General features: G+C 55.9%; 112 protein-coding genes and 1 tRNA gene (1 of these 113 cut by a window edge). 50 read left to right on the top strand and 63 right to left on the bottom strand.

The features are described 5' to 3' along the window. The 7 genes in view from KGA69_RS01380 to nqrM are tightly spaced (at most 12 nt apart) and all read left to right on the top strand, a layout consistent with a single transcriptional unit that may run on beyond the window. Positions 1-584, top strand: the final stretch of a protein-coding gene (locus tag KGA69_RS01380; protein WP_015704470.1) for a Na(+)-translocating NADH-quinone reductase subunit A. It extends 763 nt beyond the left edge of the window; only the last 584 of its 1,347 coding nucleotides appear in the window; its start codon lies off the left edge, out of view; the stop codon is at positions 582-584. Between the two features lie 3 nt (positions 585-587). After that, positions 588-1,826 (top strand): NADH:ubiquinone reductase (Na(+)-transporting) subunit B, encoded by a 1,239-nt coding sequence (locus KGA69_RS01375; protein ID WP_015704471.1) that lies wholly within the window; start codon positions 588-590, stop codon positions 1,824-1,826. After that, a complete protein-coding gene (locus tag KGA69_RS01370) occupies positions 1,819-2,613 on the top strand; it encodes a Na(+)-translocating NADH-quinone reductase subunit C (RefSeq protein ID WP_015704472.1) in 795 nt (264 codons plus the stop codon). Before KGA69_RS01375 ends, KGA69_RS01370 begins: the two co-directional genes overlap by 8 nt. After that, positions 2,606-3,244 (top strand): NADH:ubiquinone reductase (Na(+)-transporting) subunit D, encoded by a 639-nt coding sequence (locus KGA69_RS01365; protein ID WP_002889716.1) that lies wholly within the window; start codon positions 2,606-2,608, stop codon positions 3,242-3,244. The genes KGA69_RS01370 and KGA69_RS01365 overlap by 8 nt, the downstream gene beginning before the upstream one ends. A gap of 6 nt (positions 3,245-3,250) precedes the next feature. Further along, entirely contained in the window at positions 3,251-3,847 is a 597-nt protein-coding gene (gene nqrE / locus KGA69_RS01360) for an NADH:ubiquinone reductase (Na(+)-transporting) subunit E (protein ID WP_015368115.1), read from the top strand. A 12-nt stretch (positions 3,848-3,859) separates the two neighbouring features. Continuing rightward, positions 3,860-5,083, top strand: a complete 1,224-nt coding sequence (gene nqrF, locus KGA69_RS01355) for an NADH:ubiquinone reductase (Na(+)-transporting) subunit F (protein ID WP_015368114.1) — start codon at positions 3,860-3,862, stop codon at positions 5,081-5,083. A 2-nt stretch (positions 5,084-5,085) separates the two neighbouring features. Next, on the top strand, positions 5,086-5,301 hold the full coding sequence (nqrM, locus tag KGA69_RS01350; RefSeq protein ID WP_213293126.1) for a (Na+)-NQR maturation NqrM: 216 nt from the start codon (positions 5,086-5,088) through the stop codon (positions 5,299-5,301). Positions 5,302-5,356: 55 nt separating this feature from the next. Here nqrM and KGA69_RS01345 read toward each other — a convergent pair whose 3' ends face one another. Further along, complete coding sequence (locus tag KGA69_RS01345; RefSeq protein WP_063414188.1) at positions 5,357-6,217, bottom strand: glycerophosphodiester phosphodiesterase family protein; 861 nt, start codon at positions 6,215-6,217, stop codon at positions 5,357-5,359. Between the two features lie 158 nt (positions 6,218-6,375). On the opposite strand from KGA69_RS01345, the gene dinB reads away from it, so the two are divergent. Together dinB and KGA69_RS01335 are read left to right on the top strand one after the other, a co-directional pair. Then, positions 6,376-7,431, top strand: coding sequence for a DNA polymerase IV (dinB, locus tag KGA69_RS01340; RefSeq protein WP_015704475.1), 1,056 nt, complete (start codon positions 6,376-6,378; stop codon positions 7,429-7,431). A 2-nt stretch (positions 7,432-7,433) separates the two neighbouring features. Further along, positions 7,434-7,895 (top strand): GNAT family N-acetyltransferase, encoded by a 462-nt coding sequence (locus tag KGA69_RS01335; RefSeq protein WP_045391137.1) that lies wholly within the window; start codon positions 7,434-7,436, stop codon positions 7,893-7,895. 303 nt (positions 7,896-8,198) lie between these two features. Here KGA69_RS01335 and pepD read toward each other — a convergent pair whose 3' ends face one another. Beyond that, positions 8,199-9,656 (bottom strand): cytosol nonspecific dipeptidase, encoded by a 1,458-nt coding sequence (pepD, locus tag KGA69_RS01330; protein ID WP_015368040.1) that lies wholly within the window; start codon positions 9,654-9,656, stop codon positions 8,199-8,201. Between the two features lie 257 nt (positions 9,657-9,913). On the opposite strand from pepD, the gene gpt reads away from it, so the two are divergent. From gpt to crl, 3 genes are all read left to right on the top strand, one after another. Next, positions 9,914-10,372 (top strand): xanthine phosphoribosyltransferase, encoded by a 459-nt coding sequence (gpt, locus tag KGA69_RS01325; RefSeq protein ID WP_002889733.1) that lies wholly within the window; start codon positions 9,914-9,916, stop codon positions 10,370-10,372. A 107-nt stretch (positions 10,373-10,479) separates the two neighbouring features. Then, positions 10,480-11,724 (top strand): esterase FrsA, encoded by a 1,245-nt coding sequence (gene frsA / locus KGA69_RS01320; RefSeq protein ID WP_047067962.1) that lies wholly within the window; start codon positions 10,480-10,482, stop codon positions 11,722-11,724. A gap of 57 nt (positions 11,725-11,781) precedes the next feature. Beyond that, positions 11,782-12,180 (top strand): sigma factor-binding protein Crl, encoded by a 399-nt coding sequence (crl, locus tag KGA69_RS01315; RefSeq protein ID WP_045380819.1) that lies wholly within the window; start codon positions 11,782-11,784, stop codon positions 12,178-12,180. Positions 12,181-12,267: 87 nt separating this feature from the next. On the opposite strand, the gene KGA69_RS01310 is transcribed toward crl, so the two are convergent. The 16 genes from KGA69_RS01310 to KGA69_RS01235 form a co-directional block, all read right to left on the bottom strand. Beyond that, the gene (locus KGA69_RS01310) at positions 12,268-12,789 is read right to left on the bottom strand and encodes a serine acetyltransferase (RefSeq protein ID WP_045391132.1); all 522 of its coding nucleotides are present in this window, start codon (positions 12,787-12,789) and stop codon (positions 12,268-12,270) included. An 11-nt stretch (positions 12,790-12,800) separates the two neighbouring features. Next, positions 12,801-14,216 (bottom strand): DUF4832 domain-containing protein, encoded by a 1,416-nt coding sequence (locus tag KGA69_RS01305; protein ID WP_213292753.1) that lies wholly within the window; start codon positions 14,214-14,216, stop codon positions 12,801-12,803. A gap of 7 nt (positions 14,217-14,223) precedes the next feature. Further along, on the bottom strand, positions 14,224-14,637 hold the full coding sequence (locus KGA69_RS01300; protein ID WP_015704480.1) for a hypothetical protein: 414 nt from the start codon (positions 14,635-14,637) through the stop codon (positions 14,224-14,226). An 11-nt stretch (positions 14,638-14,648) separates the two neighbouring features. Further along, positions 14,649-15,749 carry a glycosyltransferase family 4 protein gene (locus KGA69_RS01295; RefSeq protein WP_049059533.1) on the bottom strand — a complete coding sequence of 367 codons (1,101 nt, stop codon included), beginning with the start codon at positions 15,747-15,749 and terminating at the stop codon, positions 14,649-14,651. Beyond that, entirely contained in the window at positions 15,746-16,960 is a 1,215-nt protein-coding gene (locus KGA69_RS01290) for a glycosyltransferase family 4 protein (RefSeq protein ID WP_045391124.1), read from the bottom strand. The genes KGA69_RS01295 and KGA69_RS01290 overlap by 4 nt, the downstream gene beginning before the upstream one ends. After that, entirely contained in the window at positions 16,941-17,966 is a 1,026-nt protein-coding gene (locus tag KGA69_RS01285) for a glycosyltransferase family 2 protein (protein ID WP_045391122.1), read from the bottom strand. Before KGA69_RS01285 ends, KGA69_RS01290 begins: the two co-directional genes overlap by 20 nt. Then, complete coding sequence (locus KGA69_RS01280; RefSeq protein ID WP_213292752.1) at positions 17,959-19,341, bottom strand: capsular biosynthesis protein; 1,383 nt, start codon at positions 19,339-19,341, stop codon at positions 17,959-17,961. Before KGA69_RS01280 ends, KGA69_RS01285 begins: the two co-directional genes overlap by 8 nt. Further along, positions 19,332-20,549, bottom strand: coding sequence for a lipopolysaccharide biosynthesis protein (locus tag KGA69_RS01275; RefSeq protein WP_213292751.1), 1,218 nt, complete (start codon positions 20,547-20,549; stop codon positions 19,332-19,334). Before KGA69_RS01275 ends, KGA69_RS01280 begins: the two co-directional genes overlap by 10 nt. A gap of 5 nt (positions 20,550-20,554) precedes the next feature. After that, entirely contained in the window at positions 20,555-22,642 is a 2,088-nt protein-coding gene (locus tag KGA69_RS01270; RefSeq protein ID WP_213292750.1) for a GumC family protein, read from the bottom strand. A gap of 1 nt (position 22,643) precedes the next feature. Next, complete coding sequence (locus KGA69_RS01265) at positions 22,644-23,198, bottom strand: polysaccharide biosynthesis/export family protein (RefSeq protein ID WP_213292749.1); 555 nt, start codon at positions 23,196-23,198, stop codon at positions 22,644-22,646. Then, the gene (locus tag KGA69_RS01260) at positions 23,195-24,481 is read right to left on the bottom strand and encodes an outer membrane beta-barrel protein (RefSeq protein WP_045391110.1); all 1,287 of its coding nucleotides are present in this window, start codon (positions 24,479-24,481) and stop codon (positions 23,195-23,197) included. The genes KGA69_RS01265 and KGA69_RS01260 overlap by 4 nt, the downstream gene beginning before the upstream one ends. Beyond that, positions 24,471-25,874, bottom strand: coding sequence for an undecaprenyl-phosphate glucose phosphotransferase (locus KGA69_RS01255; RefSeq protein WP_047046076.1), 1,404 nt, complete (start codon positions 25,872-25,874; stop codon positions 24,471-24,473). Before KGA69_RS01255 ends, KGA69_RS01260 begins: the two co-directional genes overlap by 11 nt. Before the next feature lie 371 nt (positions 25,875-26,245). Continuing rightward, positions 26,246-26,458, bottom strand: coding sequence for a YdgH/BhsA/McbA family protein (locus KGA69_RS01250; protein ID WP_045391105.1), 213 nt, complete (start codon positions 26,456-26,458; stop codon positions 26,246-26,248). 157 nt (positions 26,459-26,615) lie between these two features. Next, positions 26,616-27,032 (bottom strand): SRPBCC family protein, encoded by a 417-nt coding sequence (locus KGA69_RS01245; protein WP_213292748.1) that lies wholly within the window; start codon positions 27,030-27,032, stop codon positions 26,616-26,618. A 32-nt stretch (positions 27,033-27,064) separates the two neighbouring features. After that, a complete protein-coding gene (locus KGA69_RS01240) occupies positions 27,065-27,862 on the bottom strand; it encodes an SDR family NAD(P)-dependent oxidoreductase (RefSeq protein ID WP_045391099.1) in 798 nt (265 codons plus the stop codon). A 44-nt stretch (positions 27,863-27,906) separates the two neighbouring features. After that, positions 27,907-28,917, bottom strand: a complete 1,011-nt coding sequence (locus KGA69_RS01235) for an aldo/keto reductase (RefSeq protein ID WP_213292747.1) — start codon at positions 28,915-28,917, stop codon at positions 27,907-27,909. Between the two features lie 150 nt (positions 28,918-29,067). Between KGA69_RS01235 and KGA69_RS01230 the strand changes: the two genes are divergently transcribed. Both KGA69_RS01230 and KGA69_RS24075 read left to right on the top strand, forming a co-directional pair. Beyond that, a complete protein-coding gene (locus KGA69_RS01230; protein WP_047046068.1) occupies positions 29,068-29,961 on the top strand; it encodes a LysR substrate-binding domain-containing protein in 894 nt (297 codons plus the stop codon). 109 nt (positions 29,962-30,070) lie between these two features. Continuing rightward, positions 30,071-30,439 carry a hypothetical protein gene (locus tag KGA69_RS24075; protein ID WP_063447301.1) on the top strand — a complete coding sequence of 123 codons (369 nt, stop codon included), beginning with the start codon at positions 30,071-30,073 and terminating at the stop codon, positions 30,437-30,439. Position 30,440: 1 nt separating this feature from the next. Here KGA69_RS24075 and csiR read toward each other — a convergent pair whose 3' ends face one another. The 12 genes from csiR to ampR form a co-directional block, all read right to left on the bottom strand. Continuing rightward, positions 30,441-31,133 (bottom strand): DNA-binding transcriptional regulator CsiR, encoded by a 693-nt coding sequence (gene csiR, locus KGA69_RS01220; protein WP_213292746.1) that lies wholly within the window; start codon positions 31,131-31,133, stop codon positions 30,441-30,443. 45 nt (positions 31,134-31,178) lie between these two features. Next, positions 31,179-32,579, bottom strand: a complete 1,401-nt coding sequence (gabP, locus tag KGA69_RS01215) for a GABA permease (RefSeq protein WP_045391085.1) — start codon at positions 32,577-32,579, stop codon at positions 31,179-31,181. 113 nt (positions 32,580-32,692) lie between these two features. Beyond that, positions 32,693-33,976 (bottom strand): 4-aminobutyrate--2-oxoglutarate transaminase, encoded by a 1,284-nt coding sequence (gabT, locus tag KGA69_RS01210; protein WP_045391082.1) that lies wholly within the window; start codon positions 33,974-33,976, stop codon positions 32,693-32,695. Between the two features lie 14 nt (positions 33,977-33,990). After that, on the bottom strand, positions 33,991-35,439 hold the full coding sequence (gene gabD, locus KGA69_RS01205) for an NADP-dependent succinate-semialdehyde dehydrogenase (protein ID WP_015368063.1): 1,449 nt from the start codon (positions 35,437-35,439) through the stop codon (positions 33,991-33,993). 22 nt (positions 35,440-35,461) lie between these two features. After that, entirely contained in the window at positions 35,462-36,730 is a 1,269-nt protein-coding gene (gene lhgO / locus KGA69_RS01200) for an L-2-hydroxyglutarate oxidase (protein WP_213292745.1), read from the bottom strand. A 27-nt stretch (positions 36,731-36,757) separates the two neighbouring features. After that, the gene (gene glaH / locus KGA69_RS01195) at positions 36,758-37,735 is read right to left on the bottom strand and encodes a glutarate dioxygenase GlaH (protein ID WP_063447299.1); all 978 of its coding nucleotides are present in this window, start codon (positions 37,733-37,735) and stop codon (positions 36,758-36,760) included. A 261-nt stretch (positions 37,736-37,996) separates the two neighbouring features. Then, positions 37,997-38,701, bottom strand: a complete 705-nt coding sequence (locus tag KGA69_RS01190) for an EAL domain-containing protein (RefSeq protein WP_045391073.1) — start codon at positions 38,699-38,701, stop codon at positions 37,997-37,999. Positions 38,702-38,710: 9 nt separating this feature from the next. After that, positions 38,711-39,751 carry a fimbrial protein gene (locus KGA69_RS01185; RefSeq protein WP_015368067.1) on the bottom strand — a complete coding sequence of 347 codons (1,041 nt, stop codon included), beginning with the start codon at positions 39,749-39,751 and terminating at the stop codon, positions 38,711-38,713. Between the two features lie 19 nt (positions 39,752-39,770). After that, positions 39,771-42,296, bottom strand: a complete 2,526-nt coding sequence (locus KGA69_RS01180) for a fimbria/pilus outer membrane usher protein (protein WP_045391070.1) — start codon at positions 42,294-42,296, stop codon at positions 39,771-39,773. Between the two features lie 90 nt (positions 42,297-42,386). Continuing rightward, positions 42,387-43,070, bottom strand: coding sequence for a fimbrial biogenesis chaperone (locus tag KGA69_RS01175; protein ID WP_045391067.1), 684 nt, complete (start codon positions 43,068-43,070; stop codon positions 42,387-42,389). 69 nt (positions 43,071-43,139) lie between these two features. Next, the gene (locus KGA69_RS01170) at positions 43,140-43,667 is read right to left on the bottom strand and encodes a fimbrial protein (RefSeq protein ID WP_045391064.1); all 528 of its coding nucleotides are present in this window, start codon (positions 43,665-43,667) and stop codon (positions 43,140-43,142) included. 446 nt (positions 43,668-44,113) lie between these two features. Next, positions 44,114-45,004, bottom strand: a complete 891-nt coding sequence (gene ampR, locus KGA69_RS01165; RefSeq protein ID WP_045391061.1) for a LysR family transcriptional regulator AmpR — start codon at positions 45,002-45,004, stop codon at positions 44,114-44,116. A gap of 142 nt (positions 45,005-45,146) precedes the next feature. On the opposite strand from ampR, the gene ampC reads away from it, so the two are divergent. Then, positions 45,147-46,292, top strand: a complete 1,146-nt coding sequence (gene ampC, locus KGA69_RS01160) for an AmpC-Kaer family extended-spectrum class C beta-lactamase (protein ID WP_213292744.1) — start codon at positions 45,147-45,149, stop codon at positions 46,290-46,292. 160 nt (positions 46,293-46,452) lie between these two features. Here ampC and KGA69_RS01155 read toward each other — a convergent pair whose 3' ends face one another. After that, complete coding sequence (locus KGA69_RS01155) at positions 46,453-46,803, bottom strand: DUF1493 family protein (protein WP_045391055.1); 351 nt, start codon at positions 46,801-46,803, stop codon at positions 46,453-46,455. Continuing rightward, positions 46,797-47,243, bottom strand: coding sequence for an STM2901 family protein (locus tag KGA69_RS01150; protein WP_045391052.1), 447 nt, complete (start codon positions 47,241-47,243; stop codon positions 46,797-46,799). Before KGA69_RS01150 ends, KGA69_RS01155 begins: the two co-directional genes overlap by 7 nt. Positions 47,244-47,523: 280 nt before the next feature. On the opposite strand from KGA69_RS01150, the gene KGA69_RS01145 reads away from it, so the two are divergent. Next, positions 47,524-48,162, top strand: a complete 639-nt coding sequence (locus KGA69_RS01145; protein ID WP_047046043.1) for an ECs1377 family protein — start codon at positions 47,524-47,526, stop codon at positions 48,160-48,162. Between the two features lie 108 nt (positions 48,163-48,270). Here the strand turns inward: KGA69_RS01145 and KGA69_RS01140 are convergent, their stop codons facing one another. The 8 genes from KGA69_RS01140 to proB all read right to left on the bottom strand — a co-directional run bounded on the left by KGA69_RS01140 (position 48,271) and on the right by proB (position 54,739). Next, the gene (locus KGA69_RS01140) at positions 48,271-48,585 is read right to left on the bottom strand and encodes a DUF1493 family protein (protein WP_032712691.1); all 315 of its coding nucleotides are present in this window, start codon (positions 48,583-48,585) and stop codon (positions 48,271-48,273) included. 2 nt (positions 48,586-48,587) lie between these two features. Then, on the bottom strand, positions 48,588-49,025 hold the full coding sequence (locus tag KGA69_RS01135) for an STM2901 family protein (RefSeq protein ID WP_032712692.1): 438 nt from the start codon (positions 49,023-49,025) through the stop codon (positions 48,588-48,590). 283 nt (positions 49,026-49,308) lie between these two features. Then, a protein-coding gene (locus KGA69_RS01130) for an IS3 family transposase (protein ID WP_213292743.1) occupies positions 49,309-50,408 on the bottom strand; the annotation gives its coding sequence in 2 pieces (ribosomal slippage) (positions 49,309-50,153 and positions 50,153-50,408; 1,101 coding nt in all). A 238-nt stretch (positions 50,409-50,646) separates the two neighbouring features. Continuing rightward, entirely contained in the window at positions 50,647-50,973 is a 327-nt protein-coding gene (locus KGA69_RS01125) for a DUF1493 family protein (RefSeq protein ID WP_032712695.1), read from the bottom strand. Further along, positions 50,967-51,431, bottom strand: coding sequence for an STM2901 family protein (locus KGA69_RS01120; protein WP_015704509.1), 465 nt, complete (start codon positions 51,429-51,431; stop codon positions 50,967-50,969). The genes KGA69_RS01125 and KGA69_RS01120 overlap by 7 nt, the downstream gene beginning before the upstream one ends. Positions 51,432-52,181: 750 nt before the next feature. Further along, positions 52,182-52,257 (bottom strand) — tRNA-Thr (locus KGA69_RS01115). 114 nt (positions 52,258-52,371) lie between these two features. Beyond that, a complete protein-coding gene (gene proA, locus KGA69_RS01110) occupies positions 52,372-53,625 on the bottom strand; it encodes a glutamate-5-semialdehyde dehydrogenase (RefSeq protein ID WP_032712700.1) in 1,254 nt (417 codons plus the stop codon). A gap of 10 nt (positions 53,626-53,635) precedes the next feature. Then, complete coding sequence (gene proB / locus KGA69_RS01105; protein WP_015368077.1) at positions 53,636-54,739, bottom strand: glutamate 5-kinase; 1,104 nt, start codon at positions 54,737-54,739, stop codon at positions 53,636-53,638. 289 nt (positions 54,740-55,028) lie between these two features. Between proB and phoE the strand changes: the two genes are divergently transcribed. Further along, positions 55,029-56,081, top strand: a complete 1,053-nt coding sequence (phoE, locus tag KGA69_RS01100; RefSeq protein ID WP_015368078.1) for a phosphoporin PhoE — start codon at positions 55,029-55,031, stop codon at positions 56,079-56,081. A gap of 64 nt (positions 56,082-56,145) precedes the next feature. Here the strand turns inward: phoE and KGA69_RS01095 are convergent, their stop codons facing one another. Together KGA69_RS01095 and KGA69_RS01090 are read right to left on the bottom strand one after the other, a co-directional pair. Then, on the bottom strand, positions 56,146-56,712 hold the full coding sequence (locus KGA69_RS01095; protein WP_032707509.1) for a C40 family peptidase: 567 nt from the start codon (positions 56,710-56,712) through the stop codon (positions 56,146-56,148). A 226-nt stretch (positions 56,713-56,938) separates the two neighbouring features. After that, positions 56,939-57,736: an AraC family transcriptional regulator gene (locus KGA69_RS01090; protein WP_045391044.1), complete on the bottom strand. Its 798-nt coding sequence runs from the start codon at positions 57,734-57,736 to the stop codon at positions 56,939-56,941. A 101-nt stretch (positions 57,737-57,837) separates the two neighbouring features. Between KGA69_RS01090 and KGA69_RS01085 the strand changes: the two genes are divergently transcribed. Next, positions 57,838-58,635, top strand: a complete 798-nt coding sequence (locus tag KGA69_RS01085; protein WP_049061919.1) for a sulfite exporter TauE/SafE family protein — start codon at positions 57,838-57,840, stop codon at positions 58,633-58,635. 80 nt (positions 58,636-58,715) lie between these two features. Continuing rightward, positions 58,716-59,381, top strand: a complete 666-nt coding sequence (locus KGA69_RS01080) for an HAD family hydrolase (RefSeq protein WP_045391038.1) — start codon at positions 58,716-58,718, stop codon at positions 59,379-59,381. 58 nt (positions 59,382-59,439) lie between these two features. On the opposite strand, the gene phnE (KGA69_RS01075) is transcribed toward KGA69_RS01080, so the two are convergent. From phnE (KGA69_RS01075) to phnC, 4 genes are all read right to left on the bottom strand, one after another. Continuing rightward, positions 59,440-60,324 (bottom strand): phosphonate ABC transporter, permease protein PhnE, encoded by an 885-nt coding sequence (gene phnE, locus KGA69_RS01075; protein WP_045391036.1) that lies wholly within the window; start codon positions 60,322-60,324, stop codon positions 59,440-59,442. Continuing rightward, positions 60,321-61,193 carry a phosphonate ABC transporter, permease protein PhnE gene (phnE, locus tag KGA69_RS01070; RefSeq protein ID WP_045391034.1) on the bottom strand — a complete coding sequence of 291 codons (873 nt, stop codon included), beginning with the start codon at positions 61,191-61,193 and terminating at the stop codon, positions 60,321-60,323. The genes phnE (KGA69_RS01075) and phnE (KGA69_RS01070) overlap by 4 nt, the downstream gene beginning before the upstream one ends. Positions 61,194-61,262: 69 nt before the next feature. Continuing rightward, on the bottom strand, positions 61,263-62,204 hold the full coding sequence (gene phnD / locus KGA69_RS01065; protein ID WP_015368085.1) for a phosphonate ABC transporter substrate-binding protein: 942 nt from the start codon (positions 62,202-62,204) through the stop codon (positions 61,263-61,265). 32 nt (positions 62,205-62,236) lie between these two features. Continuing rightward, positions 62,237-63,079 carry a phosphonate ABC transporter ATP-binding protein gene (phnC, locus tag KGA69_RS01060; RefSeq protein WP_045391032.1) on the bottom strand — a complete coding sequence of 281 codons (843 nt, stop codon included), beginning with the start codon at positions 63,077-63,079 and terminating at the stop codon, positions 62,237-62,239. Between the two features lie 804 nt (positions 63,080-63,883). Here phnC and ecpR point away from each other — a divergent pair. Genes ecpR through KGA69_RS01030 form a run of 6 tightly spaced genes read left to right on the top strand, consistent with a single transcriptional unit; the run spans position 63,884 to position 70,651 of the window. After that, positions 63,884-64,426, top strand: a complete 543-nt coding sequence (ecpR, locus tag KGA69_RS01055) for an ECP biosynthesis operon DNA-binding transcriptional regulator EcpR (protein WP_045380896.1) — start codon at positions 63,884-63,886, stop codon at positions 64,424-64,426. Positions 64,427-64,486: 60 nt separating this feature from the next. Further along, complete coding sequence (gene ecpA / locus KGA69_RS01050) at positions 64,487-65,074, top strand: common pilus major fimbrillin subunit EcpA (protein WP_047046013.1); 588 nt, start codon at positions 64,487-64,489, stop codon at positions 65,072-65,074. 57 nt (positions 65,075-65,131) lie between these two features. Continuing rightward, a complete protein-coding gene (locus KGA69_RS01045) occupies positions 65,132-65,800 on the top strand; it encodes an EcpB family pilus assembly chaperone (RefSeq protein ID WP_045391028.1) in 669 nt (222 codons plus the stop codon). 25 nt (positions 65,801-65,825) lie between these two features. After that, a complete protein-coding gene (locus KGA69_RS01040; protein WP_213292742.1) occupies positions 65,826-68,351 on the top strand; it encodes a fimbrial biogenesis outer membrane usher protein in 2,526 nt (841 codons plus the stop codon). Between the two features lie 43 nt (positions 68,352-68,394). After that, positions 68,395-69,987 carry a fimbrial adhesin EcpD gene (gene ecpD / locus KGA69_RS01035; protein WP_223683745.1) on the top strand — a complete coding sequence of 531 codons (1,593 nt, stop codon included), beginning with the start codon at positions 68,395-68,397 and terminating at the stop codon, positions 69,985-69,987. Continuing rightward, positions 69,956-70,651 (top strand): fimbrial biogenesis chaperone, encoded by a 696-nt coding sequence (locus KGA69_RS01030; protein ID WP_015704522.1) that lies wholly within the window; start codon positions 69,956-69,958, stop codon positions 70,649-70,651. The genes ecpD and KGA69_RS01030 overlap by 32 nt, the downstream gene beginning before the upstream one ends. Before the next feature lie 17 nt (positions 70,652-70,668). On the opposite strand, the gene KGA69_RS01025 is transcribed toward KGA69_RS01030, so the two are convergent. Both KGA69_RS01025 and KGA69_RS01020 read right to left on the bottom strand, forming a co-directional pair. Continuing rightward, the gene (locus tag KGA69_RS01025) at positions 70,669-71,850 is read right to left on the bottom strand and encodes an amidohydrolase (RefSeq protein WP_045391021.1); all 1,182 of its coding nucleotides are present in this window, start codon (positions 71,848-71,850) and stop codon (positions 70,669-70,671) included. An 11-nt stretch (positions 71,851-71,861) separates the two neighbouring features. Next, a complete protein-coding gene (locus KGA69_RS01020) occupies positions 71,862-73,055 on the bottom strand; it encodes an MFS transporter (RefSeq protein ID WP_045391018.1) in 1,194 nt (397 codons plus the stop codon). 134 nt (positions 73,056-73,189) lie between these two features. On the opposite strand from KGA69_RS01020, the gene KGA69_RS01015 reads away from it, so the two are divergent. Then, positions 73,190-74,098, top strand: coding sequence for a LysR substrate-binding domain-containing protein (locus tag KGA69_RS01015; protein WP_045391015.1), 909 nt, complete (start codon positions 73,190-73,192; stop codon positions 74,096-74,098). On the opposite strand, the gene KGA69_RS01010 is transcribed toward KGA69_RS01015, so the two are convergent. The 4 genes from KGA69_RS01010 to KGA69_RS00995 are packed head-to-tail and all read right to left on the bottom strand — an operon-like array spanning position 74,058 to position 77,134. Continuing rightward, positions 74,058-74,762 (bottom strand): amino acid ABC transporter permease, encoded by a 705-nt coding sequence (locus tag KGA69_RS01010; RefSeq protein ID WP_045391012.1) that lies wholly within the window; start codon positions 74,760-74,762, stop codon positions 74,058-74,060. The two genes, KGA69_RS01015 and KGA69_RS01010, sit on opposite strands and share 41 nt — an antisense overlap. Then, positions 74,752-75,504 (bottom strand): amino acid ABC transporter permease, encoded by a 753-nt coding sequence (locus tag KGA69_RS01005; RefSeq protein ID WP_161801947.1) that lies wholly within the window; start codon positions 75,502-75,504, stop codon positions 74,752-74,754. Before KGA69_RS01005 ends, KGA69_RS01010 begins: the two co-directional genes overlap by 11 nt. Beyond that, positions 75,501-76,319, bottom strand: a complete 819-nt coding sequence (locus KGA69_RS01000) for an amino acid ABC transporter ATP-binding protein (RefSeq protein ID WP_045391007.1) — start codon at positions 76,317-76,319, stop codon at positions 75,501-75,503. The genes KGA69_RS01005 and KGA69_RS01000 overlap by 4 nt, the downstream gene beginning before the upstream one ends. Before the next feature lie 5 nt (positions 76,320-76,324). After that, complete coding sequence (locus KGA69_RS00995) at positions 76,325-77,134, bottom strand: ABC transporter substrate-binding protein (protein ID WP_370429554.1); 810 nt, start codon at positions 77,132-77,134, stop codon at positions 76,325-76,327. Between the two features lie 280 nt (positions 77,135-77,414). Between KGA69_RS00995 and KGA69_RS00990 the strand changes: the two genes are divergently transcribed. From KGA69_RS00990 to tauD, 7 genes are all read left to right on the top strand, one after another. Beyond that, on the top strand, positions 77,415-77,591 hold the full coding sequence (locus KGA69_RS00990; protein WP_015368101.1) for a hypothetical protein: 177 nt from the start codon (positions 77,415-77,417) through the stop codon (positions 77,589-77,591). Between the two features lie 230 nt (positions 77,592-77,821). After that, on the top strand, positions 77,822-79,231 hold the full coding sequence (gene mmuP, locus KGA69_RS00985) for an S-methylmethionine permease (protein WP_045391004.1): 1,410 nt from the start codon (positions 77,822-77,824) through the stop codon (positions 79,229-79,231). Next, a complete protein-coding gene (gene mmuM, locus KGA69_RS00980; protein ID WP_213292741.1) occupies positions 79,218-80,150 on the top strand; it encodes a homocysteine S-methyltransferase in 933 nt (310 codons plus the stop codon). The genes mmuP and mmuM overlap by 14 nt, the downstream gene beginning before the upstream one ends. 256 nt (positions 80,151-80,406) lie before the next feature. Next, a complete protein-coding gene (gene tauA, locus KGA69_RS00975) occupies positions 80,407-81,369 on the top strand; it encodes a taurine ABC transporter substrate-binding protein (RefSeq protein WP_015368105.1) in 963 nt (320 codons plus the stop codon). 12 nt (positions 81,370-81,381) lie between these two features. Further along, positions 81,382-82,149 carry a taurine ABC transporter ATP-binding subunit gene (tauB, locus tag KGA69_RS00970; RefSeq protein ID WP_045380937.1) on the top strand — a complete coding sequence of 256 codons (768 nt, stop codon included), beginning with the start codon at positions 81,382-81,384 and terminating at the stop codon, positions 82,147-82,149. Next, the gene (gene tauC / locus KGA69_RS00965) at positions 82,146-82,973 is read left to right on the top strand and encodes a taurine ABC transporter permease TauC (RefSeq protein ID WP_045390998.1); all 828 of its coding nucleotides are present in this window, start codon (positions 82,146-82,148) and stop codon (positions 82,971-82,973) included. Before tauB ends, tauC begins: the two co-directional genes overlap by 4 nt. Then, positions 82,970-83,821: a taurine dioxygenase gene (gene tauD, locus KGA69_RS00960; protein ID WP_047078672.1), complete on the top strand. Its 852-nt coding sequence runs from the start codon at positions 82,970-82,972 to the stop codon at positions 83,819-83,821. The genes tauC and tauD overlap by 4 nt, the downstream gene beginning before the upstream one ends. Positions 83,822-83,825: 4 nt before the next feature. On the opposite strand, the gene KGA69_RS00955 is transcribed toward tauD, so the two are convergent. The 4 genes from KGA69_RS00955 to ampH form a co-directional block, all read right to left on the bottom strand. Continuing rightward, positions 83,826-85,526, bottom strand: coding sequence for a bifunctional ornithine lipid synthase OlsF (locus tag KGA69_RS00955; protein WP_163310959.1), 1,701 nt, complete (start codon positions 85,524-85,526; stop codon positions 83,826-83,828). A 210-nt stretch (positions 85,527-85,736) separates the two neighbouring features. After that, complete coding sequence (locus KGA69_RS00950) at positions 85,737-86,228, bottom strand: REP-associated tyrosine transposase (protein WP_074165841.1); 492 nt, start codon at positions 86,226-86,228, stop codon at positions 85,737-85,739. Between the two features lie 189 nt (positions 86,229-86,417). Continuing rightward, positions 86,418-87,392 carry a porphobilinogen synthase gene (gene hemB / locus KGA69_RS00945; RefSeq protein WP_015368036.1) on the bottom strand — a complete coding sequence of 325 codons (975 nt, stop codon included), beginning with the start codon at positions 87,390-87,392 and terminating at the stop codon, positions 86,418-86,420. Positions 87,393-87,499: 107 nt separating this feature from the next. Continuing rightward, positions 87,500-88,660 carry a D-alanyl-D-alanine-carboxypeptidase/endopeptidase AmpH gene (gene ampH, locus KGA69_RS00940; RefSeq protein WP_020079517.1) on the bottom strand — a complete coding sequence of 387 codons (1,161 nt, stop codon included), beginning with the start codon at positions 88,658-88,660 and terminating at the stop codon, positions 87,500-87,502. A 221-nt stretch (positions 88,661-88,881) separates the two neighbouring features. Here ampH and KGA69_RS00935 point away from each other — a divergent pair, with 221 nt between their 5' ends. From KGA69_RS00935 to KGA69_RS00925, 3 genes are all read left to right on the top strand, one after another. Further along, positions 88,882-89,394, top strand: a complete 513-nt coding sequence (locus tag KGA69_RS00935) for an isochorismatase family protein (RefSeq protein ID WP_161801920.1) — start codon at positions 88,882-88,884, stop codon at positions 89,392-89,394. 116 nt (positions 89,395-89,510) lie between these two features. Continuing rightward, the gene (sbmA, locus tag KGA69_RS00930; RefSeq protein WP_045390986.1) at positions 89,511-90,731 is read left to right on the top strand and encodes a peptide antibiotic transporter SbmA; all 1,221 of its coding nucleotides are present in this window, start codon (positions 89,511-89,513) and stop codon (positions 90,729-90,731) included. Between the two features lie 22 nt (positions 90,732-90,753). Next, positions 90,754-91,857: a DUF1615 domain-containing protein gene (locus tag KGA69_RS00925; RefSeq protein WP_045390983.1), complete on the top strand. Its 1,104-nt coding sequence runs from the start codon at positions 90,754-90,756 to the stop codon at positions 91,855-91,857. Here KGA69_RS00925 and KGA69_RS00920 read toward each other — a convergent pair. Continuing rightward, complete coding sequence (locus KGA69_RS00920) at positions 91,854-92,159, bottom strand: DUF2755 family protein (protein ID WP_015704540.1); 306 nt, start codon at positions 92,157-92,159, stop codon at positions 91,854-91,856. The genes KGA69_RS00925 and KGA69_RS00920 overlap by 4 nt on opposite strands. A gap of 243 nt (positions 92,160-92,402) precedes the next feature. Here KGA69_RS00920 and KGA69_RS00915 point away from each other — a divergent pair, with 243 nt between their 5' ends. Further along, complete coding sequence (locus KGA69_RS00915; protein ID WP_045390980.1) at positions 92,403-92,606, top strand: DUF2754 family protein; 204 nt, start codon at positions 92,403-92,405, stop codon at positions 92,604-92,606. 513 nt (positions 92,607-93,119) lie between these two features. Here the strand turns inward: KGA69_RS00915 and ddlA are convergent. Next, positions 93,120-94,217 (bottom strand): D-alanine--D-alanine ligase, encoded by a 1,098-nt coding sequence (ddlA, locus tag KGA69_RS00910; RefSeq protein ID WP_045390977.1) that lies wholly within the window; start codon positions 94,215-94,217, stop codon positions 93,120-93,122. 302 nt (positions 94,218-94,519) lie between these two features. Here ddlA and KGA69_RS00905 point away from each other — a divergent pair, with 302 nt between their 5' ends. The 4 genes from KGA69_RS00905 (at position 94,520) to KGA69_RS00890 (ending at position 98,209) form a co-directional block, all read left to right on the top strand. After that, positions 94,520-95,719, top strand: a complete 1,200-nt coding sequence (locus tag KGA69_RS00905; protein WP_045390975.1) for a multidrug efflux MFS transporter — start codon at positions 94,520-94,522, stop codon at positions 95,717-95,719. Between the two features lie 310 nt (positions 95,720-96,029). Then, complete coding sequence (gene iraP / locus KGA69_RS00900) at positions 96,030-96,290, top strand: anti-adapter protein IraP (protein ID WP_045390972.1); 261 nt, start codon at positions 96,030-96,032, stop codon at positions 96,288-96,290. A gap of 100 nt (positions 96,291-96,390) precedes the next feature. After that, positions 96,391-97,806: an alkaline phosphatase gene (gene phoA, locus KGA69_RS00895; protein WP_015368025.1), complete on the top strand. Its 1,416-nt coding sequence runs from the start codon at positions 96,391-96,393 to the stop codon at positions 97,804-97,806. 91 nt (positions 97,807-97,897) lie between these two features. Continuing rightward, entirely contained in the window at positions 97,898-98,209 is a 312-nt protein-coding gene (locus KGA69_RS00890; RefSeq protein WP_047078668.1) for a PsiF family protein, read from the top strand. 49 nt (positions 98,210-98,258) lie between these two features. On the opposite strand, the gene proC is transcribed toward KGA69_RS00890, so the two are convergent. Then, a complete protein-coding gene (gene proC / locus KGA69_RS00885) occupies positions 98,259-99,068 on the bottom strand; it encodes a pyrroline-5-carboxylate reductase (protein ID WP_015368023.1) in 810 nt (269 codons plus the stop codon). A 115-nt stretch (positions 99,069-99,183) separates the two neighbouring features. On the opposite strand from proC, the gene KGA69_RS00880 reads away from it, so the two are divergent. Further along, positions 99,184-99,642: a YaiI/YqxD family protein gene (locus tag KGA69_RS00880; protein WP_213292740.1), complete on the top strand. Its 459-nt coding sequence runs from the start codon at positions 99,184-99,186 to the stop codon at positions 99,640-99,642. Here KGA69_RS00880 and KGA69_RS00875 read toward each other — a convergent pair. Then, entirely contained in the window at positions 99,639-100,346 is a 708-nt protein-coding gene (locus tag KGA69_RS00875; protein ID WP_063447732.1) for a DUF2076 domain-containing protein, read from the bottom strand. The two genes, KGA69_RS00880 and KGA69_RS00875, sit on opposite strands and share 4 nt — an antisense overlap. 334 nt (positions 100,347-100,680) lie before the next feature. On the opposite strand from KGA69_RS00875, the gene aroL reads away from it, so the two are divergent. The 4 genes from aroL to ppnP all read left to right on the top strand — a co-directional run bounded on the left by aroL (position 100,681) and on the right by ppnP (position 102,769). After that, a complete protein-coding gene (gene aroL / locus KGA69_RS00870; protein ID WP_032707531.1) occupies positions 100,681-101,205 on the top strand; it encodes a shikimate kinase AroL in 525 nt (174 codons plus the stop codon). A 71-nt stretch (positions 101,206-101,276) separates the two neighbouring features. Then, positions 101,277-101,468: a YaiA family protein gene (locus KGA69_RS00865; RefSeq protein WP_015368019.1), complete on the top strand. Its 192-nt coding sequence runs from the start codon at positions 101,277-101,279 to the stop codon at positions 101,466-101,468. Positions 101,469-101,719: 251 nt separating this feature from the next. Continuing rightward, the gene (locus KGA69_RS00860; RefSeq protein ID WP_015704547.1) at positions 101,720-102,397 is read left to right on the top strand and encodes an AroM family protein; all 678 of its coding nucleotides are present in this window, start codon (positions 101,720-101,722) and stop codon (positions 102,395-102,397) included. Positions 102,398-102,484: 87 nt separating this feature from the next. Continuing rightward, entirely contained in the window at positions 102,485-102,769 is a 285-nt protein-coding gene (gene ppnP, locus KGA69_RS00855) for a pyrimidine/purine nucleoside phosphorylase (protein WP_015368017.1), read from the top strand. A 54-nt stretch (positions 102,770-102,823) separates the two neighbouring features. Here ppnP and rdgC read toward each other — a convergent pair whose 3' ends face one another. Next, on the bottom strand, positions 102,824-103,735 hold the full coding sequence (gene rdgC, locus KGA69_RS00850; protein WP_015368016.1) for a recombination-associated protein RdgC: 912 nt from the start codon (positions 103,733-103,735) through the stop codon (positions 102,824-102,826). Between the two features lie 91 nt (positions 103,736-103,826). Between rdgC and mak the strand changes: the two genes are divergently transcribed. Then, complete coding sequence (gene mak, locus KGA69_RS00845) at positions 103,827-104,732, top strand: fructokinase (protein WP_213292739.1); 906 nt, start codon at positions 103,827-103,829, stop codon at positions 104,730-104,732. A gap of 51 nt (positions 104,733-104,783) precedes the next feature. Here the strand turns inward: mak and sbcC are convergent, their stop codons facing one another. Together sbcC and sbcD are read right to left on the bottom strand one after the other, a co-directional pair. Next, positions 104,784-107,918 carry an exonuclease subunit SbcC gene (gene sbcC / locus KGA69_RS00840; RefSeq protein ID WP_213292738.1) on the bottom strand — a complete coding sequence of 1,045 codons (3,135 nt, stop codon included), beginning with the start codon at positions 107,916-107,918 and terminating at the stop codon, positions 104,784-104,786. Beyond that, positions 107,915-109,117: an exonuclease subunit SbcD gene (gene sbcD, locus KGA69_RS00835; RefSeq protein ID WP_063447734.1), complete on the bottom strand. Its 1,203-nt coding sequence runs from the start codon at positions 109,115-109,117 to the stop codon at positions 107,915-107,917. The genes sbcC and sbcD overlap by 4 nt, the downstream gene beginning before the upstream one ends. Before the next feature lie 219 nt (positions 109,118-109,336). On the opposite strand from sbcD, the gene phoB reads away from it, so the two are divergent. The 3 genes from phoB to brnQ all read left to right on the top strand — a co-directional run bounded on the left by phoB (position 109,337) and on the right by brnQ (position 113,075). Beyond that, positions 109,337-110,026 carry a phosphate response regulator transcription factor PhoB gene (phoB, locus tag KGA69_RS00830; RefSeq protein WP_004099401.1) on the top strand — a complete coding sequence of 230 codons (690 nt, stop codon included), beginning with the start codon at positions 109,337-109,339 and terminating at the stop codon, positions 110,024-110,026. A gap of 21 nt (positions 110,027-110,047) precedes the next feature. After that, positions 110,048-111,343 carry a phosphate regulon sensor histidine kinase PhoR gene (gene phoR, locus KGA69_RS00825; protein WP_045390952.1) on the top strand — a complete coding sequence of 432 codons (1,296 nt, stop codon included), beginning with the start codon at positions 110,048-110,050 and terminating at the stop codon, positions 111,341-111,343. Positions 111,344-111,755: 412 nt separating this feature from the next. Then, positions 111,756-113,075, top strand: coding sequence for a branched-chain amino acid transporter carrier protein BrnQ (brnQ, locus tag KGA69_RS00820; protein WP_015368011.1), 1,320 nt, complete (start codon positions 111,756-111,758; stop codon positions 113,073-113,075). The last annotated feature ends 87 nt before the right edge of the window (positions 113,076-113,162 follow it).

The following is a 113,162-nucleotide window of genomic DNA, read 5'->3' as shown; positions in this document are numbered from 1 at the left end:
ACGGCGAGCTGTACAGCGAACGCGTCATTGCCCTTGGCGGCCCGCAGGTAAAACAGCCGCGGCTGCTGCAAACCTGTCTCGGCGCCAGCCTCGATGAACTGCTGGCGGGCGAGCTGGTGGATGATGAAAACCGGGTAATTTCCGGTTCAGTCTTGAGCGGCACCCATGCCTGCGGCCCTCACGCTTTCCTCGGGCGCTACCATTTGCAGGTCAGCGTGGTACGAGAAGGCCGTGAAAAAGAGCTGTTTGGCTGGGTGATGCCGGGCAAAGAGAAGTTCTCGATTACCCGCACCACCCTTGGTCATTTCTTTAAGCGCAAGCGCTTTAATTTTTCCACTGATACTAACGGCGGCGAGCGGGCGATGGTGCCGATCGGCAACTATGAGCGGGTAATGCCGCTGGATATTCTGCCCACCATATTGCTGCGCGATCTGCTTGCCGGCGATAGCGATAGCGCCCAGGCGCTGGGCTGTCTGGAGCTGGATGAAGAAGATCTGGCGCTCTGCACCTACGTTTGTCCGGGCAAATATGAATACGGCCCGGCGCTGCGCAGCGTGTTAACCCAGATTGAGCAGGAAGGATAAGAGATGGGCTTAAAGCACCTGATTGAGAAACTTGAGCCGCATTTCACGCACGGCGGCAAGTTAGCAAAATATTACCCGCTGTATGAAGCGGCGGCGACGATCTTCTACACCCCGGGTTTAGTCACCCGCGGCGCCGCGCACGTACGTGACGCCATTGACCTCAAGCGGATGATGATCCTCGTCTGGTTTGCGGTGTTCCCGGCGATGTTCTGGGGCATGTACAACGTCGGCTTGCAGACAATTCCGGCGCTGCACAAGCTATACGGCGCCGAACAGCTGCAGCAGGTCATTGCCAACAACTGGCACTATAGCGTTGCCCAGTGGTTAGGGGTGAGCTTCAGCGCCGATGCCGGGTGGCTTAGCATGATGACGCTGGGGGCGGTGTTTTTCCTGCCTATCTACCTCACCGTATTCATCGTCGGCGGTTTTTGGGAAGTACTGTTCGCGATTGTGCGCAAACATGAGATCAACGAAGGCTTTTTCGTTACCTCGATTCTCTTCGCGCTGATTGTGCCGCCAACGATGCCGCTATGGCAGGCGGCGCTGGGGATCTCCTTTGGCGTGGTGATTGCCAAAGAGATTTTCGGCGGCACCGGGCGCAATTTCCTCAACCCGGCGCTGGCGGGGCGCGCGTTCCTGTTCTTCGCCTACCCGGCGCAGATTTCCGGCGACCTGGTATGGACGGCGGCGGACGGTTTCTCCGGCGCGACGCCGCTCTCCCAGTGGGCCAGCGGCGGCGGTGAAGCGCTGGTTAACGTCGCCACCGGCATCCCGGTGAGCTGGATGGACGCCTTCCTCGGCAACATTCCTGGCTCGATTGGCGAAGTGTCGACGCTGATGATCCTCATCGGCGGCGCGTTCATTATCTTTGCCCGTATCGCTTCCTGGCGCATCGTCGCCGGGGTGATGGTCGGTATGATCGCCACCGCCACGCTGTTTAATTTCATCGGTTCCGATACCAACCCAATGTTCTCGATGCCGTGGTACTGGCATCTGGTGCTCGGCGGTTTCGCCTTCGGCATGATGTTTATGGCGACTGACCCGGTCTCGGCTTCCTTTACCGATAAAGGTAAATGGAGCTACGGCCTGCTGATTGGCGTGATGTGCGTGCTGATTCGCGTCGTCAACCCGGCCTATCCGGAAGGGATGATGCTGGCGATTCTGTTCGCCAACCTGTTTGCGCCGCTGTTCGATTACCTGGTGGTGCAGGCCAATATCAAGCGGAGGAAGTCGCGTGGCTGAGAAGAAAAGTAACGATAGCATCGGCAAAACGCTGCTGGTGGTGCTGGTGCTTTGTCTGGTGTGCTCCATTGTGGTCGCCGGTTCCGCCGTGGGCCTCAAGTCGCGTCAGCAGGAACAACGCGCGCTGGATAAACAGCGCAATATCCTGGCGGTCGCCGGCCTGATGCAGCAGGGGATGGATGCTGACGCGGTGGCGGAAACCTTCGCCGCGCGCATTACCCCTCGGCTGGTCAATCTGGCGACCGGCGAACTGCTGGATAAAGACCCGGGTAAATTTAATCAGGCCCAGGCGCTGAAAGATCCGCAGCAGAGCATCGCGCTCGACGCCAGCCAGGATCCGGCCGGGATTAAACGCCGCAGCAACCTGGCGGAGATTTACCTGGTGCGCGACGCGCAGCAGCAGATTCAGGAAGTTGTGCTGCCTATCTATGGCAACGGTCTGTGGTCCATGATGTACGCCTTCGTGGCGCTGGACGTTGATGGGCGTACGGTGAAAGGCATTACTTACTACGACCAGGGCGAAACGCCGGGGCTGGGCGGTGAGGTGGAAAATCCGAACTGGCGTCAGCAGTTTGTCGGTAAACAGGTGCTGGATGACAACGGTATGCCGTCGCTGAAGGTGGTAAAAGGCGGCGCGCGCGCAGGCGATCTCCACGCGGTAGACGGTTTATCCGGCGCCACGCTGACGTCAAACGGCGTGCAGCATAGCTTTGATTTCTGGATGGGCGAACTGGGCTTTGGTCCGTTCCTGAAAAAGGTTCGTGAGGGAGAGCTGAATAATGGCTGAACAGAGCGATATGAAAGAGGTGAAGCGCGTGCTGGTGGGGCCGCTTATCGCCAATAACCCCATCGCCCTGCAGGTGCTCGGCGTCTGCTCCGCGCTGGCGGTGACTACCAAACTGGAAACCGCCTTCGTGATGACCATTGCGGTGACGCTGGTGACGGCGTTTTCCAGCATGTTTATCTCTATGATTCGCCACCATATTCCCAATAGCGTACGTATCATCGTGCAGATGGCGATCATCGCCTCGTTGGTAATCGTGGTGGATCAGCTGCTGCGGGCTTTCGCCTATGAGACCTCTAAGCAGCTGTCGGTGTTCGTCGGGCTTATTATCACGAACTGTATCGTGATGGGGCGTGCCGAAGCTTATGCCATGAAATCGCCGCCGCTGGCCAGCTTTATGGATGGTATCGGTAACGGTCTCGGTTACGGCGCGATCCTGATTATCGTCGGCTTCCTGCGCGAGCTTATCGGCAGCGGCAAGCTGTTCGGTATCACCGTACTGGAAACGGTGCAGAACGGCGGCTGGTATCAGCCGAACGGCCTGTTCCTGCTGGCGCCGAGCGCGTTCTTCATTATCGGTTTGCTGATTTGGGCCCTGCGTAGCTGGAAGCCTGAACAGCAGGAAAAGGAGTAACCGATTATGGCTCATTACATTAGCCTGTTTGTCCGCGCGGTGTTCGTTGAGAACATGGCGCTGGCCTTCTTCCTCGGGATGTGTACCTTCCTCGCGGTGTCGAAAAAGGTCTCCACCGCGTTTGGCCTCGGCGTTGCGGTCACGGTGGTGCTGGGTCTTGCTGTACCGATCAACAACCTGGTCTATAACCTGGTGCTGCGCGACGGCGCATTGATGGAAGGCGTAGACCTCAGCTTCCTTAACTTCATCACCTTTATCGGGGTAATTGCGGCGCTGGTGCAAATACTTGAGATGATCCTCGATAAGTACTTCCCGGCACTCTATAACGCGTTAGGGATCTTCCTGCCGCTTATCGCCGTTAACTGCGCCATTTTCGGCGGCGTGTCGTTTATGGTGCAGCGCGATTACAACTTCCCGGAATCGATTGTTTACGGCTTTGGTTCCGGCATCGGCTGGATGCTGGCGATTGTCGCGATGGCGGGGATCCGCGAAAAAATGAAGTACGCCAACGTGCCCGCCGGTCTGCGCGGGTTAGGGATCACCTTTATCACCACCGGACTGATGGCGCTCGGCTTTATGTCATTCTCCGGTGTGCAGCTATAAGGGCGGAAAAGTATGGAAATTATTCTTGGCGTGGTGATGTTCACGCTGATCGTGCTGGTCCTGTCGGGGCTCATCCTGGTGGCGCGCTCGAAGCTGGTGAACGCGGGCGACGTGGTTATTGAAATCAATAACGAAGCGGATAAACAGATCCGCACGCCGGCGGGTGACAAACTGCTGAACACGCTCTCCAGCAACGGTATCTTCGTCTCTTCCGCCTGCGGCGGCGGCGGCTCCTGCGGCCAGTGCCGGGTGACCATCAAAGAAGGCGGCGGCGATATTCTGCCGACCGAGCTTTCGCATATCACCAAACGCGAAGCCAAAGAAGGGTGCCGCCTGGCCTGCCAGGTGGCGGTGAAGCAGAATATGAAAATTGAGCTGCCGGAAGAGATTTTCGGCGTGAAAAAATGGGAGTGCGAGGTTATCTCTAATGATAACAAAGCGACCTTCATTAAAGAGCTCAAATTACGGGTGCCGGATGGTGAAGCGGTGCCGTTCCGCGCCGGCGGCTATATTCAGATCGAATGCCCGTCGCATAAAGTGGCCTATGCCGACTTTGATATTCCCGATGAATATCGCTCAGACTGGGACAAGTTCAACCTGTTCCGCTATGTCTCTGAGGTGAAAGAGCCGACCCTGCGCGCCTACTCGATGGCTAACTATCCGGAAGAGGAGGGCATCATTATGCTCAACGTGCGTATCGCCACGCCGCCGCCGAAGGTTCCGGATGCGCCGCCGGGGATAATGTCGTCCTATATCTGGTCGCTGAAGCCTGGCGATAAGGTGACGATTTCCGGGCCGTTTGGTGAGTTCTTTGCCAAAGAGACCGACGCCGAGATGGTGTTTATCGGCGGCGGCGCGGGCATGGCGCCGATGCGTTCGCACATCTTTGACCAGCTTAAGCGCCTGCACAGCACGCGTAAAATCAGCTTCTGGTACGGCGCGCGTTCGCTGCGTGAAATGTTCTATGACGATGAGTTTGAACAGCTGGCGCGTGAAAACCCCAATTTTACCTTCCACGTCGCGCTCTCCGATCCGCTGCCGGAAGATAACTGGACCGGGCATACGGGCTTTATCCATAATGTTCTGTATGAAAACTATCTGCGCGACCATCCGGCGCCGGAAGATTGCGAGTTCTATATGTGCGGGCCGCCGGTGATGAACGCCGCGGTGATTAAAATGCTCAAAGACCTGGGCGTCGAAGATGAGAACATCATGCTCGACGACTTTGGAGGCTGATGATGTGGACGGTATTTGTCGCGACCTTTGTGATTTTTGCGCTGGTGATCCTCGGCATGTCCCTGGGCTACCTGGTGAAGCATAAGAGTATTCAAGGCAGCTGCGGCGGGATCTCCTCGCTGGGGCTGGAGAAAGTCTGCGACTGTCCGGAACCGTGCGACGCGCGTAAGAAACGTCTCGCCCGCGAGGCGCAGCGCCAGCAGCAGCGCATTCTCTAATGCGCCGACGGCGCTACGCTTGCGTTTTCAGGCCGCTTTCGCGGCCTTTTTTATCTTACTGCCAGTTTTTCGCCTGCGCCGGAGAGTCCACCATCACGCCGTCGGCGCCCAGTTCTTTCGCCGTACGATAATCTTCCGCGCTATTGATACCGAAGAAAATGATGTGGGCCTGGCCCTGCGAGCGGAAGCAATCCATCGCCTCTTTATCCCAGGTGAGCGTCGCCGGAGAAACGCCTTCACCAAGGGTAAACTTCTCGACTACCTCCACCTTGCGCTTCAGTTCCAGCCCGTACCACTTATCGCCATCGCGCTGGCTGTCTTTCTGACACTGGTGGCTGAGCGAAACGTTTGCAAGCCTGGTTCGGGTTTCGCTGCGGCTAACAAAGCGTGGGATTGGTTGCGGCAGAGCGGCGATATAGCGGTCTTCGGTGGAATAAACGCGCACCCGCTCGAGGCTATGGGTGTTTTTTAACACCTCCAGCAGGCGTTCGCCCATCACCGTTGGATCGGCATCCGGTGATTTTATATCGATGTAGAAGAAGGTCTGCGGCCACTGCTGCAGCACGCTTTGTAAGGTCGGGATCGTGGCCTGCTTGCCGCGCCACGGATGGCTGTCATCGCCCCATTTCCAGCCAGCATCGACTTTCGCCAGCTCGGCGGCGGTTAAGCTTGAGACCTTGCCCTCGGCGTTGGTCAGGGCGGAGAGATCGCTTGAGCGATAGAGCACCGGTACGCCGTCGCGGCTTAGCTGTACCGTGACCCAGATGGCCTGCGCGTGGTTTTCCAGCGCCAGTTTGATGGCCGGTAGGGTATTTTCCGGCGCATCGCCGGTACCGCCGCGGTGGGCAATCAACTGCGGGTTGGCAAAAGCGCTGCCGGTCGCCAGCAGGCAGAGTACCGTGAGTATTTTCTTCATGATTGTATCTTCCTGATTCATTATTTAAATGTATGAAAATAAACGTGATTTGTTTCACTTTTATGTTGTAACAGCTTTTTTGGCGGTTGAATTAAAAAAAGATAAAATTTGCGCGTAGTTTTGCTATGCTGTATGGGTATACAGTGTTGGGCAAGGCGATGCGTAAAATTATCCATGTCGATATGGACTGCTTCTTCGCAGCGGTGGAAATGCGTGACAACCCGGCGTTGCGCGATATCCCCATTGCCATTGGCGGCAGTCGGGTACAGCGTGGCGTGATTAGTACCGCGAACTATCCTGCGCGTAAGTTTGGCGTGCGCAGCGCGATGCCGACGGCGACGGCGCTTAAACTGTGTCCGCACCTCACGCTGCTGCCGGGGCGCTTTGATGCCTACAAAGAAGCCTCGAACCACATCCGCGAAATTTTCTCCCGCTATACCTCGTTAATCGAGCCGCTGTCGCTGGATGAAGCCTACCTTGACGTGAGCGACAGCGTACACTGCCACGGCTCTGCCACGCTGATGGCCCAGGAGATCCGCCAGACCATCGAGCGTGAACTGAATCTCACCGCTTCGGCGGGCGTGGCGCCGGTAAAATTCCTCGCGAAAATTGCCTCAGATATGAACAAGCCGAATGGCCAGTTCGTCATTGCCCCGCACCAGGTGGCGGAATTTGTGCGGTCTCTGCCGCTGGCGAAAATCCCCGGCGTCGGGAAGGTGTCGGCGGCGAAGCTGGAAAATATGGGGCTGCGTACCTGTGGCGACGTGCAGAACAGCGATCTGGCGATGCTGCTTAAACGCTTTGGTAAGTTTGGCCGTATCCTGTGGGAGCGCAGCCACGGCATTGACGAGCGCGAAATCCATAACGATCGTCAGCGCAAATCGGTCGGCGTCGAGCGCACTCTGGCGGAAGATATTCACGAGTGGTCAGACTGCGAAGCGATTATCGAAAATCTCTATCCCGAGCTGGAACGTCGTCTGGCGAAGGTAAAACCGGATCTGCTGATCGCGCGTCAGGGCATTAAACTGAAGTTTAACGATTTTCAGCTCACTACTCAGGAGCACGTCTGGCCGCGGTTAAACAAAGAGGATTTAATCGCGACCGCGCGCAACGCCTGGCTCGAACGTCGGGGCAGCCGCGGCGTGCGGCTAGTGGGGTTACACGTGACGCTGCTCGACCCACAGCTCGAACGACAACTGGTGCTTGGACTATAACGATGTTAACGATCAGGGCGTATTCAGAAGATGATTTTCCGGCGCTGTGCGCCATTTTTTTACGCGCGGTGAGAGAGACCGCCAGCCGGGATTATTCTCCCGCGCAAATTGCCGCCTGGGCGCAGGTTGATGAATCCCGCTGGCGGCAGAAACTTGCCGATTCGCAAGTGCTGGTGGCGGTTATTGATAATCAGCCGGTTGGATTTATCACCGCCGTTAATGATTATATCGACCTTTTATTCGTCTCGCCGGATTATGCCCGTCGTGGAATCGGTCATGCGCTCATCGGCGCGGTCTGCGCCAGCCATCCGGGAAAGGTACTGTCGGTCGATGCGAGCATAACGGCACGATCCAGTTTTCTTCGTCAGGGATTTCGTGTCGTCGCTGAGCAGCGAGTAGAATCGCGTGGAGAGTGGTTCACCAACTATCGAATGGAAAAACGCGGTTCGGGGAAGGCTGAATAGATACTGTTATCGGTTTGCGGCTGTTTTAGCTTGAGAAAAGCTTTCATCTCATAACGCTGAGAGTCTGTTGTGGTCCAGTCGCTGGCAGGGATTTTCCCGGAGGCGGCGCATTGCGCCTTGTCCGGGCTACCAAACTGCACATTACTGTAGCCCCGGTAAGCGGTAGCCCCACCGGGGATTTTGAGGCTGCGTGGTGAACAAATTAACGGTAGGCCGGATAAGGCGTTAGCCACCACCAGACAATACAGGTCATAACCGGGGCCCGGAGGAACAACCGGCGGCATCACGCCGCCGGTGCATGGCTTACTTCGCCGGAATCGCTTTCAGCAGTTCGGTCAGCAGCGTCCAGTACTGGCCGACGCTCTCGATATGAACCTGCTCATCCGGGGAGTGCGGGCCGGTAATGGTTGGGCCGATGGAGACCATGTCCATGTCCGGATACGGTTTTTTGAACAGACCGCATTCCAGACCAGCGTGGATAATCTGGATGTTCGGCGTCTTGTTGAACAGACGCTGATAGGTCTCGCGCACCAGGTGCATAACCGGAGAGTTGGCATCCGGCTGCCAGCCTGGGTAAGCGCCTTTGGCTTCGGTTTTCGCCCCGGCCAGTTTGCCCAGTGAATCCAGCATGCTGACGACATAGTCTTTACCGCTGTCGATCAGCGAGCGAATCAGGCAGTGGATCTGTACGTTGTCGTCGGTCATGGTGACGACGCCGACGTTCAGCGAGGTTTCAACCACGCCTTTGGCGACGTCGGAGTTGCGGATCACGCCGTTCGGCGTCGCGTTCAGCAGGCGCACGAAACCGTCGCGGGAAGCCTGAGTCAGCGCCGCTTTATCGTTCGCGACCGCTTCCAGCAGGACGACCAGATTCTTCTCTTTGGCCGCCAGTTCGTTTTTCAGGATATCCTGGTAAGTATTCACCAGCGCTTTCAGCGCATCCGCTTTGTCCGCGGCGACGGCGACGGTCGCGAAGGCTTCACGCGGGATAGCGTTACGCAGCGTACCGCCGTTGAAATCGACCAGACGCAGATCCAGTTCATCGGCATGGCCCGCCAGGAAGCGCGCCAGCAGCTTGTTAGCGTTGCCCAGGCCGACGTGGATTTCACCGCCGGAGTGGCCGCCTTTTAAGCCTTTCAGGGTCAGTTTAAAGCTCTGGAAACCGGCAGGAATCGCTTCGCGAGTCAGCGCCAGGTTAGAGGTGAAATCGATACCGCCGGCGCAACCCATGTAGATTTCGCCTTCTTCTTCCGAATCGGTATTGATCAGGATATCCGCCTGCAGCCAGTTGGCCTGCAGACCGAACGCGCCATCCATGCCGGCTTCTTCGGTCATGGTCAGCAGCACTTCCAGCGGGCCGTGGGCAACGCTATCGTCGGCCAGCACCGCCAGCGCGGAGGCCATACCGATGCCGTTATCCGCGCCCAGGGTGGTGCCGCGCGCTTTGACCCACTCGCCGTCGATGTACGGCTGGATCGGGTCTTTGGTGAAATCGTGGACGGTATCGTTATTTTTCTGCGGCACCATATCGAGGTGCGCCTGCAGAACCACCGGCTTGCGGTTTTCCATACCGGCGGTCGCGCCTTTACGAATCAGAATGTTGCCAACCTGGTCGCGTTCCGCGTGTAAGCCTTTTTCTTTTGCCCAACCCATGATGTGCTCGGCGAGCTGTTCTTCGTGATAGGACGGGTGCGGGATGGAGCAAATTTTGGCAAAAATATCCCAAAGCGGTTGCGGGGATAATTGAGACAATTCAGACACGATGAGTCTCCTTACAGTCACCTGCAAAAGTCGTTTACAGGTCGAGGGTTAGCAATAAGATTCACTACAAGCTCGGGCTTGCGCGATGTGGTTGAGAATACCACTTTCCGCGCGCTCTGCTAGTGTAAAGCACGCAAAAAGCGTTGCCGGAGGCGCTTAATACTGGTTTTTAGCGCGTCAGGTCTCTATAATCTCGCGCAACCATTTTCCCCCTCGAACAATATTTAAGCCGTTATACACAGGCTGGGACAATTCACATGAGCGAAAAATACGTCGTCACCTGGGACATGTTGCAGATTCACGCCCGCAAACTGGCAAGCCGTCTGCTGCCGGTTGAACAATGGAAAGGCATCATTGCCGTTAGCCGTGGCGGTCTGGTACCGGGAGCTTTACTGGCGCGTGAACTGGGTATTCGTCATGTTGATACCGTATGTATCTCTAGCTACGATCACGACAACCAGCGCGAGCTGAAAGTACTGAAGCGCGCTGAAGGCGATGGCGAAGGTTTCATCGTTATTGATGACCTGGTCGATACCGGCGGCACCGCCGTCGCTATTCGCGAAATGTATCCTAAAGCGCACTTTGTCACCATTTTCGCCAAGCCGGCTGGCCGTCCGCTGGTTGATGATTATGTGGTTGATATCCCGCAGGATACCTGGATTGAACAGCCGTGGGATATGGGCGTCGTCTTCGTCCCGCCAATCGCTGGCCGTTAATTCCCGCCAATAGTGAATAATTACCACGCCCGGTTATGCCGGGCGTGGTTTTTTTTACCCTGACGCAGGTTACAATAGCGAAAGCAGCAACATGATGGAGGCGGCACATGTCACAGGCTAACCTTAGCGAAACGTTGTTTAAACCCCGATTCAAATACCCGGAAACCTCAACGCTGGTCCGTCGGTTTTCCTCCGGCCAGCATCAGGGCATGCAGACCGCTCTGAGCGGTAATCACGTCGATCACTGGTATCGCTTAATCAATCGCCTGATGTGGATCTGGCGCGGCGTTTCGCCGCAGGAGATATGGGATGTCCAGGCGCGCATCGTGATGAGCGATGCCGAGCGCTCCGACCCGGAGCTCTACGATACGGTGATCGGCTATCGCGGCGGCAACTGGGTGTATGAGTGGACTAAACAAGCGATGATGTGGCAGCAAAAAGCGACTCAGGAAGCCGATCCTCTGCAGAGCGGCCGCCACTGGCTGCACGCCTCCAACCTCTATAGCATCGCCGCCTACCCGCATATCAAGGGCGATGGATTAGCCGATCAGGCGCAGACGCTGGCCAATCGCGCCTATGAAGAGGCGGCGCAACGCCTGCCGGGCGAGCTGCGTGAACTGGAGTTCGCTATCCCCGGCGGCGCCCCGGTGACGGGCTTCCTGCATATGCCGAAAGGCGAAGGCCCGTTCCCGACGGTGCTGATGTGCGGCGGTCTGGATTCGCTGCAAACCGATTATTACAGCCTGTATGAGAAGTATTTTGCCCCGCTGGGTATCGCCATGCTGACGCTGGACATGCCGTCCATCGGTTTCTCAACCAAGTGGACGCTGAGCCAGGACACCAGCATGCTGCATCAGTACGTGCTGCAGCATCTGCAGAATGTCCCCTGGGTTGACCATACCCGGGTGGCGGCATTTGGTTTCCGCTTCGGCGCCAATATTGCGGTTCGTCTGGGGTATCTGGAATCGCAGAGACTGAAGGCGGTGGCCTGTCTGGGGCCGGTGGTGCATAACCTGCTGGTGGATCCGCAGCTGATGGCGCGGGTGCCGGAGATGTTCCTCGATGTGCTGGCATCGCGTCTTGGTATGCACGATGCTTCCGACGAAGCGCTGCGTGTCGAACTTAACCGTTATTCATTAAAAACTCAGGGCTTGCTGGGCCGCCGTTGCCCTACGCCGATGCTCTCCGGCTACTGGAAAGACGATCCCTTTAGCCCCGAAGAGGAGTCGCGGTTAATCACCTCGTCTTCGTCGGACGGGAAGCTGCTTGAGGTACCGTTTAAGCCGGTTTACCGTAATTTCGATCACGCATTGCGTCAGATTGCCCGCTGGATCAATCATAGATTTGGTTAATATATTGCTAAATTTTATTGGTTTGGTAAAACAGTTGCATCACTAAAGGAGATCGCAATGACGTTACCGAGTGGACACCTGAAAAGTAAGCTGATTAAAAAATTCACGGCGCTAGGCCCCTATATCCGTGAAGGGCAGTGTGAAGAGAACCGCTTTTTTTTCGACTGCCTGGCAGTTTGCGTCAACGTTAAACCAGCGCCGGAGAAGCGGGAATTCTGGGGCTGGTGGATGGAAATGGAAGCACAGGAATCTCGTTTCACTTATAGCTACCAGTTCGGCCTGTTTGATAAAGAGGGCAACTGGCAAGCGGTCGCCATCGACGATCCTGAGGTTCGCGAAAGACTCGAAAAAACGCTGCGTGAGTTCCACGAGCGCGCCGCGGCGCTGCTGACGACATTCAATCTAAAACTCGAACCGGCTGACGATTTCAGCGAACCGGTTCGCCTGCGCGCGTAAGCTCTGCTTTTGGCATCCGCTTCCTGCTGTGGGAAGCGGATGACCGCCAACGATCATTCTGGTCATCAGGTCACGGCGCTTCAGCCGTTATTCCTGCGCTTCGCGATGAGTTGACAACACCCGGAACGGCTGGCCGACCACTACCTGACCGGCGGCCAGATCTTTCGTCACCACGGTCCCCGCGCCAATTTTAACATTATCACCCAACGTCACCGGGCCGATGACCACCACGTGGGCGCCGAACTCGACGTTATTGCCAATTACCGGGCTTGCCCCTTCGCGGCCTTCGCTATCCGTCAGGCTGCCGATGGTGGCCCCCTGACGCAGGATACAGTTTTCACCGATGACGGTGCCGCGGTTGAGAACAATGCAGTGCGGATGATATAGCTTCAGCCCGTAGCCGATCCGCGTCTGCCAGGGGAGTTCGACGCAAAACAGACACTCGTTAATCAGTTTATTGAGAATAACGAATGGAATGCCGAGCAGCTTGTAAAACGGGTTGCGGCTGCGATACAGCGTCGCGAGGCGATAGAGCAGAATCGCGATTTTCGCCTTCATACTGCCGGTATGTTTGATCTCGCGGCGGACCTGACTGATGGCATTAGGCATGAATTCTCCGTTTACTTAAGGGAAAAGGTGGTCAGTTGATACCAGCCGTCGGCGGTTTTGCCTTGGTTGGCCAGCAGCAGCCGCGGCTTGCCCTGGGCATCGGTGATGGCGGTCTGCAACGCGTAATCGCCGGCGGGCAGCGCGGCGGGTAGCGTCAGAGTGACAGTGCTTTGCATTTCCCCCGGCAGCCAGCGGCGCACGTCATCCTGGGTTTTTACCTGGGTAACCGTGGCGCCGGCGGCGTTGACCACCCGCCATTGTACCGGGTAGAACAGGTAGGCCGGGGCGACGCCATCATTACGCCAGGTAACACTGACCGCTAACGGCTTACCAGCCTTAACCGGCGTTTCGAAGGCGAGTTTGTTGACCCGGAAACGGTAGCCGATTCGCAGTAAGGCTTTATCGACAATATCGCGGTATTCCGTCGGAATCGGTCGCGATTTCAGATTCAGGCTGCTGGCGTGTTGCTGCAGCGCCCAGTCGAAGGTGGCCTGCACCTCTTCACGCGTGTAGTGCTGTACGCTCTGCCATTCGCTCATATAGCCGCAGATCTCAAGGCTGACGGGCGCCCGTTTCCAGCTATCGACAAACCCCGGCGCCGCGGCCTGAGCGGCGGCCAGACGCTGCGGATAATCATCGCGCATATGGCTCCACTCGCTGGAGAAGTTATGCCAGTCGCCCCAGCAGTCCGCCCGCCAGCCCGCGCCGCGGCGGCTGGCCCAGGCCAGCGAATCGCCGCCGCTAATCAGCATGACTTTCGGCGTTTTCGGGAAGCTATCGAAATGCATATCAACATAGCGATTGAGCTGCTCCGGCGTGTACTTCTCCATTAACGGTGGAATCTCGCTAAAGTTGGAGTTGTGCCATTCGCCCCAGGAGCCGACCATGCCGATATCGATAAAGGCCAGTTCCGGATTGCCGTCATAGCGCTGACCGAGGGCATTCAGCAGTTTCTGCGCATAGGCGATAAAAGTTGGATCGCTGAGATCCGGCACGAAGGTTTTGCCGTCGGCGACCCACTGTCCTTTGATCCCTTTGGCGATCAGCCAGTCGGGAATTTTCGATCCCGTTTGCGGATCGTCAAGCGCCATCACCCTCAGGCCGACGTTCATGGCTGGCTGATGGTTGGCGGCGACGCTAAAGGCGTTATCGATCGGGGCGAAATTGTAGACCCCTTCCTGTGGTTCCAGCTCGCTCCAGTAGAAGCGGTCGTACTCAAAACCAGTATCGGGATACTCGGCGCGGGTTGGTTTTTCACCATAGCCATCATGAAAGCTGGCGACGCCGATGCCCGGATTGGTGAGCAGGCCGTCGAAAGGAGGCGGGGTGATGACCGTGGTTTGCGCGCCAACGGACGCTGACGCCAGCGTGCAGGCCAGCAGCAGGGCGCGAAACAGAGGAGCTCTACGCAAAGATGATATCGCCATACTCAATTCACTTTGTCATGTGGTCATGAAGATTAACAAACCACGTCCAGATACCGACGTGGAAATTTTTAAATACATCAATGCCTAATGCTGATTTCAGCATATAGAGCGCCAGCAGGATCGACAGCAGGGCGAATACCACGCCAAGCGTAATCAGCAGAGTCGCGAAGATGCGTCCGAATAGGGTGCTTTCACGCGAAACTTTGCGTAGATCGCGACCAAAAAGAAACACCACAAAATAGCGGCGATGCAGGAACGGAAAGCTGTGGCGAAAATCGATGCGATGGCGTGACGCCAGGTTGGCGCGCACCAGCGCCTGCTCGATTCCCCGTTTCTGCTCCGCGGTTAATGAGGTTTCCACCTCCTGGTCAAGCGCGGCATAAAAGCGCTCGACCACCAGTTCAGCTGTAGATTTCGGCACGAGTAACCTGCTTACGTTAAGCGCTGATAGACTTGCGCAGTTTGCGCGGCAATTTCCGGCCAGCGGTACTTCGGCATAAACTCACCGTAATCCGCTTTTTCTCCTGCGACCCACTGCTGCAGTTTCTGCGTCAGGGCCGGAACGTTGCCGACGGGAAAGTAGTCCGCTGGCGGCAGACCAATTTCAAGGTTGGCCGGAATGTCGCTGACCACCACCGGCAGCGACCACGACATGGCTTCCAGCAGCGCGATTGGTAATCCTTCATGATAAGAGGGCAGCACGAATAGCCCGGCCTGCGAGAACAGCGTATGCAGCGGCGCGCCGCTGATAAAGCCGGTGAGGATGACGTTTGGCGTGGCGGCCGCCTGTTGCTTCAGGCGCTCGCTATATTCATCGGCGTGGTCGGCATCGCCAATGAGCACCAGCGGTACCGAACACCCGGCGGCGGCATAGGCGGCAACGAGATCGTGCAGTCCTTTCTCTTCGACAAAACGGGCCACGGCAACGATATACTGGCCCGGTTTTAAAGCGTATTTATCGAGGATCGCCGCCTGCCGATCCGCGGGCGGCAGTTCGACCTGGCGTACGCCGTTGTAGATAACGTGGGCGTTATATCGTCCATGCTTGTGCTTAATCAGATTATTGATGACCTCGGAAATGACGATCACTTCATTGGCGTATTTCACCGCCCATTTTTCGCCAAGGCGCAGCATCTCTTTGGCCATCCGGCCCCATTTCTGCCGATCGTAATCCGGGCCATGATGGGTAAAGACGACGCGTTTTCCCAGCAGACGCAGCAACGGCACCACCAGGCCGGGGCCAACGGCGTGAACGTGAACCACGTTGGAGCCGTCGAATAAGGTACTGAACGCCGCCAGCGTCGAGTGAATAATAGCCTCGAATTTACGGCTTTTCGGCGCCCACAGGCTCTTGAGTTTAACGCCCTGATATTCGCTGCGGCGGTAGTTCACATACGGCGAGCGGGCGATCACGCAGACTTCCGCACTGCCCTGGCGATAGATTTCCGGGTATAAATTCTGGCAGTGCGTTTCGACGCCGCCCTGCACATCGGGGATCCCGCGAGTGCCTAGAACCGTGACGTTGATGGTCATTTTTTCTCCCCGACAAGTTGCTGATAAAGCGCCTGCAGCACCTGCATGTGGCGGGCGAGATCGTATTTTTCTTCCAGCCGCCGGCGGGCGTTAATTCCCATATTGCGGGCCAGCTCAGGGTCTGCAGCCAGTTTGTCCATCAGTTGCGCCAGCGCGTCGCTATTGCCGGGTTCAACCAGATAGCCGTCGACGCCGTCACGGATCTGTTCCGGGATACCGCCAATATTGCCGCCGATCACCGGGCGGCCAAAAGCCATGGCTTCGAGCACCGACATGGAGCAGTTTTCATAATATTCAGAGGGGACGACTACCGCGCGGGCCCCGCGAATAAGGTTATTCAGCTCCTCGCCGTGTTTCATATAGCCAAGGAACTGCGGGCCGCTGAAACGCGCGCGCAGGTCTGCGCCCAATGGGCCGTCGCCGACAATCTTAAGCGGCATCGCCTCCCGCATTTTTTGCTGCGCCTGCGCCAGCGTCGGTACGCCTTTTTCCCGGCTCAGGCGGCCTATATAGAGAAAATAGTCGCCTGCGGTGTCGCCGGGCACGGTGCTGTCGGCATCGATACCGTTAACGATCACTTCAATGCGGGCGTCGGGCAGCTTACGCAGCAGGGTCTGGCGCATAAACTCGCTCGGGGCGATGATACAGTCGAGCATGGCGTAATTCCTGGCGAACTTCTGCCAGTAGGCTTCCAGCGATAGCAGCAGGCTTTTAAAAGTATCGCCCTGCTGGCAGCGGTGACGAAAGGCGTTGATCACCGACCCGGTGAGACACTCTTCGCAGACATGACCATCTCGCAGCATGGTGTACGAAGGACAGACGATTTTGTAATCGTGGGCGGTGAGCACCGTTTTGCAGCCAAAGCGTTTCGCCACGCCGATAACGGCAGGCGTAAGCTGATGATAGATATTATGAAAATGAACAATATCCGGCCGCTCGCGCAACAAAAGCGTGTTGAGCTTCGCGCAGGCCTCGGCATTATAAATAAAGTCCACCCCGGCTTTGATTTTGCTCATCAGGCCGTGACTGTCGTGATAATCGACGTTATGGACGAAAAATTCCTCCCACGGCGACGGTTTATTTTCCGCGTGCTGCATGCTGAAGTCGACCACCTGGTAGCCGGCTTGCAGCATCGCGTCGCGCTCCTGAAAATAAACGGTTTCCGCGCCGCCTTTGATAAAGAAGAATTTGTTAACGAAGAGAATTTTCATTTTCAGTATCAATATGCTGTGGATTCGAGACGGTCACCGCCGGGCGTTTCATCGGATCGCGCACGGAATTAATCACCCCGCGCAGCAGCCCCGCTGAAAATAGCGATAAGTTAATGGCGCTCTGCACGCCATCGCGCAGCGATTTATTTTTGATGGCCTTCAGAGCGATAAACGCCAGCAGCGGCAGCAGGGCAATGGCGATAACCTTGCCATTGAAGGTCAGCAGGCAGATCAGTAAGACCAGAAGATAGAGGGTGAAGATCAGCTCATTACGTACAATCCGCAGCGCCGCCGGGAAATGGGCTTTACCCCAGCAGTTTCGGAGCAACTCGCCCGGCGCCCACAGGAAACCGTTTTTCCAACGGTAGGCCAGCATTTTAAAGGTCGGCATGGTGTAAGAGGCGTGGCTAAAGTAGGGCGCCGCCAGGCGATGCAGCTTGTAACCTGCGGCCTGTAAACGAATGCCCAGCTCCGCTTCTTCGTAGCCGTGCAGGTTGAGGTTGGTCAAATAGCCGATTTTCTCGATCGCTTCACGACGATACAGGCCGCCGCCGCCCAGATGATCGGTGTCGCCCTGCGGATAGATCAGATGCAGGCGCTGCTTGCGCGATTTGAACTCGTAGTTCGAGGCATCATCCATCTCGACGCTGCCGGCGACTCCGGCGTACTCCGGATGCGTCTCCAGGAATTCGACCGCGGTATCGAGAAAACCCGGCTCCAGCTCCATATCGCCATCCAGCAGCAGCAGATAATCGCCTTCGCTATAGAGCCAGCCCAGCTGGTGGCCGATACCGCAGCAGCGGTCGGCGGCGTTATCCAGGCACACCACCATCGCGCCTTTCGCGATAGCCAGTTCGCGGGTGTTATCCGTTGATAAGCTGTCGGCGACGATGATTTGATGCGGGTACGGTTGCAGCTGTTTGCGCACGCTATCGATGGTTTTTTCGATGCCCTGCGCTTCATTCAGAGTCTTGATGCTGACGGTAATTGATGGCGTTTTATTCATAGTGGGTACCGGAGTTAAGACGGACAGCGCGGTGGATGACAATCAGCGCCCCGAGGGCTAACCATAATAAAAACTGTAGCATGGGAATGATCATCAGGATCTGGCTGTACGGCAGGCTGAGCAGACAGCCGATGACAAAAACGTAGAACGCCGGCGCCGAGCTAAGGAGTTGCAGATCCTCAAGCTTGAGATCGTGGCGCGAAAAGGTCTCTTTCGGCCGCATGGCGACCAGGATGGAGGCGATGGTGCCAATGAACAGAATGATGCCGATAATCCCCACTTCCCACAGCAGCATGCTTAAAGCGGTGGAGTCGAGGATCAGGTGATACCAGGCGCCGATATAGCCCGGCGAGACGGTACTGCCGCTGTTGGTGGCGTTAAGGCCGTAACCAAACAGCATGCCGCCCGGGCCGAACAGTTCGTTATGCTGCAGCCAGAAGAAGAGGGTGGTAAAACGCCCCAGTTCGCCGCTTGGCATAATGTAGTTAGTATCAAAAATATAGCCCAGCGAATCGATAAATACCGATAGCGCGCTTTTGGTCGGGTCGCCGCCGAAGGCTGAGGAATAGTTAGAAGCCAACACGGTAATGGCGACAAAAATTAATAGCGCCATGCCGGCAGCGATGATCAACAGCGATCGCAGGCTAACTTTACTCACGCCACTCACGTAGCCGGGCAGGATCCACAGGAGGGCCAGCAGGAACGGCGACAGCAGAATGACGAATTTTACTTCCCCCACCACGCAGAGGAAGAAACCCAGCGCGATGTGGATCACCAGCGATTTAAATGAGCAGATGCCGTGCTTAAACTCTGACACTTTCATAAGCATGATCAGCAGACAGAACATCCCCATCGCCGCGGTGTTGCCGCCGCCCATCGGGTCGCCGCCGAAAGTGCCGACCACCGAGTCCCATTTCTCATCTTCGCCGCGAAATGCCACCCGTTTAGGCACCACGAAAATCACCTGATAGATAGCGACCGGGATCTGCACATAGTAGATCCAGTAGAAAAGCCGCGTCAGACGGTACAGCTGTGATTCACTAAACATGCCCAACAGCATGCAGAACATCAGTAGCGACAGCGCCAGCTCGTTTTTAAAGCCGACGATGGCGGTGACGACCCCTGACTGTAGTACCGTTGAGACCAGCCCGAGTACGATAAAGGTCAGATACAGCGCCAGTATTAGCTTTTCCCGCCCGGTGAGCGCCAGCGGCTGCGGGTGGCTCTGCATCAGGAGCAGCACCGCCATCACCAGCACCAGAAAAAATGGCAGCCACAGCACGGCCGCGATACCGGTGAAATACTGGACCGTACCGCAGAACACCAGCGTCATCAGGGCATAGGCTTCGAGATAGCGGCCGGTGTTTAGCTGCATATTTTCTGCTCCTGCAGCGAAAGCGTTTTCGCCCGCTGATTCATTTTGAGCAAAATGAATAAGTAACGCGCGAAGGTCAGGAACGAGAAGGCCAGCAGGGCGATTTCATAACTGACGCCAAAGTACGGTAAGGCGATGAAGGCGATGACGATAATCAGCAACTGCTCAATCTGAATACGCAAAAAGTAGCGCCGGGAGCCGAAGATCAGTTCGATCACCGTCAGCGGGCTGACCGCCAGCGCGGCGAACAGATAAGGCAGCATGTAGCGCGAGGTGGGGATCGAATTCAGCCACTCCTCGCTAAAGCCCAGGCGCATCACCAGCGGATAGAAAATCCAGATACCAAGGATGCACACCGCGGCGGCGCCTAGCAGCAGCAGGCGAACTTTTTTATATTCCGGATAGTTAAAGGTGCGGTTACGAAAATCCATCGACCATTTAGAAAAGATGGAGTTGCGCACGGCGTTACCGATAATCATCACCGGCGACAGGCAGAAACGGCTGACCACCGAAAAGTAGCCGGCGACCAGCGGCGAGAACCAGATGTTAATCAGCATCGTCGGCAGGTTATTACTGGCCATCGCCAGCACCTCGGCGCTGCCGACGCGGCTAATATGCTGCCAGTGCTCGCGTAAAAAACGCAGATTCGTGGCAATCGAAAAGTGGCGCAGCGTTAAGCTTTTGAAGTTAAACAGGCGAATCAGGCAGGCGATCAATAGCAGCAGGATCCCGACCATCCACGCCAGATAAAACAGCGTTGGGTTGGGCATTACCAGCAGCGCAATGGCCACTACCAGCGACACCGCAATGCGCTGGAAAGTCAGGAAAGGATAGTTGCCGCCGCGCAGGGAAAGGTTTTCCGCCACCAGCACCAGCGCATAGCCAAAAGTCAGCAAATAGAGAAACGCAATGTTAAGTTCGAAGATAAGCCCGGTAATGACCGCCCAGGGGAGGGCCATCACCAGGCTCTGCAGCAGGCAGAACACCACGTTTTGCCCAAGCTCGTGATCCTCCTGACGGGGGATTAGCAACTGCGAGGCAAAGGTACAAACCTGCGCGCCGATCAGCACATTGCTGTAGATCATCGCGTAATGGCCGACCTCGGCCATACCGTAGCGATGAGAGATAAGCCAGACCGAAAAGGCGCCGATCAGCTGCGAAAGCACCGATGAACTGGCGATGGATGAAATACTCTTAATCAGATTCATAGGCGCTATTTCGGAGCAATGAGTTCGCGCATCTGGCGCTCAAGCAGGCGTTTACCTTCCTGCGTTTCCAGATGTTCTTCGCGCACCTGGTTGAGCACGTTTGCCACCCGGCTATTGCCCGCGCTCTGCAGACGTTGTTCCGCTTTACGGATCCGCGGAGCCAGCTCGCCGGCCTTCACCACCAGCAGAGTCATATCGCTTTGTGCCGCCAGCAGCAAACTATCCTGCGCCTGATTGAGCGCCGGAGCGTCAATGATTAGCGTATCGTAAGTCTGATGCAACGTTGCCAGCAGCGCCGGCAGGCGTTCAGAGGTGAGTAACAGCAGCGAAGAGTCGCTGAGTTTGCCGCGAGGCATAAAGTCCAGCCGATCATCCAGTTTGACGACGGACTGCTCCGGCATGCACTCGCCGTTCAGCAATTGGCTGAAGCCCTGTTTATGTTGCGGAAACTTCGCCGATAATCCCTGAGTGGCCAGGTAGTCGAGGTCAATCAGCAGCGTTTTACGCGATTTGCTGGCTGAGCAGGCCAGCAGTTCGGCAATAAACGAACTGCCGGAACGGGATTGCACCGAAGTCACCAGGATGGTGGCGGGTTTATCGCGCTGATTGAGCAACGCCAGCCGTAGGCTGTGGATCATATCGGCGTAGAGCACGTTATGGAAAATCTGCTGCGCGTTTTCCGGATGCGCCAGGAGCGGAAATTCGCCACTGGCATCGAGGGCGGTTTTCGCTTTGAGCTCGCTGAGGCTATTCACCGTTTTATCCAGCGCGGTACTGACGATCAGGTACATGATATACAGCGCCAGCGCCATCAGGGTAATCATCACGATCAACAGGCCGCGCTGGGGTTTAGACGGGCGGTCCGGCGGCACGGCGGCGTCGTAAATGACTTCATCCGCTACCGAGAAGGTCTCCGATAATTTCTGCTCGTTAGCGCGCTGGTACAGCGACTTATAAAGCTCTTCGGTTTTATTCAGCGCGGTGGTCATGGTGTTGTACTGGTCGCGCTTGGCGCCGAGCGCCTGGAAATCAGCCTTCTGATCGTTGAGCATTTTTTGGTAGTGCTGCTCATCGTCGAGGGCAATTTGATACTGCTGGCGCAGGCCGTTAAACAGCTCGCCCAGCACCTGGCCAAGCTGGGCATTGACCGCCTGCAGCTGCGCCTGAGCCTGCAGATATTTCGGATGCTGCGGGCCGTAGTGTTTGGCCGCTTCGGAAAGATTGCGCCGCGTCTGGATGAGCGCAATGCGTAAATCCTGCACCTGCGGATGGCCAGAGATTTCCGGCAGCGAGATAATCTGTTCTACCGGTTTACCCTGCTGACGACGGACCTTGTCCCATACCGTCTGCGCTTTCAGACGACGCTGGGTGGCGTCGGCCAGATGGTTAATCACAATCCCCAGCCGCTCGGTCTCATAACCATCCATGCTGCGGAAGGTTAGTAATCCGTTCTGCTTGAGGAAGTTATCGATGTCCGCCTTCTGCTGATCCATTTTGGTTTTCAGGTCGTCCATCATTTTTTCGTTCCAGCCCTGCGCCTGAAGCAAGGTATTTTGCTTCTGCTGCAGGCTGTAATCGATGAAGGCCTGGGCGACGCCGTTGGCGATATCGGCGGCTTTCTGCGGTGATTTCGCTTCCATCGATACGGCAACCAGCTGGGTGGTGCGCACGCCGGAAATGGTCAGGTTTTTTTGCAGCGCCTGAATGGCATTATTGATGCGCGCGGCTTCATCAAGATTATCGCCGCCGTTAAATTCGCTATCTTGCTCCAGCTTTAATTTACGCACCGCGGCATCGAGCACTACTCGTGACCCCATTAACGCATACTTGGTCTCGTAGTAATCGCTGCGCGTGGAATCGTAGTTTTCCAGCCGCGGCAGAGGAGAGACGTCCTGCGACTGCGCTTTGAACAGCACGGTAGCGGTCGCCGTGTAGCTGGAAGACATAAAGCGCGTCAGAATAAATGACGCCACGGCGGCGACAATCACCACCGCCAGGCACCAGATAAGCTTGTGCTTAATTTTGTTGAAATAAGGCGTGAAGTCGATAAAGCCTTCTTTCTTTTTCGCGTTTTCGACCAGTGAAATTGCCATATCAGAAGAAACTCATGCCAATAATGATGGTATCTCCTGCCTGCACGGAGGAGTCGGCGGCGACATTTTCCAGCAGCCTTCCGCCGCGGGCCTGTCGAATTTGAATATCATGACGGTCGGCACGGTCGGTAAAACCGCCGGCCAGGGCGATGGCTTTTTCCGCCGTTAAACCCGGCTCCCAGGCATATCCATCCGGTTTTTTCACTTCACCGAGCAGATAAACTTTGCGGTATTCGGCGATGCTCACCGTGACCATCGGCGCCTGTAGGTAGTTACCGCGCAGTTTATCGGCGATTTCATTACTCACCTGTTCTGGCGTTTTGCCTTTTAACAGCAGCGATCCGATATAGGGGTAATCAATGCTGCCGCTATTATCGATTTTTATCCGCATCGTCAGATCCTGCTCCCCGGAGACCGCAATATTCACTTCATCGCCCTGGTCCAAAAGGTAGACGGCGTCCGGCGGAGTTTTAATGGTCTGCGGCGGCGTCGAACAGCCTGCCAGCAGTAGCGCCAGCAGCGGAAGCATCGCCAGGGTCCTGTTTAAAAAGGTCATAGTTGTACCTGCGTCATAAAAATAATGGCCGAATCGTCGTAGCCCAGGGTGCGGTCAACCGCATGCGAGTAGTCCGGGCCAATATAAAAAGTGTCCGTATCTTTATTTGAGTGCATGGTGTTCCATTGCAGCTTCAGCTTAAAGTTAACCGATGGTCGGAAATCATAGTTAAAGGTCAGCGACAGCAGATTGGACTTATCTTTGCGCTTATTACTCTGATGCTTATAGTCTTCGGTAATATATGAATAATCGACCAGAGTTGAGAAACGATCCACCAGCCAGTGATGCTCATAGCCGACGCCGAAATTCGACACCAGGATATAGCCGCCGGAGTCGGTGGGGTCTTTGATGCGCTGGGAGCTGTGTAGATTAACTTTCATTTGCTCCAGCGGTTTCCAGTCGGCGTTGATATCCCAGTTCAGGCCGTTAAAACCCTGCGAGTCCGGGTTATGGATAAAGTCTTTGTAGAGCCAGGCGACGTTACCGTTAATCTCCGTTTTACCCGACAGGCGATTCTTCATGCCGACTAGCAGATAATACTCATTGCTGTCTTTTAACGGGTTCAGCTCGTAGCGGCGCTGGTTGGTGATAAAGCTATAGCGATAGCGCAGCGTTTTGGCTTTCTGGTCGAACAGTTCGGCTACCAGGCTGTTTTCATGCCACTCCTGATCGTGCATGTAATAGTTAAAGTCATCGCTGGCGTCTTTGATGCTGTCGAGGTTGCGAAAGCGCAATTGTTTATGCAGTAGCGCGACTTCAACTTTACCGCGGCCTTCCGGCGCGCCGTAGCTGTAACGCAGCTCGCTGTTAAAGAAGCGGGTGCCGATCGGCTTGTTGATGCCAAACTCTTTAAACTGCTCGGGCAAAAAGCCTTCGGTGGTGTCGCGGCCGCGCTCTTCATGACCCAGCGTCTCATCGAGATCCAGCGACAGCCCGTGCATGCTGCCAAATCGCCATTTGCCGTTAAACATAAAAAAATGGTTGTTGCGATTATCCGCGCTATCGTTGCCATAGTTGCGGTAATCGCCGGAATACATCAACAGGTAGCGGTCTTCATAACGTTCGCCGATGGCTTTGACGATAGGTTTAATATTCTGGTAGCTGGAACCGATTTTATTTTGGTCGTAGCGCTGCCAGGTCACGTTGTCATCGTAACCGATGTCATAACCCAACTGGCTCTCGAAATCGATGCCGGCAACCCCGGTATGCGGTTTTGCCTGCAGGTCGGCGTGTGCGTAAGGCACAGACAGCAAACCGGCCAGAACGGCGAACCTAGAACGCATTTTTGCCAACAAAGCCCCGGAAGAAAGTCAAAAAGACGATTTTGAGATCGAGGAACAGCGACCACGACTGGATGTAGGCCAGATCGTACTGAATTCGCTTCTCCATCTTGTCCAGCGTGTCGGTCTCGCCGCGGAAGCCGTTAATCTGCGCAAGCCCCGTGATCCCTGGTTTAACCTTATGGCGAATCATGTAGTTCTCCACCAGCACGCGATACTGCTCGTTATGCGCCACCGCGTGCGGGCGCGGGCCGACGATCGACATCCGCCCCTGAAGCACGTTGAAAAACTGCGGCAGTTCATCCAGTGAGGTTTTACGCAAAAAAGCGCCGAATTTGGTGATGCGCGGATCGTTGCGGGTCGCCTGAGTGACCACGGCGCTATTTTCCATGACCCGCATGGTCCTGAATTTCCACACTTCTATTTGCTTGCCGTTGAGGCCATAACGATTCTGTTTAAATAAAATTGGCCCCGGCGAGGTGAGCTTGATACCAATCGCCACGAACAGCATCGCCGGCAGGCTAATTAAGGTAAAGAAAGAGCCGAGAATGATATCTTCGATACGCTTGATGATCGCCCCTTCGCCATCAAAAGGCGAAGTGAAGATACTGATAGTCTGCAGATTGCCGAACATGCGCAGCTGGGAAATATGCGAGCTGTAAGAGAATAGATCCGGTACCAGGAATACATCGACTGTCGTATCAGAGAATTCATTTAGAAACTGCTTAATACGCTGCTGTGCAACCATGGGGAGCGCGATATAAATTTCATCAACGCCGCCTGTCTTCGCCAGGGCCAGCAGATCGCGCGAGTTACCTTTTCTTTCAATACTCATCAACCGGCTATCGCGATGGTTGTTGCGGTCTTCAAAATAGCTGATGATGATACCGCGCTGTGAGTACTCTTTTTGTAAAGCCTGCTCGATGGCCAGGCCCGCGGGCGTAATACCAAGAATCGCCACCCGTAACACCGAGTTAAACAGATAATGGGCAGTGATTGCCCGCACCACGAAGACAATCAGAAATATAAATATTGAGCATTTCGCCAGACTGACGGCCAGCGGGATAAAATTAACCACTGGTTGCGTGTTAATTAACCACTCGGCAACGACGAAAAATAAAAATGAAACAATACTGCTTAGGCATACGCTTAATATGAGCGCGGCTGATTTTGCGAAATAGTGGCCTTTAAATTGCCCGGAGTACAATTGAAAATACTCATTAATTCTTATGAATACTAATGAATAGATAATTCCAACGAGCGCGGAAGCGGTAGAGGGTTCGGTGTAAAAATACTTTAAATAGATGAAAATCAAAATGTTGACGGTAAGGAAGTCCAGTAGTTTTATCAACTTGCTATAACGGGAGTGATAAATTTTTATATTGTTATCTGCCATTTTTTGCTCGTTTAAAATGAGTTATTTAAACATCGTTATGCTATTGTTTTTAACTAACTGGAAAGCCTGATAATCATTCACATTTGCAATAAATGGTTATCAATCATCATTGTAGACTATGAGTTGAGTAGTGTCGACAAATCTCAGTTTAAAAATAAAACTGCTTTTTAATGTTCTTTATGAGACTTATTTAAGTGGCAGAGAAAAGTATTACTACCGAAGTATTATGTGTTGTTGAGCGTAAAAGCAGAGAGAAATGCAGGGTGTAGGGTTAATTGCAGGTGAAACAATCGAAAGTGGGAGAGTGAGAATTCTTAGCCCCCGGCCAACTCAAAATGCTGAGTCGCCGGGGCTCTGAAGGGGACCCGACTTTACTTGTACAGTTCCGCGCTCATCGTCACCTTATTCCCCATATGGGCACTGGTGATTTTATAATCAGTCGCATTTAGCTCTTTCGCTTTTTTGGCAATCACCGCTTCAGCGGAGTCAAGCGTATTACCGGTCGCAGTGACGCTATGTGCGGAAGCAGTAAAGGCAAAAAGTGAAAGTGCGGCTGCGGAAAAAAGAGTCGATACGGTTTTCATGTTCATAATCCTGGTAAGTTGTTTCGTTAACGTTGCCCGTTGCAACGTGATGGCGTAAAGGATAGGCCCCGCCCGTTGTCTGAAAAAGACGGCAACGGGCAATAGACTTTTCTTCTTTTGTTCATAAAAGGAATGGCCTGGCCATTCCTGGCAACAATCAGGCGCTAAAGTTATTTTTCAACGCCTGCAGGCCGTCGCGATAAATACCGCTGAACAGCGCTTCGGCATCCGCGTCGCTGGCGTTAACCGGCGTGAAGCTGCCGGACCACTCAACGCGGGTGATATTGCTATCGGCAGTTGCCACTACCGCGATCGTGGAGAGGTAATCCACTACCGGGAACGGCGCCTGGATTATCGAGTAGCTATAGCTGCGCTGGCGGTTATCAAACGCCTCCAGACGCTCAATGACCGTGCCGCCATCGGAAGTGGTCAGCGTACGCACGCGTCCTCCTTCGCTCACTACGCTTTTCGGGATGAACGGCAGCCAGTCGGGCAGCGAGTCAAAGCCGCCCATCAGTTGCCAGACCTGGTCGACAGAAGCCGGGATTTCGATAGATACAGTGGTATTAGCCATTTTATTTCTCTCTTTATTGCAGATGATTAGAATTACATTGCCAGGGTGTCGACGACGCCGCCATCGACGCGCAGCGCAGCGCCGGTAGTGGCCGACGAGAGCGGCGAGGCGAGATACACCGCCAGGTTCGCCACTTCGTCGACGTCCGCCGCCCGCTGGATAATCGAGCTTGGGCGCGCGGTCTTCACAAATTCATCAGCCTGTTCACGCGGGCTGCGGCCAGACTGCGCGGCGGCCTCCGCCAGCATCTCCTGCAAACCTTCGGTGAAGGTGGGGCCGGGCAGAATGGCGTTAACGGTGACGCCGGTACCGGCCAGACGTTTCGCCAGACCGTGGGAGACCGCGAGATTGGCGCTTTTGGTCACGCCGTAGTTGATCATGTCGGCAGGAATCGCGACGCCGGATTCCGAGGAGACGAAAATAATGCGTCCCCAGCCGTTGTCGATCATCCCCCGGGCGTAGTGGCGCGACAGCCGCACGCCGGAAAGCACGTTGACGTTATAAAAGTGCATCCACTCGCTATCCGGTACGCTAAAGAAATCTTTATCGTTAAAGATGCCGAGGTTGTTAACCACCACATCAGCATGCGGCTCGGCGGCGAGCAGCGCGCTGACGCCCTCCTCGGTGCTGAGGTCGGCGACCACCCCGCGCAGCTGCGCATCCGGGAGTTCGGCATTAATCGCCGCCATGGCGGTATCAACACCGCGCCGTTGACGGCCGACGATGACCACGGTCGCGCCCGCCTGAGCAAGGCCTTTAGCGATGCCAAGCCCGATGCCGGAAGTGGAGCCGCTCACCACGGCGACTTTATGAGTTAGATCCAGTTTCATGGTGTCTCTCTTGTTTTAAGAGGGGCCCTGTGGCCCCGCTAAAATTAACGAATCGGTAGCGGCGCGTTATCCGCCACCAGATTCTGGCTGCGCATCTCTTCCCAGAAAGGGGCTGGGATGGTTGCTTTCAGCGCGGCCAGATCTTCCGCCATACGGCCCGGACGGCTGGAGCCTGGGATCACGGCGGCCACCGCCGGGTGAGCCAGGGCAAACTGCAGCGCCGCGGCTTTCACATCCACCTGATGACGAGCGGCAACGGCCTTGATCTGCGCCACCTGCTGGTGGATCGCCGCAGAGGCTTTCTGGTATTCGAAGTGTTCACCGCCGGCGAGAACGCCCGAGCTGTAAGGGCCGCCGACAACGATATCGACATTCTGTTCCAGCGCTTCCGGCATCAGGCGCTGCAGGGCGCGTTTGTGGTCCAGCAGCGAGTAGCGGCCAGCCAGCAGGAACGCATCCGGCTTCGGCTCGTCGAGCGCTAAGGTCAGTTCGCAAGGTTCGACGCGGTTCACGCCCAGCCCCCATGCCTTAATTACCCCTTCTTCACGCAGGCGGGTCAGCGCGCGGAAGGCGCCGGTACGGGCGATGTTGAACTGCTCCAGCCAGCTGTCGCCGTAGAAATCCTGCGCTGGATCGTGGATCCATACGATGTCGAGATGGTCGGTTTTCAGCCGTTTTAAACTGTCTTCAATAGAACGCAGGGTGGCGTCTGCCGAGTAATCGTTGAGGATTTTGTTTTTCAGGCCGTATTCGAAAAGACCGCCTTTCTCACCGAAATCACGCGCGGCCGGGTCTTCCATTTCATCAAGCATGATGCGGCCGACTTTGCTGCTCAGAACGAACTGATCGCGAGGGTACTGTGAGAGCGCTTCGCCCATCCGGATTTCAGAAAGACCGGACCCGTACAGCGGCGCGGTATCGAAGTAACGAACGCCCAGATCCCAGGCGGCGGCGACGGTGGCGTGCGCCTCGTCTTCCGGGATGTTACGGAACATGTTGCCCAGCGGCGCGCCGCCTAAACCGATGTTGCCTGGCAGAATATGTTTGATGCTCATCTAAGATGTCCTCGATATAGGGTTCCCGTTTTGGGAAGGGTTCTTTGCGAGCGACTTGTGCTGTCGCCCTGTGACGGAGATCACAATACCTTGCGGTGTTATGACTTGATAGGACATAATTCGTCTGACTTAAGTCCTTTGAGGTCTCATATGATTGATTTACGCCAGTTGAAATACTTTGTGGTGGTGGCGGAAGAGGAGCACGTTGGCCGTGCCGCCGAACGCTTACATATTTCGCAGTCGCCGCTCAGCCGCCAGATAGCCCAGCTGGAGGAGCGCCTTGGGCTGATGTTGTTTGAACGTAACCAGCAGCGTATTCGCCTGACGGCGGACGGGCAGACGTTTCTGGCCGAAACGCGCTCGTTGCTGACCCACGCCAACCGTCTCGAATCGTTAGGTAAACGACTGGGGCGCGGCGAAGATGGCGGGTTGTGTATCGGTTATATCGAAAACGCCATGCACTCCGGCGTGCTTTCTACCGCGCTGCGCACCCTGCGAACGTCGCGCCCGGACGTGCATATCGCGCTGTATAGCCAGCCGCCCGCTACGCAGATTGAGGGCCTGCGCCAGCGCAGCCTGGACTTCTCGCTGGTGGACATGCCGCCTTCGGCGGGCGAACAGGATCTGGAGTATACCCAGGTGCTTGATGACCGGATGCTGCTGGCTTTGCCGCAGAATCATCCGCTGGCCGCGGCGGAAAACTTGCAGCCGGCGCAGCTGGCCGATCAGCAGTGGATCGCGGTTATCCATAACGACGATGCCCATTCACGCGATGAGTTCGTCGCCGCCTGCGTACGTGCGGGCTTTAATCCGGATATTCGTCTGGAAGCCGGAGAGCCATTAACGGCTCTGGGGCTGGTGGCGGCGGGGCTGGGCGTGGCGCTGATCCAGCACAGCCTGCGGCATAACGCCCCTGAAGGGGTCGTGCTGCGGGAAATTCCGTGGATGAGCTATTCGACCCAGCTGTGGGCGGTATGGCACAAAGCTAACCAGCGCCCGCTGGTGATGCACTTTCGCGAGGTGTTACGCGGCGAGAATAATTAGGAATATTCCTGGAGTCGGGCGCGGTGGGAAGAAAATCCGCCGCGATCCCTGTTTGAACGGCCAATTCATGTTACCGTTAAATAATTGACCCTAAAATTATAAGACCTTCATGAAATTTGTATTATCTATCAGTTTATTAAGCTTCTTCCTTTCTCCGGCTTTCGCCGGCACAGCGGTAAAATTGTCCTGCTCTTTACGTAAAAACGTGACTATCTCACGTTTCCATTACCAGCTATCAACCATGAAGTGGGACGACCATTTCCAGGTGGCTTCCGGCATGCGTCAGGCGCACACTAAAAATAATATTCCCTATCGGGTGACCAGCTTTCGTAACGGCGACGATCTGGTCTTTTTCCCGGACAGTCAGGAGTACTTTTTCTTCTATTCGGGAATGGCGACGCCGGACCGCTGCGTGGTGGAGGAGCATTATGAGTATCCGGTCAGGCAGCTGCCGTATTATAAAAAGCCCGCCGCCTGAATCAGGATTGCTGCGCCTGCAGTTTGCCGGCCATCGCCTGCTGGATAATCGGGATGGGAGTCAATAAGTGCTCGCGCATGAGCGCGCTGGCTTGCTCGGCGTCGCGCGCCAGAATGGCTTCCAGCAGCGTCTGGTGCTGGACATGTTTATCTTCCAGCATTTCTACCGACAGCACGGTGGTGCGCAGCCAGATGAAGCGGTAGCGCGCCGCCAGATCGAACAGCCGTTCGCGCATCTGCAGTAAATACTGCGAACCACAGCCAGCGACGATGGCGGTATGAAACGCCTGATGGCGCTGATCCCATTCATCGAGTAAGCGCTCACTTGCTTCGCTGGATTCCAGCTTATTAAGCAGATGGGCGCGAGCCAGCAGTTCGGCTTCCCACTCATCGCCGCCGCGCTCAAGGGCGAGGCGCACCAGCATGGCTTCCATGTTGGCGCGGGCATCGAAGATATCGAGGAGTTCCGCCTCGGACATCGAGGCGACGCGATAGCCTTTTTGGTTGACCACCGTCACCAGCCGCTCGGCCACCAGCTGCGAGAGCGCTTCCCGCAGCGGGCCGACGCCAAGCTCATAGCGCGACGTCAGCAGGCTCATACGCAGTTTTTCATCAGGCTGATAAACGCCGCGGATGATGTCGTTTTTCAACCAGCGGTATCCATCAATGGCCGTCGCTTGGGGAATGGCGGTCATAGTCATGCTCCTGAATACATTTCCCGGCTTGCGCCGGGAACAGGGTTAACGCGTATTTTGTAGCGGCAGTTTTTGCCACAATAGCAGCTTTTTCCAGCGTGACATAATCGGCACCGTGCAGATGATAGCGATCGCCAGCACGCCGGTGGAAATCACCTCCAGCTGCTGCGCCGGGCGGAACAGCATCACCACCAGTACGAAGGTGATAAAGGCGATAACCAGCCAGGTGAGCCACGGATAGAGCCACATCTTAAGGCGAATTTCTCCGCCTTTCGCCAGCAGGATTTTGCGCATCCGCAACTGAGATACGGCGATAACCAGATAGACCAGCAGGGCGATGGCGCCGGAGCTATCGATGAGGAATTTAAAGACCTTCGCCGGGGCATAGTAGTTCACCACCACGGTTAAGAAGGCCGCGCCGGTGGAGAGCAGCACCGCCACATACGGCGTTTTACTGCGGTTGGTTTTGCCCATTATGGCTGGCGCATCGCCGCGGCGGCTCAGGGAATAGAGCATTCGCGAAGCGGTATACAGCGCCGAGTTCAGGCAACTGGTCACCGACAGCAGGATCACCCCGTCCATAATCAGCTTGGCGTAGGGGATATGCAGTAACTCCAGTACCGAACGGTATGAACCGACGTTCTTCAGCCCCGGCATGTTCCACGGGATCAGCGAGACGACCACGAAAATGGAGCACAGGTAGAAGATAGAGATGCGCCAGATTACGGAATTCGTGGCGCGAACGATGTGCTTATCCGGGGTATCCGATTCGGCGGCGGCAATGGTGACGATCTCGGCGCCCATAAATGAGAACATGGTAATGAGCATTGCGCTGAGCACCGCGCCGAAGCCGTTAGGCATAAAGCCGCCGTGATCCCACAGGCGCGAAATCCCGCTCACTTCGGCATACGGATAGAAGCCGGTGATGGCCACCGCGCCCAGTACGATAAAGGCCAGAATGGCGATAACTTTACAGATAGCCAGCCAGAACTCGAATTCACCGTAGTTCTTGACGCTCAGCAGATTACTGCCGGTGAGGGCGAGGGTGATGACCAGCGAGAATAGCCATACCGGTACGCCGGGGATCCATGAGTTGAGAATAATGGCCGCGATATTGGCTTCCAGGGGGATAACCAGTACCCAGAACCACCAGTACAGCCAGCCGATGGTATAACCCGCCCAGCGGCCGATCGCTTTGTCGGCGTAGGTCGAAAAGGAGCCCGTATCCGGGGTGGCGACGGCCATTTCGGCCAGCATACGCATAATCATCACCACCAATAACCCGGCGAACAGGTAGGAGAGCAGCACCGCCGGGCCCGCTTCGGCAATGGCGACGCTGGAACCGACAAACAAACTTGCGCCGATCACGCCGGCAATAGATAACATGGTGACGTGGCGTGATTTCAGCCCGCCCCCTAAATCATGTGATTGCGACAGTTGCCCCATCATTAACCCCTTTTATTGTTTTTTGGCGCCGTTTGCCGGATGGCGGTTGCGCCCCATCCGGCCGACAGGCAACCGGACGGGACGCGCGAGCGTCGCCATCCGGTGCAGGAGTGTTAGCGTTGTTTAGCTTCGTTAAAACAATCGGCGATAATCTGCAGCCCCTGCGCGATCTGCGCATCTTCGATAGTCAGCGGCACCAGAATACGCAGCACGTTGTAGTACGGCCCGCAGGAGAGCAGGATCAGGCCTTTATCCCGCGCGCGGGCGACGATATCCGCCGTTAGTTTGGCGTTGGGTTTGCGGTGATCGCCCTCTTCAAAGAGTTCAATGGCGATCATCGCTCCCAGGCCGCGGACGTCGCCGATTTCAGGATGCGTTTCGGCGATATTGAGCAGTCCCTTACGCAGCTTGTCGCCGAGCTGGTTGGCTTTTTCCAACAGGTTTTCCTGTTCGAAAACCTTGAGTACCGCCAGCGCGGCGGCGCAGGCAATCGGGTTGCCGGCATAGGTGCCGCCCAATCCGCCCGGCGCAATGGCGTCCATGACTTCCGCCCGTCCGGTGACGCCCGCCAGCGGGAAGCCGCCGGCGATGGATTTGGCAAAGGTGGTGATATCCGGCGCCACGCCCATCTGCTCCATCGCGAACAGCGTGCCGGTACGGCCCGCGCCGCTCTGGACTTCATCGGCGATCAGCATGATGCCGTGCTCGTCGCACAGCGCGCGCAGGCGCTGCATAAAGGCCGGGGAGGCGGCGTAGAATCCGCCTTCGCCCTGGACGGGTTCGATGACGATAGCGGCGATATCTTCCGGCGCGGCGTCATTTTTGAAGATGCGATGGATGCTGGCGATCGCGTCATCATCGCTGATGCCGTGCAGCGCGCACGGGTAGAGCGCGCGATAGACATGGCCCGGCATTAATCCCATGCCCGCGGAGTAAGGGTTCACTTTACCGGTTAACGACAGAGTGTAATGGGTACGGCCATGATAGGCGCCGGTAAAGGCGATGGTGCCGCTACGCCCGGTCGCCGCGCGGGCGATTTTGACCGCGTTTTCCACCGCTTCCGAACCGGTGGTCACCAGCAGGGTTTTCTTGGCGAAATCGCCGGGCACTTTCTGGTTCATCATTTCGCACAGCTGCAGGTAGGGCTCGTAGGCCAGCACCTGGAAGCAGGTATGCGTCAGCTTCTTCAGCTGGCCTTCCACCGCGGCGATCACCTCAGGATGCAGGTGGCCGGTGTTCAGCACCGCGATACCGCCGGCGAAATCAAGATATTCACGGCCTTCAACGTCCCATACCCGGCAGTTCTCCGCACGGTCGGCAAAGATAGGGTGAATTTGTCCGACGCCGCGCGGCACCGCGTCGCTACGGCGCTGCATTAACGCTTTATTGCTGGTCATGTCCTGCTCTCCTGTTAAAGGCCGATACACATATATTTGATTTCTAAATAATCTTCGATGCCGTACTTCGAACCTTCGCGGCCCAGGCCGGAGGCTTTAATACCGCCGAACGGCGCGACTTCGTTGGAGATAATGCCGGTATTGATGCCAACGATGCCGTACTCCAGCGCTTCGCCAACGCGGAAGACGCGGCTCAGGTCGCGGGCGTAGAAATAGGCGGCGAGGCCGAATTCGGTATCGTTGGCCTGGGCAATCACATCGGCTTCATCTTTAAAGCGGAACAGCGGCGCCAGCGGGCCGAAGGTCTCTTCTTTCGCCACTTTGGCGCTGCTCGGGACGTTGACCAGGATGGTGGGCTGGAAGAAGTTGCCGCCCAGCGCGTGCGGTTTACCGCCGGTGACGATGCGCGCGCCTTTCGCAAGGGCGTCGGCAATATGTTCTTCGACTTTAGCTACCGCTTTATCATCGATCAGCGGGCCGGTGGTGACCCCGTCCTGCAGGCCGTCGCCGATGCGCAGCTTTTCCACCGCCTGCTGCAGTTTCTCGGCGAAACGGTCATAGACGCCGTCCTGTACATACAGACGGTTGGCGCAGACGCAGGTCTGCCCGGCGTTGCGGAACTTCGACGCCAGCGCCCCTTCGACGGCTTTATCGAGGTCGGCATCGTCAAAGACGATAAACGGCGCGTTGCCGCCGAGTTCTAACGACACTTTTTTGATGTCTTTCGCACACTGTTCCATCAGCTGGCGGCCAATTTCGGTCGAGCCGGTGAAGGAGAGCTTGCGTACCAGCGGGTTGCTGGTCAGTTCGTTGCCGACGGCCCCGGCGGAACCGGTGACCACGTTAAATACCCCGGCGGGAATACCGGCGCGATTCGCCAGTTCGGCCAGCGCCAGCGCGGAAAACGGCGTCTGGCTCGCCGGTTTCAGGACCATAGTGCAGCCGGCGGCCAGCGCCGGGCCCGCTTTACGGGTGATCATCGCCGCCGGGAAGTTCCACGGGGTGATGGCGGCGGTAACGCCGATGGGCTGCTTAATGACGATCAGGCGCTTGTCGGCCTGATGACCGGGAATGGTATCGCCGTAAATACGCTTACCTTCTTCGGCAAACCATTCGATAAAGGAGGCGGCGTAGCTGATTTCGCCTTTGGCTTCCGCCAGCGGTTTCCCCTGTTCGAGGGTCATCAGGCGGGCAAGATCGTCCTGGTTCTCCATCATGAGATCGAACCAGCGGCGCAGAAGGGTGGCGCGCTCTTTGGCGGTCAGGGCACGCCAGGCTGGCAGGGCGCGGTTGGCGGCTTCAATAGCTTCGCGGGTTTCGTCGGCGCCCATTTTCGGCACGCTACCCAGTTGCTGGCCGTTGGCGGGGTTGGTCACCGCAATCACGTCGCCGTTTTGCGCATCGCGCCACTGGCCATCAATTAGCGCCTGCTGGCGAAACAGAGTTGCATCTTTAAGTTGCATAATCGCTTCCTGTCTAAAGGGGTTAACGAGTAAAAGCGGCGTGTAGTGTCTCCACGCTACGTGCCGCACGCAGCGTGCGTCCGGGATTGCTCTGGCTTGCCAGCAGGGTTTGCACCTTGCTGACGATGTGCGCGCCGATCGGGATAGCCGACGTGGCCGCCGGCGACGGCGCGTTACAGGTGTGGATGGAACGCGCGGTAGTAACAAAAAGGAAATCGTCGATCAGCTTGCCCTGCGGCGATACCGCCTGTGCCCGCACGCCGGCAGGCCACGGGCGTAAATCGCTCAATGTCAGGCTGGGGCAGTATTTCTGCACCAGCCGCAGATAGCCGCTTCTGCACAACGAATTCTTCATTTCGCCAAGCCCGGAGCGCAGGTTGTTTTGTAATACCCGGCGAATGCCGGGCGAGGTCAGGATCTCGAGGGTATCGGTCAGCGAGATATCGCGCTTACGATAGCCTTCGCGCTTCAGCGCCAGCACCGCGTTAGGGCCGACGGTGACGCTACCGTCGATCATGCGGGTCAGATGGACGCCGAGGAACGGCATCGCCGGATCGGGGATCGGATAGATCAGATGATTAACGATCTGGTTGTGCTGCGGCGCCAGTTGGAAATATTCGCCGCGGAACGGGCAGATGATAAAGCCGGGATCGACGCCGATCATTTTCACCAGCCGATCGGCCATCAGTCCGGAGCAGGTAATCAGCGTCGATGCCTCATATTCGCCGCCCTGACGGGTGTGGACGACCACACCGCTGGCGTGTTCTTTCAGGGCGCTGACTTCGGCGTCGTAGACGATCGTTCCGCCTTTAGATTCGAAGATCTTCGCCATTGCCGCCGCCACGTCGCGATAGCTGACAATGCCGCTCGAAGGAACGAAGATCCCGCCCAGTCCGCTGATGTTCGGCTCGCGTTCGCGCAGCTCGCCGGCGCTAAGCCACTCGCGCTGCAGGCCGTTAGCGGCGGTGCGATCCCACAGCGCGCGCATCCGCTCCATTTCCAGCGGCGAGGTGGCAACCAGCATCTTGCCGCAGACGTCGTAGCGAATCGCATTCTGCTCGCAAAAGGCTTTGGTGGCGCGGTTGCCGGCGAGGCAAAACTGCGCCTTGAGGCTGCCGGGAGTATAGTAAACGCCGGCGTGGATCACCCCGCTGTTGTGGCCAGTTTGATGGCAGGCCGGACCGGACTCTTTTTCCAACAGGACAATGCGGGCGTCCGGGTAAATCTCAATTAACTGCATGGCAGTCGACATGCCGATAATGCCGCCGCCGATAATCACGAAATCATACATCCGCTCAATTCCTTCGCCTGAGAACCCTTATTGATGAGTCTGGTAATGATTCGTGGAATACGCAAAGTAGCCGCGCTGGCGCATCAGTTCGCGACGCAGATCGGGGTGCGGCGTAAAGCGATCGCGACCGTGCAGCCAGAAAAGATTGTTTATCAACAGGAATTTCCCCACCGGCACCGGCACGGAAAGAATGTTTTTACTGGTTTCCAGCGCGTCGGAAAGGCGGCTCAGCCAGGTGCCTTCTTCGAAATCTTTCGGCTGCACAAACTGGTCGATATAGCGCATTACCGGGCGGCCCTGCTGGTCGACGTCGAAAACCGGATGATAGACATCTTTGCTGACGTTTTTGCTCGGCGGCGCGGCCCAGCGCATCGGACGGCGGGCGAGCGGGTCGCGGAAGAATTCGTCGAGATGTTCCCAGTCATCCAGATGCAACAGCAGTGAATTGCCGCCCTGCATATTTTGCTCATCGATCTTCATCATCAGCACGTAGTCGGTAATTTCTTCGACATAGGTACCGTCATTGTGCAGCTCCATCACGCGGTGCGGCTGGCGCAGGTAGCTATCTGAGTTATCGACGTTTTTCACTACGAAGCGGGCGTAATACTGGCCGCTCATGGCATCAAAGTTGGAACGTCCGATCAAATGCGCCACGGCGGTAGCCAGCTTGACCATCTCATCGGCCTGGGCGACGTTGTCAATGCCGATACCGTTGATCAGCAGCGCGCCCTCCGCGCGATTGAGCAGCGTGTTGATCAGCAGCGGCTGCAGCTGGTTGCCGCACAGATCGTCGAGGATCTTGCCGACCTGAAAGCGCAAGAAGGATTTATATTCCAGCGCCTGTACCGGCCACTGCGCGACCTGTTGAAGAAATTGCGCGGTCGTTTCGGCGGTGAACGTTAGCTCCAGCAGACGCGGCGATTGCGCGGACGGAGCGAAGGAAAAACCGGTGTAGCTGTGGGCCATATCATCAGCATGGGGTTTTACGGCGGTCAGTGCATTCATCAGAATCATTCCTCGGGTAGAGTCAGAGAGTCGGGGTGATGCTCATTTCGTAGCCATAAATTAAAAATATCTACATTTTTGAAAAATGCGTATGAAATAACCATATTGTTTAATTTTTGTGATCGCTAGCAACAATAAGTTAACAATATGAAAGGCGAGGACAGGCGAGGTGGAAAAAGAAAAACGTCAGAAAATGAATAAGTTGAAGAGAGGACGGACAGCCCGGATAGCGGGGGAGTGGATATCCGGGGAAAAGAGGGGTTATTTTTCGACGCTGGCCACTAAGGCTTCAATGGTTTGTTCCCGCCAGAGGAGCCCCTGCAGGGCAAACCACGGCATGTTTTCCAGCCACTGAAGATGGGCTTCGGTTTCAATACCTTCGACGATCACCTGATACTGGTTCGCCTGAAAATAGTGCAGCAGCGAGTCCATCAACTGCTGGCCGTTTTTCTTTTCCAGCAGGCTCCATAACAGGTTCTTGTCGGTCTTGATAAAACGAAAGGGTTGCGCCGTCAGGGCGGCGAACCCGGCGTAACCGGCGCCAAAATCATCCAGCCAGAAGGAGTATTTGTCCGTCAGGGCGTCGATGGTCGGGGTGCGTTTCACCAGCGTGTTGGAAAATTCATTAACCTCAAAATGCAGGCAGCCGATGGTTTTCACACACTCGGCGATAAAATCATCATGCAGCATATGCAGCGTCGACTCGTCGACGTTGAGGGTAACCATGACTTCGTTGTGGCGGAACCACTGCTGATGCTGCCTGACCAGCTCAATCTGTTCGAGCAGGATGCGGGCGCGCAGTGATTCCGATGCCTCACTGAAAAACCGTTCTATTTCTTGCGGACTAGCAGGCTCGTGATGAGCAAACCGGGTCAAACATTCTACCGCGATCATTTTGCCTTCGCGGTTGAACATCGGCTGAAATACATAGCGTAACCCGGTCGGTTCGGTGTTGGTCAGCGGCATTTTGCTTCACTATTTAAAGGTAACGTCGATATTGGCCGTCGCATTAAAGGTGCCGATTTTTGGCTTAACGCTTAGCCATTTCAGGCTGGCCAGGAAGTTGCTTTCTACCACGCTGCCGTTAATCATGCCCAACTGCGTCGGGGTATTCATGGAAAGCCAGGTCGTCGGCGCATCGGCGCGCGAGAGCAGGATGCCAAAACCGCTATCGTTGGATGGCAGAATGGTATTGGTGTCCTGGGTCGGCTGCTGGGTGCTGAAGCTGGCCATTAAGGTCTGCCCCTGGCAATCCTGGCCGGCGCCGGTCAGGTCGGCGCGGACGCTGAACGGAACCTGTTTCTCAATGGCGCCGACGACCGCGTTGCGCGCCGGGATGCTGCCGAAGTTTACCGTTGAACCATTGTTCGCCGAGACGGTGATTTTCGGGTTGCAGGCGATAAAGCGGATGTTGCCAAGCCCGGTGACCCACGCGCGGAAGTTACTATTCGGGCGGCTGTTGAGGCCGCCGACGCCGTCAACCTGGAAGATAGCGTAGCGGTTGGTGTCGTTAATCACGCCGTTTGACGGCGGCGGATTGCCGGTGGCTTTAATATAAACCGAGTAGGTCACCGTGACGGTCTGCGGGGTTGCCGGAGACTGGCATGCACCGCCGGGACGGTTGCGGCGGCAGAGCGTACCTGGCCCGATATCCGTTTTCTGACCTTTTACCGGTTTAATATCGGTGCTGAGATAGGTGACGCCGACTTCCAGTGAGTTGTGGATATTCTGCATCCGGGTTTCCGGATCCCAGTACAGATATGCATCTTCACCATTGGGCATGTGATCCGTATCGGTACAGGTAAAGGTAGAGGTAAACGTCGGCGAACGCCACAGCAGGGTACCCGGCTTCAAATTAGCGGTCGAAACGTTAATCTGATCGGTGAGCGCGATGGTCTGCGATACTTCGGTACCGTTCTTCTTACAGCTCAGCGCGAAGCTGCTGGTGGAGAACAGCGCGCTCGAGAGTACCAGCAGCGTCAGCCCGGTGCGGGATAAGAGGTTAAACTTCGACATAACTAATTGTCCTTTCATGTTATTTACAGGTCAGGGAGACGACCTGATAACCACCGGGTTGATCGGCTTGAATAGCAGGTAGTTCTGGCACCGTCAGGCTGCAGGAGGCGTCGGCATCGTCGCCCCATTTCATCTGCAGACGGTCGCCGCTCTGAACGCCGGAAACGTAGGCTTCGCCGCGGGTACCGACCACGCCGACATGTTCGCCGTTCTGGCCGAAGATGTTGGCGCCAATCACCGGCACGCTGCCGTCCGCCAGTTTGGCGTGGATAAGCAGGCTCTGGCCGAGATGCGTTTCAAAGGTCACGCGGCCGATGGCGCGCTCGGTCGGCACGATATCTTTCGCCGCCAGCGGGATTTCCAGGCCGTTGCCGATATCCGAAGTACGCAGCGCGACGCGGTTGTGACGATACGGCATCGCAGAAGTGAGCACCGCGTAGCCGAAGCGGTCAATCGCTACCCCAGGCTGGTTTTCCAGACGCACGCCCTGCGCCCCTTTCGCTTTCACCACCACGAAGGTGTTCTGCAGCGGCTGCGACAGGGTGACGCCGCCGGAGTGCGCGACCACGCCGCCGGAGACGTTCAGCGAAGTCTGCTGATAGTTGTTGTTGTAGCTGTAGCCCAGATCGACGTTACCCATGCTGCCCAGATAACCCAGGTTGACCAGGCTGGTATCGCCGCCGTGCTGGGTGTGGCCGCTCTGCACGAAGTAATTCATGCGGTTGTCATCAAGCAACGTACCGCTCATCCCGGCGCTGTAGCCGCTACCGCTCTGCTTGCTGTTAGAGGCGTTAAAGTTAACCGTGCTTTCGTGGTCCGGGCCAAAGATGTTGATTGGTACCGAGACGTTCAGGTTAACGCTGTTGTCGCTATAGCCGTAGTTACTGCGGCTGTTCTGGTAAAACACGCCGACGCTGACGCGATTCCAGGTGGTGTTGAAACCGGTCTGGATGGTGCGGTCGTAAGCGGAAGTGTTCCAGTAGTTCTGGCGAATAAAGGTCGCGTACAACGAAGCGCCGGCGATGTGCTGGTTGACCGTCATTTCGACGCGCTGGCGTTTGTTGTTGTATTGCTGCGAGTCGTAGTAACGACGGCGCTGGTTTTGCGTCGCCCAATCCGGCGCGCCGGTTTTATCGTCGCTCTGATCGTAATACTGGGTGTGGTAGAAACCGTTCTGCCAGTTGTTACGTTCAGCTACCGCATCGGAGAAGTCATAGAAGCCCGAGGTCGAATAACGGTAGCCGGCGATCTGCACATCGGTACCGAGGGTATTGAGCGATTTGGAATAGAGGAAGCGCACGCTGGCGCCGCGCTTGTTCTCGCCGGAAGCCAGATCGGTATCAGACCATGAAGCGTCAACGGAAGCCGCCCCGTATTCGCCCATGTTTTTACCCAGCCCGACCACGCCGGAGCGATAGTGCTCGGCCATGATAATCCCGCCATATGGCGTATAGTCGGAGCCGGCGCCATGCGCGACGGTGCCCTGGATAAATTGCGGCTGATAATTATTGGTGCCGTCGTGGTATTTACCCGCGGTCACCTGATACTCCCAGATCCCGTCGCGCAGCATATTCGGCACGGAGGAGTAAGGGAGAGTGAAGCTATGGCGTGAGCCATCCGCCTCGATAACCGTTACGGCTAAGTCGCCGCTGAGGGTGCTTGGCGAAATATCGGTCAGCGCGAACGGCCCCGGCGGCACCACGGTGCTGTAGACGGTGTAGCCGTTCTGGCGCACTTCGACGCGGGCGTTGGTGTTGGCGACGCCACGTACGACCGGCGCGTAGCCGCGGCGGCTGTCCGGCAGCATTTCCGGGACGCTGGAAATCTGCGCGCCGCGGAACTGGAAGCTGTCGAAAACGTTATTATTGGTGTTGCTCTGGCCAATCTGAATACGGCTGCGCCAGGAGGCGATGTCGGTTTCCGCCCAGGTGGAAATTGGATTCCATTGCTCTTTTTGCCCGGTCTGTTTTGACAGGGAAGAGGTATTGCGAAAACGCCACGCGCCGACGTTTAGGCCGTTATTGAGGCTCAGGAAGTAGTAGTCGCTGTCCTGTTTGCCGCTACCGCTGGCAAAACGGGAATGACTGCCGCTGAAGGCATAGTTAACGAAACCGGCGTTGATACCGTCGTCATAGACCAGCGGCGAAATCTCGCCCTGCGGTCGCGCTTCGAGATCGGTTTGCGGCACGGAGATGTTCAGCTCCTGCAGCGCGGCGTTCCAGCTCACGCTACTGCCGGCAATATTTTTTACCAGATCGTAACAGGCGCTGCTACCGGCAGTGTCCGGCACCAGAACGCCGTATGAACGATAGCTGTCGGCATCTAAACAGAAATAGCCTGGGGTGTTAGGCGAATCTTTTTTAAATTCTATTTCCCGGTGATCGACGCGATTTTTATTCAGGTAAATATCGAAGGCATATTTACCTGGTAAAATATCGTCGCCGGTAGAGAGGTTTTGCACCAGCGAGGCGTTATTCGCCCCGCGGATGAAAGAGGTATTGAATTGCTCTTCGGCATTGACAAATGGTGTCGCCAGTAATGACATTGTCGAGGCGTAAACAGCAAAGCGAACATGCTGCGCCAGACATCCAGGGATCGTCCTTATTTTGTTATGGCTAGCCATTGTATTGCTCTCTTACTGAATGCGGATATCTTTAATTTCCGTATGTCCGCCAAAATCATTGATAAAAGTGAATGACATCTGATCCGCTGCCGCCGCGCCGGCTGGCAATTTGATGTTCAGAGAGTCCATGGGATTAACCATGTCAGCATTCACTTTCCAGGTCTTCGCGCCGCTCTTTAGCGTCAGTACGCCGAAAGTCACGTGCAGCGGACCTTTGTTAGTCACGACCAGCTCATTACCTTGCTTGCGCCAGGTCAGGGCCTGCGCTTCCTTTTGCAAGGTGGTTTTCAGCGTGGTAGGGCGATAGAACAACTTCACGCGGGTGCGGATCGCAATTTGCAGCACGTTTTCTTGTTTCGCCGAAGGCGGAATTTCCTGCACGTTGATCCAGTACACGGATTCGCGGTCGGTTGGTAGTCCGCTGCCGGAATAAACAAAGCGCAAAATAGCGTCTTTATTTCCCGCCAGTTTTAAAATTGGCGGAATAGCCTGCATCGGTAAATTGGTTGGCGTTGCGGTGGCGTCACCGGTATCAAGCCAGGTCTGAACCATCCATGTTTCATCGGTATCATTGTGAATGGATAACGCCGCAGATTTTTCCCCGCCGTTATAAATAACCCGAGTCTGATCGACCTGAATACCCGCAAAAGTATCCAGCGAGACAAATAACAATAAAGCGGTTAATAACTTTTTCATTTCACGTTCCAAATAATGTTACCAGCCATCCATGGCCAAAACGTCTACCCTAAAACGGGATTATCCGTATTATTTGTATTCGATGGTGAAGGTGGCGTTTGCGTTAGCAGAACCAGCAGTCACATCCTTCAGGAAGGATTTGTAGCGAGCTTTCAGGTTGAATACCGCGGTGCCGCTGTTGTCGTCAGACGCTGCAACGTTAACCCACGGGGAGTTGTCGTCTGCGCTCTGGTTGATTGGGACGATTTTTTCGTCGTTGGTCAGGATTTCGATACCTACGCCGCCAGCGTTATCAACGGACAGCAGGTTCGGGTTACCGGCAACGGTCGCACCGTCGAAGCGCAGGGAGTAATCACCGGCTTCACATTTTTCCAGGTTGATAGTGAACGCTTTAGAAGCGGTAACATCGCCAACAGCGTTGAACGCGGTAGTCGGGTATTTACCGATGAAAACGTCTTTGTTCTGGTCGGAAGAAGTCACAGTACAGGTTGACTGGATGATTTCACCGGTAAAGTTGACCTTGCCGTTAACTGCGTAAGCACTGGTGGCGGACGCGGACAGGATCAGTGCTACAACAGGCAGTAATTTCTTATTCATTTTAACTCCATGTACTTAAGGGGATAACCATTGTGGTAATCAAACACGGCAAGCGAATACCGTGCAGATGGGTATCCAGATAACCTATGTTGGCGTGTTGATCGCGATGAAATATACAGCAACAGTTTTCGCGGTTTGATTGCTTCGGTGACTTAATTACAGGAAATTAATAGACATAAACGATGCACTTGATCGGACTTATCTGATAACGGCAACGATAATAATTTTATAGCCAGCGGGGCGCTGGGGAGGATGCTATGGGGAAAGGTAATTAATTAAGGTGTTGTTTTTAAACTGTTTTATTGTTTTTGTTTCTCAGGGGGGTAAACGTTTCTGCGCAAGCCAGGGCAAATTAAAAACGCTGATTTATCCAGCGCTATGCATAATGTGTAAGCGTTATTTCCAAATATTTCCTGTTTCCTTCGGGAGCGCCTTCTGATGGCGGATTACTCCGCCGAATTAACCCCTTTTAAGGCCTCCGCCAGCCAGCGGGAAAAATGCAGCATCGCGGGCGTTTCCGTGCGTGATTGCAAACGTGTCAGCCAGTAGTTGCCGAGATCGATATGAATCTTAAACGGCTGCACAATGCGTTTTTCTTCCAGCAGATGGCTGAACATTTTTACCGGGGCGATAGCTACGCCTAAGCCTGCCTGCGCCGCCTCCAGCATGGTCACTGATGAGTCGAAGACAATAACCCGATGGGTTGGCGAAGGCGGAAGTTCTCCCGCTGCCTGCATCCACGCCGACCATTCGTCGCGGCGATAAGAGCGGAGCAGCGTGAACTGCAAAATATCCTTCGGTGTATTTAGCCGGGCAGCTAACGACGGAGCGCACAGCGCGGAGAGCGGGGCGGCGCACAGATACTGCGCGGCGGTATCGTGCCAGGCGCCGCCGCCGAAGCGAATCACATAATCCAACCCCTCGGCGGCGGGATCGACGCGATTATTATGGGTGGAGATCTGCAAATCGATATGCGGACACTCGCGCCAGAAGGCTGGCAGCAACGGGAACAGCAGGCCCGTAGCGAAAGTGCCGACTACGCCGATCTTGAGCTTCTCCTGCGCCTGGTGACCGGTAAAGCGGTCGAGCATCCCGGCTATCCTTTCAAACGACTCATTGAGTACCGGTAACAGGCCTTCGCCTTCGGTGGTGAGCTTGAGGCCGCGCGACACGCGAACGAACAGCTGGCAGTTAAGGTGTTCCTCCAGCGTCTTCACGTGCTGGCTGATGGCGGAGTGGGTGACGTTGAGCTCAATCGCCGCGCGGGTAAAACTGAGATGCCGGGCGGCCGCTTCAAACGCCCGCAGTGAATTGAGAGGAAGATAGCTGCGTGTCATAACATTATCCGTTAGAAAAACTAAAGCCTGCTGCTAAATTTAACAGTTTGTCAGCGCTGTGCAAAACACCGACACTGAGCGCGTCTGAAGGGCCCGGACGAGAGTGGATATTGAGCGAGAACCGATAATGGAAAAATACTTCATGATGAAAAAATCCCTTACAGGCGTACTGCTGCTGGGCGCCTCATTTTCGACGTTTGCCGCGCCGCAAACGGCGGAGCAGCTGCGCGAACTGGTCAATCAGACCATCACCCCGTTAATGAAAGAACAGGCGATACCGGGGATGGCGGTGGCGGTGATCTATCACGGCAAACCCTACTATTTCACCTGGGGCCAGGCCGATGTCGCCGGGCAGCGTCCGGTGACGCGACAGACGTTGTTTGAGCTGGGCTCTGTTAGTAAGACTTTCACCGGCGTGCTTGGCGGCGATGCGGTGGCGCGCGGTGAAATTAAGCTCAGCGATCCGGCGCAGAAGTACTGGCCGCAACTCACCGGCCAGCAGTGGCAGGGGATTTCGCTGTTGCATCTCGCCACCTATACCGCAGGCGGTCTGCCGCTGCAGGTTCCGGACGAGGTGACGGATGAAGCGGCATTACTGCGTTACTATCAGAACTGGCAACCGCAGTGGGCGCCAGGGAGTAAGCGGCAGTACGCCAATACCAGCATTGGCCTGTTCGGCGCGCTGGCGGTGAAACCTTCCGGCATGAGCTTTGAACAGGCGATGAGCCAGCGGGTATTGCAGCCGTTAAAACTGAGCCACACCTGGATTAACGTACCGTCCGCCCAGAGCAAGGATTACGCCTGGGGTTATCGCGACGGTAACGCGGTACACGTTTCGCCGGGGCAGCTGGACGCTGAGGCTTACGGCGTGAAGTCGAGCATTGAGGATATGGCGCACTGGGTGCTGGCGAATATGAACCGCGAGACGGTACAGGATAAAAACCTGCGGCAGGGGATCCAGCTGGCACAGTCGCGCTACTGGCGTGCCGGGGGGATGTATCAGGGACTCGGCTGGGAGATGCTGAACTGGCCGGTGTCGGCCGAGGTAGTAATTAACGGCAGCGATAATAAGGTAGCGCTCGCCGCGATGCCGGTAACGGCGGTCAATCCACCCGCGCCGCCGGTGAAAGCCTCGTGGGTACATAAAACCGGCTCCACCGGCGGATTCGGCAGCTATGTGGCCTTTATCCCGCAACAGGATCTCGGCATCGTGATGTTGGCGAATAAAAGCTACCCCAACCCGGAGCGGGTGAAGGCGGCGTATCATATTCTTGAGGCGCTGCAGTAAGAACGGTTGCGCTGCGCTTAGCGGGGCCAAGGTTGGCGCTAACTGAGAAAAACCCCGGTCGCGCTTACGCTTACCGGGGCTACAAGTTGGCACTAACCGGTAGCCCGGATAAGGCGTAGCGCGCCGCTATCCGGGGGAGGGGCTCTTTATTTTCAAACAACTAACGATACAGCCATCTCCCAGCCTGTGCTGACGCAATGAGCATCGCGAGTGTTAACGGCTCCGGTGTGCGCGGAGAAATGCGTTTGGATTTCGGTAATAGGAAATTAGGGAGGAAACCCTGTTCGGGAGGCCAATAATTAAATAAATCAAATGCATCTTGCTTTACATTAAACTGACGGAAATACGATTGCATGATGTCATCGCCACTTTCTCTGGCCCAGGGATAATCGCCCATATTGAGTGATAAATCCGCATTCACCTGCTGCTTTTTGCCGGTAAGTGTCGGCTTGTTCCATTGCGTTTCATACCATGCCAGAACGGCTGCTGCGATATTGTCTTGATCTACCATAATTTATCGTCACCTCTGGCAATGGCGTTGTATCTAGTGGTTGCTTTTATTGATACATAAATTACATCCCCTGTCAGGTAAATAATCCCGAGGATGGGTATCCAGCGTCCAACGAATGCTCCCAGATTGGTGACATAGCTCCATCTAAGATTACGGATGGATTGGTTGGTTAACGTCGGGAGCCTGACTTTTAAGTCATTGTGTAAAACCTTCCGTAACTCATGGCTCAAAATGCTCGTCCCTTTAGTCGCTCCGCCTGGTTTTGTCCGGGTATTTTTTATAGGTTGACCAAGCATGATTAACGCAATGGTCATGATGTCATCTACTCCAAAATGAATGGCTGCAGTATCGAGAAAAACCCAAAAAAGAAGTTCATGGGACGAGAGGTTTGACTTGCCATTGTAATAATATGTTCCATTAATTTGTTCTGTTGTGTCCATTTTTATATCCCAGTAATGCTATTTTTACGCAATGTAGCTGCCTGGTTTATTGGAAACAATAACTGTTGATATAAACGTTTTCTGAAAGATAGCTCTTATTAAATGTTCTGTTAAATCATTTAATCAATTAATAAAAATTTCTTTTCTCATCTATTTTTATTTGTTCAGCTAATATTCCCTGGTGAAGTTAGCACATGATGATTTAAAGCGAACTGCTACTTGCGAATAGACGCAATCTGCTGAAAACTATCAGCGAGATGGTGAACCACAGGGAACGGCAATGGCTGGACGTATTGACTATCAGATTGAAAAATTTCAGTTCATCGAGCGCAACGAATCCCCACGTATTACCCGCCAGTGGGCGGAAGTTATTGCTGAATGTCAGCAGGAAAAGGCGAACAGTGAAACGCGTTTGCGTACTGCATTGCTGAATGTCGACTACGCCACCAGCTTCGAACTGCCGTTTCGTTTATTGCTTATTCGCGCCCCGCAGCTGGTGGATCGCTTACGCCATGCGCTGGCGCTGAATCAAAAGAACGTGGTGATTAATGGTAAGAAGCGCGGCTGCGTTTACAGCCTGAAAGCCGATCTCAGCGCCGTTCCGGATGAGTTTCGTTATCGCTTTGTGAGCCGGATTATTCGCAGCGGGCCGGATGCGGTTTCCGCCGCGCCCTATCAGCAGCTGGCAAAAGAGATAAAGGCGCCGCGCGAGCGGTTACGTTTGGCGCTGGAAAGTGGCCTGCAGGTCAATGCGCTGGATGGGCTGTTCTGGTTTGGTATCCAGCGTATCGCCGCGGATATTTCGGCGCTGCGTTCTGCGGGAATGGCGATTACGACTGCGGAAGTGGAGGTGGCGGATAGCCTGACCAGAACGACGCGAATGATAGCGGCGTATCAGGTGGGGACCTGCTCCCGTTGATTAATACACACCGATGTTAGTAATGTCTTCATAAGCTCCATGAGGATATCCCCATGAAAAAACTAATAAAGGCTCTTGCCTTTATGCCAAAACCTTTAACACGGACGATCAGTCATAGAGCCAGCGCCCGGCTTTAGCACTTTCAATAAACATTTGTACCGTCAATGGTTCTGGTTTGTGGTGGTCTGTTTTGAGGTATTCAGGAAGAATGGCGTTTGGAAGAAACCAAATACCAGTATTGGGAAAATAGCGACGAAAGTTAAAACTTTGGATATCTACATTCAATGATTCAGAGTAGTCATTTAGAAATGAGTCCATATCCTCTGGAAGTACTACATGATCACCATCACTCAGTGATGTATCATTGTCCATCTTCCAAAAGTGCTTTTCGATCAGTCCGTGAACAGTAGCATCAATATCCATGCCTATTTCCCCGTAATTAATCGATAACGGTGAACAACATTAGTAGTAATGACACCAATATCATAAACAGTGACCACAACACCAATCCACGGTACCCAACGTCCAATGTAGCCGCCAATACTGGTAGTGTATGCCCAATCCTTGCGGAGTATCGACTTAATGGTAAGTGTCTTTTTACGTGTTTCAAAAGAGCCTGTGAACACCTTACGGAAAACAAGAGATAGAGGACTTGTGCCTTTGGTTGCACGGCGGTAATCAATCTTACCTCGTACAGGGACTAAAGGCAGACTAAGAATCATTGAGCCCCACGCAAAGTAATCCAGCAAATCACCAAACTGTTTATAACTCTCATCCATGAGTAACCAAAATAACAGTTCGCTTTCGCTTAAATTTGACTTCCCATCAAAATAATATCCGTTTACCTGTTCTGTAGTATCCATCCTACCCCCCATAAACATTAGCCATTCGATGATATTAGAAACAGTTAATAGATGCTTGCGTGATTAATCCTAAATCATGGCTGGTTTTGGACAATACCAGCCATCAAGCCCCGTTAGATAAACTTCCTTGCATCAGAGACAAGTTTTAATACAGCCTCTTCAACCTTCTTCAGTTCTAACCATGCTTTGCAACGTCATCTTGTAAGCACACCTGTTTTAGTTCCACGCACTTTTTGAGAGTTCCGTTTTTTTGACCTTGGCCCAAATTCAGTGCAGTGCTAAATCAGAGATCTTCGTCTTTTTGCAGACTCCGGATAAATTCAGCCGGAGTCATGTCATTTAGTGATAAATGCGTCCTCTCATGATTATATTCCCTGCGCCACTTGTCGAGTTTGTCCTGCGCATCTTCCAGTGACAGGAACCAGTGAATGTTCAGACATTCGTCCCGCAGGCTGCCGTTAAATGACTCAATAAACGGGTTATCGGTCGGTTTCCCGGGACGGGAGAAGTCCATCGTGACACCGTGCTCATACGCCCATTTATCCAGACTTTTCGAGATGAACTCGCTGCCGTTATCCGTCTGGATACGCACCGGCAGGCGTTTATCCAGCACCCGTAATGCTTCCACTATGCTGACCACATCCTCGCCTTTCAGCGATTTTCCGGCATGGATCGCCAGACACTCCCGACTAAAATTATCCACTACGGTCAGCGCCCGAAAACGCCGCCCGTTAAACAGACTATCCGACACGAAATCCATACTCCAGCACTGATCGATATGCGTCAGGGCCGGGCGCTGCTGGCGGCGTGCGGCACTGACATGCCTGCGGGGGCGCTTTCTGCGCAAATTCAGGCCTTCCAGACAATAAATCCGGTGTGTTTTCTTGTGGTCAATCTGCCAGCCTTCCCGCCGCAACTGGATATGAATACGCGGGCAACCGTACCGTATCCGGGTTTCCGCTATTTCCCGGATACGCAGGGTTATCGCCCGATCGTCACGCCGGCTCTGCCAGTGGTAGGCAGTTCTGCTCTGCATCAGCAACCCGCATCCCCGGCGGACACTGATATGATAGGCCTCCAGCAGAAAATGCACCGCCTGGCGCTTCTGAGCCGGCCTCAGAACTTTTGTTTCAGTACCTCCTGCAGCATCTCCTTGTCCAGACTCAGGTCTGCCATCAGTTTCTTCAGCCGCTGATTTTCATCCTCCAGTTGCCGCAGACGGCGCAGTTCCGTTACGCCCAGACCGGCGAATTTCTTCTTCCAGTTGTAAAACGTGGCCTCAGAAATGCCCATCTTTCTGCAGACTTCCCTGACGCGGGTGCCGGTTTCGGCCTGTTTCAGCGCAAACGCGATCTGTTCTTCGGTATAACGGGTCTTTTTCATGGCGATGTGCCTCTCTGTGAGATGGAAGAAAGACCGGATACTTCAGTTTAGACTGGTACTGTTTTCAGGGAGGAGATCAATGCAGCTAAGGAAAAAATCAACCCAATTTTATTTAAAATGAAGTTAACAACCCCTGATGTCAACTCAATCATTTCTTAATCTCCTTTTAATCCATGTAAAGAATTCTTAATTTTATTACGGATAAATAAGTTAGCATTTACTGGGGGCGGTGCGCCCCTTATTCGTACAACCATCTTCCGGCTTTAGCTGATTCGATCAGCATACCAACATTGAAATCTGGTACAGGAACAGGCTCTGTTTTCTTAAATGGATTCCATGAAACAGGCTGATCGGGATAGTAAGTTTCTATTTTAAATTTTCCCCGTTCAACCTTGAACGCATCGAAAAACTTATCCATTAACTCACCAGCTTCAAGCTCATCAAGACTCAAATCAGTATCAAGATCCGTTTCAGGTGTTAGCTCTACTTTCTTGAACTTGAATAGGTACGTGCCAGCGTAAGGCCGTACAAGCTCATAAACGCGCTGCTCAACATTGTTTACCATAACTTATCGTTACCCCGCGCTATAGCGTTGTAGTCTCGGATAGTGCGATAGGTGATTTGAGAGATATCAGAAGCTAAGATAACCCACCCCACGACAGGAATAGCCCTGCCCGTAAAGGTTCCAATGTTAGCTACCGCCCTGATTCTGATTGTAGAAGGTGGATAACCACCAATAACGGAAGGTAGTTTGATACCGAAAGGGAACTGCGCTTTTTTGAACACTTTTCGCGAGGCTTTAGACGCATAGGATGTTCCCTTTTCAGCACCGTTTGGTTTTGCCCTTGTAGGGAGAGTATTACGCCCAGATACAATGGCAACTACAGCACCGAAATCAACAAGACCTAAACCAAGTTGATCAACAACATTTTCACAGAAGACCATGAAAAATAGCTCGGAGGCGGTGAGGTTTGAACGCCCCGCATAGAAGTATGTTCCGTTAAGTTCCTCGACTGTATCCACGTCCAAATCCTTATGACTCTGAATGTATTGCAATCATAACGGCTGCTTTTCATACAGTCACCTCTAAAACATGTTGTTAGCCGCTCGTGCCAGCTTGATTTCCTCTCGCTTTCAAGCCAGGCTTTCCCCTCTGGTGTTGCCAGGAATTTACGAGCGTGAATCTTACGGTTGTTGCGCTTCGTAGCTGCTTTTTGGTTAGCTTTTGACATGATATCCCCTCCGCTGAATCTGCCAGCGCTCAACGTACAGCAGAGAGACAGTACAACGAAAGTTACAATGGTGCAGATAATAGATGACCATTACGTGCCGTGTTGGGTACATAAGAAAGGGCTGAGCGAAGCGACATCCGCAAGTAATATGATCCCTTCACAGGGACGTTAAAGCCTCAGCATGTTCTCTTATCAGGTAGCCGTTGTAATCCGGTGGCTGAAACCGTGGCAGAGCCGGATTCTTTCCCGATCCGGTTAGTCTTCCCAACATTACGCCTGTTTATTCTCTGCAACGTCATCTCGACGTGTTGCATCATTGAGCGCCGCACGAAGCGTGGAACTTTGCTAAGGGTTTTGGTATGAGGATTAGAGTCGCTGGGCGTCTTCCGGCTTCAAATAGATAACTGTACAGGGTTGAGCACGGTAACTACCTGCCCATAGGTTGTACGATACCAAAGCCAGTACAACACAGGCGTTTGGGTGTGATTTTAGAAGATACGATCTCTTGGGGATTTTAACCTAAGCTATTGATTTTCTTAGATGGTGCCGATAATAGGAGTCGAACCTACGACCTTCGCATTACGAATGCGCTGCTCTACCAACTGAGCTATATCGGCCCTGAAAGGACGCGTTCACCTGCGTGAAGCACGGGGTAGAAGGTTAAAACTAAGTGGGTGATGCGTCAATGCCCTTTCGAATCAAACGGCTACTTTTGCATCACCCGCTTAGCGTTAAGCACGAATGGTATCGTCGCCGAAGCCAATCCACTTATAGGTGGTCAGCGCTTCAAGACCCATCGGCCCGCGGGCGTGCAGCTTCTGGGTGCTGACCGCCACTTCCGCGCCGAGGCCGAACTGGCCGCCGTCGGTGAAGCGGGTAGAAGCGTTAACGTATACCGCCGACGAATCCACTTCATTAATAAAGCGATTCGCATGGCGCAGGGTACGCGTCAGAATGGCATCGGAATGCTGGGTGCCGTGCTCACGAATATGGGCAATCGCCTCATCGAGATCGGCAACAACTTTCACGTTCAGATCCAGCGACAAATACTCGTCGTCGTACTGCTCCGCTTTCACCGGCTCCACCTTCGCCGGACCATTCTGCAGAAGGGGCAGAGCGGCCGGGTCGGCGTGCAGCGTCACGCCGCTCTCCGCCATCTGTTTGCTCAGCGCAGGCAGGAAGGTATCGGCGATATTGCGGTGTACCAGCAGCGTCTCGGCGGTATTGCAGGTGCTCGGACGTTGGGTCTTGGCGTTAACGATGATCTTCAGCGCCGGTGCGATCTCTGCCGAATCGTCGACGAAAATATGACACACGCCGATACCGCCGGTGATTACCGGGATGGTGGATTGCTCGCGGCACAGCTTATGCAGGCCTGCGCCGCCGCGCGGGATCAGCATATCGATGTATTTATCCATCTTCAGCATTTCGCCGACCAGCGCGCGATCCGGGCTCTCGATTGCCTGCACCGCGGCAGCCGGCAGGCCGCACTCCTGCAGCGCCTGTTGAATCACTTTCACCGTCGCGGCGTTGGTACGCCAGGTCTCTTTACCGCCGCGCAGAATAGCCGCGTTGCCGGTCTTCAGGCACAGAGAGGCGACATCGACGGTCACGTTCGGCCGCGCTTCATAAATCACGCCGATCACTCCCAGCGGCACGCGACGACGTTCGATACGCAGGCCGCTATCCAGCAGACCGCCGTCAATCACCTGGCCGACCGGATCCGCCAGGCTACACACCTGACGCACGTCATCGGCGATGCCGCGCAGGCGCGCCGGCGTCAGCGCCAGGCGATCGAGCATGGCGTCGCTCAGGCCGTTGGCGCGGGCGTCGCTGAGGTCTTCGGCGTTGGCGCGCAGGATCTCTTCGGTCTGCGCTTCCAGATAATCAGCAATCTTGTTGAGAACCTGATTTTTCTCGCGGCTGGAAAGCAGCGCGAGTTGGTAAGAGGCCGCTTTGGCCGCAATGCCCATTTGTTCCAGCATTTTCAGCTCCTTAACGGGTAATCATATCGTCGCGATGGACGGCCACCGGGCCGTATTCATAGCCGAGGATGGCATCGATTTGCTGCGAGTGCTGCCCGGCGATCAGGCGCAGGGCGTCGCTGTTATAGCGACTTACGCCGTGAGCGATATCGCGGCCTTCGCTACTGCGGATTCGGATAACTTCGCCGCGGGAGAAATTCCCGCTGACGGTTTTGATGCCTTTTGGCAGCAATGAGCTTCCTCTTTCCAGAATAGCCTGGGTCGCCCCGGCATCGACGGTGATTTCACCGGCCGGCGGCGCGCCGAAGATCCAGCGTTTGCGGTTCTCCAGCGGTGATTCCTGAGCGTGGAAACAGGTGCCCACCGGCAGGCCTTCCATCGCGTGGCCGATAACGTCCGGGCGGTTGCCGGCGGCGATAATGGTATCGATGCCCGCGCGACAGGCGACGTCCGCAGCCTGCAGTTTGGTGCCCATGCCGCCGGTGCCGAGGCCGGAAACGCTATCGCCTGCGATGGCGCGCAGCGCGTCATCGATGCCGTAGACATCTTTAATAAGCTCAGCCTGCGGATTGCTGCGCGGGTCGGCGGTAAAGAGTCCCGGCTGATCGGTTAACAGCAGCAGTTTATCGGCGCCGGCGAGAATGGCCGCCAGGGCGGAAAGATTATCGTTGTCGCCGACTTTGATTTCAGCGGTGGCGACGGCGTCATTCTCATTAATGACCGGCACAATATTGTTATCCAGCAGCGCGCGCAGGGTATCGCGGGCGTTGAGGAACCGCTCGCGATCTTCCATATCGGCACGGGTCAGCAGCATCTGGCCGACATGAATGCCGTAAATAGAGAAAAGCTGCTCCCACAGTTGGATAAGACGGCTTTGGCCGACTGCCGCCAACAGCTGTTTTGAGGCAATGGTGGCGGGCAGTTCAGGGTAGCCGAGGTGTTCACGTCCGGCGGCGATGGCCCCGGAAGTCACAATCACAATGCGGTGCCCCATGGCATGCAGTTGCGCGCACTGGCGCACTAACTCAACGATATGGGCGCGGTTCAGGCGTCGGGATCCGCCCGTTAAAACACTGGTGCCCAGTTTTACCACCAGCGTCTGGCTATCACTCATGATTTTCTGCCGTTCAAAAGGAATATCGAGATCGAGCTGATGTTGTAACAGGAGTCAGGCCGCTTGCCAACTGCTGGCGTATTGGTCAAGCCATTTTATTGCGCGGATCGGGCATTCTGCGCAGGCAAGGTGACATATTTATGACGGAAATATTTAAACATTCTTTTTTATAAAAAGTTCCATTTCGTCATAAATATTTAACACTACAGCGTTAAAAAACCTCCAGTTTTTGACGGGGCTTTCGCCCGGAATTGATTAGCGCGTGTAGATAAATCACCAGGACCACATAATGAAAAAGCGTTCACTGGCATTAATGATGATGGGTTTTGTTGCTTCTTCGGCTTCACAGGCAGCGGAAGTATACAATAAAGACGGCAATAAACTGGACGTGTACGGCAAAGTGAAAGCCATGCACTACTTCAGCGATTATGACAGCAAGGATGGCGACCAGACCTACGTTCGCTTCGGTATCAAAGGCGAAACGCAGATCAACGATCAACTGACCGGTTATGGCCGTTGGGAATCCGAATTCTCCGGCAATAAAACCGAAAGCGATTCTTCGCAGAAAACCCGTCTGGCGTTTGCCGGCGTGAAGTTAAAAGAGTTTGGATCATTTGACTATGGTCGTAACCTCGGCGCGCTGTACGACGTTGAAGCCTGGACCGATATGTTCCCGGAGTTCGGCGGCGACTCTTCCGCACAGACCGATAACTTCATGACCAAACGCGCCAGCGGCCTGGCGACCTACCGCAACACCGATTTCTTCGGCCTGGTCGATGGTCTGAATATGACCCTGCAATACCAGGGCAAAAACGAAGGCCGTGAAGCGAAAAAACAGAATGGCGACGGCTTCGGCACCTCTTTAAGCTATGATTTCGGCGGCAGTGATTTCGCCGTCAGTGCGGCTTATACCAGTTCTGACCGTACCAACGATCAGAACCTGCTGGCGCGCGGCCAGGGCTCCAAAGCGGAAGCCTGGGCTACCGGCCTGAAGTACGACGCCAACAATATCTACCTGGCGACAATGTACTCTGAGACCCGTAAAATGACCCCGATCAGCGGTGGTTTTGCTAATAAAGCGCAGAACTTTGAAGCGGTCGCCCAGTATCAGTTCGACTTCGGTCTGCGTCCGTCTCTGGGCTATGTACTGTCGAAAGGCAAAGATATTGAAGGTGTCGGCAGCGAAGATCTGGTCAATTATATTGACGTCGGCCTGACCTACTACTTCAACAAAAACATGAACGCCTTTGTGGATTACAAAATTAACCAGCTGAAGAGCGATAATAAGCTCGGTATTAACGATGACGACATCGTCGCGCTGGGGATGACCTATCAGTTCTGATAAAACTGAGCGCAAGAAAAATAAAAACCGCGGCCCTGAGCGCCGCGGTTTTTATTTGTCAGGATTAGCGGTTTTTCGCCAGATGCAGATTGTCGTTATTCATGGTGATCTGCGCGTTATATTCCTTCGGCAAGCGCCGCGCCTGATAAAATACGCGGTTCCAGTACGGATTATCCAGCGACGAACGCATGACGCCCTGGCTTGCGGAGGCGTGCAGGAAGTTATGGTCGGTATCGTAGAAACCGACGTGCATGCCGCCGTGAATGCGGAAGAAGACTAAATCGCCAGGCCGCAGCTGCTGCTTGCTAACGCGCACGCCCATATGCAGAAGATCGCCGGTGGTCACGCGGTCCATTGGCAGATTAAAGCGGTCCTTCAGCGTACGCCAGACAAAGCCGGAACAGTCGACGCCGCTCTGGTCGGTGCCGCCCCATTCGTAAGGGGTGCCGTCCCAGGTGTGCATCTGATCGTGCAGGGCGGCCAGCACCGGTATCAGATCGTCGGAGCCGCTGTCGATTGGCTCGTAATGATGCTGCGCCACCGCCTTGGGCGGTTTTTTTGGGGAAGATGAACATCCTGCCAAAATCAATAAAGGAACAAGTAATAAAGCGTGGGTGAGTTTGGGCTTCATGTCGTTATTTTCATGTTAGGGATCGACCGTCGCCATTTATAGCGTATTCAGGGAAACGTCAGAATGATGAAACGCAAAATTTACGAAAACTTACGTACCGCAGGCATAAATTCGCCGGTACCGTAATAAGCACATTTTTCAGATAGTAAACGCGGTGATTTTATTTATTAATAAATGTTTACTATCTAAATCAAAATATAACAGGCCGGAATCAGTATGTTCTTATTTATCTGACGCGAGAGACAGGCGTGCCTCCTTTAAGATGGCGGATAAAAGAGGCTGGCGCATAGCCCATCGCTTTGCGGAACATGGCGGTAAATGCCGCCGGATGCTCATAGCCAAGGCTTAACGCCACGTCGGTAATGCTTCGTCCTTCTCGCAGGGCGGTGAGAGCGTACATCAGGCAGGCTTTATGACGCCAGTCGCGAAACGCCATCCCGGTCTCCTGCAAAAAGCGGCGGTTGAAGGTGCGCAGGCTTTTATTCATCTTTTGGGCCCACAGCTCCGGCGTACTGTGAATCTCCGGCTGGCGGAGAAACGCGCTGCATAGTTCAGCCAGCCGCGGATGTTGCGGTAGCGGCGTAAACATCGGCAGCGGCGGGGCGGCCTGCAGTTCAAACAGTAATAGGGCGATAAGCGCCGCATCATGTCCGCTCTCTTCATACAACAGCGGCAACTGGCAGGCGGCCAATAGCAGTTGATGCAGCAGCGGCGAAACCTGCAATACTTCGCAGCGTACCCCGGCGCGCGGCGCGTCCTGCGGTTCGATATACAGGCTATGGGTGCTCACGCCCGGCATCCAGACGCGATGCGGTTTGTTAGCGGGTATCCATACGCCGCTGAACGGTGGCACCAGCCACTGGCCGTCATCGGTTTCGACTTTCATCAAGCCATTCACGGCATAGAGAAACTGCGCTCGTCGATGATGATGGCGCGGTAAAAGGGTGTCAGGCGGATAATCGCTCCCCAGACCCAATACCCGGCGCGGCAGATGATCGACTTCGTTAATCGCGATATTGCGCATGCGTACTCTCCTGGCTGAAAATCGTAATATATTGGCCTTTAATCGTAAGTCAGCCATTTCGCTATTCTATATCGTTACCTCCCTGAATGGAGGAACGGTAGATGATATTTGGGCTTTTTGTTTGCGGACTGTTGTCCGGGGTAACTACCTGGCTGTTTGGCTTCGGCGGCGGCTTTGTTACCGTGCCGCTGCTTTACCTGTTGCTGAGCCATCAGGGCGCAGTAGGCGGTCAGGCGATGCAAATAGCGGTAGCGACGTCGGCGCTGGTGATGCTGTGCACGTCGCTGTTGGCAAGCGGCCGCCACCTGCGCGCCGGAACGGTTCACTGGCGCTCCCTGCTGCCGATACTTGGCGGCATCGCCATCGGCGGTATTGCCGGCGCGGCGCTGGCGCTGAGGGTCAACGGCGAGTGGATCCGCTGGCTGTTCATTTTGTACCTGGCGGTGACCATCGTGGATTGCTACGTTCGCCCCGGCTTTATGGCGCCGTCGGCGGCTTGCGCACCGTCGAGCGCGGGGCGCGAGACTATCCTTGGCGGCGGGATTGGCCTGATTGCCGCCTTCCTTGGCGTTGGCGGCAGCGTGATGACCGTGCCGCTGATGCGCCGGCGTGGCGCGACGATGGCGCAGGCCGCGGCGATGGCCAACCTGCTGACCCTGCCGCTGGCGGCGACCGCCAGTCTGGCGTGGCTGCTGATGGCGCCGATGGCGACGCTGCCCTCCGGTTTCATCGGTAATATCTGGTGGCTGGCGGCCGGGCTGCTGGTGGCCGGGAGCTGGCTGGGATTGCGGGGCGCATCGCGCTGGTTGGCAAAACTTCCCGATCGCTGGCACGTGCGGATCTACCCGCTACTATTGCTACTGGTGCTGCTGGCGATGGGCTTTGGCGGGGTAGGCTGAAACGCAGCCGGATCATGCTCCTGTCATCTTCTTTATACATGCTCTCGCAGGCTTATATTGCTGATTATGGAAAATGACCGATGTCTAATGCTGTGACGATTTTCGATCTGGATAACACCCTGATTAAAGGGGACAGTAGTACGCTGTGGAGCCAGTTCATGGTGCGCGAAGGCTGGGTGAGCGACCCGGAATATCTGGCGCGCGAAGCGCTGCTGATGGCGGATTACGACCGCGGGGAAATGAATATCGCCGATTATGTCGCGCTGATTCAGGCGCCGCTGATTGGCATCCCCCAGGCGCAGGTGGATACGCTGGTGGCGCGATTCGTGCGCGAAAAGGTGTTGCCGCGGGTCTACCCGCAGGCATGGGACGTTATTCGGACCCTACAGGCGCGAGGGGAGAAAATGTTGGTGATCTCCGCCTCGGTAACGCTGCTGGTGCAGGCGATAGCCGCCGAGCTGGGGATTGAACAGGCGTTGGGTATTGATGTTGAAATGGCGGATGGCGGCTACAGCGGTGTGATTGCCGGTACCCCGAGTTATCAGCAGGGTAAAGTGACGCGCCTGGCGCAGTGGCGCGAGGCGCATCCTGACTATACTGGCGAAGTCACTTTTTATACCGATTCGATAAACGACCTGCCCCTGTGCCTGCATGCGGATCGCGTGCGGTTGGTCAACCCGTGTCCGCAGCTGCTGGCAGCCAACGCCCGGCACGGCTGGCCGGTGCTGGCGTGGCGGATCGAATAACGAGACGTTTTCCCTGATTGGTAGCCCCGGTAAGCGTAGCGCCACCGGGGAGAGGGGGTTATTGCTGGCTTTGATACAACGGCACTACGCTGCCGCCGATATAACGGCGGCGTAGCCAGGCGGAGAGGGTATCCATCACCATGACCACCGCCACCAGCAACAAAGTAATAAACATCACCACGTCCCAGTTCCACAAACGCATATTTTCCGCGTAGATAAGGCCAATCCCGCCCGCGCCGACAAAACCTAACACCGCGGCGGAACGGGTATTGGATTCAATCTGATATAAACTCAGCGCCAGGAAAGTCGGGAACGACTGGGTGAAAATGCCGAAGCGGTGTTTCTGCAGACCATTAGCGCCGACGGCGGTGAGGCCGCGGCCAGGCGAACGGTCTACCGCCTCGTGGCCTTCGGCATACAGGCGGCCCAGCAGGCCGGTATCCTGCATAATAATCGCCAGTACCCCGGCCAGCGGCCCAAGCCCTACGGCGCGCACAAAAATGAGACCCCAGATAGCCATATCGATACCGCGCAGCATGTCGAACAAGCGGCGCATCAACATGGCGATAATGCCGGGAATCACGCCGCGCATAATATTGCGCGCGGCCAGGAATGACAGTAACAGCGCGATGACCGTCGCGGTAATCGTCCCGGCGAAGACGATGGCAAGCGTAATGGCGATTTGCGTGAAGTAATAGGCAAACGGCCAGTTCCAGAAGTCGTGCCAGACGAACATCCGCAGCAGATAGCGCCCCATCTGCTGTAAACCGGTCGCCAGTTGTTCGCTGCTGATACCGAACTGCATAAAGAACCAGGTGTAATAAAGTACGCTCGCCAGCGCCAGCAGACCGACATAGCGCAGGTATCGCCCTTGGGTCTTATACAGCGCCTGATGCTGGCGGCGGCTGGCGGCGATATCCGGTTGATGTTGCCATTGACTCATTTTTTCCCCTCCAGAACCCACTGGCGCAGGCGGCCGGAAAGCATATCCAGCAGCGACACCACAATAATGATCAGCAGCAGCGTCATGCTGACCTGATCGTAACGATCGAGCTTAATGTTGGTCATCAGCTCCTGGCCGATCCCGCCGGCGCCCACCAGACCAAGAATGGTGGATGAGCGGAAGTTAATCTCAAGGCGCATGAAGCCGTAGGAGAGAAAAATCGGTTTCACCTGCGGCCACAGGGCAAAGCGCACCTTCTGCAGCGCCGATGCTCCGCAGGCCGCCAGCCCGCGCACCGGTTTATCCTGCGCGCTTTCCACCGCTTCATAGAACAGTTTGGTCAGGCTGCCAACCGTATGCAGCATCAGCGCCAGAAAACCGGGGATCGCCCCGATACCGAACGCCATGACGAAAATGACCGCCCAGGCAAGCTCTGGCATGGTGCGTAAAAAGGCTACCAGCACGCGAACGGCGAAGCGTAGCGGCGCGGGTGACCAGGCATTATTGGCGGCGAGGAAAGCCAGTATGGTCGCTACCGCGACCGCCACCAGCGTGGAAGCCAGCGCCAGCTGCAGCGTCTCCCAAATCAGCGGTAGCTGAATCGGCAGGCGATAGCCCCAGTACGCCAGCGAGCCTTTGGTATGTGAATCGGCTAACAGAACGCCCGGATGCAGCGTCGGCAGCGTCTCGAACATATAGTCGAGAAAGTTTGGCAGAGAACGCCAGATGGTGAACAGATTAAACTCGGCGGCGTGCCCGGCGGCAAAGTAGAGCGCCAGCAGCACCAGCGACCAGCCGAAGGTATCGCGCTTTTGCCGCGTCCTGACCTGCTGGTAGTAACGTTCGAATTCGGTATAGGTATTATTCATGCGGCGAAAAGGTCTTTAACGTAGCGTCGCCGTCCGCATTGACTTGCGGGCGGCGGCATCGGTGCGGGATTAACGCGCGCTAACCAGCTCGCGTTTCATATCAATGATCTGCTGGAAATCGGCCACGCTGCCCGGGCCGATGTGCTGGGTTCCGCCCATCGCTTTCACAAAACAGGCGTGATCGTCGGTATCCAGTTTTTTAAGCGCGGTGACGACTTTGGCTTTGAAGTCCGCCGGCAGCGCATTGCTCACGAGGATCGGGCCGTTCGGGATCAGCGGCGATTGCCAGATAATCCGGATTTGCTTCATCAGATCCGGATGATCCATGCGAATCAGGCGATTGAAAGCGCCCACGCTGTAGCCGCTGTTGTAGTCGCCGACCATTGAGGTCCAGGTGACCGCGCCGGCAAACTGGCCGTTCAGTACGCCGAGAATGTCCTGCTCGTGGCCGCCGGAGAAGGTGACGCTGGAGAAGAAGTTATTGTATTTATTGTCCGCGTCGCCGCCGAATTTCTGTTTAAAGGCGTGGTTCGGAATTAAATAACCGGATGTGGAATCCGGGTCGGCGAAGCCAAAAGCTTTGCCTTTTAAATCGTCCAGCGTTTTATACGGGCTGTCAGCTTTGACGATGACCACCGAGTGGTAGCCGCGGGACTGATCTTTATCATCAACGGCGATACCGACAATATCGACGGCTTTCGGGTTATTGATATAGACCGAGGCATAAGAAGAAGGCGACATACTTAATACGACATCGACTTTACCGCCCAGCAGTCCCTGAATGACGCCGGAATAATCGGATGAGTTACGTAATTTGGTATCGACCTTCAGCTCTTTATCAAGAAACTGTTTAACGCATTGGTTATCGCCAATTTGCTGCGTGGCATTTTGACCGCCGAGGATCCCCAGATTTAATTCCTTTGGCTGTTCAGCGGCGCTCGCTTGCCACGTCAGTAACAGAGCTGCGATTGCTGCGGATAAACGAACTGCGCCATTAATATGTTTGTTCATTATTTTGCCCGTGTGTTTTTAACTAAAGGAAATTAATGCAACTGGCTAATTTCATCGCCATACAGCTGATGCAGAACATCCTGAGTCAGCCGTGCGGGATGATCGTCGAAAATGATGCGGCCTTTGGCGACGCCAATCACCCGCGTGCAGTACTCTTTGACCAGTTCGACCGAATGCAGGTTGACCATCACGCTAATCCCCTGGCCGCTGATTTCCCGCAGTACGTTCATAATTCGCTGGGTGTTTTTGGGATCGAGCGAGGCGACGGGTTCATCCGCCAGCAGGATCCCGGGGTTTTGCATCAGCGCACGGCAAATCGCTACGCGCTGCATCTGGCCGCCGGAGAGGTTTTCCGCCCGCTGTAGGGCGTGCGGCAACATATTCATCCACTCGAGAAGAGAGATGGCGCGTGCCCGGTCGGCGTCGGGGAAAACCTTAAACAGCGACTTCAGGGTTGAGGTCTGACTCAGGCGACCGAGCAGTACGTTAGTCAGCACATCAAGACGCGGTACGAGGCAGAAATCCTGGAAAATCATCCCGCACTCGCTGCGCCAGGCATTGAGCGCGCGTCCTTTCAGGCGTGAAACATCATGCGGCATACCGACTTCCGGAAAGCTGAGAATTTCACCGCCGGTGGCGCTGTGAGTGCCGTTCAGGACATGCAGCAGGGTGGATTTCCCGGCTCCCGAGCGGCCAATCACTCCCACCAGCTCGCCGGCATGGAGGTCAAAGCTGATGTTATCGAGAACGGTTTGCTGCGCATTATAAGATTTACTCAGGTTGCGCACGCTTAAGACTTTCCGCTGCCGGGTTGGGGCGATGGGCGTAATTAGCGAAAATTCGGTTTCCGCCACCGCGGCAAGAGAGCTGTTCATAAGAGTGTCCTGGTTCGTCATAAACTGGTCACTATTAATCGCGTTTTGTGTGAACTTTCGATGACGGTAAGGCGAAAAAATAATGAAAGCGTGATGAAACGCTTATCTGCAAGGTAAAAGAAACATGCCAGCGGCAAACATAGCGTGATGGGCTACACTAATGAAAATGAGAGCAAATAAGAAAGAAATATGAGAACTAATCTCATTCTCTTAGATATCATTCTTTCATGGGATTAATAGTCCTCTGCAAGCGGTTTTTTTGTTTATGTTTAGGCATTTTGTGCGGTGCTTAAAACCATTCATGCAGCTTATGATTGAGTTGATCGTCTTATAATTTGCTATTTTATGGTATTATATTCTTACTTTTGTGTGTTATTAAGATTTTTCGCAAAGTCATTTATCTTATCTATTAAGAATATTCCTAATGAAATAGGGTTATGATCCTGGACGATATAATAACCGATTAGGATTGTAGGAATTTTCGATCAATAACCACATGAAATTAAATGTTTTTTGTTTTTGAGCAAAAAATAGGATTTCTGGGAAAAGCAAAAAATTGACATAAATGAGAATTAGCTTCACATCCTGCTTGTTGACACTTAATCAGAAAAAACCTAAATTTGAATCCAACAAAAAATATAAATCGATAAATAATTTCGGCATTATTAATGATTAAATAATGGCGCTGGTATTTTATTATAAATAATTTCAACAGGGGTTAATTGCAGGTTTAGACTCTGCAGGCCTGGCTATCGGCGATGGGGTGAAAGGTAGTATTTCCAGGATGAAGAGGATAAACAGTATATGGACGATCAATGCTCCCTTGATAAGTGTATTTGGCCAGCACATGATACTTATTTTTTAAAAGGCTTATCGGAACTCATTTTAGACATTGAAGAGCTTATTTATTTGTCATTGGATAAAATATGTAAGGACTTTTTGTTTATCAATCTGAGTACTAATGCATTAAATTACTTTATTCGCTATGACAACGACTGGTTAGCTAAGGCCAAGGGCAAACAAATCATTTTGATTGCCGCGAGAAAGTCAGAAGCGTTAGCCAATTATTGGTATTACAACGGTGATATTCGCGGCGTGGTGTATGTCGACCTCGCGCGCGATATAAGAAAAGAACTGGCCTATGTAATTAATGGACGGTTTCTGCGCAAAGATATTAAGAAAGAAAAAATCACTGACCGGGAAATGACGGTGATCAGAATGACGGCCCAGGGAATGCATCCGAAATCTATCGCCAGAATTGAAAATTGCAGTGTGAAAACTATTTACACCCATCGGCGAAATGCTGAGGCCAAGCTGTATTCGAAAATTTATAAATTAGTTATGTAACGTTTATTTAGTGGTACACCGGGACGACTTGTCCTTAATTAAACTCAGGATGAAAAAGCTATGAAAAAAAAGGTTATTGCTATTGCTCTGGTAACGGCGTTTGCTGGAATGGGTGTTGCTCAGGCTGCTGATGTTACTGCTCAGGCCGTGGCTACCTGGTCTGCAACCGCGAAAAAAGACACTTCAAGCAAACTGGTTGTTACCCCGCTTGGCAGCCTGGCTTTCCAGTATGCCGAAGGGATTAAGGGCTTTAACTCACAAAAAGGTCTGTTTGATGTTGCGGTTGAAGGCGATACCACGGCGACTGCCTTCAAACTGACTTCACGTCTTATCACTAACACGCTGACCCAGCTGGATACCTCCGGCTCAACGCTGAGCGTGGGCGTGGATTATAACGGCGTCGCGGTAGAGAAGACTGCTGACACCATTATGATCGACACCGCTAACGGCGTGCTGGGCGGCAACCTCAGCGCGCTGTCTAACGGCTACAACACCGCAGGCCGCACCACCGCGCAGGACGGCTTTAACTTCTCCATCATCAGCGGTACCACCGACGGCGCCACCGCGGTAACCGATTACAGCACGCTGCCGGAAGGGATCTGGAGCGGTGACGTGAGCGTGCAGTTCGACGCCACCTGGACCAGCTGATTTTCTCGTAGCACCGGGCAGGGGGACTCCCCCTGCCTCTTCAAGGACTGAACGCTTATGAAAAAACATCTTCTGGCCATTGGCCTGCTGCTGGGGCTGGCGAATCCGGCGCTGGCGCTGGATGTCGGCGATATCTCTTCCTTTATGAACAGCGGCAGCAGCACGCTAAGTAAAGAGATCAAAAATACCACCGATAGCGGCCGCTTAATCAACATTCATCTGGAACGTCTCTCTTCACCGCTGGAAGGCGGCAAGGTTATCCCGATGGATAAACAGGACGAAATCCTGCTGACTCCCGCCAGTTTGTTGTTGCCTGCAAAGGCCAGTGAAGTGGTGCGCTTTTTCTACAAAGGCCCGGCGGATGATAAAGAGCGCTACTACCGCATTGTCTGGTTCGATCAGGCCTTAAGCGATGCCCAGCGCAATGGCTCCCAGCGCAGCGCCGTGGCCACCGCTTCAGCCCGCATCGGCACCATTCTGGTGGTGGCGCCGCGTCAGGCTAATTTTCGCTATCAGTTTGCCGGCGACACGCTGACCAATACCGGTAACGCCACCCTGCGCATTATCGCCTACGGCCCGTGTCTGAAAATCGCCGATGGCAAAGAGTGCAAAGAAAACTACTACCTGATGCCGGGGAAATCGCGTCGCTTCACGCGCGTCAATATTGCTGACAAAAAAGGACGGGTCGCGCTCTGGCAGGGCGAGCAGTTTGTTCCCGTGAAATAGACATGTGTGCTGATGGATTAAGACTATGCCTTTACGACGGATCACCCCTGGACTGAACGCGCTACTTGCCTCCGGCATGGTTCTTTTGCTGGCGCCTTATAGCGACAGCATGGCCGCCGAGCGCGTGCAGCAAATCGGCGGCGTGATTATCCCGCAGGCTTTCAGCCAGGCTTTGCAGGACGGCATGAGCATTCCTCTGTTTATTCATCTTGAAGGCAGCCGCGATAATCAAAACGATCAGCGTATCGGCGCCGCGTATATCTGGCTTGATGGCGATGTGCTGCGGGTCCGGCAAATCACCCTTGAAGAGGGCGATGACAACGCTCGCGTCAGCAACGAGACGCGTCAACAGCTCAGCCGTTTATCCAATGAGGCTTTCAACGACGCGCTGAAGATCCCCTTAACCGATGCCGCGCAGCTGCAACTTAGTCTGCGCCAGCTGCTGCTGCAACTGGTGGTGAAACGTGAGGCGCTGGGAACCGTGCTGCGGTCGCGCAGCGAGGATATTGGCCAGTCGAGCGTTAAAACTTTCAGTAATAACCTCACCTATAACCTCGGGGTCTACAACAACCAGATGCGTAGCGGCGGCAGCAATACCTCCAGCTATCTGTCACTCAATAGTGTTAGCGCGCTGCGCGAGCATCACGTGGTGCTCGACGGCTCGCTGTACGGTATCGGCACCAGCCACCAGGACAATGAACTGTATAAAGCGATGTACGAGCGCGACTTCGCCGGGCACCGTTTTGCCGGCGGGATGCTGGATACCTGGAACTTACAATCGCTGGGGCCGATGACCGCGATTTCGGCCGGTAAAATCTACGGCGCGTCGTGGGGAAACCAGGCCAGCTCTACGGTATTTGACAACAGCCAGTCGGCGACGCCGGTGGTGGCATTCTTACCGGCGGCAGGCGAGGTCCACCTGATGCGCGACGGGCGCCTGTTAAGCGTGCAGAACTTCGTCATGGGGAATCATGAAGTTGATACCCGAGGCCTGCCGTACGGTATTTACGACGTTGACGTCGAAGTTATCGTAAACGGAAGAGTGGTCAGCAAACGCACCCAACGCGTCAACAAGCTGTTTACTCGCGGACGCGGCGCGGGCGCGCCGCTGGCCTGGCAAATTTGGGGCGGCAGTTTCCATATGGACCGCTGGTCGGAAAGCGGTAAAAAGACGCAGCCGGCGAAAGAGAGCTGGCTGGCGGGGGCATCGGCCTCCGGATCGTTTAGCACCCTCAGTTGGGCGGCGACCAGCTACGGCTACGATAGCAACGCCGTCGGCGAAACGCGCATTACGCTGCCGCTAACCGAGGCGGTGAATATCAACCTGCAAAACATGCTGGCCAGCGACAGTTCCTGGAGCAGTATCGGCAGCGTTAGCGCCACCTTGCCCGGCGGCTTTAGCTCGCTGTGGATTAACCAGGAAAAGACCGTTATCGGCGATAAGCTGCGCCGCAGCGATGCCGATAACCGGGCGATCGGCGGCACGCTGAACCTGAACGCCCTGTGGTCAAAACTAGGCACTTTCAGCATCAGCTACAACGATGACCGCCGCTACAACAGCCATTACTACACGGCGGATTATTACCAAACGATTTATAGCGGCTCTTTTGGCTCGCTAGGCCTGCGCGCGGGCTTACAGCGCTATAACAACGGCGATAGCAACGCCAACACCGGGAAATATATCGCCCTCGATTTATCACTGCCGCTGGGCAACTGGTTCAGCGCCGGCATGACCCATCAGAACGGCTATACCATGGCCAACATTTCGGCGCGTAAGCAGTTTGATGAAGGGGCGATTCGAACCGTCGGCGCCAATATTTCGCGGGCGATTTCCGGCGATACCGGCGACGACAAAACCTTAAGCGGCGGCGCTTATACGCAGTTCGAAACGCGCTACACCAACGGCACGCTGAACGTCAACAGCGGCGCCGACGGCTACGTGAACACCAACCTGACCGCCAGCGGCAGCGTCGGCTGGCAGGGGAAAAACATCGCCGCCAGCGGGAGAACCGATGGCAACGCCGGAGTGATCTTCAATACCGGGCTGGAAGACGACGGCAAGCTCAGCGCTAAGGTTAACGGGCGCATCGTGCAGCTCAGCGGTAAACGCAACTACCTGCCGCTGTCGCCGTACAGCCGCTATGAAGTCGAACTGCAGAACAGTAAAAACTCGATCGACAGCTACGACATTGTCAGCGGCCGTAAGAGCCACCTGACGCTTTATCCCGGTAACGTGGCGGTGATCGAGCCGGAAGTGAAGCAGATGGTCACCGTCTCCGGGCGCATCCGCGCCGAAGACGGCACGCTGCTGGCGAACGCGCGCATTAATAACCATATCGGGCGCACCCGTACCGATGAGAACGGTGAATTTGTCATGGATGTCGATAAAAAATATCCCACCATCGATTTTAGCTACGGCGGAAATAAAACCTGTGAAGTGGCGCTGGAGCTCAGCCAGGCGCGCGGCGCGGTGTGGGTAGGGGACGTGGTATGCAGCGGTCTCTCTTCATGGGCGGCGGTGCAGCAGACAGGAGAAGGTAATGAAAGCTAAGTGGCTACTCGCTTTGGCGACGCTGACGATTGCGCCGCTGGCGATGAACGCTAAGGCGGCGGTGACAAAATATTCTGAAGCCGCTGCTCCGGCGCGCGAATTTGTCTTTGTCGAGAACAACTCTGATGACAACTTCTTTGTCACCCCTGGCGGCGCGCTGGATCCCCGCCTGACCGGCTCAAACCGCTGGACCGGGTTAAAATCAACCGGTTCTGGCGATACCGCGTACCGTCAGGTCAGTCTGGGTTATATCGATGATGGTCACAACCATGGGATCTCCGCTAATTACCGGTTTGATATGTGGCTGGATAATGCGCCGGTCTCTCACCCTTTACTGGGTTTACGGTGTATTAACTGGTACTCGGGATGCGATCTGGCAACCAGCCTGATTTTACCCCAGTCAACCGATGCTAATGGATTTTACGGCGTCTCAACGGGGAGCGGGACGAAATGGCGTCACGGGATGATGTCCGATGCCTTTTATCAATACCTGCAGCAGATGCCGATCGGCGGTAGTTTTACGATGACGATTAATTCCTGCCAGACATCGGTCGCTTACGATGCGAGCAAAGGAGAGCGTTGTAAAGATCAGGCGTCAGGTACCTGGTATATCCGCGACGTAACCCATACCAAAGCGGGGCACTTACGCCTGATAAACACCCACTCACTGGCTGAAGTGTTTATCAACAGCGACGGCGTGCCCACGCTGGGCGAAGGCAATGCCGATTGCCGTACGCAAACAATTGGTTCTCGCTCTGGTTTAAGCTGCAAAATGGTTAACTATGCTCTGCAGACTAACGGGTTGAGCAACAGTTCGATTCACATCTTCCCGGCAATCAGCAACTCTGCGTTAGCTTCGGCGGTAGGCAGCTATGATATGCAGTTCAGTCTGAATGGTAATTCGTGGAAACCGGTAAGCGGTATTTCCCAGTATTACACTTTCAACGAGATGAAAAGTTCTGATTCTATCTACGTCTTTTTCTCGAGTAACTTTTTCAAGCAGATGGTGGCCCTGGGGATTAGCGACATCAATACCAAGGACTTGTTTAACTTCCGTTTCTATAACACCACTTCGCCGGAATCCGGCTGGTATGAATTCTCGACATCCAATAGCCTGATTATCAAACCTCGTGATTTCAGCATCAGCATTATCTCCGATGAGTACACCTCGGCGCCCACGCGTGAGGGGTATGTTGGCAGCGGCGAACCGGCGCTGGATTTCGGCTACATCGTTACCACCAGTGGAAAAACCGCCGCCGATGAGGTGTTGATTAAAGTGAGCGGACCGGCGCAGGCGATTGGCGGACGTTCGTATTGCCTGTTCAGCTCGGCGGACGGCACCGCGAAGGTACCATTCCCGGCATCGCTTTCCTTCATTACCCAAAGCGGATCAACGAAAAGCTATGACGCCGGCTGCGACGATAGCTGGCACGACATGACCGATGCGCTGTGGCTGACTACGCCGTGGAATGATATTTCCGGCGATGTGGGGCAAATGGATAAAACAACGGTGCGCTTCTCGATCGCCATGGACGATCCTATCTCGTTGCGTACGATCACCGACAACGGCTGGTTTGGCGAGGTCAGCGCTTCAGGAGAGATTCATGTCCAGGCGACGTGGCGTAACATTAATTAAGCTGACGCTGGCGAGCCTGTGGCTGCTGGCCGCGCCGCTGGCGCAGGCGATTTCCGTCGGTAATCTGACCTTTTCGCTGGCCTCTGACGCTGAGTTTGCGGCGAAAAGGGTGATTAACAACAATAAAAGCGCGCGGCTATATCGGGTGTCGGTGGTGGGTATCGACCGGCCCGGCGGCCATGAGGTTCGTGCCCGCCCGGCGGACGGCGAACTGCTGTTCGCCCCGCGCCAGCTGACGCTGCAGGCGGGCGAAAGTGAATATTTTAAGTTCTATTACCATGGGCCGAAGGATAACCGCGAACGCTACTATCGGGTCTCGTTTCGTGAAATTCCCACCCGCAACCTGGTGATGCGCGCCCCGGCGGGCGGGCAGATCAGCATGGAGCCGGTGGTGGTGATGGATACCATTCTGGTGGTGCGTCCGCGGCAGGTTCAGTTTAAATGGGCGTTCGATAAAGCGGCGGGAAGCGTCAGTAATACCGGCAATACCTGGTTTAAGCTGCTGATAAAACCGGGATGCGACACCACGGAAGAGGAGGGTGACGCCTGGTATCTGCGCCCCGGCGATGTCGTTCGCCAGCCGTCGCTGCGTAAGCCCGGCAACCACTACATTATCTATAACGAGAAATTTATTAAAATCAGCAATGATTGCCCGGTGAAATAGCCGGGCAATCGCCTGAATTATTCCTCGTTCAGCAACTGACTCACCAGCGCGATATGGGTCTTAATGCCGACCGCCAGCGCATCTTCGTCGATGCGAAAATGCGGGTTGTGCACGTTCCACGTCGCCCCTTTTTGCGCATTGCCGCAGCCGATAAACAGGAAGGTTCCGGGGATTTTCTCCTGATAGGAGGAGAAATCCTCGCTGCCGAATAGCGCCTTATCCTGCAGCTGTAGCGTGCCTGCCGGGAAGTGGCGGGCTATGGCTTCACGGGCGATATGATTGGTGGCGTCGTGGTTGTTTCCCACCGCATAGCCCTGCTGCCATTTGATTTCGTAGCTGGCGCCGTGGGCGGCGGTGATGCCGTCGATAATCCGCGCCATCAGCGGCGGTACCGCCTCGCGCACCTGCTGGCTATGGGTACGCAGCGTCCCGGCCAGGCGCGCGCTGTCGGGGATCACGTTATAGCTATCGCCGGCCTGAAAAGTGGCGATAGTCAGCACCGGCGCGTTGGACGGGTCGATATGGCGGGCGACGATCTGCTGCAGCGCGCCGACCACTTCCGCGCCGATGGTCACCGGATCGATACAGTGCTGCGGCATCGAGCCGTGGCCGCCTTTGCCGCGAATGGTGATATCAAAGTTATCGCTGGAAGCGACGTACACTCCCTCTTTCAGGGTAATCACGCCAACCGGGCTGGTGGGGAAAACATGCAGGCCGAAAATATGTTCAACGTCGTCAACCACACCCAATTTAACCAGCTCACGCGCGCCGCCCGGCGGCACCTCTTCCGCTGGCTGGAAGATGAATTTAATGCTGCCGTGCAGCTGTTCGCGAAGCTGGCACAAGACTTTCGCCGCCCCCATCAGCATCGCGGTATGCGCGTCGTGACCGCAGGCGTGCATTACGCCGGGCTTCGTTGAGCAGAATGCTTCTCCGCTCTCTTCCTGGAGCGGTAGGGCATCGATATCGGCCCGCAGCGCCCACATCGGGCCCGGATGCGCGCCGCGCAGTACGGCAATCACGCTATTTTCCAGCGGGCGGCTTATCTCGAGGCCGGAAAATAGCGCCAGCTCGCGGGCGATATAATCGGCGGTCGGCTTCTCGTTAAACGACAGATCCGGATGGGCGTGGATATGGCGACGCCAGCGCAGCGCTTCCTCGGCCGCGGCGGAAATGAATTGTTCAGTGGCGTGTTGCATCAGTGACTCCTTCAATCAATAACGGGCTGACTGACGACGGTTTTACGTTTCATGAGCGGCAGCACCGCCAGCGCGGAGCAAACCATCGCCAGTGAAAGAAACAGGAAAGCGCTGGCGTAACCGTGGGTTTTCTCCACCAGATAGCCAATGACGATCGGCGAGACAAAGCCGCCGAGGGTACCACCGGTATTAATCAGACCGATGGCCGAGCCCATCATATTTTCCGGCAGGCGCTTCATCGGCAGGGTAAAGGCGGTGACGAAGGTCGACATCAGGAAAATTTCGCCGATAAACAGCAGCAGGCTGGCGATAAGCGGCGTCCGGGCGTGGAAGATGGCGAAGATCGCCACGGCGCTGATTAGCGCGCTGATGGCAATCACCAGCGGTTCGCGATTAAGAAAATATTTGCCCACCAGCCAGCCGGTACCGAGCGATGAGATCCAGATCCCCAGCCCCCCCGCGGCCACCACGTAGCCGGATGCAGAAAGCGACATTCCCATACTCTGAACAAAAAACTTCGGCAGCCAGGCCATCAGGCCATAGCTGGGAATATTGACGCAAAAGATAGCCAGAAAGAGCAGGATAACCGTGGGGTTACGCCACAGGGCGGCGCCAGCGGCGCTCTGTTTCGCGACCACCGCCGTCGGCTGTCGGCGCGGCACGCGCAGGGCGATCAGTAGGGCGATAGCGCAGGCAACGATCCCCAGTACGGTGAACGACAGATGCCAGCCGAGCAGCGCCAGCGCGTTAACAGCGATAATCGGCCCAATGGTCATCGCCAGTCCCGCTGACGACAGCAATATTGATTGGGCGAAGGTACGTTGTTCAAGAGTGAAGTTGCTTACCACCGCTTTGGCGCAGGAGCAGGGATAGCCGGAGTGGCCGACGCCCGACAGAAAGCGGAACAGCAGCAGCAGGCCGAAGCTCGCTCCCAGCAGGCCGAAGCACAGCGCGAAGATCCCCAGCGCCGCCAGCGACAGCACCAGCATGGTTTTGTAGCCAATGCGATCGTTAAGCCAGCCCGCCGGAACCTGAAACAGCGAATAGGCGAGAAAAAAGATGCCGGTAATGTAGCCCAACTGCTCGGCGTTAAGCCCGAACTCCTTTTCGATAGGCAGCAGCGCGAAGCCGGTGACGGTTTTGTCGATATAAACGACCACGTAGCCGATAAACAGTAAGAAGATCATCTGAGACTGACTTTTCATTTTTTTCCGCCCGGTGTCTCATGGTTGCATGTGTTGTCGTGGGGAATCCCCCCACTGCATCCTCAGGCTTTACCCGCGCGGCGGGAAGATATAATTTTTCTATAGGTGATGCTTTTTTCTGATAGGGGTGAGCGGTGAAATATCTTCCCAAATTGAACCAACTGCAGGCGCTACGGCAGGTGGCGCGTAGCGGCAGCATCCGCTCAGCGGCGCGTGAACTGGGGCAATCGCAGCCGGCACTGAGCCGGACATTACGTGAGCTGGAGCAAATCCTCGGCACGCAACTTTTTCTACGCAGCAAAGAAGGCGTCGCCCTGACCGAAGCGGGAATCGCTTTCTTACAGCGCGCGGAGTGGGTGCTGGAGGAGCTGCGGCGCGCGGCGGACGAGGTGGAACAGATAAACCATGTCACCCACGGTCGGCTGACGGTCGGCTTTTCGTCGCTGATTGCCCTGACGGTGTTTCCGCAGGTGGCCGAAGGATTTAAGCAGGCGCTGCCGCAGGTGCAGATGACGGTTAAAGAGGGGCAGCTTTCGTCGCTGCTGCCGGGCGTCCGCAGCGGAGAGATTGACCTGGCTATCGGATCGGTCGACCCGATGCATCCGCCGGAAGGGGTGATGCTGGAACCGCTGTTTACCGCGCCGTTCTGCGTTATCGCGCGCAAGGGGCATCCGCTGGCGCACGAAAGCGATCTGCTGGCGCTGCGTAAAGCCCGCTGGCTGCTGCCGGAGTCGCCGATGGGCTACTACCAGCAGCTACAAAACGAGCTGATTCATTTTTATCGCCAGGTGTCGATTACCCCGCTACGCACCGACTCGGTGATTGTCGGCTTGCAGATGGTACTGGAATCCGATTATCTGACCATCGTCGCGCGCGCCATGAGCCAGCCGCTGCAGCTTGGCGATAAGCTGGTCACGCTGCCGGTATCCACGCTCCCGGCGGCGCAGTATTGCGCGGTATGGTCGCAAAAATCGGCGCTCACCGCCAATGCCCGGCTGTTTCTCAATCGGCTGCGAAGCGCCTGTCAGCGCTACGCCTGGTAAAACGGCGGCTCGCCAGCTGGCTGAGGGCGCAGCACAGTAAATAGTAAACCGCGCCGGTAAAGACGAATATCGCCAGCGGGTAGATTTGCACCCGGTTATTGACCTGCCCGGCGACGGTGGTGAGTTCAGGCACGTTGACGATAAACGCCAGCGAGGTGTCTTTCAGCAGGCCGATAAAAATGCCGACCAGCGACGGCTGGACGTTGCGCAGCGCCTGCGGTAGCAGGATTAAGCGTAGCGTCTGGCCGGGGGCGAATCCCTGCGTCAGCGCCGCTTCATGCTGGCCGCCGGGCAGGGCGCGCAGCCCCGCCAGCACCGAGTGCATCACCGAGGCGGCGGTGAACCACGCCAGCGCCAGCGTGACCGTCACCGCGCCCGGCAGATCGCCGCCGGTCAGCATCGGCAGCAGATACCACAGCCAGAAAATAACGAAGATCAGCGGGATACCGCGAATAATTTCCGCCCACAGGAACAGCAGACGACGGACCGCTCCGCCATAGCGCCAGGCGGCGCAGGCCAGCAGAATACCACCCGGTAGCGCCAGCGCGGTCGCGCCGATGGCCATCAGTAAAGTGAGCGCCACGCCGCCGGGTTGGCCTTCCGCCAGCCGTCCCCACAGCAGATAATCAAGGTTGTCGGCGATCACCGCGAGGTTAGCGTTCATGTTGTGCGCTCCGTGGCTGACGATATCCCGGACCGAAACGCGTCAGCGCCAGTCCCATAACGATACCCAGCGCCAGATACAGCACTGTGCCGACAGCAAAGGCCTCCAGCGCGTGGGCGTTATAGCTCTCGATTTGCCGTACCTGGTAGGTGAGCTCGGCAAAACCGATACCGCTGGCCAGCGAAGAGAGTTTCATCAGGTTCAGGTACTGGCCGACAATCGGCTGCCAGGCGTTGGCCAGCCCCTGCGGCAGCAGAATAAAACGTAATTCACCCCACGGGCTAAATCCCTGCGACAGCGCCGCTTCGCGCTGGCCGTGGTTGACGGCGCGCAGTCCGGCGGCAATCTCTTCCACCAGAAATGCCGAGGTAAATACGCCGAGCCCCCACATTGAGCAGAGAAATTCCGGCGTCAGCCACCAGACGTCGCCCGGTAGAATCGACCAGCTATGGGAGTCGTTGATAAAATCGCGCGCCGCCAGCGGCAGCAGGTTCCAGGCGGCGAAGTACCAGAACAGCAGTTGAACCAGCAGCGGTGTATTGCGAAACAGCGATACCCACGCCGCCACCAGCCAGCGGCCGGGGCGTCCGCCGCCGAGACGCAGGGCCAGCAGCAGCACCGCCAGCGCGGTGGCCAGCAGTATCCCGGCGAAGCTGACCCAGACGGTGGTCAGGAAACCGGAGATTATCCACTGTAGCGGCTGCCCGCTGAGCACGCCATGCCAGTCGAGAATCGCCATCACTCAATGCTCTCCTGATGCAGCGGGTCGAGCACCTTCTGCAGAAAACGGCGAGTACGCGCATGCTGCGGGCGGGCGAAAAATTCCGCCGGCGGCGCGGTTTCGAGGATTTCGCCACCGTCGATAAACACCACCCGATCGGCGATTTCGCGGGCAAACTGCATCTCGTGAGTGACCACCACCATGGTGATACCGCTGTGGGCCAGGGCTTTCATCACCTGCAGCACTTCGCCGATCATCTCCGGATCCAGCGCCGAGGTCGGTTCATCGAACAGGATGATTTGCGGCGAGGAGGCAAGGGCGCGGGCGATGGCGACGCGTTGCTGCTGGCCGCCGGAGAGCTGAGCGGGCATCTGCCGCGCTTTATCCGTGAGACCGACCTGGGTGAGTAATTCCAGCGCCCGCTTTTGGGCGGCATCGTGTTGCCAGCCGTGCACGCGCTCCAGCGCGAGGGTAATATTCTCCTGCGCCGTCAGGTGAGCGTAGAGATTGAACTGTTGAAAAACGAAGCCGATCCGGCTGCGCAATTGGCGCAGCGCGCTGCCGGTCAGGCGGCGGGTCGGTTTGCCATCGATGAGGATCTCGCCGCCGCTTAACGATTCAAGCTGGTTGATCAGGCGGATCAGCGTTGATTTACCCGATCCTGATGGCCCGAGGATCGCCACCACTTCGCCGGGATTGACCGTTAAATTAACGCCGTTAAGTACCTGATGATCGCCGTAGCGTTTAACCACGTCGCGAAAGGTAATACTGGCCTGCTGCAGATGCGAGAAATCCGCGGCCGAAGCCGCGGATCGTGAAAATAAGGCGGAAAACATCTGGGTTATTTCGCTTCTATGGTAAAGGCGCGCGGTTGCGGAGAGGCGGTGCCAGGGCCAAACCAGGTGTCGTAGATTTTCGCCGCCTGGCCGGATTTTTCCAGCTTAACCAGCTCGTCGTTTACCGCTTTCAGCAGCGCCGGCTCGCCTTTTTTCACGCCGACGCCAATCTCTTCTTTGCTCAGCAAATCCGGCAGAATTTTAAAGTTGGCTTTATCCGGCGCGCCCGCCAGCAGCCCGGCGAGAATGGTGCTGTCCTGGGTAATCGCCTGCACGTTGCCGTTTCGCAGGGCGGTCAGCGCCAATGGAATATCGTCATAGGAGAGCACCCGCGACTGCGGGAAACGCTGGTGCAGCGCCTGTTCGCCGGTGGTGCCTTTTACCGCGCCGATGCGCGCTTTACTGTAGTCATCCAGTTTATCCGGCGACTTAGCCGGAACCAGGAACTGCTGGCCGGTTACAAAGTAGGGCGTTGAGAAATCAATTACCTGCGCGCGCTCCGGGGTAATGGTGATATCGGCGACGATCAGGTCGGCCTTACCGGACTGCAGCAGCGGAATACGGTTAGCCGGGTTAGTGGCCACCAGCTCAAGCTTGACGCCAAGAGATTTCGCCAGCGCCTGCGCGAAATCGACGTCGTAACCCACCAGTTGATGGGTTTTGGCATCCACGGAACCAAACGGCGGGTTAGCGTCGAAGGTGGCGACCTTCACCACCCCGGCGGCTTTGATATCGGCTAACTGGTCGGCCTGAACCTGGGCGGTCAGCAGCAGCGCGCCCAGCGCAAAAGCGATTTTGGTATAAGTTTTATGCATCATCATTCCCCTGAATCCCTGTTTTGTTTTGTGTTTATCACGCTCCCACAAAAGCGCCTCGTCCGGCAAAGAAGAAAAAATTCTTATCTATAACCAAAATCTCTTAATAAAAATGGGGATATTGCTGTTAACCAAATCGCTTTTACAGGAAGGGGTTAGTCACCGAAGCGCAGCGGCGAATATGCATCTTCCAGGATTACAAATTCGGAATTGATATTTCCCGCCCGTCGGCGATTGTGGTTGAAATAACAACAACGCAAACCCGACCGATGGAGGAGAAATGAAAGTAGCGCTGTGGCAACGGATTACCGGCTGGCTGGCTTTTTTATCTAACGGAGAAGCCGGGCAGCAAGATGGTCAACGGATGATGGAGGCGATCTTGCCGGTCGCCAGCCTGTATGGCGTGGATCTCGGCAACGTGGAAACCCGGTGGTTTCGCCATGACAAAACATACTGAGCGGCGCTGGACGCGCGAAGCCTACTGGAACGAGGTGTGCTCTGTGTAGCAGAAGGCTGCTTGCGGTTGCGGTAAAAAGGAGAGGCTCCGCAGCCCAAGCAGCTTTAAACCCTGGCTCCTACTCCTGTTCTCCCTGTTTTTTTCCCTTCTCCGTTTTGCAATTTCCCCGCCGTCACGGTATAAATGACCTTCATTTGGATGTTTAGACGTCCATACATAAAGAAGGCAATATGCAAACAACATCACAACAACAAGGTGGGCAACTTAAGCGCACCATGAAAACGCGCCACCTGATTATGCTCTCGCTGGGCGGCGTCATTGGCACAGGGTTATTCTTCAATACCGGCTATATTATCTCGACCACCGGCGCGGCGGGCACGCTGCTGGCGTATCTGATCGGCGCGCTGGTGGTCTGGCTGGTGATGCAGTGTCTTGGCGAACTGTCGGTGGCGATGCCGGAAACCGGTGCCTTTCACGTGTATGCCGCGCGTTATCTCGGCCCGGCGACCGGCTATACCGTGGCGTGGCTCTACTGGCTGACCTGGACCGTGGCGCTCGGCTCGAGCTTTACCGCCGCCGGGTTCTGTATGCAGTACTGGTTCCCGCAGGTGCCGGTGTGGGTCTGGTGCGTGATTTTCTGCGCGGTGATTTTCGCCCTGAATGTTATCTCTACTCGCTTCTTTGCCGAAGGCGAATTTTGGTTCTCGCTGGTCAAAGTGATCACCATCATTGCTTTTATTATTCTCGGCGGCGCGGCCATCTTCGGCTTTATTCCGCTGACCGACGGTTCACCGGCGCCGGGGCTGCATAACATCACCGCCGAAGGCTGGTTCCCCCATGGCGGCTTGCCGATCCTGATGACCATGGTGGCGGTGAACTTCGCTTTCTCGGGCACCGAACTTATCGGTATTGCCGCCGGTGAGACGCAAAACCCGCATCAGGTGATACCGGTCGCGATCCGCACCACTATTGCCCGGCTGATTATTTTCTTTATCGGTACCGTTTTCGTGCTCGCCGCGCTAATCCCGATGCAGCAGGCGGGGGTGGAAAAAAGCCCGTTCGTACTGGTGTTTGAAAAGGTCGGTATTCCTTACGCGGCGGATATTTTTAACTTCGTGATCCTGACCGCGATTTTGTCGGCGGCCAACTCGGGCCTGTATGCCTCCGGACGGATGCTGTGGTCGCTATCAAATGAGAAGACGTTGCCAGCCTGCTTTGCCAAAGTGAATAAACGCGGCGTGCCGCTAACCGCGCTGACGGTAAGCATGCTGGGCGGCGTGCTGGCGCTGTTTTCCAGCGTAGTCGCGCCGGATACGGTGTTTGTTGCGCTGTCGGCGATTTCCGGTTTTGCGGTGGTCGCGGTATGGCTGAGCATCTGCGCGTCGCATTTTGTTTTCCGCCGCCGCCATCTGCAACAGGGCAAAGCGTTAAGCGAGCTGCACTATCGCGCGCCGTGGTATCCGCTGGTGCCGGCGCTGGGTTTTGTACTTTGCCTGGTGGCCTGCGTGGGGCTGGCCTTTGACCCAAGCCAGCGTATTGCGCTGTGGTGCGGGATCCCGTTCGTCGCGCTATGTTATGGTGCTTACTATCTGACTCGTACACGGAAATTAACTCAGGAGCCGCAACATGTCGCAGAATAATCCGCTAACCGCCATCCTTGAAACGCAACCGTTCGTGCTGCTGGATGGCGCGATGGCGACGGAACTGGAAGCGCGCGGCTGCAATCTGGCCGATAGTTTATGGTCGGCGAAGGTACTGCTGGAGAACCCGCAGCTGATCCGCGATGTGCATCTCGACTATTTCCGCGCTGGCGCACAGGTGGCGATCACCGCCAGCTATCAGGCAACACCGGCAGGCTTTGCCGCCCGCGGACTGGATGAGGCGCAGTCGAAGGCGTTGATAGGTAAAAGCGTCGAGCTGGCGCGTAAAGCCCGCGAGGCGTATCTGGCGGAAAACCCGCAGGCGGGAACGCTGCTGGTGGCCGGGTCGGTCGGGCCGTATGGCGCGTATCTGGCGGATGGCTCTGAGTATCGCGGCGATTATCAGCGCAGCGCGGAGGCGTTTCAGGCATTCCACCGTCCGCGCGTCGAAGCGCTGCTGGATGCCGGGGCGGATCTGCTGGCCTGTGAAACATTGCCGTCGTTTGCCGAAATCACGGCGCTGGTGGCGCTGCTGCGTGACTACCCGCGCGCCCGCGCCTGGTTCTCGTTGACCCTGCGCGACGCTGAACATCTCAGCGACGGTACGCCGCTGCGCGAGGTTGTTGCGGTATTGGCCGATAATCCGCAGGTGCTGGCGCTGGGGATTAACTGTATCGCGCTGGAAAATACCACCGCCGCGCTGCAGCATCTGCACAGCCTGACGTCGCTGCCGCTGGTGGTCTATCCTAACTCCGGCGAGCACTATGATGCGCTGACCAAGACCTGGCATCATCACGGCGAAGCCTGCGCGACGCTCGCGGCCTATTTGCCGCAGTGGCTGGCGGCTGGCGCCAGGCTGATTGGCGGCTGCTGTCGCACCACGCCGCAGGATATCGCCGCGCTGGCGGCGGGCCGCTAACACCTGTATTTCTTTCCCCCGGATGGCGGCGCTCCGCGCCTGATCCGGGCTACAACGACAACATCCGCAACTTTTGGTAGCCCGGCTCAGCGCAGCGCGAGCCGGGGGAACCCATTTCTTTAATCCCTGTTTTTAACTATCTAATCCCGCTTTTCTTCTAAAAACGATTCGCTATTAGGCAGAATTTTTAATTACTTCATCTCCACGCTGATGCCGGAAATACTGCACCCATAACAACTAAGGGGAAGCAGACATTATGGCATTCACATCGCGAATTACTCTTCTGGCGGCGCTGGCTTTCGCTGCCTTCCAGGCGCAGGCGGTTAACGTCACCGTCGCCTATCAAACCTCCGCTGAACCGGCGAAAGTCGCCCAGGCGGACAACACCTTCGCCAAAGCCAGCGGCGCCACCGTTGACTGGCGTAAATTCGACAGCGGCTCCAGCATCGTACGCGCGCTGGCCTCAGGCGATGTACAAATCGGCAACCTCGGTTCCAGCCCGCTGGCGGTGGCCGCCACTCAGCAGGTACCGATTGAAGTGTTCCTGCTGGCCTCAAAGCTCGGTAATTCCGAAGCGCTGGTGGTGAAGAAAGATATCACTAAGCCGGAAGATCTGATTGGCAAACGCATTGCGGTACCGTTTATTTCGACCACCCACTACAGCCTGCTTTCCGCGCTGAAACATTGGGGAATCAAACCGGGCCAGGTGCAGATTATCAACCTGCAGCCGCCGGCGATTATCGCAGCCTGGCAGCGCGGCGATATCGATGGCGCTTACGTGTGGGCGCCAGCCGTTAACGAACTGGAAAAAGAGGGCAAGGTGCTGACCGACTCCGCGCAGGTGGGGCAATGGGGCGCGCCGACGCTGGATGTCTGGGTTGTGCGTAAAGACTTTGCCGAGCAGCATCCGGAAATCGTGAAAGCTTTCGCTAAAAGCGCCATCGACGCGCAGCAGCCCTATATCGCCAACCCGGAGGCGTGGCTGAAGCAGCCGGAAAATCTCAGCAAGCTGTCGCGACTGAGCGGCGTGCCGGAGGCGGATGTGCCGGTGTTAGTCAAAGGTAATACCTATCTTACCGCCGCCCAGCAGGCGCAGGAGCTTAACGGCCCGGTGAACCAGGCGATTATCGATACCGCGAAATTCCTCAAAGAGCAGGGCAAAGTGCCGGCGGCCGGAACCGACTATAGCCAGTTCGTTACTGACCGTTTCGTGAAATAAAAGGAGGCTCCGATGCTGCAAATCTCGCATCTCTCCGCTGATTATGGCGGTAAACCGGCGCTGGCGGATATCAACCTGACGTTGGACAGCGGCGAACTGCTGGTGGTGCTGGGCCCTTCCGGCTGCGGCAAAACCACGCTGCTGAACCTGATTGCCGGATTCGTGCCTTACCAGCACGGCAGCATCACTCTCGAAGGCCGTCGCATCGACGGGCCGGGCGCCGATCGCGGCGTGGTGTTTCAAAATGAAGGCCTGCTGCCGTGGCGCAACGTGCTGGATAACGTCGCGCTGGGATTACAGCTGGCGGGGGTTGAAAAGACCCAACGCCGGGAAATCGCCGCGCAGATGTTAAAAAAAGTCGGCCTGCAGGGGGCGGAAAAACGCTTTATCTGGCAGCTTTCCGGCGGCCAGCGTCAGCGTGTCGGTATTGCGCGCGCTCTGGCGGCGGATCCGCAGCTTTTGCTGCTGGATGAGCCCTTCGGCGCGCTGGATGCCTTTACTCGCGAGCAGATGCAAACTCTGCTGCTGCGACTGTGGCATGAAACCGGCAAGCAGGTGCTGTTGATTACCCACGATATCGAAGAAGCGGTATTTATGGCCAGCGAGCTGGTGCTGCTGTCGCCGGGGCCGGGGCGGGTGCAGGAACGCCTGCCGCTGGAGTTTGGCCGCCGTTTTGTCGCCGGTGAATCCTGCCGCAGCATTAAATCGGATCCGCAATTTATCGCCCAGCGCGAATATGTGCTTAGCCGGGTGTTCGAACAACGGGAGGCTTTCTCATGAGCGTGGTCCTCAATGATAAACCGCGCCAGCGCGCGCTGAAGTGGCGCTGGCCGCTATCACGGCAGCTGACCCTTAGCGTAGCGACGCTGGCGGTGTTGCTGGCTATCTGGTGGGCGGTGACCGCGCTACAGCTGATTAGCCCGCTGTTTTTACCCTCGCCGTGGCAGGTATTGCAGAAGCTACTCACCATTGCCGGGCCGCAAGGCTTTATGGACGCGACCCTGTGGCAGCATCTGGCGGCGAGCCTGACGCGTATCGCCATCGCGCTGGTACTGGCGGCGATCGTTGGCGTGCCGGTGGGGATCGCCATGGGATTGAGCCCAACGGTACGCGGGATCCTCGACCCGCTGATCGAACTGTATCGTCCGGTACCGCCGCTGGCGTGGCTGCCGCTGGTGATCATCTGGTTCGGCATTGGCGAAACGCCGAAAATCTTACTGATCTATCTGGCTATTTTCGCCCCGGTAGTGATGTCGACGCTGGCGGGGGTTAAAAGCGCGCAGCAGGTCCGTATTCGCGCCGCGCAGTCTTTAGGGGCCAGTCGCGCTCAGGTGCTGTGGCTGGTGATCCTGCCGGGCGCGCTGCCGGAAATTCTTACCGGCCTGCGCATTGGCCTTGGCGTCGGTTGGTCGACGCTGGTGGCGGCGGAGCTGATTGCCGCCACTCGCGGCTTAGGTTTTATGGTGCAATCCGCCGGTGAATTCCTGGCGACCGATGTGGTGTTAGCCGGGATCGCGGTGATTGCGATAATCGCATTTGTTCTGGAACTGGGACTGCGCGCGTTGCAGCGCCGCCTGACGCCCTGGCATGGAGAAGTACAATGAGTGAACGTCTTAGCATTACCCCGTTGGGGCCGTATATTGGCGCGCAGGTGGCCGGAGCCGATTTGACCCGTCCGTTAAGCGACAATCAGTTCGAGCAGCTATATCACGCGGTACTGCGTCATCAGGTGGTGTTCCTGCGCGAGCAAAATATCACCCCGCAACAGCAGCGCGATCTGGCGTTACGGTTCGGCGATTTGCATATTCATCCGGTCTATCCGCATGCGCCGGGCGTGGATGAAATTATCGTACTGGATACCCATAACGATAATCCGCCGGACAACGATAACTGGCATACCGACGTGACCTTTATCGACACGCCGCCGGCGGGGGCGATTCTGGCGGCGAAGGAGTTACCTTCTACCGGCGGCGATACCCTATGGACCAGCGGTATTGCCGCGTGGGAAGCGCTCTCCGAACCGTTCCGCCAGCTGTTGAGCGGTTTACGCGCGGAGCACGATTTCCGCAAATCGTTCCAGGAGTATAAGTACAACAAGACGGAAGTGGAGCATCAGCGCTGGCGCGAGGCGGTGGCGAAGAACCCGCCGCTGTTGCACCCGGTGGTACGTACCCATCCGGTAACCGGTAAGCAGGCGCTGTTCGTCAATGAAGGATTTACCACCCGCATTGTGGATGTCAGCGAGAAAGAGAGCGAGGCGCTGCTGAATTTCCTGTTTGCTCACGTCACTAAACCGGAATTCCAGGTGCGCTGGCGCTGGCAGCCGAACGACGTGGCGATTTGGGATAACCGGGTGACGCAGCATTACGCTAACGCCGACTATCTGCCGCAGCGGCGCATCATGCACCGCGCGACAATTCTTGGCGATAAGCCGTTCTACCGGGCGGGATAAACGGCTAGAGATGCGCGCCGATGTAGCGCTGGTAGCGGTTGGCTTTGAGGTAGGTTAAATCCACCAGTACTAGCCCATCGACGCAGTGATTAAAGTCCGGGTCGCTGCCGAAATCGATAAACTGCACGCCGCCCGGCTCGCACACTTCCGAGTACTGTTTATACAGCGGCGGAATGGCGCAGCCGAGATTACCGAGCAGCGACTTCAGCCGCGTCAGGTCTTCGGTGTAATCCTCGCCGCCAAACTGCGCCAGCACGTCGGGTAGCGAAGCTGGGTAGGGGCGGCGCGATTTGGCCAGCGGATGCGTCGCCGGAAACCATAAGCGGTAGAAGGCGACCAGCAAATCGCGGGCATCGGGCGGCAAGCCGCCGGAAATCGAGACCGGGCCAAAAAGATAGCGATAGTGCGGGTTTCGCGCCAGCCAGGCGCCGATGCCTGACCAGAGATAATCCAGCCCGCGGCGCCCCCAATAGCGCGGCTGAATAAAGCTGCGCCCCAGTTCAATCCCGTGCTGCAGAATATCGTCCATCCGCGCGTCGTAGTGGAACAGGCTGTAGCTGTAGATGCCCTCCACTCCCCGTTTCTCAAGTTGCATGGCGGTAGGCATAAAACGATAGGCGCCGACGATCTCCAGATCCTCTTCATCCCATAAAATCAGGTGCAGGTAGTCATCATCGTAGCTATCAATATCGCGGCGTTTGCCGCTGCCTTCTCCGACCGCCCGGAAGGCTATCTCCCGCAGACGGCCCAGTTCGCGCAGCAGCGGCGCCTCTTCCTGGCCGTTGCGCTGCCACAGATAAATCAGTTTACCGTCGGCGGTTTTGCCCAGACATTCGGTTTTTGCCAGCTCGCGTTTGAGCAGCGCGCGGTCTTCCGGGCGGGCGATCGCGCTTTCGCTTTTAAACAGGCCGGGGTGTCCTTTACCGAGGCGCTCGACGTGGCGGTAGCACCGGTCCGCCAGTTCGCGGGTGGAAAGCTGCGGCTGATGCCACGATGACCACGCGATTTGCTGGCCAATGCGTAAGGGCAAGCTGCTATCGCGGCGGCGAAACATCTGCTGCATTAACAGCAGCAGCGGCAGATTCTCGGAGAGCAGGGCGCTGGCGTAGAACAGCGGGCTGTTGTGGGCGCGGATCCAGGCCGGCAGCAGCGGCGCGCGGTATTTCGCCGCCAGCTTGATGAAGCCGGGATGCCATTTTTTATCACGGATGCCGCGGCGGGTCAGGCGCGAGACTTCCCCCGCAGGGAAGAAGATCAGCACGCCGCCCTGCTGAAGCTGCTGGTCCATCTGCTGCAGCGCCGCTTTGGCGGTACGGCCGTTGATATTATCGACCGGAATAAACAGCGAGCTTAGCGGTTCAAGATGGGTCAGCATGCGGTTAGTGACGACTTTGACATCGCGCCGCACGCGGGAGACCGCATAGAGCAGGGCGAGCCCATCGAGCGTCCCGGTCGGATGGTTGGCGATAATCACCAGCGGGCCATGTTCGGGGATTTGTTCAAGGTCATGCGCCGGGATAGCGCAGCGGATATTGAGATGTTCGAGGACCTGTTCGACCGTATCCAGTCCTTTCAGGTGACGATGGCGGGCGGCAAATTGCTGGAACTCTTCTTCATGCAGAAGCTTTTTCAACACCTTTTTCTGCCAGGGGGCGGGCCTCGCCTGAGGCCACAGGTCATCGAGAACGTTGTCGAGACTAAACATAGTGACTCCTCCTCTGTCCTGCCCAGACAGTAGAAGGCGCAGATGTCGTTCAGATTACAATTCGGTGAAGATTCGGTCTCAGCAGGCGAGGTTTCCCGGATAGCGTCAGCGCCACCGGGGAGGCTCCCCGGATAGCGGCTTACGCCTTATCCGGGCTACGGTCGGCGCCGATTTGTAGCCCCGGTAAGCGTCAGCGCCACCGGGGAGGGGCTATCGGCGTTCGCCGCAGCTAAGATCCAAGCTTTCGCCAGCCCAGTTTGCAGGATATAGCCCGCGTTGGACATCTCGATGAAAGGTTGAAAATGGCCAATCTATAACCTGCGTAACCCAGCCATGTTTTAATGGATTGATATGTATGTAATCAACATGGCGGCGATAATCTTCTTCATCACGTATGGCATGCTCCCAGAAGCGAGGTTGCCAGATATGTTGTCGTTTTAATGTTCTACTAAAGCAGCCTTTGATATCGCGCCAGCGGGAAGAAAAATCGTCATCATTGTTGGGAAGTGTCCAGATACAGTGGAGATGTTCAGGCAATACCACCCAAGCATTAATGATAAAAGGGCGACGTTGTTTTACAACGGAAACGGAGTAGCGAAATAATGCAATTCTTTCAGTCAGAAGCATGCTTCTACGGTCCTTCAAATTAACGGTAAAGAACCAGGTTCCCCCCTTGATGTAATAGCGTCGATAAGCAACCACAGCTTCTCCTGGTAGCCAGCGTTTATAATGTGATTTAAGACGTTAAAGGAGAAGAGAAGGTTCGCCAAGGAGCCGTCACGGAAGATGGAAAGCAGCACGCAAAATCTGATTCCCGGATAGCGGCTCACGCCTCATCCGGGCTATAAGGTAGCCCCGGTAAGCGTCAGCGCTACCGGGGAGAGGGCAGGTTTAACGCAGGATTTTTTTCTCGGCCAGATCGAGGGCGAAATAGCTGAAGATCAGGTCCGCGCCCGCGCGTTTAATTGCGCCAAGGCTTTCCAGCACCACTTTCTCTTCGTCGATAGCGCCAGCCTGCGCGGCAAATTTGATCATCGCGTACTCGCCGCTGACCTGATAAGCGCCGAGCGGCAGGTTGCTGCGCTCGCGGATATCACGCAGGATATCCAGATAGGCGCCGGCCGGTTTCACCATCAGGCAGTCCGCGCCCTGGGCTTCATCGAGCAATGACTCGCGGATTGCCTCGCGACGGTTCATCGGGCTCATCTGGTAAGTTTTACGATCGCCTTTCAGCGCGGTACCGGCGGCTTCACGGAACGGGCCGTAGAACGATGAGGCGAATTTAGTTGAGTAAGACATAATCGCGGTATTGGTAAAGCCTGCGGCATCCAGCGAACGGCGGATCGCCTGCACCTGACCGTCCATCGCGGCGGATGGCGCGATGAAATCAGCGCCGGCGGCCGCGGCGACCACCGCCTGCTTACCGAGGTTTTCCAGGGTCGCATCGTTATCGACGCCGTGCTCGCACAGCACGCCGCAGTGGCCGTGCGAGGTGTATTCGCAGAAGCAGGTATCGGACATGACGATCATTTCCGGCACCGCCTGTTTGGCGATACGGGTCATGCGCGCCACCAGACCGTTTTCATTCCAGGTATCGCTACCGGTCGCGTCGGTATGGTGGGAAATACCAAAGGTCATCACTGAACGAATCCCGGCGTTGGCGATGCGCTCAATTTCGCGCGCCAGATGTTTTTCCGGAATACGCATGACGCCAGGCATCGCTTCGATGGCTTTGTAATCGTCAATTTCTTCTTCAACAAAGATCGGCAACACCAGGTCGTTCAAACTCAGTGTTGTCTCTTCAAACATGGCGCGCAGCGAGGCGGATTGACGCAGGCGGCGTGGGCGAGTGATTAAATCTGTCATGGTTTGCCTGATTTTGTGAAATGAAAGAAGGTAGTGTACCGCAAACGACAGCGGGATGTTTCGCCAAAACGATCCTTAACAATCAGTGGCAAAACATCCCGCAACGATTACTGGCTGGCGGTTTCCATATTCGGCTGCACGCCGCTTAAGGCGCTGACGAGGTCGTTGACGCCGTCGCTCATGGCGCTGAAACGGGTCAACGCGGAACGGGTCACCACCACGAAGACCCCGACGTTAGCCTGCGGGTTCATCGCCATATAGGTAATAAATCCGCCGCCGCCGCCGGTTTTCTGGATAATGCCCGGATGGCCGTTTTTCGGCTTCATGTACACCCAGCCAAGACCCAGCGCATCGGCTTTACCCGGAACATCCATGCCGATCACTCGGGTGAGCTGGGTACGTTGATAAATCAGCGTCTGCATGCGATCGGCCTGCTGGCCGCGAGTATAGAAATCCGAAGAGAGGAACTGCTGCATCCAGCGCATCATATCGCCCGGGGTCGAATACACGCCGCCGCTGCCGATGGCCGCGAGGGTGTTATTACACGGGCTGGCGCCTTTCTCCGCCACCATCAAGCGCTGACACTGATCCGGCGATGGGGTGAAGGTGGTGTCCTTCATGCCGAGCGGGCGGGTGATTTGTTCTTCAAACAGCTGCGGGTAGGGCTTACCGGCGGCGGTCGATAGCGCATCGGCTAGCAGGTCGAAGGCCAGGTTGGAATAGGCCGCCTGCGAACCCGGCGTGGTTTTAAGCGTAGCCGTCGATAGCCAGTTCCAGCGCTGCTGGCGGGTCGGCCAGACGAATACCGGGCGATGCGCCGCGCCGCCGGGCTGCTCGCGCGGCAGGGCGCTGGTGTGGGTCGCGAGATTGACCAGCGTAATCGGTACGCCCTGATAGGTTGGCACCCGCGCGCCAGGCGGCGCGTATTTACTCAGCGGATCGTCAAGCTTAACCACCCCCTGATCGAGCAGTTTCACCAGCATTTCACTGGTCATCAGCTTACTCAGAGAGGCGATGCGGATAACGGAATCCAATTGTGGATGCTGATTATTACCCGGACGGGTTTCGCCGAAGCTGCGGAATACGCGCTGGTTGCCGTCGATAACCACCATCGCCATGCCGGTGGCGCCGCTGCCGTAATAAATATGTTCGGCGAAGCGGTCGACCACATCAGAAGTAAATACCGGATCAACGCTCGGCTGAACCGCCTGGGCTGAGGTCCACGACGCCGCGCACAGCGCAGCAAAAATGAGCAAACTACGTTTCAACGGAGGCATCCATCGTTTATTAGGGGAATATACACCGTATTTATACTACGAAGTCGCGGCGAGCAAAGTGGGAATAACGACAATATTTCACAGAAAAGCGTAACGGTGCGTAAAAATGACTTTTTTCCGCTTTCAGATATCTGCTTTTCCGCCTGACGCGTATGATTAAGCTCTTATTCATCTTATAAAAGAGAGTGGTGATGGCATCTCAACGGGTTCTGATGGTAGTGGATATGCAAAACGGCGTATTCGAGACGCCGCGTGTCGATCGCGAACGCTGCGTAGCGCAAATCAATCGCCTGATTCACGCCGCCGATAGCGTTATTTTCATTCAGCACGCTGAAGCAGGCGGGCTGGAAGAAGGAAGCGAAGGATTCGCGCTGCTGCCTGAACTGGCGCAACCCGCCGGGGCGCGCTACGTCACCAAAACGGCCTGTGATGCGTTTTATAAAACCGATCTTGAACAGGTGCTGCGCGAGAACGGAACTCACGCTTTTGTTATCTGCGGCTGCGCGACCGATTATTGCGTCGATACCACCATCAAAAACGGCGCCAGCCGCGGCTACGCCATCACCATTGCCGAAGATGCCCATACCACCGCCAATCGCGCCGCCGCCGAGGCTAAAACGCTGATCGCTCACTATAACGAGGTGTGGCGGACTTTCACCCTTCCCGATAATCCTTTACGCGTGAAACCCGTAGAAACAATTCTTGCCGAATGGCAGACGAACTAAGTCGCTGATATCCGGTCTCATCATGGGTCCGCTTTACTTCGCCGCCGCGCGTTGCGGCGGGCGTACGTGTGGTACACAGCAAAAACAGAACGATAAGAAGTTAGCAGGAGAGTACGATGTTTAAAGCTTTTTTCCCCAAACCGGGGCCGTTTTTTATTTCTGCCTTTATCTGGTCGCTGCTGGCGGTGATCTTTTGGCAGGCGGGCGGCGGCGACTGGCTGCTGCGGATAACCGGCGCATCGCAGGATGTCGCCATCAGCGCGGCGCGGTTCTGGTCGCTCAACTATTTGGTGTTTTACGCGTATTACCTGTTCTGCGTCGGCGCCTTCGCGCTGTTCTGGTTTATCTATAGCCCGCATCGCTGGCAATACTGGTCTATTCTCGGCACCTCGTTGATTATTTTTGTCACCTGGTTTTTGGTGGAAGTTGGGGTGGCGATCAACGCCTGGTATGCGCCGTTCTATGACTTGATTCAGAGCGCGCTGGCCACGCCGCACAAGGTCAGCATCAATCAGTTCTACCACGAGATTGGCATTTTTCTTGGCATCGCGCTGATTGCGGTGGTGATTGGCGTGCTGAATAACTTCTTCGTAAGCCACTATGTGTTCCGCTGGCGTACCGCGATGAACGAACACTATATGGAACACTGGCAGCATCTGCGCCATATCGAAGGTGCCGCTCAGCGTGTGCAGGAAGACACCATGCGCTTCGCCGCGACGCTTGAAGATATGGGCGTAAGCTTTATTAATGCGGTAATGACGCTGATTGCCTTCTTGCCGGTGCTGGTTTCGCTGTCGGCGCATGTGCCGGACCTGCCGATCGTTGGCCATTTACCGTATGGGCTGGTGATTGCCGCTATCGTGTGGTCGCTGATGGGAACCGGGCTGCTGGCGGTGGTCGGGATCAAGCTGCCGGGCCTGCAATTTAAAAACCAGCGGGTAGAAGCCGCCTATCGTAAAGAGCTGGTGTATGGCGAGGATGACGCCAACCGCGCCACGCCGCCGACCGTGCGCGAGCTGTTCAGCGCGGTGCGCCGCAACTACTTCCGCCTCTATTTCCACTATATGTATTTCAATATTGCCCGTATTCTTTACCTGCAGGTGGATAACGTTTTCGGCTTGTTCCTGCTGTTTCCGTCGATTGTCGCCGGTACGATTACGCTCGGCCTGATGACCCAGATCACCAACGTGTTCGGTCAGGTTCGCGGCTCGTTCCAGTATCTGATTAGTTCGTGGACCACGCTGGTGGAACTGATGTCCATCTATAAACGTCTGCGCAGCTTTGAGCGCGAACTGGATAACAAAGGGCTGCAGGAAGTCTCTTCAACCGTTAATTAATTAATGAATGCAAGGAAGGTTTATGGCGCAGGTTTCTCGCGGTGTTTCACTCTCTTTTACGCTGCTGGCCGGGTTGGTGCTGAGCGCCTGTACCAGCCAGCAGGCGCCTAAGTTGAAAGAAGGCGAGAAGCCGGTGGATGTCGCCGCCGTGGTGCGGCAAAAAATGCCTGCCAGCGTCAAAGACCGCGAGGCCTGGGCGCAGGCGATTGCCAAAACCTTTGACAGCCAGAAGCTGGCGCCGACGGAAGAAAACGTCTGTTCGGTGCTGGCGGTCGCGCAGCAGGAATCAAACTATCAGGCCGATCCGGCGGTGCCGGGCCTGAATAAAATCGCCTGGCAGGAAATTGACCGTCGGGCGGAAAAAATGCATATCCCGGTATTTCTGGTGCATACCGCGCTGAAAATCACCTCGCCGAACGGTAAAAGTTACAGCGAGCGCCTCGATAACGTCAAAACGGAAAAACAGCTAAGCGCGATTTTTGATGACTTCATCGGCATGGTGCCGATGGGCCAGAAGCTGTTCGGCTCTCTCAACCCGGTGCATACCGGCGGACCAATGCAGGTAAGCATCGCCTTTGCCCAGCAGCACACCGATGGCTATCCGTGGAAAATGGACGGCACCGTGCGCCAGGAAGTCTTCAGCCTGCGCGGCGGGTTGTGGTTCGGCACCTATCATCTGCTCAACTACCCGGCTAACTATAGCGTGCCGCTGTACCGCTTTGCTGATTTCAATGCCGGTTGGTATGCCAGCCGTAACGCCGCCTTCCAGAATGCGGTGGTTAAAGCCACCGGCGTTAAGCTGGCGCTGGATGGCGATCTTATTCGTTATGACAGCGATGAACCCGGAACGACTGAGCTGGCGGTGCGCCGTTTAGCCGGGCAGTTGGGGATGAGCGATGGCGATATCCATCGCCAACTGAAAAAGGGCGATAGCCTGGCGTTTGAAGAGAGTGATTTGTATAAGAAAATATTCAAAATCGCCGAGAAAAAGGCCGGGAAAACGCTTCCGCGCGAGATGTTGCCGGGGATCCAGCTGGAAAGCCCGAAAATCACCCGCAATCTTACTACCGCGTGGTTTGCTAAGCGGGTCGACGATCGCCGCGCCAGCTGTATGGCGCGTCGTTAACGGTTATGGTACCAGCGCAGGATAAGCCCCAGCGCGCCGACCAGCAGGCTACCAAACAGGAACGGAATTAAACCGAACAGGGTACCGACGCCGAGCCCAATCTCAATGCGCGGGCGGTTGGTATCCTGAATCTGAATGAGATGTTCGAATACGCCTGGCGCGTGTACCAGCATGCTCAACATTTGCGCGCCGGCCCAGATGCACAGCAGAACAAAAAGCGCGTAGGCAATGTTACCGCTGGTGATCGATACCTTCTTTTTGTTGCTCCCCATCAGCGTTTTAGAAAACGTAAATTCAGCCATATAAACCTCCGCAACACCTGTTCCGCTGGTTTTTCCTCCAGCTCTATAGACAGGAATTCTGGCAGCGACGGGCGTTTCCCTGTATCAGATTGCTGGTAATTTCTGCCAGGAATAATCCTGTTTTGACAAAACTGTCGGCGAGCCCGCATTGCACAAAAGGGAGAGCGGCTTCGCATTGTGCGAACAATCTTGTTGGCGCGGCGGGCGGCTATGCGATGATGTTTTTTTTCCGCAGGAGTCGTTATGAAGCTGACCGACAAAATCCGCCGTGACTGGCACTACTACGCGTTTGCGCTGGGGTTAATTTTTATTCTCAATGGCGTGGTGGGGCTGTTGGGGTTTGACGCGCAGGGCTGGCAATCTTATGCCGTCGGTTTGGTGACGTGGGTAGTGAGCTTCTGGCTGGCGGGATTTGTTATTCGCCGCCGTCCGGCAGAAGAGGCGTAATATCCCCGGCAAGACGTGGTAGTTATTATTATCGGTTTGCGATCGTTTCGCCCTGGAAAAACGGTTGTTCTGTGGTGTTTCCAGGCACATTGCGCTCCCGATAATTCTTCTGCGTTATGTCTCTCATGGCGCAGGGAGCGCACAGAGGGCGGCCAGTCGCCGCCGCCATCCGGCGCGAAAGTGGCTTTTTACCCGCGGTTATTGCCCGGCGGCGCTACGCTTGCGCGGGCCTACAGATCACATGCCGGCGTAGATACTGTTATCGGTTTGCGACTTTTTAAGGGTTTTTCCCGGACGCGGCGCGTTGCGCCTTCTCCGGGCTACCAAATCGCAAAGCGCTGTAGCAGCGCCACCGGGGGGGGGAGAGCACCAGTAGTGTCAGCCAGCGTGGTGAAGAAATTAACAGCAGGCCGCACGGACCGTAGGTCGGATAAGGCGTTAGCCGCCATCCGACAAAATAACGGCACCGCGGTAGCCCGGGTAAGGCGGTACGCCGCTACCCGGGAAAAATGCTTAGTTCATTGAGGTTTTCAGCGCGCGGTCGGCTGCGTGGCGCTCCAGCGCCAACTCGATCAGGCGGCTTATCAGGCTGGTGTAATCCAGGCCGCTGGCCTGCCACAGCTTCGGATACATACTGATGTTGGTGAAGCCCGGCAGCGTGTTGATTTCGTTGATCACCACCTCGTTATCTTCCGTCAGGAAGACGTCAACGCGGGCCATTCCGCTGCAGCCGAGCGTTTGATAAGCGCGGACGGCGATATCGCGGATTTTGTCGTTGATCTCCGGGGCGATGGCTGCCGGAACCACCACCTGCGCGCCTTTATCATCGATGTACTTGGTATCGTAGGCATAGAATTCGCTATTGAGTACGATCTCCCCGCAGGTGCTGGCCTGGGGATAATCATTGCCCAGCACCGCGCACTCGATTTCACGGCCCTTAATCCCTTGTTCAACCACCACTTTATGGTCGAACTCAAAGGCTAACGCGACGGCCTGCCGATACTCTTCTTCGCTCTTCACTTTGCTGACGCCGACGGAAGAACCCTGGTTCGCGGGCTTCACGAACAGCGGTAGTCCCAGCTTCGCTTTGACATCGGCAAAGCTGAACTGCTGGCGGTTGGCGCGAGTCAGGGTGATGAACGGCGCAATCGACAGACCGGCATCGCGTAGCAGGCGTTTAGTGACGTCTTTATCCATGCAGGCGGCGGAGCCCAGCACATCGGAGCCGACGAACGGCAAATTCGCCATCCGCAGCATCCCCTGCAGCGAACCATCTTCGCCAAGGGTGCCGTGAACAATCGGGAAGATGACGTCGATGGCCGCCAGCGGCTGGCCGCTATCGGCGTTGATCAACTGATGGGCATCGCGACCAGGAATTTGCGCCAGCGTCACGTCGGACGGGCGCAGCGCGATATGAGCGGGATCCTGCGGGTTCAGCAGATAGTTGCTGGCATCGTTGATATGCCAAAGCCCCTGTTTATCGATTCCCAGCAGCACAACATCAAAGCGTGTCTTATCAATTGCTTCGACGATATTTTTGGCTGACTGCAGCGACACTTCATGTTCTGCCGACTTACCGCCAAAAACGATCCCAACCCTCATTTTAGCCATTTCAACTTCCATCCTGATTACATCAAAACACATAACATAGCATGTGTTTTAGCGAGATGGCTGCCTGAATCTTTACCCTTTACAGCAGAGGGTTAAATGCTGCGCATTCGCCACTATCCGCCGATGTGCCTCAGCACATCCCACTGACGACAATGCGGTTATCTTCGATTATGTTTGTCTACTCCGCGGTCAGGGCGATAAAACACCAAACTCGCGGCATGCGCATCTCTGGTACTACGTGCGAAGACGGAAATTGCTAAGCTAGGTAATAATTAACGAAACACTAATGAATACGCGTAGTTATGGAATCCTGGAAGGTTAATCTCATTTCTGTCTGGTTCGGCTGCTTTTTCACCGGACTCGCCATCAGTCAAATTCTGCCCTTCTTACCGCTGTATGTCTCTCAGTTGGGCGTTACCTCACACGAAGCGCTGTCGATGTGGTCGGGCTTGACCTTTAGCGTCACCTTCCTGGTGTCGGCGATTGTCTCGCCGATGTGGGGGAGCCTGGCAGACCGCAAAGGGCGCAAACTCATGCTGCTGCGCGCCTCCCTTGGTATGGCGATTGCGATTTTGCTGCAGGCTTTTGCGAACAACGTCTGGCAGCTATTTATTTTGCGTGCGGTAATGGGGCTGACCTCCGGTTATATTCCCAACGCCATGGCGCTGGTGGCCTCGCAGGTGCCGCGTGAACGCAGCGGTTGGGCGCTCAGTACGCTGTCGACGGCGCAGATAAGCGGCGTGATCGGCGGCCCGTTGCTCGGCGGTTTTCTTGCTGACCACGTCGGCCTGCGGGCGGTGTTTTTCATTACCGCGATTTTACTGACGGTCAGTTTCCTCGTGACGTTGTTTCTGATTAAAGAGGGCGCCCGGCCGCAAGTGAGCAAAGCTGAACGCCTGAGCGGCAAAGCGGTCTTTGCTTCATTGACCCATCCGGGGCTGGTGATTAGCCTGTTTTTCACCACCCTGGTTATCCAGTTGTGTAACGGCTCTATCGGGCCAATTCTGGCGTTATTTATCAAGTCGATGGCGCCGGACAGCAACAATATCGCGTTTCTGGCGGGGATGATTGCCGCCGTACCGGGGATTTCGGCATTGATTTCCGCGCCTCGCCTGGGAAAACTCGGCGATCGCATCGGGACGTCGCGCATTTTGCTGGCGACGTTATGCTGCGCGGTGGTGATGTTCTTTGCGATGTCGTTCGTGACCTCGCCGCTGCAGCTCGGGGTATTGCGCTTCCTGCTGGGCTTTGCCGACGGCGCGATGTTACCGGCGGTTCAGACGCTGCTCTTGAAATACTGCAGCGATAACGTCACCGGGCGTATTTTCGGTTATAACCAGTCATTTATGTATCTGGGTAATGTCGCCGGGCCGCTCATTGGCGCTTCGGTCTCGGCAATGGCGGGGTTCCGCTGGGTGTTTATTGCCACTGCGTTGATTGTCCTGATTAATATCTGGCAACTGGCGATTATGTTACGCCGTAGCCGCCGCGCGGCCGTTTAAATAAAAATATTGGGCGCTCATAAGGGCGCCTTATATTAATCAGCTGATATAGCTATTAACCATTACCTTTAGTTATCCTTAAATAGTGCGACACATATTCCATTTTATTATTTACTATTAAATTTGGTTATAGAATTATCTTTTCGCTATTAATAATAGGGGCTTTCCCTTTGTTGCCTGGCGGTAATAAAAACGTTTCGCTGAATATTATTGCAGGAATAACCCTATTATTTGAAAATAATTCTGGTATCGATATGCCGATGTATGACATAACTAGGCCATTATGGATGTTGCTTAAGGATAATGCGTAATGAAAAATCTCATTGCTGAGCTGTTGGTCAATCTGGCGCAAAAAGAAGAAGAGGCGAAAGAGCTGACGGTACAGGTTGAGGCGCTGGAAATTGTCGTCACCGCGCTGCTGCGCCATATGGCTGAGGATGCGCAGCAACGTTTGATTCAGGATATCGAAACCGCCATGGAGCAGGTAAAGCCCGGACCGCTGGTGGACGACCGTGACACCCACCTTCTGCAGCAATATATAAAAAAGCTGCTCCGGCATCCTCGTAACTAATCATGTGACCAGTAAGGATGCTGTCATTTTTCTGTCACACCACTTTTATAAAGTCTCCCTCGTTTTGTTTTTTAAGTATTTTTTACATGGAGACGACAAAGTGAAATTATCTGCCCTCTTTATTGCCCTGTTACCGCTGCTGGCTCCCCCGGTTATTCATGCACAAACAACTTCTTCGCCGGTGCTGGAAAATCGCGCGGCCCAGGGCGATATCACGACCCCAGGCGGCGCGCGCCGTTTAACGGGCGATCAGACCGAAGCGCTGCGCGCTTCTTTAATCAATAAGCCGGCGAAAAATATTATTTTGCTCATTGGCGATGGCATGGGCGATTCAGAAATTACCGCCGCTCGAAATTATGCCGAAGGCGCCGGCGGTTTCTTTAAAGGTATTGATGCCCTGCCGCTGACGGGCCAGTACACTCATTATTCTCTGGATAAAAAAACCGGCAAACCGGATTACGTGACGGATTCCGCCGCTTCGGCAACCGCGTGGACCACCGGCGTGAAAAGCTATAACGGCGCGCTGGGCGTTGATATCCACGAAAAAGATCATCAGACCATCCTTGAGCTGGCGAAAGCCGCGGGTCTTGCCACCGGCAATGTCTCGACGGCTGAGCTGCAGGATGCGACGCCGGCGGCGCAGGTGGCCCATGTGACCTCGCGTAAATGCTATGGTCCCAGCGTGACCAGCGAAAAATGCGCCAGCAACGCGCTGGAAAAAGGCGGCAAGGGCTCTATCACCGAACAACTGCTGAATGCCCGTCCGGATGTCTCTTTAGGCGGCGGGGCGAAGACCTTTGCTGAAACGGCGACCGCAGGGGAGTGGCAGGGGAAAACCCTGCATGAGCAGGCGGTCGCTCGCGGCTATCAGATTGTGACCGACGCCGCTTCTCTCGCCGCTATCAGCGAAGCAAATCAGGGTAAACCGTTGCTCGGTCTGTTCTCCGACGGCAATATGCCGGTGCGGTGGGAAGGCCCGAAAGCCTCTTATCACGGCAATATCGACAAACCGCCGGTAACCTGTACCCCAAACCCGAAACGCGATGCTTCCGTACCGACGCTGGCGCAGATGACCGAAAAAGCGATTGATCTCCTGAGCCGCAACGAGAAAGGTTTCTTCCTGCAGGTTGAGGGGGCGTCTATCGATAAACAGGACCACGCGGCAAACCCTTGCGGCCAGATTGGCGAAACCGTCGACCTCGATGAAGCGGTACAGAAAGCGCTGGAATTTGCCAAAAAAGAGGGTAATACCCTGGTGATCGTCACCGCCGATCACGCCCACTCCAGCCAGATTATCCCGGCCGACACGAAAGCGCCGGGCCTGACCCAGGCGCTGACGACCAAAGATGGCGCGGTAATGGTGATGAGCTATGGCAACTCTGAAGAAGAGTCGATGGAACACACCGGCACCCAACTGCGTATTGCCGCCTATGGCCCGCATGCGGGCAACGTGGTGGGTCTTACCGACCAGACCGATCTGTTTTACACCATGAAAGACGCGCTGGGTCTGAAATAACCCGCGGCCGGTAACGAATTTACGTTACCGGCTGGTTTTTTTGCTGATAGCGACCAGACTTACAGAGATCCACTAACAGAGGGATGGTGTGATGAAAATAACATTTCTGGTAACCCTACTTTTTGGTTTGGTCTTTGTTGCCGCGGTAAGTGCCGCAGATAAAACGTTAACGCCTCAGCAGCAGAAAATGAGCGTATGTAATACCGAAGCGGCGTCAAAGTCGCTGAAGGGGGATGAACGTAAAGCCTTTATGAGCAATTGCCTGAAGAAAGATGCGCCAGCGGCCGGCAAGACGCTGACGCCTCAACAGCAGAAGATGAGCGCTTGTAGCAAAGAAGCGTCGTCGAAATCGCTGAAGGGTGACGATCGTAATAAGTTTATGAGTACCTGCCTGAAGAAATAAGATGACGGGTGGGGCGGTGGCGCCTCACCCGTAGTCTCTTTGAGGATTATCAGGAACGGCTCAGTTGCTCTGATTTTTCCATACACTTCGCCATTGCTTCGATAACGGCTGAACGGAAACCTTTTTCTTCCAGTACGCGAACCGCTTCAATGGTGGTGCCGCCCGGCGAGCAGACCATATCTTTCAGCGCGCCCGGATGTTCGCCGCTTTCCAGTACCATCTTCGCTGACCCCATGACCGCCTGCGCGGCGAATTTGTAGGCCTGCGCGCGCGGCATACCGCCGAGAACGGCGGCATCGGCCATGGCTTCGATAAACATAAAGACGTAAGCCGGCGCGGAACCGCTGACGCCAACCACCGGGTGAATCATCGGTTCGGCGATGGTTTCCGCCTGGCCGAAGCAGCGGAAAATGGTTAATACCTCGGCGATCTCTTCCGCGCTGACCAGCGCGTTTGGCGTCACGGAGGTCATCCCGGCGTTCACCAGCGACGGCGTGTTCGGCATGGCGCGAATAATTTTGCGATCGTGGCCCAGCGCGCGCGCCAGCTGATCCAGCGTGACGCCTGCGGCTATCGAGACCACCAGCGAATCTTTGTTCAGACTGGAAGCGATATCGCTTAATACCTTGGTCATGATCCCCGGCTTCACCGCGCCGAAGACGATATCGGCGACCTGAGCGACTTCCTGCGCGCTTTCCGCCGCATTAATACCGTACTGGTCATGCAGGGCGGCAACTTTGTCCGGCGATGGGGTATAGACCCAGATTTGCGCCGGTTGCACTTGTCCGCTGGCGATCAGGCCGCCGAGAATGGCTTTACCCATGTTGCCGCAGCCGATAAAGCCAATTTTCTTATCCATTACCTTTCCCCTCTGCATTTTTCGTTACGATCCCACTAGCTTATCATCCTGGCGCTTTTCTGGGGGAGAAAAGCAGGCGACAATGTCGCAACCTTTGCCGACGACAGGAGCCGAAATGGCGATTTGGGTAGATGCGGACGCGTGTCCGAATGTCATTAAAGAAATTTTATTCCGCGCCGCCGAACGCACGCAGACGCCGCTGACGCTGGTCGCCAACCAGTCGCTGCGGGTTCCACCGTCGCGCTACGTCCGCGCGCTAAGGGTGGCGCAGGGTTTTGATGTTGCCGATAACGAGATTGTCCGTCTCTGTGAACCGGGCGATTTGGTGATCACCGCTGACATCCCGCTGGCGGCGGAAGTGCTGGCGAAAGGAGTGGCGGCGCTGAATCCGCGCGGCGAGCGCTACAGTGAGGCGACCATTCGCGAGCGCCTGACGATGCGTGATTTTATGGAGACGATGCGGGCCAGCGGCGTACAGACCGGCGGCCCGGATAGTTTATCGCAGCGCGATCGGCAGTTATTCGCCGCCGAGCTGGAGAAGTGGCTGCTTGCGGTTAAACGTCAGCAGGATTAAACCCAGCTGTCGTCATCGCTACCGAAATCATCGTCATTGCCGAAGCCGGCGTCGAAATCGGAGTCAAGGGTGTTGTTGTCCGCCAGGAAAGGATCGTCCTGCTGGCGGAACGGATCCTCGGGGGCGTTATTATCCAGCGCCGGGCTGACGTCTTGTTGCTGCTGCGGCTGCTGTTCATCGATGATGTTCACAATCTCCTGCGGGTGTGAACCACTAAACATATTGGTCAGCATATTGCCCAACACTACGCCGCCTGCCACCCCGGCCGCGGTTTGTAGCGCGCCCGCCATAAAGCCGCCGCCGCTGCGGCCTGCCGCCTGCGGGGCATAGTTTTGCTGCGGCGCATACTGCGGTTGCGCGTTATTGGCCTGCGGGCGGCCATATTGCTCGGCCCCAGGAATCGGATCGGAGCCGCGGGACTGGCCGCCGCCGAACAGGCCCGACAGGAACCCGCCGCTGCTCGGTTTTGCCGCCTGCAGCTGGCTAACCTGAGCCTCCAGCGCCTGAATGCGGTCGTTAAGTTGTTTGATAGCCGCTTCCTGAATCAGGATAGTTTGCGCCATATAGTACGGGGCCGCCGGCTGCTGGGTTACGTGCTGGGCAATCCGCTCCTCGGCGCTGGCGTCGCGCGATGCGCTGTGCGTCTCGGCCTCTTTTAAACGGGAAAACAGGCCATCAATAAGGCGTTGTTCTTCAGATTGCATGATACATTCCTCTGTCACACGGGTCATTTACCGTCAGAGTGCGACGGTCGGGCGGTGTTGTAAATATGTTGCAGCGTAAAGCTGTGCAGAAATGTGTTACCGTTTACGGCAAAGAATGGATAAAAAATAATCCTTCGCCTTTAAGTAAAGCTGGCATAACACTAAATGCAATGATAAGTTTACATGCGGAATCCATTCAAACTCTGTGGTAAATAGGGTTCCCTAAAAAATGTAACGATTATTTTACGGTTATCGTGGCAGGCATTTGCAGGTATCATGGCGTACTTTTCGCCTTTATTTCTCCGCGACACGCGGAACCAGGGGGTCTTCGGTAATGACACAACCAATTTTTCTCATCGGGCCGCGAGGCTGCGGTAAAACGACGATCGGCCATGCCCTGGCGCGCGCGCTGCATTTCCAGTTTTCCGATACCGATCATCGTTTGCAGGCGCATGAGAAACGCACGGTAGCGGAAATCGTGCAGAAAGAGGGCTGGGAACGCTTTCGTGAACTGGAGACGCTGTCGCTGAAGGCCGTTACGCTGCCGGATACGGTTATTGCGACCGGCGGAGGAATTATTCTCGCTGAACGCAATCGTCTGTTTATGCGTGAAAACGGCATCGTGATTTATCTGCAGGCTTCTGTTAACGCCTTAATTGAGCGTCTGGAAGCATACCCGCAGGCGGAACAGCGTCCAACGCTGACCGGTAAGCCCGTCCGCGAGGAAGTCGGCGAAGTGTTGGCGCAGCGGGAAGCCCTGTACCGCGAAACCGCCCATCATACCGTAGACGCCACCGCGACGCCGGACGCGGTGGTTGAACAGATTATGACCATGCTGTGCGATGTGACGGTAAGTTAGGATTTTACCTGGGTCAGGGGGGAAAGCGGAGCCTATACTTAATTGTTCTGACAGCCGAAAAAGGAAGAACAATGCCAAACAGACCCCCTTATCCGAGACAAGCACGCGTTGTCGCCGTCGAAAAAGGCGCCGCGGGTCAGACGGTCACCTGGTATCAGCTGCGTGCGGATTACCCTACACCCGATTCGCTGATCAGCGAACATCCCTCCGAGCAGGAAGCGTTAGACGCTAAACGGCGCTACGAAGATCCCGAAAAAACATAATCCCCCGGCCCGGTTTGTGCCATGAAGATGGCAATACCGGGCCCAGCTCACATTTTTAATTCATCAATGGTACTAATGAATACCTAACACACGGATTTTTCAGGAGCGACTCTGAAGCTTCTGGAATCTTTACATTCCGCAGCGCCGCTGAGCTGCTACGCTTCTCGACGGTTGATTTTTACTCACCAGGGGGGCGGATGTCGTGTGTGAAAAGCCTGTATTGAAGCAGTGGTAGTGAAAAGGTACATGATATGAGTGCAACGATGGCAATTTTGACCATTGGCGTGGCGCCGGTGGCGGAAGTTTTGCCGCTGTTAACCGAACATATCAGGGAAGAGCAGATCACCCATATTAGCCTGTTAGGTAAAATGACGCGTGAAGACGTTATGGAAGATTATGCCGTGGAATCCGGTGACCAGGGGCTGCTGACCTTACTCAATGACAACCAACTGGTGGAAGTCTCCCGCCAAAAGGTGGAGCGCGATCTGCGCTGCGTTATCGAGATGCTGGATCGGCAGGAATATGATGTCATTCTTCTTCTCAGTTCCGAACAGTTGAGCGGCCTTGCGACGCACAACGCTATCCTTCTTGAGCCTGAACGGATTATTCCGCCGCTGGTGGCATCGATCGTCGATGGCCATCAGGTGGGTGTGATTGTACCCGTTGAAGAAGTCCTGCCCCTGCAGCGGCAAAAGTGGCTCACTTTAGAAAATACGCCTTACTATGCGCTGGCGAACCCGATGGGCGGCAGCGACAGCGATCTGCTGGATGCAGGAAGAGGTTTAGTCGAACAGGGGGCGGATGTACTGGTGCTCGACTGTCTTGGCTATCATCAGCATCACCGCGACGTATTACAAAAGGCGCTGGATGTCCCGGTATTATTGTCAAATGTGCTGGTTTCGCGACTGGCGGCAGAACTATTAGTTTAACCTGACGTTATCGATTAATTTTGCGTGACAGGGGCAAGGAGCGCCCCCTATATTGAAGCTTCAACCAACGATGATAAGGTCTTGTTTATGCTTCAAAGCAATGAGTATTTTTCAGGGAAAGTGAAATCTATCGGCTTCACCAGCAGCAGTACCGGCCGCGCCAGCGTTGGGGTGATGGCAGAGGGTGAATACGCCTTTGGCACCGCCCAGCCGGAAGAGATGACCGTGGTCAGCGGTGCGCTGAACGTGCTATTGCCGGGTGAAACGGAATGGAAAGTTTACGCGGCAGGCGAAGTGTTTAACGTGCCGGGTAATAGCGAATTCCACCTGCAGGTGGCGGAACCGACTTCCTACCTGTGCCGTTATCTGTAATTTAAGCGCCTTCCTGCCGCGTCCACTTTCCGGGCCCGGCAGGAAGGTGGCGCGTTAGCGCTGGGCTTCGCCGCCCAGTCCTTCAACCAGGCTTTGAATCAATGCCGCCAGTTCGCCGGTCATCAAGATAAAGTCGGCGTCAAAACGCTGCGCAAAATCTTCGCGGTCAATATCTTCATTCTGGTCACGTAATTCGTCGCAGAACTTCAGACGTTTAATCGATGCGTCGTCGCAGATCACAAACTGGATACGCTGCTGCCAGTCGAGCGCCAGTTTGGTGACCACTTTACCTGCTTCGATATGTACGGCGATCTCATCGCTCACCAGATCCTGTTTCTTCGCGCGGATCACGCCGCCATCTTCCAGCATCGCTTTCAATTCGGCTTCGTCAAGCAGCTGGAAGCCCTGAGCCACGCTACCGGAGCGCACCCATTCGGTCAGCGTCAGCTCGATCGGATTTTCCAGCGTCAGCGGCACTACAGGCAGCGAGCCCAGCGTTTTACGCAGCAGCGCCAGCGTATCTTCCGCTTTCTTCGCGCTAGCGCAGTCCACCATGATCAGGCCGTTGACGGTATCGATCCACATCATCGTCTGGCTGAAGCGGCTAAAGGCGCGCGGCAGCAGCGAGTGTAGAACTTCATCTTTCAGCGAATCTTTTTCCGTTTTCTTCAGCTTGCGGCCCTGATCGGCTTCGAGCTTGAGGATCTTTGCTTCCAGCGCCTGTTTGATCACCGGCGACGGCAGGATCTTTTCTTCTTTACGGGCGCAGATAACGATCTGGCCGTTTGCCGTATGCGTCAGCGCGTCGCTGTGCGATCCCATCGGCGATACCCAACCGGTTTTCGCCATATCCTGGCTGCCACAAGGGGTAAATGTCAGCTCGGCCAGCTGTTTTTCCATCTCTTCGGCGCGCAATTCGATATCGCGGCTCAGACGGTAAACCATTAAATTTTTGAACCACAGCATGATAATTTCCACGGCTTTGTCGTTAAATCAGGCGGGCATGATAGCGAATTGTCGCTATGCTTGCATTGTTAATCGGGGTGAGGAGCAGACTGTGCGTATTGGTATTGATTTAGGTGGAACAAAAACAGAAGTCATCGCCCTGAGTGAGCAGGGCCAGCAGTTATTTCGCCACCGCTTGCCAACCCCGCGGGAGGATTATCGCCAGACCATCGAGACCATTGCCTCGCTGGTGGAGATGGCCGAGCAGGCGACCGGGCAGCGCGGCACCGTCGGTATGGGCATCCCCGGCTCGATTTCGCCATATAGTGGGGTGGTGAAAAACGCCAACTCGACCTGGCTGAACGGCCAGCCCTTCGATAAAGACCTCAGCCTGCGCCTCAATCGTGAGGTCCGGCTTGCCAACGATGCTAACTGCCTGGCGGTTTCGGAAGCGGTCGATGGCGCGGCCGCGGGGGCGCAAACCGTGTTTGCGGTCATTATCGGTACCGGCTGCGGCGCGGGAGTGGCGTTGAACGGGCGCGCGCATATCGGCGGCAATGGTACAGCCGGCGAATGGGGACACAACCCGCTGCCGTGGATGGATGAAGATGAGCTGCGCTATCGTCAGCAAGTGCCTTGTTATTGCGGCAAGCAGGGGTGTATTGAAACCTTTATTTCCGGCACCGGTTTCGCCACCGACTTTCAGCGGCTAAGCGGAAAACCGTTAACCGGCAGCGAGATTATGCGCCTGGTGGGGGAAGGTGACGAAAAGGCCGAACTGGCGCTGCGCCGCTACGAGCAGCGGCTGGCGAAATCGCTGGCGCACGTGGTGAATATCCTCGATCCGGATGTCATTGTGTTAGGCGGCGGGATGAGCAACGTCGAACGTCTGTATCAAACGGTTCCGGGGCTGATGAAACAGTGGGTATTCGGCGGAGAATGCGAGACGCCGATTCGCCAGGCGATGCATGGCGATTCCAGCGGCGTACGCGGCGCGGCATGGCTGTGGCCGCTATAATCTCATTCCCTCTCCCCCCTGTGGGGAGAGGGTTAGGGTGAGGAGAAGACTTCACTCCACCGCAAACGCTTTCTCCAACCGGCTGTATCCCAGACCGTTTATCTTTTTCACTTTAATCTGCACCGGGATGCGTTCTTTCATCGCCTCGACGTGGCTAATCACGCCAATAACTTTGCCGCTGGCGTTAAGCGCGTCGAGCGCATCCAGCGCGGTATCCAGCGTTTCGCTATCCAGGGTGCCGAATCCTTCATCAAGGAAGAGCGAATCAATTCGCGTCTTATGGCTCACCAGGTCAGATAGCGCCAGCGCCAGCGCGAGGCTCACAAGGAAGCTTTCGCCGCCGGAAAGCGTGCGGGTATCGCGCACCGCGTCGGCCTGCCAGGTGTCCACCACTTCCAGCTCCAGCGCCTCGCTGGCTTTGCGTTGCAGCAAGTAGCGACCATGCAGGCGGTTGAGCTGCTGGTTAGCCAGCCACACCAGATTATCCAGCGTCAGCCCCTGGGCGAATTTACGGAACTTATCGCCCTCTTTTGAACCAATGAGCGCATTCAGCCAGGCCCAGTCTTCGACCTGCTGCGCTGCTTGTTCCATCTGCTGGCGTAATGATTGCTGGCGCTGTTGGTTATCGCTGTTTTGCTTCAACTGCTGGCGGATCTCACCCTGACGGGCGCTGTTTTCCCGCAACTGGCGCGCCAGTTGCTCCAGCCTATTCTCTCGCTGCTCCAGCGGCTGGTTGATATCAATATCGCCGGGCGGCTGTTGCTGATGGCGTTCAAGCGACGCCTGCGCCCGCAGGGCCAGCGTTTGGTTCTGCTGAACTTCTTTTTCCAGCGTCTGCTTGAGTTGTTCCAGCCGCTGGCGGCTAGCCTCGTCAAGCAAAGCGGCAAGAAAGGCCGTTTGGTCGGCAAACGGGCTGGCGGCCAGCGCGGCGGTAAACTGCTTTTCGCTTTCCTTCACCTGCGCCTGCTGCTGGCTTTCCTGCTGGCCCAGCGTTTGCCACTGGCTCTGTAGCGCCAGGCAATCATCATGCACCTGCCGCCAGCCCTCCAGCGGCGCGGGAACGACGGTTTCCGTTGACTCGGGCAGCGTCTCAAGCAGCGGCGTTAGTTGCTGGCGTTGCTCCTGCAGCGCGGCGGCTTCATTTTGTTTCGCCTGCCAGCTGTGGGTCTCGGCTTCGCGCTGGGCCAGCCAGTCGTTAGCCTCCGCGGCAGGCGGAAGCGCCAGGGAATAAACCTCCAGTTCCGCCTGCAGCGCGCGACGGCGCTGTTCGAGATCCTGCTGTAACTGCTGGAGCTGCTGCTGGCTCTCCTGCTGTTGCGCCTGCCAGGCCAGTCGTTGTTGATGCTGATACAGCTGCTGTTCATGCTGCTGTTGGCTATCAAGCCAGCCGGCAATATCATCCTGCGGCGTTAGCGCGATCGCTAATTCCGCGAGGGTGGCTTGCCATTGAGAGGTGAGCGCTTGCTCCTGCTGCAGAAGCGATGTTTTCTCGTCAGCGTCTTTTTGCTGTTGTTTAAGCAACGCTTCAAGCTGGCCGCGCAGCTGCGCGCCTTCTTCCGCCAGCTGTCGCACTTCCCGATCCAGCGCGTCGCGGCGGGTTTGGTTGATGCCGGGCACCAGCGCCTGGTATTCCGCCACCGCCGGATGATGTTCGGAACCGCACAGTGGACAAGGCGCGCCTGGCTGCAGGCGGGCGCGCTCGGCTTCCAGCCCGGCGATACGCGCTTCCAGTTCGCAGATGGCTTTTACATCGCTGAGCTGTTGATTTTTTTCCTTCCACGCCTGGCGGCGCTGTTGTAGCGCGGCTTCAAGCTTCTCTTTTTCCTGCTGTGAGGCGTTTTCCGCGCTCTGTAGCTGCTGCAGACGCAGGAACAGCGGCTGCAGCTGGCGATGGAGGGTTGAGAGCTGCTGGCGCAGCGGGCGGGCGGCGGCATGCTGTGCCAGCTCGCGGCTGACCTGCTGCGCGTCGAGGGTTAGCGCGGTGGCCGGCAATTCGCCGAGCTTACGGCTGGCATCCTGCAGGCGCTGCTGTAGCGTCAACTCTTGCTGAGCGTCGCGGTTAAGCTGCTGGAAGGTGGCTTTCCAGCCTGCCAGCGCCGTACTCCACTGCAGGAATCGCTCGTGCGCTTTAAGCCACTCATGCAACGATTGCTGGCTGGATTCTAGTTGAGCCAGACGTTGTTGGGCTGCCAGGCGGATCCCGGCGCGACGGCGCAGGCTGTCCTGTAAGCGAGTATTTACTTCCTCAACCTGACGGCGGGTTTGCGCCAGCGCGGTACTGTGTTCCTGCAGCCGCGACCATAATGGTCGCAGTTGCTCTGCCGGCTGCGCGGTTTGTAGCGCCGCCAGCTGCGGCGCGGCGGCTTCCTGCGCCAGTAACGCCTGCTGTAAAGCGGCCTGCGCCTGGGTGGCTTCCGCGTTTAGCTCCTGACGGCGGCGTAGCCACTGTAGGGCATTTTGCTGGCGGGTCTGTTCGGCAAGCTGCTGCTGTTCTTCAGCAGTAAGTACTTGCAAACTTTGCTGTAACGCCTGCTGCTGCTCATCATTTAACAGTACGACGCCGGAGGCCTGCGCCTGCAGCTTTTCCAGCTCAATGCGGGCGAGTTTATGTTTTTCAAAGACCTGCGCGGAAATTTGCCCGTAAATTTCAGTCCCGGTCAGCTCTTCCAGCAGCTCGGCGCGCTCTTTCGGTTTGGCATTGAGGAAAGCGGCGAATTGTCCCTGCGAAAGCAGCATTGAACGGGTAAAGCGCCCATAGTCGAGGCCGGTAATTGATGCCGTCAGCTCCAGTTTGTCTTTGACCTTGTCGGCAAGAATTTTACCGTCGTCGCAGCGCGCCAGCTCAACGCGCGGCGCCTGTAGATTGCCATCCGGCTGGTTGCGGGCGCGGTTCTGGCTCCAGAAGGCGCGATAGGCGGTGCCCCGGACCTCAAATTCAACTTCCGCCAGGCACTCGGCGGTGTCGCGGGTCATCAGATCGTTTTGCGATTGCGATACGCTGCTCAGGCGCGGCGTTTCGTGGTACAGCGCGAGACAGATGGCATCTAACAGGGTGGTTTTCCCGGCGCCGGTCGGCCCGGTAATCGCGAATAACCCATTGCTGGCGAATGGTTCAGCGGTAAAGTCGATTTTCCATTCGCCTTTCAGCGAGTTAAGGTTTTTCAGGCGTAGGCTCAGGATTCTCACAGGTGTTCCTCACCGTTCAGGCTATGCAGCGTTTCCGTAAACAGTTGCTCCAGCCGCTGTTGCTGCGGAGCATCAAGAGTTTCCAGCGCCAGGCGGCGGGCAAACACCTCTTCCACCTGCAGTTCGCTCAGCGTTTCTCGCTGAACGCCGGCCAGAATGCGTTCACGCTGGGCGCGACTGCGGCGCACCAGCAGCACTTCCACCGGCAGCGCTTCGGTCTGCTGCTGAATTTTTCTTTGGATATCGTGCAGATATTCATCGCTGGTGATTTCGATATCCAACCAGACCGGCGGCTGCTGCGCGCTATCCTGCCACTGCTGAAGCTGTTCGGTGATGCTGGCGAAATCACCTTTCAGTACCGCCAGCGGCTGGGTGATCGGCACCGGCAGCGGCGTCACCTCGCTGAGCTTGCCCTCGCTGAATGAGACCAGATTAACGCTTTTGTTTTTTCCGGTTTCATCAAAACTCAGCGGCAGCGGCGAACCGCTGTAGCGAATATGCTCGCAGCCGCCGACCATCTGGGCGCGATGAATATGACCGAGCGCGATGTAATCGGCGGGCGGGAAGCGGTTGGCCGGGAAGGCGTCAAGGGTACCGATATAGATTTCACGGACCGCGTCGCTTTTGCTGGCGCCGACGGTGGTGAGGTGGCCGCTGGCAATAATCGGTAATACGCGTTCGCCGCGCAGGTCGCAGGCCTGCTGATATTGCTGCTGATAATAGTCGCTGATGGCGGTGAGCAACTGCTGCTGTTTTTCGCCGCTGGAGTGGCCAGCCTGGCTGACCACCAGTTCGCGCGGGCGCAAAAACGGCACCGGGCAGAAGACCGCGCCGGGCGTGCCGTCGCGCCGCGGCAAGATAAAGGGCGCGTGGCCGGCGTTGGCGACCACGGTGGTTTTCAGGAAGGCGAGAATTTCGCGCGATTCGTTTAACGTCGCCACCGAATCGTGGTTGCCCGCCAGCACCACCAACTGGCAGCCGGTTTGCTGCAGCTGAACGACAAAACGGTTATACAGTTCGCGGGCGTAGCTCGGCGGAGAGCCGGTATCAAAAATATCGCCGGCGACGATAATGGCATCCACCTCGTATTCCTGCGCGCGCGCCAGCAGCCAGTCGAGAAAGGCGGCGTGTTCGTCCGCGCGGCTTTTGCTGTAGAAGTTCTGGCCGAGATGCCAGTCGGAGGTATGAAGGATGCGCATAAAAATTCCGTTGCGATAAAAGCCAGGCGGCCATTATAACGTTGATCCTGCCGCCCGTATTCCTTTTGCCCTATTACGGCGAGACAGGATGCGTTAAGTGCGTGTCATCATTCAAAATCCGCATTCATCAGACGGTCATTTTTTCATAAATCTGTCACAAATCTGACGCATAATGGCCGCGCACTTCTATACTGATGGCTAAAAAACACAGGGTAAATAATGGCGAGAAGAATTCTGGTCGTTGAAGATGAAGCTCCAATCCGCGAAATGGTCTGCTTTGTTCTGGAGCAAAACGGCTTTCAGCCCGTTGAGGCGGAAGATTTTGACAGTGCGGTGAATCAACTCAATGAACCCTGGCCCGATTTGATTCTCCTCGACTGGATGTTGCCGGGCGGATCGGGGCTACAGTTTATTAAACAGCTTAAGCGCGAAGCGATGACCCGCGATATTCCGGTGGTGATGCTGACGGCGCGCGGCGAAGAAGAAGATCGCGTTCGCGGTCTGGAAACCGGCGCGGATGATTATATTACCAAGCCGTTTTCGCCGAAGGAGCTGGTGGCGCGAATTAAGGCGGTGATGCGGCGTATTTCGCCAATGGCGGTTGAAGAGGTGATTGAGATGCAGGGGCTGAGCCTGGATCCTTCCTCGCATCGCGTCATGACCGGTGAAAATCCGCTGGATATGGGGCCGACCGAGTTTAAATTATTACACTTCTTTATGACCCACCCGGAACGCGTATACAGCCGTGAACAGCTGCTGAATCACGTTTGGGGAACCAACGTTTACGTTGAAGACCGGACGGTGGATGTGCATATTCGCCGCCTGCGCAAAGCGCTGGAACATAGCGGCCATGACCGAATGGTACAGACGGTTCGCGGCACGGGATATCGTTTCTCCGCCCGTTTCTGAATTTTGACAGGAGTGTGACCCGTGCTGGAACGGCTGTCATGGAAAAGGCTGGCGCTTGAGCTTTTCTTATGTTGTATCCCGGCCCTGATCCTCGGGGCGTTTTTCGGTCATCTGCCGTGGTTTTTACTGGCGGCGGTGACCGGGTTGCTTATTTGGCATTTCTGGAATTTGTTACGTCTGTCATGGTGGTTGTGGGTCGATCGCAGTATGACGCCGCCGCCGGGAAGCGGCAGTTGGGAACCGCTGCTGTATGGTCTGCATCAAATGCAGATGCGTAATAAAAAACGTCGCCGCGAGCTGGGAAGCCTTATCAAGCGCTTTCGCAGCGGGGCGGAATCCTTACCCGATGCGGTGGTGCTGACCACCGAAGAGGGCGCCATCTTCTGGTGTAATGGCCTGGCGCAACAAATCCTTAATCTACGCTGGCCGGACGATAGCGGGCAGAATATCCTCAACCTGCTGCGCTACCCAGAGTTTGCTAACTATCTGAAAAACCGTGATTTCACCAAGCCCCTTAATCTGGTGCTCAATAACGCCCGTCATCTGGAAATTCGCGTGATGCCTTATAGCGATAAACAGTGGTTGATGGTGGCGCGCGATGTCACGCAAATGCACCAGTTGGAAGGCGCGCGGCGTAACTTTTTCGCCAACGTCAGCCACGAGCTGCGCACGCCGCTCACCGTACTGCAGGGTTATCTCGAGATGATGCAGGAGCAGGTGCTGGAAGGGCCGACGCGGGAAAAAGCCCTGCATACCATGCGTGAGCAAACGCAGCGGATGGAAGGGTTGGTGAAGCAGTTGCTGACGCTCTCGCGTATTGAAGCCGCGCCGGTGCTGGCGATGAACGATAAAATCGACGTCCCGATGATGCTGCGGGTGGTTGAGCGCGAGGCGCAAACGCTAAGCCAGGGTAAGCATCAGTTGCACTTTAGCGTCGACGAAACGCTCCAGGTGATGGGTAACGAAGAGCAGTTGCGCAGCGCGATTTCCAATCTGGTGTACAACGCCGTAAACCATACGCCAGCGGGAACCGAGATCCGCGTCGTCTGGCAGCGGGCGCCGCACGGCGCGCTGTTTAGCGTTGAGGATAACGGCCCGGGCATTGCGCCTGAGCATCTACCCCGGCTAACCGAGCGGTTCTACCGCGTCGACAAGGCGCGCTCCCGGCAAACCGGCGGCAGCGGTTTAGGGCTGGCTATCGTGAAACACGCGGTCAGCCATCACGAAAGCCGGCTGGAAATCGAAAGTACGGTCGGGAAGGGAACGCGCTTTAGCTTCCTGCTGCCGGAACGTTTAATTGCCAAAAATGTCGCCTGACGTGGCGTTTGTCAGCTTTCCTTGCCAATGACCAGCTTCGGCTGGTCATTTTCATTTGCAGTCAACTTTACGTTGCGTATTAAACGAACGCCTGGTTATTTATTGTTCGCATGATTAGCCACGCGTTTTGCGTCGTTATGGTCAATTAATCCAGGTTCAAAATCATAGTTAGCATAATCATCTGGTTTTACGATCCCACCTTGCTTTAAAACGTTATAAGCGTTTAAATTGCCCCCTATGCAGTCCCGGTAAGACTGCTTTTGCGTGGTAATTCAAAAAACAATTCTTTTCCACGCCGCTTCGAGAGCATATCTCGCTGAGTTTACAGGCAATGGCCGCTGTATCATCCCGAAAGGAAGGCACGGTATTTTTCCGTTTTTACAACACCACATCCACAGGCAGTAATGAATTTATGACCCATCAGTTAAAATCTCGCGACATCATCGCGCTGGGCTTTATGACCTTCGCGCTGTTCGTTGGCGCAGGCAACATTATCTTCCCTCCGATGGTTGGCTTACAGGCCGGCGAACACGTCTGGACCGCAGCCATTGGCTTCCTGATCACCGCCGTGGGTCTGCCGGTGCTAACGGTGGTCGCGCTGGCGAAAGTCGGCGGCGGCGTTGAGCGTCTGAGCTCGCCTATCGGCAAAGTTGCGGGCATTCTGCTGGCCGTGGTGTGCTACCTGGCGGTTGGGCCGCTGTTCGCGACCCCGCGTACCGCCACCGTTTCATTTGAAGTGGGGATTGCTCCGCTGACCGGCGACGGCGCGCTGCCGCTGCTTATCTATAGCGTTATCTATTTCGCGCTGGTGATTCTGGTTTCCCTCTATCCGGGCAAACTGCTGGATACCGTCGGCAATTTCCTGGCGCCGCTGAAAATTATCGCCCTGGTCGTGCTCGCGGTGGCCGCGGTTATCTGGCCGGCTGGCCCGATTAGCGACGCGATGGAAGCCTATCGTACCGCGCCGTTCTCTAATGGTTTCGTCAATGGCTATCTGACCATGGACACGCTGGGGGCGATGGTCTTCGGTATCGTTATCGTCAATGCCGCGCGTTCCCGCGGCGTTAGCGAAGCCCGATTGCTGACTCGCTACACCGTCTGGGCTGGTCTGATGGCCGGCGTGGGCCTGACGCTGCTGTACCTGGCGCTGTTCCGCCTGGGTTCCGATAGCGCGACGCTGGTCGATCAGTCGGCAAACGGCGCGGCTATTCTGCACTCCTACGTGCAGCATACCTTCGGCGGCGCGGGCAGCTTCCTGCTGGCGGCATTGATATTTATCGCCTGTCTGGTCACCGCGGTTGGCCTGACCTGCGCCTGCGCTGAGTTCTTCGCGCAGTATCTGCCGCTGTCGTATCGTTCGCTGGTGTTTATTCTCGGCCTGTTCTCCATGGCGGTTTCTAACCTGGGGCTCAGCCATCTGATTCAGATTTCGATTCCGGTGTTAACCGCTATCTATCCGCCGTGTATCGCACTGGTGGTATTAAGCTTTACCCGCGGTTGGTGGCATAATTCCTCCCGCGTTATCGCGCCGGCAATGTTTATCAGCCTGATGTTTGGTATCATTGATGGCGTTAAAGCATCGGCGTTCGCAGATATTCTGCCGCAATGGACCGCGAGCCTGCCGCTGGCAGCGCAAGGTCTGGCGTGGCTGCTGCCGACCGCGGTGATGGCCGTGCTGGCCGCGATCATCGATCGCGCAGCGGGTAGCCCGGTGGTCTCAAAAGCCCATTAACCGACGCTTTACGCAGGTGTTTAACCACGGGACTTAAGGTCCCGTGGTTTTTTGTTTTTTTGGTCATTCCCTTTTGCGTTTTGCCCC

It is taken from the genome of Klebsiella sp. A52 (assembly GCF_018388785.1).
GTDB classification, from domain to species: Bacteria; Pseudomonadota; Gammaproteobacteria; order Enterobacterales; family Enterobacteriaceae; genus Klebsiella; species Klebsiella aerogenes.
This window is presented reverse-complemented; position numbering and strand designations above follow the sequence as displayed.

Excerpts from the sequence above, each read along its gene's own strand:
- sbmA (WP_045390986.1), top strand. The coding sequence starts at position 89,511 with ATGTTTAAAGCTTTTTTCCCCAAACCGGGGCCGTTTTTTATTTCTGCC.
- KGA69_RS01285 (WP_045391122.1), bottom strand. The coding sequence starts at position 17,966 with ATGAATAAAACGCCATCAATTACCGTCAGCATCAAGACTCTGAATGAA.
- KGA69_RS00955 (WP_163310959.1), bottom strand. The coding sequence starts at position 85,526 with ATGTTTAGTCTCGACAACGTTCTCGATGACCTGTGGCCTCAGGCGAGG.
- nqrM (WP_213293126.1), top strand. The coding sequence starts at position 5,086 with ATGTGGACGGTATTTGTCGCGACCTTTGTGATTTTTGCGCTGGTGATC.
- hemB (WP_015368036.1), bottom strand. The coding sequence starts at position 87,392 with ATGACAGATTTAATCACTCGCCCACGCCGCCTGCGTCAATCCGCCTCG.
- phnE (WP_045391036.1), bottom strand. The coding sequence starts at position 60,324 with ATGAGTCAATGGCAACATCAACCGGATATCGCCGCCAGCCGCCGCCAG.
- KGA69_RS01265 (WP_213292749.1), bottom strand. The coding sequence starts at position 23,198 with ATGACCTTTTTAAACAGGACCCTGGCGATGCTTCCGCTGCTGGCGCTA.
- KGA69_RS01020 (WP_045391018.1), bottom strand. The coding sequence starts at position 73,055 with ATGAAAAGTCAGTCTCAGATGATCTTCTTACTGTTTATCGGCTACGTG.
- KGA69_RS01365 (WP_002889716.1), top strand. The coding sequence starts at position 2,606 with ATGGCTGAACAGAGCGATATGAAAGAGGTGAAGCGCGTGCTGGTGGGG.
- KGA69_RS01235 (WP_213292747.1), bottom strand. The coding sequence starts at position 28,917 with ATGAGCATCAAACATATTCTGCCAGGCAACATCGGTTTAGGCGGCGCG.
- KGA69_RS01125 (WP_032712695.1), bottom strand. The coding sequence starts at position 50,973 with ATGGTAAACAATGTTGAGCAGCGCGTTTATGAGCTTGTACGGCCTTAC.
- KGA69_RS01260 (WP_045391110.1), bottom strand. The coding sequence starts at position 24,481 with ATGCGTTCTAGGTTCGCCGTTCTGGCCGGTTTGCTGTCTGTGCCTTAC.
- proA (WP_032712700.1), bottom strand. The coding sequence starts at position 53,625 with ATGCTGGAACAAATGGGCATTGCGGCCAAAGCGGCCTCTTACCAACTC.
- KGA69_RS00890 (WP_047078668.1), top strand. The coding sequence starts at position 97,898 with ATGAAAATAACATTTCTGGTAACCCTACTTTTTGGTTTGGTCTTTGTT.
- KGA69_RS00995 (WP_370429554.1), bottom strand. The coding sequence starts at position 77,134 with ATGCATAAAACTTATACCAAAATCGCTTTTGCGCTGGGCGCGCTGCTG.
- KGA69_RS00875 (WP_063447732.1), bottom strand. The coding sequence starts at position 100,346 with ATGCAATCTGAAGAACAACGCCTTATTGATGGCCTGTTTTCCCGTTTA.
- phnD (WP_015368085.1), bottom strand. The coding sequence starts at position 62,204 with ATGAACAAACATATTAATGGCGCAGTTCGTTTATCCGCAGCAATCGCA.
- tauC (WP_045390998.1), top strand. The coding sequence starts at position 82,146 with ATGAGCGTGGTCCTCAATGATAAACCGCGCCAGCGCGCGCTGAAGTGG.
- KGA69_RS01025 (WP_045391021.1), bottom strand. The coding sequence starts at position 71,850 with ATGCAACACGCCACTGAACAATTCATTTCCGCCGCGGCCGAGGAAGCG.
- KGA69_RS01375 (WP_015704471.1), top strand. The coding sequence starts at position 588 with ATGGGCTTAAAGCACCTGATTGAGAAACTTGAGCCGCATTTCACGCAC.
- tauD (WP_047078672.1), top strand. The coding sequence starts at position 82,970 with ATGAGTGAACGTCTTAGCATTACCCCGTTGGGGCCGTATATTGGCGCG.
- KGA69_RS01310 (WP_045391132.1), bottom strand. The coding sequence starts at position 12,789 with ATGCCTAATGCCATCAGTCAGGTCCGCCGCGAGATCAAACATACCGGC.
- KGA69_RS01295 (WP_049059533.1), bottom strand. The coding sequence starts at position 15,749 with ATGACCATCAACGTCACGGTTCTAGGCACTCGCGGGATCCCCGATGTG.
- KGA69_RS00905 (WP_045390975.1), top strand. The coding sequence starts at position 94,520 with ATGGAATCCTGGAAGGTTAATCTCATTTCTGTCTGGTTCGGCTGCTTT.
- KGA69_RS00990 (WP_015368101.1), top strand. The coding sequence starts at position 77,415 with ATGAAAGTAGCGCTGTGGCAACGGATTACCGGCTGGCTGGCTTTTTTA.
- KGA69_RS00865 (WP_015368019.1), top strand. The coding sequence starts at position 101,277 with ATGCCAAACAGACCCCCTTATCCGAGACAAGCACGCGTTGTCGCCGTC.
- KGA69_RS00860 (WP_015704547.1), top strand. The coding sequence starts at position 101,720 with ATGAGTGCAACGATGGCAATTTTGACCATTGGCGTGGCGCCGGTGGCG.
- KGA69_RS01080 (WP_045391038.1), top strand. The coding sequence starts at position 58,716 with ATGTCTAATGCTGTGACGATTTTCGATCTGGATAACACCCTGATTAAA.
- rdgC (WP_015368016.1), bottom strand. The coding sequence starts at position 103,735 with ATGCTGTGGTTCAAAAATTTAATGGTTTACCGTCTGAGCCGCGATATC.
- KGA69_RS01335 (WP_045391137.1), top strand. The coding sequence starts at position 7,434 with ATGTTAACGATCAGGGCGTATTCAGAAGATGATTTTCCGGCGCTGTGC.
- KGA69_RS01045 (WP_045391028.1), top strand. The coding sequence starts at position 65,132 with ATGAAAAAACATCTTCTGGCCATTGGCCTGCTGCTGGGGCTGGCGAAT.
- KGA69_RS01345 (WP_063414188.1), bottom strand. The coding sequence starts at position 6,217 with ATGAAGAAAATACTCACGGTACTCTGCCTGCTGGCGACCGGCAGCGCT.
- KGA69_RS01085 (WP_049061919.1), top strand. The coding sequence starts at position 57,838 with ATGATATTTGGGCTTTTTGTTTGCGGACTGTTGTCCGGGGTAACTACC.
- KGA69_RS01190 (WP_045391073.1), bottom strand. The coding sequence starts at position 38,701 with ATGCCGCTGACCAACACCGAACCGACCGGGTTACGCTATGTATTTCAG.
- ddlA (WP_045390977.1), bottom strand. The coding sequence starts at position 94,217 with ATGGCTAAAATGAGGGTTGGGATCGTTTTTGGCGGTAAGTCGGCAGAA.
- KGA69_RS01275 (WP_213292751.1), bottom strand. The coding sequence starts at position 20,549 with ATGAATCTGATTAAGAGTATTTCATCCATCGCCAGTTCATCGGTGCTT.
- gabD (WP_015368063.1), bottom strand. The coding sequence starts at position 35,439 with ATGCAACTTAAAGATGCAACTCTGTTTCGCCAGCAGGCGCTAATTGAT.
- iraP (WP_045390972.1), top strand. The coding sequence starts at position 96,030 with ATGAAAAATCTCATTGCTGAGCTGTTGGTCAATCTGGCGCAAAAAGAA.
- sbcD (WP_063447734.1), bottom strand. The coding sequence starts at position 109,117 with ATGCGCATCCTTCATACCTCCGACTGGCATCTCGGCCAGAACTTCTAC.
- glaH (WP_063447299.1), bottom strand. The coding sequence starts at position 37,735 with ATGAATGCACTGACCGCCGTAAAACCCCATGCTGATGATATGGCCCAC.
- KGA69_RS01175 (WP_045391067.1), bottom strand. The coding sequence starts at position 43,070 with ATGAAAAAGTTATTAACCGCTTTATTGTTATTTGTCTCGCTGGATACT.
- gabT (WP_045391082.1), bottom strand. The coding sequence starts at position 33,976 with ATGACCAGCAATAAAGCGTTAATGCAGCGCCGTAGCGACGCGGTGCCG.
- lhgO (WP_213292745.1), bottom strand. The coding sequence starts at position 36,730 with ATGTATGATTTCGTGATTATCGGCGGCGGCATTATCGGCATGTCGACT.
- phoE (WP_015368078.1), top strand. The coding sequence starts at position 55,029 with ATGAAAAAGCGTTCACTGGCATTAATGATGATGGGTTTTGTTGCTTCT.
- proB (WP_015368077.1), bottom strand. The coding sequence starts at position 54,739 with ATGAGTGATAGCCAGACGCTGGTGGTAAAACTGGGCACCAGTGTTTTA.
- ampR (WP_045391061.1), bottom strand. The coding sequence starts at position 45,004 with ATGACACGCAGCTATCTTCCTCTCAATTCACTGCGGGCGTTTGAAGCG.
- KGA69_RS01155 (WP_045391055.1), bottom strand. The coding sequence starts at position 46,803 with ATGGTAGATCAAGACAATATCGCAGCAGCCGTTCTGGCATGGTATGAA.
- KGA69_RS01240 (WP_045391099.1), bottom strand. The coding sequence starts at position 27,862 with ATGAAACTGGATCTAACTCATAAAGTCGCCGTGGTGAGCGGCTCCACT.
- ecpA (WP_047046013.1), top strand. The coding sequence starts at position 64,487 with ATGAAAAAAAAGGTTATTGCTATTGCTCTGGTAACGGCGTTTGCTGGA.
- KGA69_RS01280 (WP_213292752.1), bottom strand. The coding sequence starts at position 19,341 with ATGCAGCTAAACACCGGCCGCTATCTCGAAGCCTATGCCCTGATGACG.
- KGA69_RS01255 (WP_047046076.1), bottom strand. The coding sequence starts at position 25,874 with ATGGCAGATAACAATATAAAAATTTATCACTCCCGTTATAGCAAGTTG.
- KGA69_RS01250 (WP_045391105.1), bottom strand. The coding sequence starts at position 26,458 with ATGAAAACCGTATCGACTCTTTTTTCCGCAGCCGCACTTTCACTTTTT.
- phnC (WP_045391032.1), bottom strand. The coding sequence starts at position 63,079 with ATGAACAGCTCTCTTGCCGCGGTGGCGGAAACCGAATTTTCGCTAATT.
- KGA69_RS01000 (WP_045391007.1), bottom strand. The coding sequence starts at position 76,319 with ATGTTTTCCGCCTTATTTTCACGATCCGCGGCTTCGGCCGCGGATTTC.
- KGA69_RS01185 (WP_015368067.1), bottom strand. The coding sequence starts at position 39,751 with ATGTCGAAGTTTAACCTCTTATCCCGCACCGGGCTGACGCTGCTGGTA.
- ampC (WP_213292744.1), top strand. The coding sequence starts at position 45,147 with ATGATGAAAAAATCCCTTACAGGCGTACTGCTGCTGGGCGCCTCATTT.
- ecpR (WP_045380896.1), top strand. The coding sequence starts at position 63,884 with ATGGACGATCAATGCTCCCTTGATAAGTGTATTTGGCCAGCACATGAT.
- KGA69_RS00920 (WP_015704540.1), bottom strand. The coding sequence starts at position 92,159 with ATGGCTGAATTTACGTTTTCTAAAACGCTGATGGGGAGCAACAAAAAG.
- KGA69_RS01010 (WP_045391012.1), bottom strand. The coding sequence starts at position 74,762 with ATGAACGCTAACCTCGCGGTGATCGCCGACAACCTTGATTATCTGCTG.
- KGA69_RS00935 (WP_161801920.1), top strand. The coding sequence starts at position 88,882 with ATGGTAGTGGATATGCAAAACGGCGTATTCGAGACGCCGCGTGTCGAT.
- KGA69_RS01290 (WP_045391124.1), bottom strand. The coding sequence starts at position 16,960 with ATGAAAATTCTCTTCGTTAACAAATTCTTCTTTATCAAAGGCGGCGCG.
- proC (WP_015368023.1), bottom strand. The coding sequence starts at position 99,068 with ATGGATAAGAAAATTGGCTTTATCGGCTGCGGCAACATGGGTAAAGCC.
- KGA69_RS01095 (WP_032707509.1), bottom strand. The coding sequence starts at position 56,712 with ATGAAGCCCAAACTCACCCACGCTTTATTACTTGTTCCTTTATTGATT.
- crl (WP_045380819.1), top strand. The coding sequence starts at position 11,782 with ATGACGTTACCGAGTGGACACCTGAAAAGTAAGCTGATTAAAAAATTC.
- KGA69_RS01270 (WP_213292750.1), bottom strand. The coding sequence starts at position 22,642 with ATGGCAATTTCACTGGTCGAAAACGCGAAAAAGAAAGAAGGCTTTATC.
- dinB (WP_015704475.1), top strand. The coding sequence starts at position 6,376 with ATGCGTAAAATTATCCATGTCGATATGGACTGCTTCTTCGCAGCGGTG.
- KGA69_RS01170 (WP_045391064.1), bottom strand. The coding sequence starts at position 43,667 with ATGAATAAGAAATTACTGCCTGTTGTAGCACTGATCCTGTCCGCGTCC.
- tauA (WP_015368105.1), top strand. The coding sequence starts at position 80,407 with ATGGCATTCACATCGCGAATTACTCTTCTGGCGGCGCTGGCTTTCGCT.
- aroL (WP_032707531.1), top strand. The coding sequence starts at position 100,681 with ATGACACAACCAATTTTTCTCATCGGGCCGCGAGGCTGCGGTAAAACG.
- KGA69_RS01040 (WP_213292742.1), top strand. The coding sequence starts at position 65,826 with ATGCCTTTACGACGGATCACCCCTGGACTGAACGCGCTACTTGCCTCC.
- KGA69_RS01140 (WP_032712691.1), bottom strand. The coding sequence starts at position 48,585 with ATGGATATTGATGCTACTGTTCACGGACTGATCGAAAAGCACTTTTGG.
- frsA (WP_047067962.1), top strand. The coding sequence starts at position 10,480 with ATGTCACAGGCTAACCTTAGCGAAACGTTGTTTAAACCCCGATTCAAA.
- ppnP (WP_015368017.1), top strand. The coding sequence starts at position 102,485 with ATGCTTCAAAGCAATGAGTATTTTTCAGGGAAAGTGAAATCTATCGGC.
- nqrF (WP_015368114.1), top strand. The coding sequence starts at position 3,860 with ATGGAAATTATTCTTGGCGTGGTGATGTTCACGCTGATCGTGCTGGTC.
- phnE (WP_045391034.1), bottom strand. The coding sequence starts at position 61,193 with ATGAATAATACCTATACCGAATTCGAACGTTACTACCAGCAGGTCAGG.
- gabP (WP_045391085.1), bottom strand. The coding sequence starts at position 32,579 with ATGGGGCAACTGTCGCAATCACATGATTTAGGGGGCGGGCTGAAATCA.
- KGA69_RS01030 (WP_015704522.1), top strand. The coding sequence starts at position 69,956 with ATGTCCAGGCGACGTGGCGTAACATTAATTAAGCTGACGCTGGCGAGC.
- nqrE (WP_015368115.1), top strand. The coding sequence starts at position 3,251 with ATGGCTCATTACATTAGCCTGTTTGTCCGCGCGGTGTTCGTTGAGAAC.
- phoB (WP_004099401.1), top strand. The coding sequence starts at position 109,337 with ATGGCGAGAAGAATTCTGGTCGTTGAAGATGAAGCTCCAATCCGCGAA.
- KGA69_RS01305 (WP_213292753.1), bottom strand. The coding sequence starts at position 14,216 with ATGGCGATATCATCTTTGCGTAGAGCTCCTCTGTTTCGCGCCCTGCTG.
- gpt (WP_002889733.1), top strand. The coding sequence starts at position 9,914 with ATGAGCGAAAAATACGTCGTCACCTGGGACATGTTGCAGATTCACGCC.
- KGA69_RS24075 (WP_063447301.1), top strand. The coding sequence starts at position 30,071 with ATGAAATTTGTATTATCTATCAGTTTATTAAGCTTCTTCCTTTCTCCG.
- csiR (WP_213292746.1), bottom strand. The coding sequence starts at position 31,133 with ATGACCGCCATTCCCCAAGCGACGGCCATTGATGGATACCGCTGGTTG.
- KGA69_RS01245 (WP_213292748.1), bottom strand. The coding sequence starts at position 27,032 with ATGGCTAATACCACTGTATCTATCGAAATCCCGGCTTCTGTCGACCAG.
- KGA69_RS01135 (WP_032712692.1), bottom strand. The coding sequence starts at position 49,025 with ATGGATACTACAGAACAGGTAAACGGATATTATTTTGATGGGAAGTCA.
- KGA69_RS00880 (WP_213292740.1), top strand. The coding sequence starts at position 99,184 with ATGGCGATTTGGGTAGATGCGGACGCGTGTCCGAATGTCATTAAAGAA.
- KGA69_RS01230 (WP_047046068.1), top strand. The coding sequence starts at position 29,068 with ATGATTGATTTACGCCAGTTGAAATACTTTGTGGTGGTGGCGGAAGAG.
- KGA69_RS01145 (WP_047046043.1), top strand. The coding sequence starts at position 47,524 with ATGGCTGGACGTATTGACTATCAGATTGAAAAATTTCAGTTCATCGAG.
- KGA69_RS01180 (WP_045391070.1), bottom strand. The coding sequence starts at position 42,296 with ATGTCATTACTGGCGACACCATTTGTCAATGCCGAAGAGCAATTCAAT.
- KGA69_RS01090 (WP_045391044.1), bottom strand. The coding sequence starts at position 57,736 with ATGCGCAATATCGCGATTAACGAAGTCGATCATCTGCCGCGCCGGGTA.
- mmuM (WP_213292741.1), top strand. The coding sequence starts at position 79,218 with ATGTCGCAGAATAATCCGCTAACCGCCATCCTTGAAACGCAACCGTTC.
- mmuP (WP_045391004.1), top strand. The coding sequence starts at position 77,822 with ATGCAAACAACATCACAACAACAAGGTGGGCAACTTAAGCGCACCATG.
- KGA69_RS01150 (WP_045391052.1), bottom strand. The coding sequence starts at position 47,243 with ATGGACACAACAGAACAAATTAATGGAACATATTATTACAATGGCAAG.
- brnQ (WP_015368011.1), top strand. The coding sequence starts at position 111,756 with ATGACCCATCAGTTAAAATCTCGCGACATCATCGCGCTGGGCTTTATG.
- ecpD (WP_223683745.1), top strand. The coding sequence starts at position 68,395 with ATGAACGCTAAGGCGGCGGTGACAAAATATTCTGAAGCCGCTGCTCCG.
- tauB (WP_045380937.1), top strand. The coding sequence starts at position 81,382 with ATGCTGCAAATCTCGCATCTCTCCGCTGATTATGGCGGTAAACCGGCG.
- KGA69_RS00915 (WP_045390980.1), top strand. The coding sequence starts at position 92,403 with ATGAAGCTGACCGACAAAATCCGCCGTGACTGGCACTACTACGCGTTT.
- KGA69_RS00925 (WP_045390983.1), top strand. The coding sequence starts at position 90,754 with ATGGCGCAGGTTTCTCGCGGTGTTTCACTCTCTTTTACGCTGCTGGCC.